This window comes from Dactylosporangium sp. CS-047395 (genome assembly GCF_050942185.1).
GTDB lineage: Bacteria > Actinomycetota > Actinomycetes > Mycobacteriales > Micromonosporaceae > Dactylosporangium.
Genome location: NZ_CP192015.1, coordinates 2332796 through 2442764, shown reverse-complemented (window position 1 = coordinate 2442764; position 109969 = coordinate 2332796). Strand labels below are relative to the sequence as shown.

Genomic DNA, 109969 nt, shown 5'->3' with positions numbered 1-109969 from the left:
GCTCGTCGCGCTGCTCGACGGCCTCGACCCGTCGATCGGCCCGCTGCTGGCCAACCTGATCGCGGTCAACGGGGTCGCGGCGCGGCGGCTGCCGGGCATCGAGCAGGTCCTCGTCGTGTACCCGCTCGCGGTGGCCGGCGGCTTCACGGTCACCCCCGGCGACGGCACCGCCCACTTCGGGCTGGTGGTCAATGTGGACGATCCGCCGCCGTGCAAGTACGCGGGCTCGACCCGGTGCAGCGCGGCCGATCAGGCCAAGGGCTCGAGCGTCCGCGGCACCAACAACGCCCCGCGCCCCGGCTCCTCGGGCGACCCGGCCCCGCCGTCGTACGACCCGGCGACCGGCACCGTCCTCGCCGCCGACGGCAATCCGCTGCTGTTCGGCAGCACCGGCGGGCAGTACGCGCTCGCCGGCGACCAGTCCTGGAAACAACTCCTGCTCGCCGGCCTGGCGCCGTGAGCCGCGTCCTTGGAGGTTCCCGTGTCCGCATCCGATGAGCGCGGCCTGCGGCTCGTCCCCGGCGGCGCCGACGGCTCGAACGAGCGGCTCGCGCCGCGCAGCGTCCGGCGGCGGGCCGCCACCCGCCGCCAGGCACCGCCCAAACGCCGCGACACCATCGCGAGCGTCCTTTCCCACCTGGACGAGGAGCCGGCCGTCATCGAGGCCGAGGCCAAGCCGTCCACGGTGGACACCAGCATTGCTCTCGACGAGGTCGACGCCGGGAAGCGTCCTCGTCGGCGAACGGCGCCGCACCGGCGGGGTCCCGCCCGCTCGGTGCGGCGCCGGGAGCCGGAGCCCGGGCCGCGGCGCCGCCGCCTGTCCCGCCCCTCGCCCGGCACCGCGCTCAAGGCGGTCCTGGCGTGTGCGGCGGTGGCGGTGGCGGTGGTGTCGGGGCTCAGGTGGTACGACATCCGGGCCTTGGAAAACGCGCACCAGGAAGCGCTGGCGGCGGCCCGGCAGACCACAGTGGACTTCGTCTCGGTGAGCGCCGGCAGCGTCGACCGGGACCTGCAGCGGATCACCGCCGGCGCCACGGGCGACTTCCGCGACGAGTTCACCCGCGGCCAGGCCCAGGTCCGGGCGGCGGTGGTGGAGAACAATGTGGACTCCAAGGGCACCGTGCTGCGGGCCGCGCTGGTCTCCGGCGACCGCGACTCGGCCGTGGTGCTCGTGGCCGTCGACGCGACCGTGCGCAACAGCAAGGCCCCCGACGGCCGGGCGTCGCACTACCGCATCCAGGTCGACCTGTCCCGCGACCGCGACTCCGGCCGCTGGCTCGTGTCCAAGCTGCAGTTCGTCGGCTGAGGGAGCAGAACCATGCAACGCCTCTGGTGGTACGGCCTGATCCTCGCCGCCCTCGCCATGTCCGGCGCGGGCTGGTACGGCACCGATCAGCACCACCGGCGCGATGTCGCGGTGCGCCAGTCCACGGCCGCCGCCAACGCCGCCGCGCAGGCCATCTTCTCCTACGACTACCGCAGCTTCGACGCGAGCGTGGCCAACGGCCGCACCTTCACGACCGGCGGCTTCGCGGACGAGTACGCGCAGACGACGGGCGCGCTCAAGGCCAACGCGGTGGCCGAGCAGGCGATCGTGCGCGCCTCGGTCTCGGCCACCGGCGTGGTGAGCGCGTCACCGTCGCAAGTGGAGCTGCTGGTGTACGTGGACCAGTACCGGCGCAACGCCAACATCACGGGCGAGAAGGTCGACCAGAACCGGGTGGTGCTCACCATGGTGCCGGTCGGCGGGGCGTGGAAGGTGTCCCACGCCCTCGCCGTGTGACGCCTAAGCCCTGGCGCGCCGGGACACCAGCGGCACCAGGCTGAGGATCAGCCCGAGCACCGCCACACCGGTCACCAGGTTGATGCCCGGGTGGAACTGGCTGAAGTCGTCCCGCGAGGCCGGGCTGGCCGCCGCGACGAGCGCCGTCACCAGGGCCAGCACCAGCGCCGCGCCGACCTGGCCCGAGGTCTGCACCAGCCCGGAGGCCAGGCCCTGCTCGGCGTCCTCGATGCCGTCGGTGGCCTGGGCCATGATGGAGCTGAAGCCGAACGCGAAGCCCCCGCCCAGCAGCAGCATGGTCGGCAGCGTCGTCACCGCGTAGTGCGGCGTGCTGCCGGCGGTGAGCAGGAACCAGCCGTACCCGAGGCTCATCGAGAGCATCGCGCCGGCGATGAGGGGCGCGGTGCCGTACCGGGTGATGAGCCGCCCGACGAACGGCGAGCCGAACGCGACCAGCAGCCCGGCCGGCAGCAGCGCCAGCGCCATCCGCAGCGGCGACCAGTGCCGCACGTCCTGCAGGTACAGCGTCATCATGAACTGGAAGCTCAGGTAGGAGCCGAACAGCGCCACCATGCTCAGGTTCGCGCGCACGATGGAGCCGATCCGCAGGATGCCGAGCCGGATCAGCGGGTGCGGCACGCGGCGCTCGAGGACCAGGAACGCGGCCAGCAGCAGCACCGCGGCGCCGGCGAGCCCGAGGGTCACCGGGTCGAGCCAGCCCCGGCCGGGCGCGGACACGACGGTGTACACCGACAGGAGCATGCCGCCGACGAGCGTCGCCGCGCCGGCCAGGTCGTGCCCGCCCTCGGCCGCGGGCCGGTCGCGCGGAATGAGGGCGATGCCGGCGACGAGCGCGGCGACCGCGAGCGGGACCGGGATCAGGAACGTCCAGCGCCAGCCGACGCTGGTGAGCAGGCCGCCGAGGATGAGGCCGGAGGAGTAGCCGCTGGCGCCGAAGACCGAGAACACCGACAGCGCGCGGTTGCGGGCCGGGCCCTCCGGGAAGGTGGTGGTGAGGATGGACAGGGCGGTCGGCGCGGTGAACGCGGCGGCGAGGCCCTTCACGAAGCGGGTGGCGATCAGCAGGCCGCCGTCGTCGACGAGCCCGCCGACCAGGCTCGCGACGGCGAAGACGCCGAGCGCGATGAGGAAGACGCGGCGCCGCCCGAGCAGGTCGGCCGTGCGGCCGCCGAGGAGGAGCAGCCCGCCGTACCCGAGGACGTAGCCGTTGACGATCCACTGCAGCGACGTCGTGGACAGGCCGAGCTCGGCCCCGATCGACGGCAGCGCGACGCCGACCATCGAGACGTCGAGCCCGTCGAGGAACAGCACGGCGCAGAGCACCGCCAGCACCCCCCACAGCCGCCGCGACGCGCTCCGGTCCTGATCGACTTGGGTCAAGGTCATGGTCACGAGAGTGGACACTAGATGCATGCGCAAACAATGTCCAAGCACTAGTTGCCCATGCATTTAATGCAGATGCACTCGACGAGCCGGAGGAGTAGGATGCCGCGCATGAGGTCCGAGGTAGCCCTGATCGAGCGGTGGCGCTCCCTGCTGACCAGCTACAACGAGCTCGCCGGACACCTGGAGCGAGCCCTGTCGGACGAGCACGGCCTGACCCTGAGCGAATTCGAGATCCTCGATCGCCTGGTCGCCCAGGACTGTGAGAAGCGACGCATGCAGGACCTGGCCGCCGACATGTACCTGAGCCAGAGCGCCCTGTCCCGCGCGGTCGCCCGCCTGGAGAAGACCGGCCTGGTCGCACGGGCCCTGTGCGACTCCGACCGCCGCGGCGTGTTCGTCAACCTGACCGAGGAGGGCCTGGCCCGGCACACCGCCGCCCGCCGCACCCACCTCGCCATCCTCGCCGAGCACCTCCAGCCCGCCTGATGCCGCCGGCGCCCGGCCGTGCGCTCGGCCTCGGCCTGGCCGCCGTGGGCCGGCCGGGCTACATCACCACGGGCCGGGACCGCGACCTGCCCGCCGAGCGCACGGTCGAGGCGCTGCGGGCCCGCGCCCACGAGCTGCTCGACGCGGCGTACGCGGCCGGCATCCGCTACGTCGACGTGGCCCGCTCGTACGGCCGCGCCGAGGAGTTCCTGGCCGCCTGGCTGCCGGGCCACGAGGACGTGCGGGTCGGCTCGAAATGGGGCTACACCTACACAGCCGGCTGGCGCGTCGACGCCCCGGTGCACGAGACCAAGGACCACTCCCCCGCCACGTTCGAGCGCCAGCTCGCCGAGTCGCGCGGGCTGCTGGGGGGTCGGCTCGGGGGTGTACCAGATCCATTCGGTGACCCCGGACAGCCCGGCCCTCACCGATCGCACGCTGCACCGGCTGCTGGCCGATTCGGGGCTGACCATCGGCCTGTCGGTGAGCGGCCCCGCCCAGGCGGCGGCGATCCGCGCCGCGCTGCGCGTCGAGGTGGACGGCGCGCCGCTGTTCCGCTCGGTCCAGGCGACCTGGAACCCCCTCGAACCGTCGGCCGGGCCGGCACTGGCCGAGGCGCACGCGGACGGCCGCCGCGTCATCGTCAAGGAGGCCCTGGCCAACGGCCGGCTGGCCGCCCGCGACGCCGGCGCGCTGGCCACGGCACTCGCCCAGCCGTTCGCTGATGTCGTCCTGTCCGGCGCCGCCACGGTCGCGCAGCTCCACAGCAACCTGCGCGCCCTGACGGCTACCCCGAACCTCGCGATCGAGCCCGAGGCGCCGGACGCCTACTGGGGTACGAGATCCGCGTTGCCCTGGACCTGAGCCCGCTCAGCGATGGGCCGGGACGGCCGGCACGTCCAGGCCGGCGGCGCCGAGGACCTCGTCGGTCTCGACCTCCTCGACCGTGAACGCGACCGGCCGCGGCTTGGGCAGGGCCCAGGCGACGACCACCGCGGCGATCGCCGCCAGCACCGCGCCCACCGCGAACACGGTCACGAACTGGGCCTCGCGGGGCAGCGGGACCGGGCCCGGGATCGGGTTGCGGGTGACCATGGTGACCACGAACGCGGTGCCCAGCGACATGCCGACCGAGCGGGCGATCGAGTTCACGCTGTTGGCGATGCCCGTCTCGGCCGGTTCGACGTTGGCGATGAGCAGGGCGGGCAGCGCCGCGTAGCCGAAGGTGACGGCCGAGTTCACCGCCAGCGCGCCCACGATGACCTCCCAGGTGGCCGAGTGCAACAGCGCCAGCATCGTGAAGCCCAGGCCGGCCAGGACGGCCGCGATGACCAGGGTGGCCTTGGCGCCGAAGCGGGCCACGAGCCGGCCGCCGAGCGGGGCGGTGATCACGCCGCCGGCGGTGCCGGGGAGCAGGTAGACGAGGCTGGCCGCGAGGACCGAGGCGCCGAAGCCGTAGCCGGCGACCGCGGGCGGGGTCTGCACCAGGGCCGAGGTGGCCAGGAAGACGGCGAACATCGCGAAGCCCAGGAACAGGCCGGCCGCGTTGGCCACCACGATCGGGCGGTGGCGCAGCATGCGCGGGCTGACCAGCGGGTGGGTGACCCGCCGCTCGAACAGGACGAACGCGGCCAGCACGACGACCGCGGCCACGAGCGAGCCGATGACGCGGGGCGAGCCCCAGCCCCAGCCGTTGCCCTCCTCCAGCGGCAGGATCAGCAGCACCAGGCCGAGGCCGAGCAGGACGGCGCCGGTCCAGTCGAGGCGGCCGGTGGCCGCGCCCGCGCGGCGGGGCAGCAGCCAGACGCCGGCCAGGCCGATCGCGGTGAGCGCGGTGGAGAGCCAGAACAGCTGGTGGTAGTCGCCGCCGTGGCGCATGAGCAGGCCGGTGACGACGAGGCCGAAGCCGGCGCCGACCGAGAGCATGCCGCTGACCACGGCCATCGCGCCGGTCAGCCGCGGGGCCGGCAGTTCCTCCCGCAGCATGCCGATGGCCAGCGGGAACAGGCCGAAGCTGGCGGCCTGCGCGACCCGGCCGGCCAGCAGCAGGGGCAGGCTGGAGGTGGTGGCGGCGAGCACCGAGCCGAGCAGCACGACGGCCAGCACGCCGAGCATCACCGGGCGGCGGCCGTAGAGGTCGCCGAGCCGGCCCAGCATCGGGGTGAAGACCGCGGCGGCGAGCAGGTTGGCGGTCACCACCCAGCTGGCCGAGCTGGCCGAGACGCCCAGGTGCCGCTGGATGTCGGCGACGACCGGGACGACCAGGGTCTGCAGCGCCGAGACGAGCAGCACCACGTAGCAGGCGACGGGCAGGGCGAGACGCGTTCTGAGGCTCACGCAACCGAACCTAGACGCGCCGCCGACCATTTTCAACACGGTGTCGAAAATAAACGATGAGACGTCGGGTACAGTCGACGCCGTGCCAGCCACCAGAAGCCGACGGGCCCCCACCAAGGGCGATCAGCGCGAGCAGGCCCTGATCGACGCCGCCCGGGACGTCTTCCGGGACAAGTCGATCAGCCAGGTGACGATCGACGACCTGGCGGGCGCGGCCGGCATCGCGCGGTCCGGCTTCTACTTCTACTTCGAGTCCAAGCAGGCCCTGCTGGCCGCGCTGGTCGACCAGCGGCTGGCCGAGGCCGACGTCGAGATGGCCGAGTGGCTCGCCTCCGACGGGCTCGACCGCGAAGCGCTGCGCCGGGGCCTGGCCGCCGGTCTGGCCCGCTGGAAGGCCGACGGGCGCTGGCTGCGCGAGGCGTTCATCACGCCCGACCCCGGCCCCGAGGTCATGCACGTCCGCGACCGCCTGGTCGACGACGGATGCACCGCGTTCAGCAGGCGCATCGAGCGCGACGCGCGGGCCGGCCGGACCGTCGGCGGACCGCCCGACCTGCTCGCCAAGATGGCGGTCCACCTCCGCAGCATCACGTTCGCCGACATGTATGCGAACCCGGGCGCCTACGACGAGGACGAGTTGCTCGACACCCTCACCGACGCCATCCTGCGCCTCGTCTACGGCGTCACGCCGGGCACCGTCAAGCGCTGACCCGCCTCCCCCGCCGCCCGGCCAGCACCACCAGCGCCGCGACCGCCGCGCAGGCCAGCGCGCCCAGCGCCAGTTCCAGCGGGCGGTGCACGATCCACTGTGGAATGTCCCGCTGCGGCACCACCACCGCGCCGGCGAACGCGCCCAGCAGCCCCAGGTACGAGCCGGTCATGAACCGTCGATGGGTCTCGATCCGCCCGGTCAGCGCGGCCCACAGCGCGATGCTCAGCGTCCCGAAGGTGAACGCCGAGAGCCCGTGGATCCAGCTGAAGTGCCCCGGGTTCAGGGACTGGATGAGGAACGAACTGATGATCGTGAAGTACATCGCGCCGACCCACACGCGGCCGGCCACCTTGTGCACCCGGTCGCCCCGGGTGCGGCGCAGCAGGTTGTAGGCGCCCAGCAGCAGCGAGACGGTCGCGGCCGCGGCGTGGAGCGGAATAACAACGTTATCGCTCATAACACTGTTATAGTCGCTGACCGTGGCCCAGGTCAACAGCGAGCTCACCGGGCGGCTGGTCGACGCCGCGGCGCGCATCCTCGTCGAGGAGGGCCCCGGCGGGCTGTCCCTGCGCAAGGTGGCGGCGGCCGCGGGGGTCTCGACGATGCCCGTCTACACCCTCTTCGGCGACAAGCGGGGCCTGCTCGACGCGATGCACCGGGAGGGGTTCCGGCGGCTGGGCGAGGCGCTCGCCGCCACCCCGAGGACCGACGACCCGCTCGTCGACCTGATCGGGCTCGGCATGGCCTACCGCGAGGCCGCCTTGCACAGCCCGCATTTGTACGGCCTGATGTTCACCGGCGGCTTCGGGCACACGGAGGCCGCGGACGCCACCTACCGCCCCCTCGTCGAGGGCGTGGCCCGCTGCCAGGCAGAGGGCGTGTTCACCGGCGACGACCCGGAACCCGTGGCGCTGCACCTGTGGGCCCTCGCGCACGGCATGGTCAGCCTGGAGCTGGCCGGCAAGGTCGGCGGCGAGCACTACGCCGAGCAGCTGGGCTACGCGGGGGTGCCCTTCCTGCGCCGGTAGTACGAGTGCACGGCCTCCTGGCCGGTGTAGTTCGGGCCCGCGCTGTCGTCGGCGCCCAGGTACTCGTAGGGCAGGTCGACGTCCCCGCGGTCGTCGCGCCCGATCCGCCGGCGCCGGCCGTCGTAGCTGAACCCGGCGTCGCGCAGGTCCGTCGCGAGGCGGCGCCCCGCGGGGGTGCCGTCGGCCAGCCGCACCTCGGCCAGATCCAGGTCGGCGACGAAGCGGCCGCCGGCGGTCAGCCAGCTCGCCGCCCGGGTCAGCAGGCCGAGCTTGTCGCCGACGTAGTGCAGGCCGTGCACGCTGGTGATGAGGTCGTAGCGCCGGCGCGGCGCCCAGCCGAGCACGGGCGCCGCGGTCAGCCGCAGCCACGGCACGTCGGGCGCCGGGACGAACGCGTCGACGAGATCGACGCCCTCGACCAGCACCCGCCCCGCCACACCCTGCTCGTCGATCCGCCGCGCGGCCTCGACCAGCGCCCGGCCGGAGCCGCAGCACAGGTCGAGCCACGCGACCGTGTCCGGCGCGCCGGTGACGCGGGCCAGGGCCGTGATCACCTCGACCGGGTTGAAGCCGAGCTCGCGCTCGTAGCTGTTGACACCGTCGAGGCCGCGTTCGCGGTTCATCGCGGAGTTCGCCACCACTGCCGATCCGGCGAGGGCGTCGTCGTCGAGCAGGGGCACGGCGACATGATCGCAGCTATCGCCGGTGGCCGGAACCCCCATGATCGTCTCCACCGCGGTCGTCGCGGCCGTGACCACCCCGCACGTGGTCGTCGCCGGCCTCGTGGGTGCGGAGTCCGCCGTGGTCATCCACGGTGGCGCTGACCGACGGCGACGCGCTGACCTCGGCCGACGTGGTCTCGTGGGGAGTCGGGTCGTCGTCCACGGAGCGGGACGGATTGTCGTCCACGCCACGGGACGGGTTGTCCTCAGGAGTGGCACGTTCGCTGACCACTACCTGGGACGGCACCGAGGAGGGGTCCGAGGACGAATCCGAGGACGCGGCCAGCGCCGTCCCGCCGAGGGCCAGGGCCGCCGCGGTCGTCGCGCCGATGAGGATGAGTCTGCGCATTGGAGGTACACCTTCCTGATCGCTGTGTTGCTTGTGCGACCAACCCTCCCGGCACCTTCGTCAAGGCGTTCCTGGCGCGAGGCTAACGATCGGTTAAGAGCGCGACCGTCACCCGCGAGCCGGCGATGTGCAGCCGCCCGCCGGTGGACTCGGCGGTGCGGCGGGCGATGTCCAGGCCGAGGCCGGTCGAGCCGCCGCCGCTGACGCCCCGCTCCCCCGCCGCCGGGTCGAAGCCGGGCCCGTCGTCCTCGACGACCAGCTCGACCCGCCCGGGCGCGGCGCTCAGCGCGACGGCGAACCCGGTGCCCTCCCCGGTGTGCGCGAAGACGTTGCCCAGCAGCGCGTCCACGGCCGCGGCGAGGTCGGCCGCGGCCACCGCGACGGGCAGCGGGCCGGGCGCGAGGTCGAGCCGCGCGGCGCGGCCCTGGTCCTCGGCGAGCACCGACCAGAACGCGACCCGCTCGGCCACCACGGCGGCGGCGTCGCACGCGGGCGCGTCCCGCTCGCGCCGGGCGTCCTCGATGACGGCGGTGAGGGCCCGGTCCAGCGCGCCGACGTGCTCGAGCATCCGCGCCGCCTCGCCCGGGTCGGCCAGCCCCTCGGCGTCCAGGCGCAGCGCGGTCATCGGGGTGCGCATGCGGTGCGACAGGTCGGCGGCGGCCTCGCGCTCCTGGCGCAGCAGATCGCGGATGCGGCCGGCGAGCCGGTTGAGCGCGGCGGCGACCAGCCGGACCTCCGGCGGCCCGTCCCCGGCGGGCGCGCGGCGGTCGAGGTCGCCCCCGGAGAGCCCCTCGGAAACCGCCGCGAGGGTACGGATCGGGCGCACCACCGCCACCGCCAGCCGATCGGCCACGGCCAGCCCGAGCAGCAGCAGCGCGACCCCGACGGCGGCGAGCACGAGCCAGGAGCGGGTGACGCCCCGGCGCAGGTCCCGTTCGGGCACGAACGAGCGCACGACCGCCGTCCCGCCGGGCAGGCCCTGCACCGCCACCAGCACCTCGCGCCCGTCGGCGTGCGCGACGCTGAAACTGCCCCGCTGGGCGGCGAGGCGGGCGGCCGGCGTGGCGGTGACGGGTGCGCCCAGGACGGTACCGTCGGGAAGGTAGACCGTGACCGGGTGGTCGGCGTCCACATTGGACTGTTCGACGGTGAGCCGCAGCGCGTCGGGGTCGGCGGTGGCCACGAGCGCGCCGAGGGACTGGGCCTGGATGCGCGCCGCGGCGACCGCGCGGTCCTCGGCCGCCGTGCGCAGCAGCAGCGCCAGCGGCACCAGGAAGGCGACGAGGACCAGCGCCATGGCCGCCGCGACGAGCAGCGCGAGCCGGCGCCTCACGGCAGGCCGAACTTCACGCCGACCCGCCGCACGGTGTGGATGCGCCGCGGGTCCTGGGCCGTCTCCCCGAGCTTGCGCCGCAGCCACGACAGGTGCACGTCGACGGTCTTGTCGGCCGCCGTGTACGGCACCTGCCACACCTCGGTGAGCAGTTCGCGCTTGGACACCACCTCGCCGGCCCGGGCCACGAGGTAGTGCAGCAGGTCGTACTCCCGCGGCGTGAGCTCCAGCGCCGCCCCGTCCAGCGTCGCCGTGCGGGCCCGCGGGTCGATCCGCACCCCGTCCGCCTCGACCACGAGCGACGTCTGCGCGGGAACGGCCGTGCGGCGCAGGACGGCCCGGATCCGGGCGTCGATCTGTTCGGCCCCGTACGGTTTGACCACGTAGTCGTCGGCCCCGGCGTCCAGGGCCCGCACCATCTCGCCCTCGGTGCGCCGCGCGGTGACCACGATCACCGGCACCTGGCTGACCGCGCGCAGCATCCGCAGCGCCTCCCGCCCGTCGAGGTCGGGCAGCCCGAGGTCGAGCAGCACCACGTCGGGGGCCTCGGCCACGGCGAGCCGGAGCCCGTCGAGGGCGGTGGCCGCCGGTACCACCACATGCCCCCGCCCGGCGAGCGCCTTGAGGATCCCGGTGCGGATCGTCGCATCGTCCTCCACGATCAGCACCTTGGCCATAGGCCGAGCTTAACCGCGCGTTAGCCTTCACCGGCGGACACTGGAGGCATGCGGATGCGCTGGCCCTTGGCGATCGCGGCGTGGCTGGCGGCCGCGGCGCTGGCGACGGCGGTCTCGATCGGCGCCGTGGGCCTGCTGACCCGCGGCCTGTTCGGCCCGTCGGACGCCCCCTTGACTGAGGCCGACGTCGCGGCCGAGCTGACGCCCACCCCGTCCACGTCTGCGCCGGCCGCGCAGCCGACACCGTCCGCGAACACCCGCGCCGCCCTGGCCACGGACGGCGGCAGCATCGTCGCGTCGTGCACGGACGGCCAGGCGTTCCTGGAGTCGTGGATCCCGCGCTCCGGCTACGAGGCCGACCACGTCCAGCGCGGCCCGGCGCCGGCGGCGTCGCTGCGGTTCAAGGCCCGCTCCGGCGGCGGGCAGGTCCGGGCCCAGGTGACCTGCCCGGACGGCAGCCCGGTCCTGACCCTGTCCGGCGACGACTGACGTACCTTTCACGCGGTTTCCAGGCCCGCTCCGACCCGCGGGCCAAAAACCGTTATCGATCCGTCCGGCCGGCATCTTTCGTGGCGATCCCCTCACGAAAGGACGGACGGTTCGATGCGCAAGCCCCTCGTGCTCGTGGTCGCCGCCGCGGGCCTGCTCACCACCGCGGTCGCGATCCGCCCCGCCGGCGCCGCCGCCACCCCGGTCGCCGGCGGCACGTACACCCTGGCCTCCGGCGCGTCCGGCAAGTGCCTCACCGTGTCCGGCAGCGGCGCGGCCAACGGCGACCCACTGGTCCAGCTGGCCTGCTCGGGCCAGCAGTTCCGGGTCGTCGCCCAGAACGGCGTTTACGGCCTGACCAGCGTCGCGAGCGGCCGGTGCGTCGACGTCCCGAACTCGTCCACAACCGCCGGCACCCAGCTGTGGCAGTGGACGTGCGGGGCGAGCGCGAACCAGACGTGGCAGCTGACCGCCTCGTCCGGCGCCCCCGGCAAGTTCCTGGCGAAGTCGGTCGCGACCGGCCTGTGCATGAGCGACAAGGACGGCTCCACGGCCGGCAACAACCCGATCGTGCAAGAGAGTTGCAGCGACATCGCGCGGATGCAGTGGTCGTTCAACCAGGTCTCCGCGCCGCCCGTCGGACCGGCGGTGGCGTTTCCCGGCGCGGTCGGCTTCGGGGCGGCGGCCAGCGGCGGGCGGGGCGGCAGCGTGTACCACGTGACGAACCTCAACGACAGCGGCCCGGGCTCCTTCCGCGACGCGGTCAGCGCCGCGAACCGGATCGTGGTGTTCGACGTCGGCGGCTACATCAGCCTGTCCTCGGCCGTGTCGGTGAAGAGCAACCTGACGATCGCCGGGCAGACCGCGCCCGGCGGCGGCATCGGCATCATGGGGCGCGAGGTGTCGTTCGCCAACTCGAGCAACGTCATCGTGCGCAACGTCCGGTTCCGCCAGGGCGACCTCGACCCGGACGAGAAGAAGAGCGGGCTGAACTTCTACAACGGCCGCACGCTCATCCTCGACCACGTGTCGATCGAGTTCGCGCAGTGGAACAACATCGACTCGGTCGGCGCCACGAACATCACCGTGCAGTACTCCATCGACGCCGACCCGATCGGCCAGCAGTTCGCCGCGCACACCGAGACCGGCCCGTACACCTGGTACAACAACCTCTTCGCCAACGCCCACAACCGGTGCCCGCTGGCGAAGGCGAACACGCAGTACATCAACAACGTGGTCTACGACTACCAGGCCGGGTACACCGCCGGGAACTCCAGCGGCCACTTCACCCACGACGTCATCGGCAACTACTTCATCACCGGCCCGCGCACGACGAACGCGAGCAACGCGTACTACCAGATGGGCAACCAGGCGGTCCACAACGCCGGCAACGTCATCGACAGCAACCGGGACGGCGTGCTGAACGGCTCGGCGCTCGGGCTCGGCGGCGGCGCGACCGCGCTGGCGAGCCCGTGGTCGGCGACGACGGCCGCGATCCCGGCCACGAGCGCGGCGGCCGCCTACGCCAACGTCGTGGCCAGGGCCGGCGCACTGCCCCGCGACCAAGTCGACGCGCTCGTCATCCGCGACGTGCAGTCGCTGGGAAAGGCCGGCGACCTGTGGGCCCACCAGTCGAGCACGGGCCTGGGCAACAACGGCTACGGCACGATCGCCGGCGGCACCGCGCCCGCCGACACCGACCGCGACGGCATGCCCGACGCGTGGGAGACCGCGCACGGACTGAACCCCGGCAACGCGAGCGACGCCACCGGCGACTTCGACCACACCGGCTACACCAACGTGGAGAAGTACGTCAACGGCCTGCTCGACGGGTCGTACCACTAGGAAATCGAGGGAGTCCGGCGCCGGGCTGGTGCAAGCCCGGCGCCGGACGGTACGCTCGTCGGCGATGGCTATCGAGCTGACCAGATTGGGGGTCCCGTCCGCGCAAGGTGACTGCTGATGCAGGAGCACCTCGCGAACGGAGCGACCCGGCTTCACGTGTGGCGGCTGGTGCGGGCGTTCGCCGTACCCCCGCCGATGATCGAAACGTCCACCGCCCGGCGCGCCGCCGGAGACTGGGCCGGAGCCTGTGCGGCCGCCCACGTCGACGTGGACCTCAACCTGCGCCGCCTCGCCCGGCAGCGCGGCCCCGACCTCGCGGCGCGGATCCGCGCCGACCTGCGCCACCTGGCCCCTGACCTGCTGCGCTGGCACCTGCCCCGGATCGGCCCGGACGGGCTGCTGCGGCCGGGGCTGACCGTCGCGCTCGCCCGGTACGAGGACGCCGGCCTGACCCTCGTCGCGCGGACGCCGCCCGCGTGGGCGGCCGGCGGGCAGCGGTTCAGCCTGACCCTGTGGGACGGCGAGACCGGCGGCCGGCACCCGGACCGGCACTTCCGCCTCGACCTGCACCGGCACCTGTGGGACGCCCGGCGCGCCGGCGAGCTGCGCGACCGGGCGGCCGGTGACTGGGCGCACGAGGCGCGACAGGTGTTCCCGGACGCGCCGACGGTGCTGGTCAAGGCGGGTGCGCGCCGGCTGCTGCTGGACGTGCGCGCGGGGGCGGCGCGGGCGGCCCGCAGCCGTGACCCGCGGCTGCCGGTGCTCCCGCACGCCTCGACCTGGCCCGCCCCCGACCTCGAGCTGCTCGAGGAGGGCCTGATCGAGCCCGGCGACCTGCACCCGCTCGTCGCCGCGGCCCTGGCGCCCGGCCACGCGCGGGCGCGGGCGCCGGTGCGGCCGGGAGACGCGCGGATCGTCGACTGCCGCGGCACCCCGCACCGCATCGGCCTCGTCGGCGGCGTGCTGTGCGCGCTCGACCACGACCCGGCCCAGCTGCGCCGCGAGGAGCTGCTCGCGGCGCTCGGCGGGCCGCCACTGCCCTGCCTGCGCGCGATCGACCAGGCCCACCGGCACCCGGAGGACCTCGACGACGTCCGCGCGCGGCTCGACCACGGCGACGCGGCCGGTGCGCTGGCCGCCGTGGAAGACCTGCTCGGCCCGGACGCGCTGCTGCGCGCCGGCGCCCTGCGTGAAGCTCTGGAAACCGCGGCCGAGCGCCGCATCCGGCACGGACTGTTCCGGGCCGGCCTGAACCCCACAAGGTGAAGCCGAATGACCACATTGGACACCGCCACCGACCTGCTGAAGCTGTTGGCCGACACCGACACCGAGCACCGCGGGGACGTGCAGCTCGAAGCGCTGACCCTCGCGGTCGCGGCGGACCTGCCGGTGCTGCTGTGGGGCGAGCCCGGCATCGGCAAGACCGCCGCGCTCAACCAGCTCGCGGCCGCCCTCGACCTGCCCCTGACGACCGTCATCGCGAGCGTCCACGAGCCCTCCGACTTCTCCGGCCTTCCGGTGCTGGGCGAGGATCCGGCCGTACAAGGGGTGCCCATGGCTCCTCCCGACTGGGCCGTGCGACTGGTGCGGGCCGGGCACGGACTGCTGTTCCTCGACGAGCTGTCGACCGCGCCGCCCGCCGTGCAGGCCGCCCTGCTGCGCGTGGTCCTCGAACGGCGGGTCGGGGCGCTGACCCTGCCGCCGGGCGTGCGGATCGTGGCCGCCGCCAACCCGCGCTCGTCCGCGGCCGACGGCTGGGAGCTCAGCGCGCCGCTCGCGAACCGGTTCGTGCACCTGCAGTGGACGTTCGAGCACGACGTCGTCGTCCGCGGCCTCGGCGGCGTCTGGCCCTGCGCGCAGCTGCCGGAGCTCGACGCCGGCCGGCTCCCCGAGGCGGTCGCCTACGCGCGGCGGGCGGTCTGCGCCCTGCTCGCGGCCCGCCCCCGCCTCGTGCACCAGCTGCCGTCGACCGAGGCCCGCCGCGGCGGGGCGTGGCCGTCGCCGCGCACGTGGGACATGGCCCTGCGCCTGCTCGCGTTCGCCACCGCCGCCGGCACGTCCCGCGAGGTGCTGTCCCTCCTCGTGCGCGGGGCGGTCGGCGACGGGCCGGGCCTGGAGCTGCTGGCCAGCCTCGACCGCCTCGACCTGCCCGACCCCGAGGAGCTTCTCAACGACCCTGCCGCGGTTGTACTGCCTGATCGTGGCGACCTGCGCCAGGCCGTCCTCGACGCCGTCGTCGACGCGGTCCGGCACCGCCGCACGCGGGAGCGCTGGGACGCGGCGTGGGCGGTGCTCGCCGCCGCCCTGGACACCGGCGCGCCCGACCTCGTGGTGGTGCCGGCCCAGACCCTGGCCGCCCTGCGCGAGGAGGCGTGGGAGCTGCCCGCGTCCATCGAACGCCTCGCCGGTGTCGTGGCCGTCTCCCTCGCGGCGGCCCGCTGATGGACGTCGAGAAGCTGTACTCCGCGCGCCTGCTCGCCACCCGCGCCCGCCCGTACCTCGCGAGCGCCCTGTTCGCGCTGCACCCCGTCGAGTCGCGACTGGTGCCGACGATGGGCGTGGACCAGTACTGGCGCTGCTATGTGAACCCGGCCTTCGTCGACGCCACACCGCTGGCGGACCTCGCCGCGGTCTGGGTGCACGAGGTCTCGCACCTGCTGCGCGACCACCACGGCCGCGGCGACCGCCTCGCCACCCGCGAGGGGCTCGACGGCCCGGGCGAGCGGCTGCGGATGAACATCGCCGCCGACTGCGAGATCAACGACGACGCGTTCGGCGACGGCCTGCCGAGGCCCGAGGGCGCGTTGCACCCGGCGGTGCTCGGCCTTCCGGGCGGGCAGCTCATGGAGGAGTACCTGCCGCAGTTCCGCCTCGGCGCCCGCACCCAGGACCACGTGTGGCTGGACTGCGGCAGCGGCGCCGACGGCCTGCCCCGCCCGTGGGACCTCGGCCCCGACGGCGCCGCCGGCCTCACCCCGCAGGAGCGCGACGCCGTACGGTTCCGGGTCAGCCAGGCCATCCGCGGCAAACCCGGCACCGCCCCGGCCGGTTGGGCCCGCTGGGCCGACGCCGCCTTCCACCCGCCGCAGCCGTGGCGGCAGCTCCTCGGCGCGGCCGTGCGCAGCGCCGCGTCGGCGGGCGGGTCGGGCGACGACTACACGTACGGCCGCCCGGCCCGCCGCGGCGCCGCCCTGCCCGGCGTCATCCTGCCGAGCCTGCGCCGCCGCCCGCCGAACGTCACCGTCATCATCGACACCTCCGGCTCGGTCAGCGACGCCGAGCTGGGCGCGGCCCTGCTGGAGGTCGCGGCGATCGGCCACGCCGTCGGCGGCCGCCGCGACCTGGTGCGCGTCATGTCCTGCGACGCGGCCGCGCACGTGGCCGTTCCGCTCTGCCGGGGCGAGGGAATCCCGCTGCTGGGCGGCGGCGGGACCGACCTGCGGGAGGGCTTCACCCGCGCGCTGCGCCGCAACCCGCGGCCGGACGTGGTGGTGGTCCTGACCGACGGCCAGACCCCGTGGCCGTCGCACCGCCCGCCGTGCCGGACGGTGGTGGGCCTGTTCCCGCGGGCCGTGCAGCCGTCCTGGGACGAGGACGACCCCGACTACGAACCGGACCGCCTGCCGGACTGGGCCAAGGTCGTCACCATCGGCTGAGCGTTACCGTCGTGCCATGCGCGTGTTGACGTGGAACCTGTGGTGGCGGTTCGGTGACTGGCGGGCCCGGCAGGACGCGATCCTGGCCGTGCTGCGCGCCGAACGGCCGGACGTGTGCGGGCTGCAGGAGGTGTGGGCCGAGCCGTCGCGCAACCAGGCGGCGGTGCTGGCGGCGGAGCTGGACATGCACTGGGCGTGGTCGCCGTCGCCGCAGGCCCACCTCTGGCAGCGCCGCACCGGCGAGCACGACGTGGGCGCGGGCAACGCGGTGCTGAGCCGGTGGCCGATCGGCGCCTCGGCCATCGCCGCGCTGCCGGGCGGCGACGGGCGCACCGTGCTGCACGCCCGCGTCGACGCCCCGGCCGGGCCGGTGCCGTTCTTCACCACCCACCTGCACTCGCCGCCGGCCGGATCGGCGGTGCGGGTCGGGCAGGTCGCGGCGATGGCCCGGTTCGTCGCCCGGCACACCGGGGCCGAGCACCCGGCGGTGGTCACCGGCGACTGCAACGCCGAACCGGACTCGGACGAACTGCGCCTGCTCGGCGGGCGGCTGACCGCGCCGGCCGCGGAGGGGCAGGTCCTCGTGGATGCCTGGCGCTTCACTTCCGGCGCCGATCCCGGATACACGTGGGACGCGCGCAACCCACACACGCGCGCCTTCGGGCTGCCGTCCTCGCGCATCGACTATGTGCTCGTGGGATTGCCGCGCGGCACCCGCGGTACCGTCAAACGGGCCTATGTCTGCGGAAACGTGCCCGTCGGCGGGGTCTGGCCGTCCGACCACGCCGCCGTGGCCGCCGACCTCAAAGACTGAGCGCGGCCCGCACGGCGGCGGCGGGTGCGGTGAGCGAGCCGTGCACGAGGTCGGTGCGGTGGATCAGGCGGGGCTCGGTGACCGGGACGCCGCGCAGATCCGGGGTCAGGGCGGTGCCCGGCAGCAGCGCCAGTCCCGCGCCGGCCGCGATCAAGCCCAAACACAACGCCGCATCGGTACCGGGATATGCCATGCCGCCCCGGAAGCCCTCCGCCCGCGCGAGGGCGCGAAGCTGGTCGAGGGGCGTGGCGACCTGCGGCGCGTCGAGCCAGACGGCGTCGGCGAGGTCGGCCAGGCGCAGCCCGCGGCGGCTCGCCAGGGGGTGCCCGGCCGGCAGCGCCACCACGGCCGGCCGCTCGGCGACGACCACAGTGGACAGCTGCCCCGCGTCCGGCAGCGGCAGCGGATCGCTCGGCGCGGTCACCCCGTCGACCAGCCCGAGGTCCAGCTCCCCGACGGCCACCCCGGTCGCGACCGCGTCCCGCCCGGCGACGCGCAGCGTGAACGTGACCCGCGGCATCGCCCGCTGCACACCGACCAGCGCGACCGTGTCCACTCCGGACAGTGGCGTCGCCCCCAGCACCACGGCGGCGGGCGGCGGCCCCGACAACCGCGCGACGTCCGCGCGGGCGGCGGCCAGGCGCAGCAGAATCGGCCCGGTGTGCTCGAGCAGCCGCGCCCCCGCATCGGTGAGCCCGACCGGCCGCCGCCGCAACAGCACCGCGCCGACGTCCTGCTCCAGCGCCGCGATCTGCTGCGACACCGCCGACTGGGTGTACCCGAGCTCGTCCGCGGCCGCCGAGAACGATCCGAGCCGCGCCACGGCCGCGAAGGTCCGCAGCAGGTGAGGGTCCATGAGATCAGTGTTCCTTATGCCGGTACCGCAAACAGTCGTTGGACTTATCACCGCCGCTCACGGCACGCTCAAGGCATGACGACGACCCGAACCGCCCGCGTCGCGCTCGTCGGCGACCGCTCCGAACACGTCCGCTCCCACACGCGCATCCCGGCCCTCATCGAGGTCCTGCGCGAGCAGCACGGCCTGGCCCTGGACGCGTACTGGATCCCGTCCGAGGAGGCCGCCGACCCCGCCCTGGCCGGATTCGACGGGATCTGGCTGGTGCCGGGCTCGCCGTACCGCTCGGAGGCGGGCGCCCTGGCCGCCGTCCGCACCGCCCGCGAACACGGCATCGCGTTCCTGGGCACCTGCGGCGGCTTCCAGCACCTGATGCTGGAGATCGCCCGCGACGTGGCCGGCCTGCCCGACGCCGCCCACGCCGAGAACGACCCGGCCGGCGCCCACCCGCTCATCGTCCCGCTGGCCTGCTCCCTGGTCGGCCGTGAGGGCGCCGTCAACCTGCGCCGGGGCACGCTGGCCGAGCGCATCTTCGGCGTCGAGCGCTCGGTCGAGCGCTACCACTGCGCGTACGGCCTGGACCGCGCCTACCTGCCCGCCCTGGAGGCCCACGGCCTGCACTTCACCGGCCACGACGACGACGGCGAGGTCCGCGTGGCCGAACTGGCCGGCCACCCGTTCATGCTCGGCACCCTGTTCCAGCCGGAACTGGCGGGCGACGGCACGCGCGTCCACCCGGTCATCCGCGCCTTCGCGGAGGCCTCGGTGTCGGTCGCTACTCCAGCAGCGTAGCGCCGCGCAGGATCAGCGGGCTCCACGCCGCCGCCCCGCGCTTGCCGTGCCGCGGATCGACGGCGATGAAGCGCGCCCCACCGGCCCGGGTGACCGTGTGCCGGGCCGCCCAGTCCACTGTGGACCGGTCGCGCAGGTGCTCCCGGCAGCGCCACACCGTCCGGTCCCAGTCGACGATCGACGAGTGCACGTGCACCTGGGAGAACGGCATCGGCGGCCCGACTTCCTCCAGCCACCCCGGATACAGGTTCGTGCCCGCCTCCGTCCACAACGGACCGTCATCGGCCCACAGCAACGGCTCCGGCCGCGTGTTCAGCAGCGCGGCCGCGGTGCCCGCGGTGACCGGATCCCCCAGCTCACCCCACGCCCGCCGGCTCAGCCCGGCGTGCGTGACGAGCAACTCCTCACCCTCGCTCGTCCGCACCGCCGCCGCCACCCGCAACCGGTCCCGCAACCACCAACCGCGCAGCAGCGCCGCGTCCCCGTCGGCGAGGCGCTCGGGCCAGAACGGCTGGAGCTCCTTCCCCACGTACTGCGCGTCGTGGTTGCCCACCAGCTGCACCCACCGCCCGCCCGCGAGCCGATCGCCCACATAGGACAGCACCCCGGAGCTGTCCGGCCCGCGGTCGACGAGATCCCCCACCTGCACCACGACGGTGGCGGGGTCGTCGAGCGCGTCAACCGCCGCGGCGAGCTGCTCCAGGCACCCGCCCACGTCCCCGATGATCGCAACCGTCGCCATCGCCGGGCGGTCACTTTGCTTTCGGGACGTTGGCCAGGGCGGTGCGGCCGATGCGGGCCATGATCTCGTCGAGTTCGAGGGCGTTGAAGCGGTCGTGGTTGTACCCGTGGAACGTCAGCGTGAGATACGTGTCCTGGTCGAGGCACCACAGCCCGGCGTCCGCGTTCTCGCCGGACGGGTCGACCTTGTGCCCGGCGTACGCGCGCTGGCCGCACTCGACCGGCAGGCGGGACAGGCCGGCCGTCGGGGCGCCCTCGAACTTCGTCGGGGCGGCCGTGCTCACCTCGACGTAGAGGCGCAGGCGCGAGCCGGTCGGCGCCGAGCTGCGCGAATCATGCGCGAACGTGAAGTCGCAGACGCCGGTGGTGCCCTTCTCCGCCTTCTCGAGCGCCCCGCCGAGGTCGGTGCCGAACGCGTCCTTGCCCAGCAGCGCGCACGGGTCCTTGGGCTGCCGATGCGAAAGGTCCGTCGGCAGGACGTCCGGCAGCCCGGTCTGCACGATGTACGCCGCCACGCTCCCGCCGATCACGCACAGCGCCAGCAACCCGCCGACGATCGCCACGAGCACCCCGGTGCGCGGCCGGAACGGCGCCGGCGCGGCCGGCGGCTGATATCCGGCCGGCGGCTGCTGCACACCGCCCGGCGGGAACTGCGCTCCCGGAACCCCAGGCTGACCATACGGCTGGTACGGGTCGTACTGCGGCGACGTCACGCCAGGAGTATGTCAGGCGGCCCCGCGACCGTCGCCCCGTCGAACGATCAACCGGCCCGCCAGCCGTTCGAGCCGTGGTCCAGCGACTTCGGGAACGCGGCCGCGACGAGGGCCAGCAGCGCCCGATCGCGCCCGGGCGGGGCGATCAGCGCGATGCCGGCCGGCGGATCGGCGCCGGTGGGGACGGAAACGCTCGGCAGCCCGTACGCGCTCGCCGGCACCGAGCACCGCAGGATCGACCGGCGCCACGCGTCGCGCCCCTCCAGCCCCAGCGCACGGGGGTGGCCCGGGCCGCCGGCGGGCAGCACCAGCCACGCGTCGTCGCCGAGCAGCGCGAGCAGTTCGGCGCGGCGGTCCGCGAGGTACGCCCGGGCCGAAGCCTCCTCCTCCGCGCTCACGTGCGAGCCGAACCGGAAGCGCGCCTCGACCTCCGCGGCCAGGGCGCGCGGATGCGACTCCACCCAGGCCCCGTGCAGGCGCCAGGCCTCGGCCGACTGCACCCGGCGGAACGCGAGCAGCAGCGGATCGGGATCGTCCCAGGTGGACAGCGTCGCCGACGTGACGGGCAGTCCGAGGATTCCGGCCGATTCGGCGGTACCCCCGAAAGCCACCAACCGGCGCGGCCCCTCCGCCGATCCCGGCGGCAGCAGCACGTCCCCGACGGCCGCGAGGGTCGGCGCGTCGCGGGTGATCCAGCCGACCGTGTCGAACGACGGCGCGAGCGGCATCACCCCGTCGACCGGCACCACGCCGTGCGTCGGGCGCATGCCGAACAGGCCGCAACACGACGCCGGTACGCGCACCGAACCGCTCGTGTCCGTGCCCAGCCCCACATCGGCGTGCCCGGTCGCGACCGCGGAGGCCGGCCCGCTGGAGGAGCCGCCGGTCACCAGCCCGGGCGCGGCCGGATTGGGCGGCGCACCATAGTGGACGTTCGCGCCGGAGAGCGAGTACGCGAACTCGTCGGTGTGCGCGATGCCCTGCACCACCGCGCCCGCCGCGCGCAGCCGGGCCACCGCCGGCGCGTCCTCGGCGGACGGCAGCGCCTCGGCGAGCCAGACCGGATTTCCGCCCCCGACGGCGAACCCGGTGACGGCGAACAGATCCTTGACCGCGAGCCGCTTCCCGTCGAGCACTCCGCGCCCCGTCGCATGGGCCAGCGGCATGCCCTTGACCCGCCACACACTGGGGTCAGCTGTCACGTTGAGCAGGGTACTGCCGAATGCGCCTCCCGCACCCCTCCCAAATCCGCGGACCGCTTCCTAGGAACCTAGCTCAGGCGCCTCGGCCAGGGCCCGCAACCGTTTCAGCAACGCCATTTCGAGCTCCTCCGGCAATTGGAAGAAACCCGCCGACGTGTACAGGCGGTGCTGCGCATTGGCACGGTACGAGAGCGGCACCGGTTGTTTTTCCCGCACGCGCACGGCACCGATGATGTCCTCGTTGGGCACGGTTCCGGCCGGGTCCGGCGTGCGCGCGTCGAGAATGTAGAGCCACCCGTCGCCGATCCCGGCCGCCTGTTCACGCACGGCCGGGACGCCGAACACATCGTCGCCGATCGTTTCGTGCAGGAAACGCACAAAGACCGGATTCTCCTCGAAGTGGTCCGGCGGCATCCCGTCGAGCCCGGCGACCCCCAGCGCGAGCAGGCCGAAGACCGCCTCGGTGCACAATCCGTGCGCGAACACCTCGTCCGGGGTGAGCGGCGACACGAGGTGCCGGATGCGCTCACCGAGCGTCACCTCATAGACGAACGGCGCACGGACCATTCCCGCCACGGTACGGGAATATCGCCGCCCGATCCCGTGTTGACCTTGATCTGTGAGTGAACTTCCGCTTTCCGTACTCGATGTCGCACCCGTCGCCGTCAACGGCTCGACCGGGGAGGCGCTGCGGAACACCACCGAGCTCGCCCGGCGTGTCGAGGCGCTGGGGTACCGGCGGTTCTGGGTCGCCGAACATCACAACATGCCGGCCATCGCGAGCTCCTCGCCAGCGGTCCTGCTGGCGCACCTCGCCGCGGCCACCACCACGATCCGCGTCGGCTCCGGCGGCGTCATGCTGCCCAATCACGCTCCGTTGGTCGTCGCCGAGCAGTTCGGCACCCTGGAGGCGCTGCACCCCGGCCGCATCGACCTGGGCATCGGGCGGGCGCCGGGCACCGACCAGTACACCGCGCTCGCGCTGCGCCGCACCATGGAGGGCCTGTCGGCGGAGAATTTCCCGGAGGAACTGCAGGATCTGATCGCCTATTTCGAGGGCGGCAACCGGATCCTCGCCTCGCCGGGAAAGGACTCCAAGCCCGACGTCTGGCTGCTCGGTTCGAGCGGTTTCAGCGCGCAATTGGCCGGCCTGCTCGGCCTGCCGTTCGCATTCGCGCACCATTTCAGTTCGCAGAACACATTGCCGGCCCTCGCGTTGTACCGGCAGAACTTCCGCCCCTCGCAATGGCTCACCGAGCCGTACGCGATGGTCGCGGTGAGCGCGATCGCCGCCGAGACCGACGAGGAGGCGGAGTTCCTGTCGGGGCCGAGCGCGCTGTCGTTCCTGCGTCTGCGCTCGGGCCGCCCGGAACCGCTCGCCACCCCGGAGGAGGCGGCGGCCTATCCGTACAGCGACCGCGAACGCGAGTTCGTCCTCTCCCGCCGCGACGGCCAGGCCCTCGGCTCGCCGTCCACGGTGCGCCGGCAGCTCACCGACCTGCTCGCGGCGACCCAGGCGGACGAGTTCATGCTGACCTGCATGGTGTACGACATCGACGCCCGCGCCCGCTCCTTCGAACTCATCCGCAAGGAAGTCGCGCCCGCGCTGACGAAATAACGCCGCTTTCCGCGCGGCCACCGGCATCTTTTCCGGTGCGCCGCGCGGACTGTTCGCGCCCCGTTCCCTGGAATACATCGACGGGCCTGGCCGGAGCCGGTAGCGTCACGCGATTGACGACGAGTCGCCGGATGGCGTGGGCCGCGAACTTCGGCGAAGATGGCGGACGATCTTGCCGGTCGAGTGAGGTGGGGGCGTGTGAACAACAAGACCTGGGTGCGGCTTCGGCCTGTGGTCGAGGGCGACCTGGCCATGTTCCGCCGGTTCGCGACCGAGCCGGGGCTGGCCGGTCCCGCCTGGACCGGATACCAGGAGCCGAACGGGCCGGCGCGGCGCTTCGCGCTCGACGGGTACCTCGGCGGCGAGGACGGCCGGCTCATGGTCGAGGCGGACGAGACCGCGGCCGGGTTCGTGCAGTGGTTCGCGATCGGGTCGGGGATGGCGCAGTACTGGGGAATCGGCATTGTCCTGCTGCCCGAGTGGCGCGGCCGCGGCGTCGGCTGGCGCGCCCAGACCCTGCTCTGCGACCACCTGTTCGCGGCCACCCCGACCCAGCGGATCGAGGCGCGGGTCCAGCCCGAGAACATCGCCGAGCAGAAGGCCCTGGAGAAGGTCGGCTTCCTGAGCGAGGGCATCCTGCGCTCGGCCGAGTTCCGCGAGGGGGCCTGGCGCGACGTCCTCGTGTACGGCCGGCTGCGCGGCGACCGGTGACCGTCTACAAGATCCTGCTCCCCGCTGAGTGGGCCGCGTTCGAACAGGCCGGCTCGTTCGCGGGCTCCCCGCTGGACCTCGGCGACGGGTACGTGCACCTGTCGACGGCGCAGCAGGTCCACCGCACGGCGACGCGCTACTTCGCCGGCGTTCCCGAGCTCGTCGTCCTCTCGGTCGCCGACGAGCCGCTGGGCGCGGCGCTCAAGTGGGAAACGAACGAGCACGGGACGTTCCCGCACCTCTACGCCCCGCTGCCGATGGCCGTCGTGACCAAGGTCCGGCGCGTCACCGACGTCGCCGAGCTGGAGCGGCTGACCGACTGACGGTCGAGCGCGAATGCGCGAAGTGTGACGAACGGGCCACGCGGGTATGGTCCACGCATGCCAGACGCGCCGCCGGTGTTCCTCGTCATGGGTGTGGCCGGCACGGGCAAGACCACCGTCGGGGCGATGCTGGCCGGGCGGCTGCACTGGACGTACGCCGAGGCCGACGACTTCCACCCGCCCGCCAACGTCGAGAAGATGGCGAGCGGCATCCCGCTCACCGACGACGACCGCGGGCCCTGGCTCGATCGCATCGGGGAGTGGATCGACGAGCGCGCCGCGGCCGGTGAGTCCGGGGTCGTCACGTGCTCCGGCCTCAAGCGCGCGTACCGCGAGCGGCTGCGCCACGGCCGGCCGCAGGTTCGCCTGGTGTTCCTCGAAGGTTCCCGCGAGTTGATCACGCGCCGGCTCGCGGCCCGGCATGGGCACTTCATGCGCGTGGAAATGCTCGACAGCCAGTTCGCCGATCTGGAGCCGCCGGAGCCCGACGAGGGCGTGACCGAAGTGTCGGTCGAGCCGCCGCCGAACGAGATCGTGGACGCGATCCTGCGCGCGCACCCCGACGTGTGAGCCGACTGCCGGGCCCCGTCCGGGAGGAGGAGCCCGATGCACTGGACGTTGCACGACACGACGCTGGTCATCTGGACGGTGGTCGCGATCGCGGTGGTGGTCGTGCTGATCACACGGTACAAAATCCATCCGTTCTTGTCGTTGATCCTCGGCAGCGCCGTGGTGGGCCTCGGAGCCGGGCTCGGCGCCGCGAAGTCCATCAGCAGTTTTGAATCCGGCTTCGGTACCACCCTTGGCGGCGTCGGCATCCTCGTCGCGCTCGGCACGATCCTCGGCAAGCTGCTCGCCGATTCGGGCGGCGCCGATCAGGTCGTCGACACGATCGTCGGCAAATCGGGCAAGGCCCGGCTCCCGTGGGCGATGGCCCTGATCGCGATGATCATCGGCATCCCGCTGTTCTTCGAGGTCGGCGTGGTCCTGATCATCCCCGTGATCTTCCTGGTGGCCCGCCGCGCGCAGACGTCGATCGTGCGCGTCGGCATCCCCGCCCTGGCCGGCCTGTCCGTCATGCACGGCCTGGTCCCGCCGCACCCGGGCCCGCTCATCGCGATCAACGCCCTGCACGCCGACCTGGGCCAGACCCTCGCCTTCGGCCTGATCGTCGCGATCCCGACGGTGATCGTCTCCGGCCCCCTGTACGGCATGTGGATCGCCCGCTTCGTCAACCCCGAACCCCCCGCCCGTCTGGTCGCCGAGTTCGAGCGCGCGTCGACCCGCACCGCCGGGGAAGCGGCCGCCGACGGCTCCCCCGCCGACGCCGCACCCGAGGCGCAGGCCTCACCTGGGGTCGAGCCGCCCACGACCACCCGCCCCGGTTTCCTCCTGACCCTGATCACGGTGCTGCTCCCGGTGGCCCTCATGCTCGGCCGCGCGATCGCGGACATCGCCACCGACGACAAGAACAACCCGGCCCGCAAGATCTTCGACTCGATCGGCGACCCGTTCGTAGCCCTCCTCCTGGCCGTACTCCTGGCCATGTTCACCTTCGGCTACCTGCGCGGCTTCTCCCGAGTCCAGGTCAGCGACATGATCGCCGCCAGCCTCCTGCCCATCGCCGGCATCGTCTTCATCATCGGCGCGGGCGGCGGCTTCAAACAGATCCTGGTCGCCATCGGCATCGGCGACGCCATCGGCAAGGCCGCCGCGGCCAGCGGCATCTCGGCCCTGCTGCTGGGCTGGCTGATCGCGGTCGGCATCCGCCTGGCCACCGGCTCCGCCACAGTCGCGACGGTGACCGCCGCCGGCCTGATGGCCCCGCTGATGGCCCAGCTGCCGGGCACGAACACGGCCTTGCTGGCGCTGGCGATCGGTTCGGGCTCGCTGTTCCTGTCCCACGTCAACGACGCCGGCTTCTGGCTGGTGAAGGAGTACTTCGGGATGACCGTGGGCCAGACCTTCAAGACCTGGTCGGCCATGGAGACCATCATTTCCGTGGTGTCGATCGCCCTCATCATGCTGCTGAGCGTCTTCGTCTGAACCTCCGCCACCGTCAGCGGGGTCATGCCGGGCGCCTCGCACTCGCACGCTGCCCGCTCCTGGGCCGCTTGCCGATCGGCTGGGCGCTGCTCGGGTACCTTCGGGGCGGCAGCGGCGGGAGCGAACAGTCCGCGACGAGGCGAGCAGACCGAAGCGCAGGAACCAGCAGAGCGGATCGCGGTTGTCGCCGGCCGCAACGACGGCTTGGAGCGCCGTGGTTGTGCCGGAACAAACCGGCTCCACCAGGACGGCAAGAGTTGACCCGCCGAAGGGCCGGCGCAAGACCGAAAGCAGTGACTGACTGTAGGTCGCTACTGATATCCCGCTGACCGGTAGTTGCGCCTCAGCGCGTTGTTTGCGGCATCAGCGCGTACCCGATCACGGCATCGAGATACTTCTGCGCCGTGGCAGCGTCATGGACGCTGGGGTGGAGCGTATGGTCTGGGCGGATCGTGCGAGAAGTCGTAGACGTTGATGCCGGCTAGCCGGTACCGCTCCCAGCCGTCGGCACTGCTGTCGTGCTGCGAGAGCTGTATGTGTTCATCGATAGTTACGAGGCAGGACGTGGCTTCAGCGAGGACGCCTTCAATTTCGTCCGGCGCGGCCAACATGCGCATGATCAGCGAGGCTCGGGTCAGAACATGTTCGTGGCGAACGAGTTTCGCCACGAGGCAGCGGCGGGAGAACCCAACGCCAGGATCCCGCCCGACCGGAATCTGAGGCGAATCTTGCTGGCCGCCTCGGTCCAGTACCAAATCGCGTCGTTGAGCAGGCGAAGTCGATGCTTATGAGTCAGATCTGGTGATGACGTTGCGAACCGGGCGACCGCGAGCGCCGACCTGAAATGTGCATCATCTTCGGGGTGCGGCTGCCAGAGCACCAGATACGGCGGGACGGTGGCCACATCGAAACCCTATGCGGCAACGTCCACAGCCGTGCGCTCGGGCCGAGCGGTGGGAAGAGCGCGCTCGGCGGCATGTCCGTAAACCCGATCAAGGGATTCCGTCAGATTGGTGGAGGCGTAACCGGACGCCGCGACCATCGCGTCGGTCACCGTGCGTTTCCGGCGTGGGAGTGGCCGGGGTCCGCCGCAGTATGGATCTGCGCTGGCGATTTCTTGATGACCGTCATGATGGTGGGATCTGTCGGCCGGTGAGTCCGGTTCGGTTGGCTCTGATGGGTCGGTATCTGATCACCCGGAAAGGGCCCGCCTTCCGGCCATGGTCGCGTGCGGACCGGGTGGAGTTGCGGCGAAGCCGTTGTTGATCGCGGTGCGACTCCATACTGTGCGTGCCGTGGCGGACGTGCGGCTTGGCATCGACTACGGCACCTCCAACACGGTCGCGGTGCTGCAGCGCGAGGAAGGCCCGAGCCGGGCCCTCCTGTTCGACGGGACGCCGCTGCTGCCGTCGGCCGTGTTCGCGGGCGACGTGGGGCTGCTCGTCGGACGGGACGCCGAGCGTGCCGCGCGGACCGACCCGGCGCGCTTCGAAGGCAATCCGAAGCAACGCATTGACGAGCTTGAGGTGTTGCTCGGCAAGGAAGTACACGAGGTGACGGCGCTGATCGCTGCGGTGCTGGACAGGGTCGTTGGCGAGGCCCAACGGGTCGTCGGACGCCCGGTGCCGGCGATCACCATCACGCACCCGGTCTCATGGGGGCCAGCGCGGCGCAAGGTACTCCTCGACGCAGCCAGGCGGGCCGGGCTGGCGGTCCCTGTGCTCGTACCCGAACCAGTCGCGGCGGCCGCGTACTTCACCGCTGTCCTGCGCAACGAGGTCGCCGTCGGGCAGAGCCTAGTGGTGTACGACCTCGGCGCCGGCACGTTCGACGTCAGCGTCGTCTCGCGCACTGAGTCCGGCTTCGAGACACTGGCCTACCGTGGGCTCGAGGACGTCGGCGGCCTGGACCTCGACGAACTTGTCGTACGGCACGTCGGCGAGCAGTTGGCGACATCCGCACCCGAGGCATGGCGGCGACTGTCCGACCCAGCCACGGCACAGGACCGGCGTCACCGCATGCAGCTGTGGCAGGACGCTCGCGAGGCGCGGGAGGCGCTTTCACGCGCACCGTCGGCCACACTGTTCATACCGAGCGCAGATCAGGACGTACTAATCACCCGGCAGGAATTCGAGCAGGCCGCGACCGCGCTGCTGCAGACTACCGTCGACACCGCCATGGCCGCGGTCCGCGAGGCCCGGGTGCGGTCGGAGACACTCGCCGGCTGGTTCCTGGTCGGCGGGGCGACTCGTACCCCGCTCATCGCGACAATGCTGCTGCGCGCCACCCGCCAGGCTCCGACGATCCTGGAAGAGCCGCAACTGGTGGTCGCAGACGGCGCCGTGCACGTCACGGCGGGCTCGATCGACACGGCGGTGAGCCGGCCGTCAACACCAGCGTCCACGCCGACCCCAACCATGCCGCAGCAGCCCGCACCGCCTCAGCTCACGCCGGTCGTGGCCCCGTCACAACAACCAGCACCCGTCGTGCGCCCTCCAGCCGCGTCGCCGTACCCGGCAACGCCAACGTCATACGCGCCGCCGCCCCCTGCCTCGCCGCCACGACCAGTCCTGCCTGCATACGTGCCCTCGCGGGTGGTGCCCAGGCAGACGCCAGCCGCATTGAGCCCCCGGGCCGCCGAGGTCGACGACGACCCGGCGACCGCGGAGCAGCGGCGCCGCAATGCACCCCTTGGCCGCCGCCCGCGCGAACTCGCAGCCATCGCGTTTGGCTGCGTTGCGTTGATCTCGACCACCATCGCGTTTCCGTTAATGGGCGCAGCGCTGCTACCCGTGCTCGGCTACCGGCTCTACCGCCTGTCGAGAAGCGGTCGAGGCTGGATCGACGCCCCGACCGCCGCACTGCTCATCGCCGTTCCCGGCCTTGCGGGTCTGGGCAGCGGCAATGTGTATTTGGCCGGGCTCTCGTTGTTCGGGCCGGTAGCCGGGCTCCTGTGGCTGCGCCGCATGGTAGACGACCGCGCAGACTGACCCGCTGCGCTCGACGCCAGATCGTTGCCCCCTCCAAGGCGACAGACCGAGCGCGCTCTGATAGCGGCAGCATGCACGAAAACGTAGTCAAGCGCCACGTGTTGGCGACCGCCGCTACCAGCATCGGGCACCTGCAGCCAGCTTGTGGCGCCCAGGGATACCGACCTGTTTGGGCGTCAACGCATCAACGACGGCAATGTGCGGAAGTTTTGCTGCGGATGGCGGCACGCTATCGCCATATTCCGGGGACCCTTTCGCGGTACGTCGTTCGATGGCTGTCGTGGTCTGCTGGGTGCCGCGAAGCGCGCCGTTTGGGGGCGTTGGTGCCGCTGCGCATTCTGCAATGCTGCTGGCATCTCTATGGAGGTGCTGTATGCCAAGCGGTCACCCAACGTTGCTAAGGTATTGGCGCGTCTCGCTGTTCGTATGGATCGCGTTGCTTCTCGGGCTTGCGAGCGCCTGCCGGGCCGGGCAGTCGGCCGGAGACACTGATGTACCCGCGACGGCAGCGGACAAGTCAGACGTCGTCCCATTCGATCCGTGCCAGTCGCTGACGGCCGCGGACGTGACGGCGGCGTTGCCAACGGTCAGCGTCACGCCAGTGCCCGAACCGATGACCGGGCCCGGCATGTTGACTGCATCAGGTCCTGACGTGACCGCGAGCCGCTGTGTCTACGACCTCGGTACGAGCGGCGTGATCAGCGCCGCCGCCGGGCAGTATCCGAGCGCCGACGAAACGCATACTGCGTACCAGCTTAATCGCGCGGACGTCCTGCACGTCGAGCCGGCTGGGCAAAAAACTGAGGACGTCAACGGGCTCGGTGACGAGGCGTTGCTCGCCGTCAACGATCTAGGTGGAACGATTATCGTCAGAGCTGGACGTGGCTATATCTTCGTCAGTTGGATCGGCGACGCTATCCCGTCGGCCGCCGGCCGCATGCTGGGCACCACAATGGCAGGCCGAATACCTGGAGCGTTGCGCGCGCAAGGCAAGGGGGATCCGCAGCGCTCGTTGGCGTCGGCATGCTCTTGGCTCGACTCGAAGACGCTGGCCGCGGTGTTTGGCGATGCACATCGCGGCATGGACACTGCGATCCAGCTTCCCGCCACTTCCGCCTCAGCTCGACCGTCGGCTGCGTTGCCGTTCCAGAATGCGGGGTGCACGTGGGCGCGCCGCGGGGGAACGTTGCTGGCCGAGGTTAAGGCCGTCACAGGTATGGCGGGAGCCGCAGACCACGAGTCAGCTATCGACGGTGTGTACTCCGGGTGGACGATTGGCCGATCTGTCGGCGACCGCACAATGGTGGTTACGCTCCGCGGCGACGGCGCGACGGTCGAGATTGCGCGAATGCTTTCAGATGCCGCGATCGCCGGAGCCGAGCGATCCGGCTGGGCCGCGCTGCGCTAGGAAAACCTGATTCGATCGTCATCGCCACATTCAGTACGGTATTTGACCAGCCATTGCGAGTACTGTCGCTGGCGAACGCTCCCGGACCGCATGAACCGCGCACCATCAGCCAGATCCGAAAGCCCGGTCAAGAACGCTGCCGCGGAGCACCCCGCTCCCACCAGTCGCCAGGTGGCTGCGCTCTAATGACCTCTGCGGCGATCTCCACCGGACCGTAGTTGCAGTACTTCCAGAGCTCCTTCGCCGCTCGCGAGTACTGGAACAGCACACGGTCAACGTTGAAGGTGTCGAGTTCTCCAGCACGGTAGCGGCCGACAGCCTCACCGACGCGGGCGACAAGCTCGCCCAACGCTGCCTCCTGGTATGCAGCCACCACCTCGCTCGCCGCCCGTCGCAACGCCTTATCAGACACGGACACGAGCCTAACCAGCACCGCGGCGCACGCACCCTACCAGCCGAGACCGCCCGGATCGCGGCATGAGAGTAAACCAAGATCGCTTTACACGGGCCGGCGCCCACATATCACGGCATGTCCGCGCACTCGATTGAGGCACTCAGGTAGGCGGTCGCACTTGATCGGCCCAGATGATTAAGCGATTGGCGGCCCAGCTTGCGCTCGGACCGCACACTTGCGGTACAGCGACTGACTTGAGGAGGAACCACATGGCCCGCGATGTCGACTACCTCAAGCACCTTCTCGAACTCGAATATGAACACTCGCGGCTGGCAATCGATAAGTTTGACGACTACCGCGCAAGACTGAAAGGCTGGATGATCACGGCAAGCGCCGGCATTGCGGCTGTTGCGTTTAGTGCGCGCACGTCGTCGATATTCTGGGCGGGCGCGCTAATGGTCATTCTCTTTGGGGTGTCTGAGTTGCTGTACATCGACATCCAGGAGGACGCCATCGCACGCAACCGTGAGCTGGAAGTACTGCTCGACTCCTTAAGTCGAGAAACGGTCGGACCGGAGCACGAGACGTATAAGTTTGGTCTTGGCAAGGTATTCGGAGGCGGACGCCTTCTAAAGTGGAAGAGCGTTCGATCCTGGATCGGCTACCGCACCTTCAATCCATTCCTATACGGGTCCCTGCTCTTCTTGATGCTGGCCGCAGCCTCGTTGCGCCGATTTAACGCGAGGCAGGCATGCTCGTATCCGCTCATCGGCATGACGGCGCACGGACGGCCGCCGAGCCCAAACTACGCGCAGGACCTGCGACTGGCTCCGTTCGATCTTGCGGGGCAAATATGGCTGTCCTGGTGGGTCTGGTTCGTCGGTCATAACCAGCGCCGCGACTGCAACGGCGGTGGTCGCGAGAATGAGCAGAGCCGTGCTGCGCCTTCGGATCAACCCGGCTCCACCTTGAGCAGAACGGCGTGAAAGTCGCTTGCACGCGGCAGGCCCGTTTGTGCGGGGTCGCGGTCAGTGAGTGCCGCAAGCGCGCATGAAGGCGTGCACCCTGTCCACCGTCGTCTTGCGGACGCGGCCGAGGTCGGTCCTCGACGGATCGGAGCGTTCGTTGTAGGCCTCCAGGTACCAGGTAACCAGCGCTCGTACTTCGATCAGGGCGGTTCGGCCACACGCCGGAGCCGCCCTGCGTCATCTGGCGGTTCATGAAGCGGCGGCGTGCCGCCCTTCGTACGTCGCTGCGGGTGCCACCACGTTGCAGGCGGCGACACGGAACGCCACACCGGCCGCCTCGCACTCGCACGCTGCCCGCTCCTGGGACGCCTCCCAATCGGCTAGGCGCTGCTCGGGTGCCTTCCGGGCGGGCAATGGCGGGAGCGCGCAGACCGCGACGAGGGAGAGCAGGCCGAAGAACAGGCCAAGCAGGAGCCAGCCAAGTGGATCGCGGTTCTTGCCGGCCGCAACGACGGCTTGGAGCGCCGCGACTGCAACGCTGATGGTCGCGAAATGAGTAGAGCCACGCTGCGCCATCGGATCGACCGGCTCAACCTTGAGCAGAAGCGTGCGCCGGGGAACCTCCGCGCCGGAAAACTTCGGGTGCGCTGGATACTGCGAGGTCGCCGAACTACGCAGGCGAGAGGGCGCTCGCACGACCGTGGAGCGTGCGGCGCCGTTCGGAACCGCCGTCGAGCGGACGGCGTGAGAGCCGCTTGCACCGGGCAGGCCGGCCGATTGACGGCTTCGCGGGTCGCGGTCAGCGGGTGCCGTAGGCGCGCATGAAGGCGTGCACCCCATCCACCATCGTCCGGCGTACGCGGTCGAGGTCGGTGCGCGACGGATCCGGTTGTTCGTTGTAGGCCAGCAGGATCGTCAGCGCCGCGAAGTGGTCCGCGGCTCGGCGGGGGTTGTCGGTGTCCAGCAAGCCTGCCGCGGTGAACTGGGTGATCAGCTCGATCAGAGCCTTCTCCGGTACCGCCGTCGCCAGGTCATCGTCCGTGCCCGGCGTCTGCCAGCGTTGCTGGGCGACCAGCGCGAAAACGGCCGCGTAGTCCGCCGTCCCCAGCATCGTGGTGCCGATGTCGATCGCGAGGGCGGTGAGCGCGGACTCCAGCTGTGGCACCGTCGCGATGCCCGCGGCGCCGTCGGGCAGGTGGGTGTCGAGGGCTCGCTGCATCGACGCGGCCAGGGACTCGGCGGCGTCGGCGAGGATGGCGAGGAACAGGCGGCGTTTGTCGCCGAAGTACTCGTACACCGTGGCCTTGGAGACCTTGGCCTGCGCGGACACGGCGTCCATGCTCACGCGGTCCACGCCCTGGTCAACGAAGAGCTCGCGGGCGGCGGTGAGGATGGCTCGGCGCTTGGCCTGGGTGCTCTCGCGCACCCGATCACCCTACCGGACCGGCTTCTCAAACTGAACTGAACCGTTTAGTTTAGTTGGCATGACGTATGACATAGCCGGGAGCGCGTGATGCCGCAGGCGCCGGCCGTGATCGGGGACCTTGCGGCGTCGATGTTGGGGCGGACGGCGACCGTGCTCGAAGTGAGCAGGCCGGCTCCCGGATTTCTGGAACTGGCGTTGCGGTGCGCGGCGCCGCCAGGTGGCTGGCAGCCGGGGCACGAGGTGCAGTTCCGGGTCACGCCGACGCAGGGCCGCCGGTACACGGTGCGGACCGTCGACGGGGAGCGCATCGGGCTGCTGATCGCGAACGCGGCCGGCGGGCCCGGATCGGCGTTCATGCGTGCGCTGCGGCCCGGGACGGAGACGACGGTGCTGACCGGGCGGCACCGGCCGATGCGGGAGCCGGGGACGCGGCGGCTGTACCTCGGCGACGGATCGGCGCTGGGCACCATCGATGCCCTGGCGGGTCCCGGGGCGGTCGTGGTCGTGGCGGTCGGTGGCGATGCGGTCGCACCCCTGGCGCGCCGCTTCCAGGGGTACCACTTCGGGCCGCACGCATGGCGGGAGCACCTCGGCGACAGTTTCGACGGCGCGGTGCTGCTCGGGCACGCGCAGACGGTGCAGGTGCAGCGGAAGGCCCTGATCGAGGGTGGCATCCTCCCTCGCCGGGCCGTCGCCGTGCGGGCCTACTGGGCGGACGGGAAGACCGGGCTCTAAGTGCGGTTACTCGAACAGGGAGCCGCGCCCGCCGCCCTCGCGGGAGCGGGCTCGGCGGCGCAGTTCGACGATCACCGAGTCGACCAGGGCGGTCGCGGCCAGCACGAACAGGATCACGGCCAGCCAGGTGAGGCCGGCCGCCAAGGAGAGGGCGCCCAGCACGGCGCTGGTGAAGAAGCCGAAGACGGCCAGGAGCAGGCGGAGGTTGAGGGCGGAGTACGGGTGCCCGACAGTGCCACGGGCGCCGCGAGGCTGGGCGCGCATCACGGGAGCGTCATCCCTTCATCTGGGTGATCTTGTCCTTGAGGATGGTGGTGGCGATCGCGGCGCGGTGGGGCTGGCCGTGCAGGAAGGCCTCGGCGAAGCGCACCGCCTGCTGGTACGTCACCTTCGCCGGCATCGGCGGCTCGTTCGCGTCCACCGCCACGTCGACGATCGCGGGGCCGTCGAAGGCGAGCGCCTCGCGGAGGGTGTCCTCCAGGGCGCCGGGCGAGGTGACCTTGGCGCCGTAGCCGCCGCAGCCGCGGGCCCAGGCGGCGTAGTCGGGGGCGGGGTCGCCGAAGCGGACGCCGTACTCGGGGAAGCCGAGCACCATCTGCTCCCAGACGATCATGCCGAGGGCGTTGTTGTTGTTGATGACCACCTTGACCGGCAGGCGGTAGCGGGCGGCGGTGTGGAACTCGGCCATGAGCATCGCGAAACCGCCGTCGCCGACGTAGGCGATGCACTGGCGGCCGGGGTACTCGTGCTGCAGCGAGATCGCGTACGGCAGGCCCGGCGCCATCGAGGCGAGCGTGCCGGACAGGTAGAACTCGCGCCGGCCGGTGATCTGGAAGTGCCGGGCCGCCCAGGTCGCCACGGTGCCGGAGTCGCAGCACAGGATCGCGTCGGAGGCGGCGACCCGGTCCATCGCCGCGGCCAGGTACTGCGGGGCGATCGGGTCACGCTCGGCGTTCTCGATCGCGGCGAGGCGCTTGCGCCAGTCGGCCATCTGCTCCTGGTACCGGCGAAGGTGTTTGCGGTCCTGACGCCGCTTCAACCTGGGCAGCAGCGACTCGAGGGTCGCCGCGGCGTCGCCGACGAGGGGGACGTCGGTCGGGATGCGGGTGCCGGCGCGGGTCGCCTCGGCGTCGATCTGCACGACGTGGGCCTGGCCGGGCTCGGGCAGGAACTTGGTGTAGGGGAAGTTTGTGCCGATCATGAGCAGGGCGTCACACTCGGCCATGAGGTCCTCGCTGGGCGCGGTGCCGAGCAGGCCCAGGCCGCCGAGGCAGAACTCGGAGTCGTCGGGCACCACCATCTTGCCCATGAGCGACTTGACGATCGGCGCGCCGAGCACGTCCGCGGTGAGCTCGACCAGGGCCCCGGCGCCGCGCGCACCCACGCCGGCCAGGATCGCCGGGCGCTCGGCCACGTTGAGCAGGTCGGCCGCGGCCTGCAGGTCGTCGTCGGCCGGGCGGACCGGCGGGTGCACCCACACCGGCGAGGTCGCGGGCTCGCGCACCGGCCCGACATCCTCATACGGGTTGTCGCCGGCCGTGGCCACCTGCACGTCGTTCGGCACGGTCAGGTGGGCCACCCCGCGGCGGGCGAGGGCGGTCCGCACGGCGATGTCCACGAGCGTCGGGACCTGCGCGGGGTTCACGATCGGCTCGTTGTATTCGGCCACGTCCTCGAAGAGCCGATCCAGGTGTACTTCCTGCTGGTACGCCGTCCCCAGCACGCCCGACTCCTGCATGCCGGTGATCGCCAGGACCGGAGCGTGGTCCAGCTTCGCGTCGTACAGTCCGTTGGCGAGGTGGATGCCACCCGGGCCGGACGTGGCCAGGCACACTCCCAGCCGCCCCGTCGCCTTGGCGTGCGCGACGGCCATGAACGCGGCCGCCTCCTCGTGGTGCACGAGGACGAACCGCACCCGGTCGGCGTTGCGGCGCAGACCCTCCATGAGCCCGTTGATGCCGTCGCCCGGCAGCCCGAAGACGGTGTCGACGCCCCAGGCGGCCAGTCGCGCGATGATCGCCTCACCTACGGTTTGCTTCGCCATATTGCAGCCTTTGCCCGAACCGCCGAGTCAAAACATCCGGGCGATGATCCGGTACCGTCTGGCCGCATGGGGATGCTCGACCGGCTCCGCGGCACGCCACAGGAGCGATTCGCCCGCCGCGTGCTGACCGCGATTCGCGATGCGGGCGTGGCCTCGGCGCGGTACCTTCCGGAACAGTTCGCGATCGAGGTCCGCCGGGACTCCGCCCAGGCCCAGCCGGCCATCGCCTACCTGGGTAACATCTACCGCGAGTGCGAGCGCGCCGACCGCTCCGAGCGCCGGGAGCGCATCGCGTCGTTCCTCAGCGCCGTGGTCTTCAACCCGGGCGCCCCGAACACCTGGACCGAGGTCGCCCCGCTGCTGCGCCCGGTCCCGCGCACGGTCACCTTCGGCGCCGGCATGCCCACCTCGGCGCCGCGCCCGGTGCGCCGTCCGGCGTGGGGGTACCTGTCGGAGTTCGTGGTCGTGGACCAGCCGACGTCGGTGATGTACGTGACCGGGAAGCAGATCCAGGAGTGGGGCGTCACCGAGCACACCGTGTTCGACCGCGCCCGGCGCAACATGGCGGCGATCGCGGCGGTCACCGACGACACCACCGACGCCCCCGGCCCGCGCACCCTGGTCCGCATGGTCGAGGACGGCGACGCGTACTGGTCCTCGCACCTCTTCGTCGACGGCTGGCTCGCCGCGCAGCAGTCCCGCCTCGGCGGCCCCCCGCTCGCCTTCGTGCCCGACACGACCGGCATGCTGCTGGTCGGCCGGGGCGCCGACGACACCGCGGAGTCGCTGGCCAAGCTCTTCGAGCTGGTCGAGCGCGAGTACCGCGAGGCCGCCCGGCCCATCTCGCCGATGGCCTTCACCGTCGACCACACCGGCGCCGTGGTGCCGTTCCTGGCGCCGGCGGACGACCCGATGTACGAGATCACGCACCGCACCGAGGTCCTCATGGCCACGTCGGAGTACGCCGCGCAGGCCCATCACCTGGAGTCCGACGCCTTCGTCGCCGCGTGCACCCTCGCCGAACGCCCCGACGGCTCGGTGATCTCCTTCGCCAGCTGGGGCGAGGGCGTCGACACCCTGCTGCCCCGCGCCGACTTCGTGGCCTTCCCGTCCGACGACCTCAGCCCGTTCTTCGTGGCCTGGGACGACCTGGCCCGCGAGGTCGACCTGGAGCCGGAGCCCGGCCTCGACCCGGAGCGCTACCGCCTGCGCACATGGCCGCACCCGGGCGTGGTCGAACGCCTGCGCAACGTGGCACGGTCACTCTAGCGCCGCCAGCAGCCGGGCCCTGACCTGCGGATCCTTGGCGTCGGGATGCGGTTCGGCCGGCTCCTGCCCGTCGAAGAAGAGCCCGGACCGCGTCTCGTCGAGGATGAGCCGCAGCGTCGCCGCCCCGCCCTCGTCCACGCTGCTGAAGGGCCGTTGTCCGTACTGTCTGACCATTGCCGTATCCATGAATGTCGCCGGGTGCAGGCAGTTGGCCGTGACGCCGGTGCCGTCCAGCTCCTCGGCGAGCTCGTAGGTCCACGCGGCGAGGGCGAGCTTGCTGCGCCGGTAGGCGGTGACCCCGTCGTACCGTCGCCGCATCTGTAAATCCTCGAAATCGATCGGCTCCTGGCCCAGCGATCCAACATTGACGATCCGCGCGGGCGCGTTGGCCTTCAGCGTGGGCAGCAGCGCCCGGGTGAGCCGCACGGGCGCGAGCAGGTTGACGGCCCAGCGCAGTTCATGGCCGTCTTGCTTTCTTCCCGTGTACCGTTCCGCTCCCCGAACCCCACGCCCGCATTGTTGACGAGGTGGGTGAGCGGCCGCCCCTCGACCTCGCCGGCCAGCCGGTCCACGTCGCCGAGCCGGGCCAGGTCGGCGACGAACCCCTCGGCCCGGCCGCCGGCCTGCTCGACCTCGGCGACGCCGCGCTCGACCTTGCTCTTGTCGCGGCCGTGCACCAGGACGGTGAGGCCGGCCTGCCCGAGCCGCGGGGCGAGCCAACGCCCGAGGCCGGAGGTGGCACCGGTCAGCAGTACTTCGCTCATACTCCGCAACCTAGCGCGCAACGGCCCGCGAACCGTCCTCGTGCCCGCACCGCAGCCGCCGTAGCGGTCAGGTCGCCCGGCGTGTTGAACCGTCCGTTGATCGTCGCCGGCATCGCCACCACGGCGGTCGTGGTCGTCGCGGGCGTCGCGGCGTTGGCTTGGGCGGTCCGCCCGGCCGCGGCGGCGACGCGCTCGATCGGTCCGCTCGCCGAGGACGCGGCGCGCGAATGTGGACGGTCGACGGCACGATCAAGTTCAGCATCGTGTCGATACTCGGCGTGATCCCACGAGTGTCGACGTGCGATGCACGGCGACCAGGTCGGCGGGTGGGCGGCTGGTGACATCGGTGGCGAATCGGTGACGGCGGTACTCACGACGCAGGGCGGCTCCGGCGTGTGGCCGGAACCGCCCTGGGCGAAGCGTGGGCGCTAATTGCCCGGTATCTGCAGGCCGCCCGTCGAGTCCGCCGCCTGGATGTCCAGGATGTCGACGTAGAAGCGGAGGTCGCCCTGCGGGTAGCCGTCCGCGTTGTTGTAGGCCTCCTTGACCGGGATGTCGAGGATGACCCGGCTGCCGACCTTCAGGCCCACCAGGCCCCGGTCCCAGCCCTCGATGACCTGCGCCTGCTGGCCCTGCTCCAGCATGCCGACCTGCACGGGGAAGGTCTGCTTGTGCTGCCAGGACGAGTCGAAGACCTTGCCGTCCTTGTAGGTCAGGCCGACGTAGTTCACGACGACGGTGTCACCGGGCTTGACGGTCTTGCACTTGCCCTGGATCTCCACCTTGACCGTGCGGACGCCGACGCTCGCCTCGGTGCCCTTCTCGGTCTTGGGCTCGTCGGCGAGGCGCTTGTCGAAGCCACCCAGCAGCGGCGGGTACGAGCTCTGGTCCGGCTTCTTGCACTCGGTCTTCTGCTGCTCGGCGCGGTCGCCGAAGTACCAGACGCCGGCGAAGGCGCCACCGACGGCCACCAGGAGGACCACCACACCGGCGATGGCCTGGCCCACGCGGCGGCGGCGGGCGGCCTTCGCGGCGGCGACCCGGGCCGCGGCGCGCTTCTCGGCGCGGCTCAGCGGCGCGGGGCCCTTGTTCTTGGACTTCTTCGGCTCTTCAGAAGAGTCCTCTTCAGAAGAGGACTCTTCAGAAGCGTCATCCTCCGGAACATCCGAAATGTCCGAGTCATCCGAAGAAATGACATCCGGCTCATCGGAAGGGTCCGCGGAAGAAGAGGAAACAGCGTCCAAAGGCGTTTCCTCAACCTCGGAAGCCGGCTCCGGATTGGCCTTCGCCGACTTCGGCGTGGACCTCGCCGGGCCGCCCTTCCTGCCCCGATCGCTCACGATTCGTCGACTCCCCTGGTGGACGGCCCAGCACACGGACGGACCTGAGTTTCGTTCGGCAGAGCTTCCCATACCACACGCCTCGCGGCACGCACCGGGGGTGGCCGCGATATGGCCTAAGGTCGGTCGTATGGGCAACGCTACGGGCGTCGAGATTACCGGACCACTCGGCGATCGCTACGCCGAGATCCTGACCGAAGAGGCTCTGAGTTTCCTGGCAGATCTGCATCGCGGGTTCGACGCGCGGCGGCTGGAGCTGCTCGCACTGCGCAAGGAGCGCGAGGCCGACCTGCAGGCGGGCGGCTCGCTGGGCTTCCTGGCGAAGACCCGCGACGTGCGGGAGGGCGACTGGCGGGTGGCCGAACCGGCGCCCGGCCTGGAGGACCGCCGGGTCGAGATCACCGGGCCGACCGACGCCAAGATGACGATCAACGCGCTCAACTCCGGGGCCAGGGTCTGGCTGGCCGACCACGAGGACGCCAACACGCCGCTGTGGGAAAACGTGGTGCAGGGGCAGCTCAACCTGCGCGACGCGGTGGCCGGGACGCTGGGGTTCACGTCGGCGGAGGGCAAGCAGTACAAGCTGACCGACGGCGCGCGGCCGACCATCGTGGTGCGTCCGCGCGGCTGGCACCTGCCGGAGAAGCACATCCTGGTCGACGGGCAGCCGACGTCGGGTTCGCTGACCGACTTCGGGCTCTACTTCTTCCACAACCATCTCGCCACCCGGCCGTACTTCTACCTGCCCAAGATGGAGTCGCACCTCGAGGCCCGGCTGTGGAACGAGGTGTTCGCCTTCACCGAGGAGCGCTTCGGCCGCCCGACCGGCACCATCCGCGCCACGGTGCTGATCGAGACCTTCCCGGCCGCGTTCGAGATGGAGGAGATCCTCTACGAGCTGCGCGAGCACTCGGCGGGCCTGAACGCCGGCCGCTGGGACTACATGTTCAGTGTCATCAAGAAGTTCCGGACCCGCGGCCGCGACTTCCTGCTGCCCGACCGCAACTCGGTGACGATGACCGTGCCGTTCATGCGCGCGTACACCGAGCTGCTGGTGCGCACCTGCCACAAGCGCGGCGCGCACGCGATCGGCGGGATGGCGGCGTTCATCCCGAGCCGGCGCGACGCGGCCGTGAACGCCGCCGCGTTCGAGAAAGTTTCCGCCGACAAGACCCGCGAGGCGGGCGACGGCTTCGACGGGTCGTGGGTCGCCCACCCGGACCTGGTGCCGGTCTGCCGGGAGATCTTCGACGGGGTGCTGCGCGACCGCCCGAACCAGCTCGACCGCACCCGCGAGGACGTCCACGTGACCGCCGACGAGCTGCTCAACATCGCGGCCACGCCCGGCCGGCGCACCGAGGAGGGGCTGCGCAACGCGGTGAGCGTCGGCGTGCAGTACCTCGCCGCCTGGATCAAGGGCAACGGCGCCGTCGCGATCAACAACATGATGGAGGACGCGGCGACCGCCGAGATCTCCCGCTCGCAGGTCTGGCAGTGGCTGCACAACGGCATCGAGCTGGACGACACCGGCGAGCGGGTGACCCGCGAGCTGATCGAGCGGATCGCCGACGAGGAGCTGGCCAAGCTCGACGGCGACCTGAACGACGACCTCACCGATGCCCGGGAATTGTTCATGGAGGTGGCCGTGGCCGACGAATTTGTGGACTTCCTGACGATTCCGGCGTACGAACGGATGCCATGAGCCTCGATGCTCTGCGACAGGCGCTGACCACGACCCTGCCAGCCGACCAGATCATCACCGACCATGCGCGGCTGCGGACCTACGAGTGCGACGGCCTGGCCCACTACCGGGTCGTGCCGGGGATCGTGCTGCTGCCCCGCACGGCCGAGGAGTGCGCGGCCGTGGTGCGGGCCTGCGCCGAGCACAAGGTGCCGTTCGTGGCCCGCGGCTCCGGCACCGGCCTGTCCGGCGGCGCGCTCCCCCACGCCGACGGGGCGCTGATCGTCACCTCGCAGCTGCGCGCCATCCGCGAGGTCGCGCCGCAGGACGAGCGGGCCGTGCTGGAGCCCGGGGTCATCAACCTGCAGGTTTCCAAAGCCGCGAGCCCGCATGGGTACTACTACGCCCCCGACCCCTCCAGCCAGCAGATCTGCTCGATCGGCGGCAACGTGGCGGAGAACTCCGGCGGCGCGCACTGCCTCAAGTACGGCTTCACCGCCAACCACGTCACCGAGGTCCAGATCGTCACGCCCGACGGGGACCTGGTCCGCCTCGGCGGGCGGGCACCTGACGCGCCCGGATACGACCTGCTGGGGGCCTTCGTCGGCTCCGAGGGCACGCTGGGGATCGCGACCGAGGTGACAGTACGGCTGCTGCGTCTTCCGGAAACGGTGCGCACCCTGCTGGCGGCCTTCGCGGGCCCCGACGAGGCGGGCGCCGCGACCTCGGCCATCATCGCGGCGGGCGTGGTGCCGGCGGCCGTGGAGATGATGGACGCGCTCGCGATCGAGGCGGCCGAGGCGGCGGTGCACTGCGGCTATCCGGCCGGGGCGGGTGCGGTGCTCATCGTCGAGCTCGACGGGCCGGCGGCCGAGGTGGACGCCCAGTTCGCCGCGGTCGAGGAGTTCTGCCGCCGGCACGGGGCGTTCGAGATCCGCATCGCGGCCGACGACGCCGAGCGGGCGCTGTTCTGGAAGGGCCGCAAGTCGGCGTTCGCCGCGGTCGGGCGGATCTCCCCCGACTACATCGTGCAGGACGGGGTCATCCCGCGCACCGCGCTGCCGCAGGTCCTCACGCGCATCGGCGAGCTGGCCGCGGAGCACGGCGTGCGCGTCGCCAACGTCTTCCACGCCGGCGACGGCAACCTGCACCCGCTGGTGCTCTTCGACGAGGCGGTCGCCGGGCAGGCCGAGCGGGCCGAGACGGTGTCCGGGGCGATCCTCGACATCTGCGTGGAGCACGGCGGGTCGATCACCGGTGAGCACGGCGTCGGGATGGACAAGGCCAAACACCTTCCGCGGATGTACTCCGACGAAGACCTCGACACCATGCAACTCCTGCGTTGCGCGTTCGACCCGCGGGGCCTGGCCAATCCGGGCAAGGTCTTCCCGACCCCGCGGCTGTGCGGCGAGGTGCCCGGCCGCCGCAAGGGTCCGAATCCCTGGCACGAGGCCGGCGTGGAGGTGTTCTGACGATGAGGGTCGTCGACGATATCGCCGGAGTGCCCGCGTCCACGGTCGCGCGGCCGACCACGACCGCCGAGGTGGCTTCCTGTGTACGGGATGCCGCCCGCGACGGCTTCGCGCTCGTCGCCCGGGGCGCCGGGACCCGCCAGGACTGGGCCCTCCCGCCGCAGCGGCTCGACCTCATCGTGGAGATGCGCGGCGTCTGCGGCCTCGTCGAGCACGCGGCCGGCGACCTGGTGGCGATCGTGCGCGCCGGGACGCCGCTCGCCGAGGTGCAGGCGGCGCTGCGCCCGGCCGGGCAGCAGCTGGCGCTGGACGAGCCGCTGCCGGGCGCCACGATCGGCGGCACCGTCGCCGTCAACGCCTCCGGGCCCCGCCGCATGCTCTACGGCACCGTCCGCGACCTGCTCATCGGCGTCACCGTGGTGCGCGCCGACGGCGTCGTGGCCAAGGCCGGGGGCAAGGTCGTCAAGAACGTCGCCGGGTACGACCTCGGCAAGCTCGTCGCCGGCTCGTACGGCACCCTCGGCGTCATCACCGAGTGCGCGTTCCGCCTGCACCCGCTGCCCGCCGCGGCCCGCTACGTGTCCGCACCCGCCGAGACGCCCGACGACGCCGGCCGCGCGGTCGCCGCCGTGCTCGCCGCGCAGCTGGTGCCGAGCGCGCTGGAGGTCGACATGGCCGCCGGCGACGGCCCGCTCACCGTCACCGCGCTGGTCGAGGGCGTCCCGGCGGGCGTCGAGCGGCGCGCCAACGACCTGGAGAAGCTCCTCGGCGACGGCGGCGAGCAGGGCGAGGCCCCGCCGCCGGCCTGGGGCACGTACCCGTGGGCGCCGGGCGACGTCGGCATCAAGCTGACGTGCGCGCTGTCGCGGGTGCCGTATCTGCTGACGGCGGCCGGCGTCACCGCCCGGCTGCACGACGTGGCGCTTCGGGTGCGCGGCTCGGCCGGCACCGGCGTGCTGTACGCGGGGCTGCCCGGCACCACCGACCCCGGCGTCGTGGCCGGCGTCATCAGCGACCTGCGCGCCGCCACCCGCGCCGGGGCCGGGCACTGCGTGGTGCTGACCGCGCCACCACCGGTACGAGCGAGGGTCGATGTCTGGGGCCACGTCGACGGCCTGGACCTCATGCGCCGCGTGAAGGACCAGTTCGACCCGGCCGGCACCCTCGCGCCGGGCCGATTCGTGGGCGGCATCTGATGCCCGACCGCGAAGAGCTGATCAGCGACTGCGTCCACTGCGGCTTCTGCCTGCCGACCTGTCCGACCTATGTGCTGTGGGGCGAGGAGATGGACTCCCCGCGCGGGCGCATCCAGCTCATGCTGCAGGAATCGCAGGGCGACCCGCTGACGCCATCGATGGCCGGCCACTTCGACGCGTGCCTGGGCTGCATGGCGTGCGTGACGGCGTGCCCGAGCGGCGTACGCTACGACGAGCTCATCACCGAGACCCGCACCATGGTCGAGGAGGTCCGCCCACCCGCCGGCCGAGCCCTGCGCGCGGCCGTGTTCGCCCTCTTCCCCTACCGCCGCCGACTGGCGCTCGCCAAGGGCCCGCTGCGTGGGTACCGCATGATCGGCACCCCCTTCCGCGACCGCCTGCCCGCCACGGTCCAGACTTTGCTGGACCTGGCCCCGACGTCCACCCGCACGGCCCGGCTCCCGGCGGTGGTCTCCCCCGTAGGCTCCCGCCGCGCCCGCGTCGGCATGCTCACCGGCTGCGTCCAGCACGCCTTCTTCCCCGGCGTGAACGCGGCCACGGCAAGGGTCCTGGCCGCCGAGGGCTGCGAGGTCGTGGTCCCGCCGGACCAGGGCTGCTGCGGCGCCCTGAGCCGGCACAGCGGCCGAGCGGCGGAGGCGGACCGCTTCGCCGAAGGTATCGAGCGCACGTTCGCCGACGTCGACGCGTTGATCGTGAACGCGGCCGGCTGCGGCTCGGCGCTGAAGGAAACGACGTTCGCCGGCAAGGTCCGCGACCTGTCGGAGTTCCTGGTCGAGCTGGGCCCGGTCGCCCCGCGGCACCCGGTCCCGGTCACCGCCGCGTACCACGACGCCTGCCACCTCGCGCACGCCCAGGGCATCCGCGCCGAGCCGAGGTCGCTCCTGCGCGCCATCCCGGAGCTGGACCTGCGCGAAATCCCGGACGCCGAGATCTGCTGCGGCTCGGCCGGCATCTGGAACATCCTCAACCCGGAACCGGCCGCCCAACTCGGCGACCGCAAGGCCCGCGACGTCCTCTCCACCGGCGCGTCCATGCTCATCACCGCGAACCCGGGCTGCCTGATGCAGATCGCCGCCGCGGTACGCCGAGCCGGCTCCACCATCCGCCTGGCCCACACCGCCGAGGTCCTGGACGCCTCAATCCGCGGCGTCCGCCCCTGACGGCCACCACAGCGGATCGCCGTCCGCCTCGTCGATGAGCTCCAGCACGTCCTCCAGGTCGTCCCCAGCAATCCCCGCCGGCAACTCGGGCGCCGCGGCGAGGAACTCGCGCACCGCCACCACCTCGGCGGCGCCGGGCGACGGCTGGGCGACCACGTGCAGCTCAGCACCGGACGCGACCACGATCGACCCGTCGGCCCGCGCGGCCATCGCGGTCACGACCGAACCGGGCGCCAGGTCGATCACGTCCGACCGGTACGACTCCTCCTCGAAACTGGGCGGCCGCATGGCGAGCAGCGTCCGTCCGTCCGGGGAGAACCCGAGCTCGAGGTAGGCGCCCGCGACCACGGTGGCGACCCCGCTCGGCGACCAGCGGACCACGCCCTCGGCGGTCGGCACCATCAGCACCGGATCGTACGGGTGCCAGGTCACCGTCGGGGTGCGCAGGTCCCGGTCCTCGTCGACGTACGGCCGCGCGTCGCCCCCGATCACCGCCAGCTCACGCAACGCCCCGTCCAGCACCCGCACCGCCGGGCGGTCGGCCCGCAGCCCCGCCACGAACGGCAGCCGTGGATGGCAGACGAGGCGCTCGATCTCCACCGGCTATTCCAGGATCTGGTTGATGGCGGCGCGGCGCTGCAGCCACGCCGGGTCCTGGTCGCTCGCCTCGGTGAGGGCGTCGAGCTCGTCGGACCCCCACTCCTGCTCGCCGTCGGTCAGCACGAGCTGCTCCTCCAGGTCCTCGTCCTCCCGCACCGGCGGCGCGCCGGCCAGGAAGTCGCGCACGGTGGCGGGGTCGGCCGCGGGCGCGGTCGGCTGTTGCAGCATGCGCAGCGTTTCGCCGCCCGCGAGCACCAGGGAGCCGTCGGCCATGGTGGCGAGCGCGGTCACCGGGGTCGGCGACGGCAGGGGCAGTTCGGCGGCCGAGCCCAGCTCCAGGTCGCACTCGATCAGGGTGCCGCTCGGGGTGCCGATGAACAGGCGGCCGGGCTCCGTGCCGAAGGCGATGTTGTGCCAGGACCACGGCTCGTCCAGGTCGCCGAGGGTCGTCTGCAGGACGCGGCGCAGCGAGGGGAACGCGTACACGTCGAGCGAGTGCACGTAGTTGTTGCCGCGCAGGGCGAAGTAGCGGCCGTCGGGGCTGAAGACCGGGGGCGTGTACCCGTCGACGTTCACGATCACCGCGCGGCTGAGCAGGCGCAGGGCGGTTCCGGCGGGGTGGGCGAAGACGACGAGGGTGGCGCCCTGGTCGGTGCGGAGGGTGGCCACGATCTCGCCCGCCGGGTGTGGCACGGCGCCCGTGTCCCAGCCCGGGCCGATGCCGACCGCTCCGCTCGCCACGTCGAGCACGTCCGACTGGTCCCACTCCGGCTTGCCCGCCGCCGACGGGGAGGCGAGCAGGGTCCGGCCGTCCGGGGTGAAGCCCAGCCACCGGTACGCGCCGCCCGGCTCGGTGGTGATGCCGGTCGGGGTCCAGCGGATCACGCCGTCGGGGGTCGGGATCAGCAGCAGCGGTTCGTGGGGGTGCCATGCCACGCCGGGGGTGCGCACGCGGCGGTCGTGGCCGAAGTCGTCCACGGAGTACGGCTGGGAGCCGGCGCCGAGGATCGTCAGGTCGTCCAGGTCGCCGTCCCAGATGTGTACGGCCGGCCGGTCGGACTGCAGCCCCGCGATCAGCGGCAGCCGCGGGTGGCACACCAGGCGCTCGAATTCCACCGGATCCACCCTAGGCGTCAGATCATGGACGACGCTGACCCGCAACGCCCGCCGAGTGCGTGGTGGGCGGGCATGGAGACGAATCTGGTGGACTGCCCCGAGTGCGGGCTCCCCGCGACCAAGCGCCACGACGGCCGGCTGCCGAGCACGCACGGGCCGGTCGAGCACGTGCACCTGCGGTGCGTGCTCGGGCACCGCTTCTACGGCCCCACCGACCTGCTGCTGCACCGTCACCACCGCCGCGGGCGCTGAGCCGGGACCCGGCCGCGCCCGCGGGGGCGGGGAGCGGGTCAGCTCGGGCGCAGCGGGCGCCCCTGGCCGTCGACCGGGCGGCCGGCGAGCATCATGATGCCGTCGATGATGAACCAGAGCCACAGGCCGCCGGTGATCAGGAACGGGAAGAGCAGGAAGAAGCCGCAGAAGAAGGCCACCCAGCCGACCACGAAGCTCAGGATCAGCTGGGTCACGCCGAGGGCGATGTTGCCCGCGTAGAGCCGGCCGATGCCGCCGATCGCGAAGAACAGGCCCGGCAGCAGCTGGAGCAGGCCGGCGACCAGCTTGCTCTTGTCGGAATACGGCTGGCCGGTCAGCGGGTCGTAGGCCTGCACGGCCATCGGGTAGGCCGCGGGCTGGCCGTAGGCGGGCTGGGCGTAGGCGGCCTGGCCGTAGGGGTCGTAGGCGCCGCCCGAGGCCGGTGCGCCCGAGACCGGGGGCAGCTGGTAGGCGGTGTTGTAGGGCTGGCCCGAGGCCGGCGGCGAGGACATCGGCGGCGGGAGCGCGGGCTGCCCGTACGGGTCGGACTGGCCGTAGGGGACGGGCTGCTGACCGTACGTCGGCTGCTGACCGTACGGGGAAGGCTGCTGCCCATACGGGGACGGCTGCTGACCGTACGGATCCGGCTGCCCATACGGATTCGGAGTTCCATACGGTGGCTGCGTCATGACACGCAGGCTACAACCAGGGTGCGACAAATTATGCCCCCGGTTCGGCTGTGACGCGGTCGACGGTTCGCTCGACTTCCCGGGCCGCCCGCCTGGCAAAAGAATGACCTTCATGGACTTCGACGGGCGCCGTCCGGTGCGCACGATCTTCCGCCTGCTCGCCCGGTCGCGGTGGCGGCTGCTGCTGGCCACCCTCGCGTTCGCCGTGAAGGACAGCCCGATCTGGCTGCTGCCGCTGCTCACCGCCAACATCATCGACGTCGTGGTGCAGCACCGGCCGATCGCCCAGCTGTGGCTCAACGCGGGCGTGCTGGCGGTGATCCTGCTGCAGAACGTGCCGACGCACATGCTGTGGGTGCGGCAGATGTCGCTGATCGTCCGGCACCTCGGCACCGACCTGCGCTCGGCGCTGGCCGGGCGGCTGCAGCTGCTGTCGATCGCGTTCCACACCCGGGCGGGCGGGAGCCTGCTGCAGACCAAGCTCGTCCGGGACGTCGAGAACGTGGAGATGATGCTGCAGCAGGTGGCGGCGTCGGGCACCTCGGCGGTGCTCACGCTCACCGGCGCGCTCACCCTGACCGCCATCCGCGTACCGCAGTTCGTCCCCCTGTTCCTGCTGGTCGTACCGTGCACCGCCGCCCTGGTCGCGATGGTGCGCAAGCGGTCCGGGGCGCGCAACGAGGAGTTCCGCCGGCGGGTCGAGGAGCTCTCGGCGCGGGTCGACGAGATGGCGCACCTGATGCCGATCACCCGGGCGCACGCGCTGGAGCAGGAGGCGGTGCACCGCATGCGGGGCACGGTCGAGGAGGTCCGCACGGCCGGCCTGCGCCTGGACATGGTCAACGGGCGGTTCGGGGCGATGTCCTGGGTGACGTACCAGCTGCTCGGGGCGGCCTGCCTGGTCGCCGCCGGGTGGGCCGCGTGGTCGGGCTTCGCGCCGGTCAGCGCGGGCGACGTGGTGCTGCTCAGCACGTACTTCGCGGTGCTCACCAGCTCCGTGATCGGCCTGTTCGGGCTGGCGCCGATCATCACCAAGGGCCTGGAGTCGGTCCGCTCGATCGGCGAGGTGCTGTCCGCGCCCGACCTGGAGCTCAACGAGGGCAAGGCGCGGGTGCCGGCGGTGCGCGGCGAGATCGCGCTCGAGAACGTCGGCTACCACTACCCGGAGGCCGCGGAGCCGGCCGTGCGGGGCATCGACCTGCACGTGGCCGCGGGCGAGACGATCGCGTTCGTCGGCCCGTCCGGCTCCGGCAAGTCGACCATGCTGAACCTGCTCATCGGCTTCATCCGCCCGACCGAGGGCCGGGTCCTGCTCGACGGGCGGGACATGGAGGAGATCGACCTGCGCTCCTATCGGAAGTTCGTTTCGGTGGTACCGCAAGAGCCCGTCCTCTTCGACGGCACGATCTGGGAGAACGTGACGTACGGCCGCCGGGACCTCGACGAGGAGCGGGTCACCCGGGCCCTGCGCGACGCCAACGCCCTCGAGTTCGTCGAGCACCTGCCGCACGGCTGGGACACCATGGTCGGCGAGCGCGGCGCGATGCTCTCCGGCGGCCAGCGGCAGCGCCTGGCGATCGCCCGGGCGCTCGTGCGCGACCCGCGGGTGCTGCTGCTCGACGAGGCGACCTCGGCCCTGGACAGCGAGTCGGAGGCACTGGTGCAGGAGGCCCTCGCCCGGCTCATGCGGGGCCGCACCACGTTCGTCGTCGCGCACCGGCTGGCCACGATCCGTGACGCCGACCGGATCGCCGTACTGGCGGGAGGCAGCCTGGTCGAGCTCGGTACCCACGAGGAACTGCTGGCCGCCGGCGGGCTCTTCGCGCGGCTGCACGGGTTGCAGTCCGTATAGACGGGTCTGCGAGACTGTGCCGATGAGGCAGACCGACGAGCTGACCAGTGCCAGTCTGGTCGAGCTCGCGGTGCTCCGGCTGACCCGGGAGATCCTCGGCGGCGGCACCGAACCCGGCGAGCGCCTGGTCGAGGAGCAGCTGACCAAGCGCTTCGGGATCAGCCGCGCCCCGCTGCGGGAGGCCCTGCGGCTGCTGGCCCAGCAGGGGCTCGTCGAGCACATGCCGCGCCGGGGCGTGCGGGTGGCCGTGCTGTCCGACGCCGACATCCGGGACCTGTACGCGGTCCGCGACGTGCTGGAGCGGCACGCGGTGACGACCACCCCGCCGGACGCGGACCTGGGCGGGATCGCCGCGGCGCTGAAGGCCATGCAGGAGGCCGACGAGCGCGGCGACCAGTTCGACGTGGCGACCGCGCACCGCGAGTTCCATGTGGCAGTCGTCGCCCTGGCCGGCAACCGCCAGCTCGCCATCGTGCACGAGTCGGTGCTGGTGAAGATCCAGCTGTACATGGCGCTGAACCTGCGCCGCGAGGCCGAGGTGGCCCGCCCGCACGACGGGGTGCACCGCCACGAGCGGCTGTTCGACGTGGTCGCGTCCCGGGACCCGGAGGCGGTGCTGGCCGCGCTGGCCGAGCACGGCGCCCGCTCGTACATCGACGGAGAATAGAAACTTCCGGACATCAATGCGTTACAGAGCGCGCCGGTCGACGAAACAGGATTGTCGACAATCGACAGCATGACCAGCGCAGCGAGCATCGGCCCGGTCGGCGGCGCGCAGCCGTACGCCTGGCCCTACGACGGCAGCGTTCCGGTCGAGCGTACGGCGCTGCTGTGCATCGACTGGCAGACCGACTTCTGCGGGCCGGGCGGATACGTCGACAGCATGGGGTACGACATCGGCTTGACCAGGGCCGGGCTGCCGGCCACGGCCAAGCTGCTCGATCACGTCCGCGGCCTGGGCATGCTCGTGGTGCACACCCGCGAGGGGCACGACCCGGACCTGTCCGACCTGCCGCCGAACAAGCGCTGGAGGTCGGCGCAGATCGGCGCGGAGATCGGCTCGACCGGGCCGTGCGGGCGCATTCTCATCAAGGGCGAGCCGGGCTGGGAGATCGTGCCCGAGGTCGCGCCGGCCCCGGGCGAGGTCGTGGTCGACAAGCCCGGCAAGGGCGCGTTCTACGCCACCAATCTCGACCTGGTGCTCCGTACCCACGGCATCACGCACTTGATCCTGACCGGCATCACGACCGACGTCTGCGTGCACACCACGATGCGCGAGGCGAACGACCGCGGCTTCGAGTGCCTGATCCTGTCGGACTGCACCGGCGCCACCGATCCCGGCAACCACGCGGCCGCGCTGCACATGGTCACCATGCAGGGTGGCGTCTTCGGCTGCGTCGCCACGTCCGCGGACGTCATCGCGGCCACGGTCTTCTGAGCCGCGGACGGTCTGCCGCGGACGGTCTGCCGCGGACGGTCTGTCGCGGACGGTCTGTCGCGGACGGTCTGTTTGGCGACGGGGTTTACCGCTCGATGTCCTGAAGAACAGTGGGGGAGCTTCGCTCCACCCACGCCCCCTCAAAAGCGCGCTCTCTCCCACTTGCGACAGCACGTCCTGGTGAAATCAGGGCTTAGGAGTGTCCACTGTGGTCGTTATCGATGCGACTCCCAACCCTTATTCGTTCGAGCCGCGGAGTACGGCGCTGCTCGTGATCGACATGCAGCGCGACTTCCTGGAGCCCGGCGGCTTCGGCGAGACCCTCGGCAACGACGTCGGGCAGCTGCGCCGGACCATCGAACCCACGGCGAACCTCCTGCGCGCGGCCCGCGCGGCCGGGCTGCCGATCATCCACACCCGCGAGGGGCACCTGCCCGACCTGTCCGACTGCCCGCCGGCCAAGCTCAACCGCGGCGACCCGAGCATGCGCATCGGCGCGCCCGGGCCGATGGGGCGCATCCTCATCCGCGGCGAGCGCGGCCACGACATCATCGACGAGCTCGCCCCGGCCCCGGGCGAGCCGGTCATCGACAAGCCCGGCAAGGGCGCGTTCTACGCGACCGGGCTCGGCGACCTGCTGACCGAGCAGGGCATCCGCAGCCTCGTCGTCACCGGCGTCACCACCGAGGTCTGCGTGCACACCACCGTCCGGGAGGCCAACGACCGCGGCTACGAGTGTCTCGTGCTCGCGGACTGCGTCGGCTCCTACTTCCCGGAGTTCCAGCGGGCGGGACTGGCGATGATCGCCGCGCAGGGCGGCATCTTCGGCTGGGTCGCCGACTCCCCGGCGTTCATCGCCGCACTGCGACTCGAGGACGTGACCCATGGCCGAGACTGAGACCCCCACGCTGAAAGTGCCCTGGTGGGTGCGCGGCGACACCAACGCCTTCTTCGGCTTCGGGGTCAACGTGCTCGTGAACGTGCTGACCCTGACCGCCCTGTGCCTGGGCGTGGTCAAGCTCAGCGAGCGCGACGTGTTCCACGCGATCCTCCCGGCCCTGGGCATCGCGCTCGTGGTCGGCAACGTCTACTACACGTTCCTGGCCCGCCGGCTCGCCAAGCGCGAGAACCGCACCGACGTCACGGCCCTGCCCTACGGGCCCAGCGTGCCGCACATGTTCATCGTCATCTTCGTCATCATGCTGCCGGTGTACCTGAAGACGCAGGACGCCACCAAAGCGTGGAAGGCCGGCCTGGCGTGGGCGTTCATCATCGGCGTGATCGTGCTGATCGGCGCTTTCGTCGGGCCGTACATCCGTCGGCACGCGCCGCGGGCCGCTCTGCTGGGGACCCTGGCCGGCATCTCCATCACGTTCATCTCCATGCTGCCCGCGGCCCGGATGTGGAACCTGGCCTGGGTCGCCCTGCCGGTCTTCGCGCTGCTGCTCATCGGCCTGCTCACCGACACCAAGCTGCCGGGCAACTTCCCGATCGGGCTGGCCGCGCTGCTGCTCGGCACCGCGATCGGCTGGATCGGCGGGGCGATGGACGGCAACGCGGTGAGCGCGGCGGCGAGCGAGATCGGGTTCGCGCTGCCGGGAGTACACCTGGATCTGCTCTTCTCGGGTCTGTCGGACGTGGCGCCGCTGCTGGCCACGGCCATCCCGCTCGGCGTCTACAACTTCACCGAGGGCATGTCCAACGTGGAGAGCGCGGCCGCCGCGGGCGACAACTACAACCTGCGCAGCGTGCTGCTGGCCGACGGGGCGGGCGCGATCATCGGCTCGGCGCTCGGCTCGCCGTTCCCGCCCGCGGTGTACGTCGGCCACCCCGGCTGGAAGAAGGCCGGCGGGGGCAACGGCTACTCGATGGCCACCGGCATCGTCATCGCGCTGCTGTGCTTCCTGGGCATGTTCGGGCTGCTCGGCGCGGTGTTCCCGATGCCCGCGATCGTGCCGATCCTGCTGTACATCGGGCTGCTCATCGGCGCCCAGGCGTTCCAGTTCACGCCGCGGGCGCACGCGGCGGCGGTGATCGCGGCGCTGGTGCCGAACATAGCCCAGTGGGCCACCGGGCAGATCGACAACTCGCTGGCGGCCGCCGGCACCACCGCGGCGAAGGTCGGGGAGGCGGCGCTGGAGGGCAACGGCGTGGTGTACACCGGCCTGCTCACCCTCGGCCAGGGCGCCATCCTGGCCGGGCTCGTGCTCGGCTCGATCGTGGCGTTCGTGATCGACAAACGCTTCGTCCACGCGGCGATCTTCGCCGCGTCCGGCGCGCTGCTGTCGTTCGTCGGGCTCATCCACGCCGGGCAGATCGCCTGGAACGCCAACGGCCCGGTGGCGCTCGGGTACCTGTTCATCGCGGTCGTGTGCGGCCTGTTCGCGCTGACCCGGCCGGCGCCGCGGGTGCTCGAGGCCGAAGAGCTCGAACTCGAAACCGTCTAGAAAGGTCCACTGTGGACATCGATCGCCCCGAGGTCGTGGCCGAGGTGCTGGCCGCCTTCACCGACTACGAGAAGGCGCTGGTGGCGGGCGACGTCGGGGCGCTCGGGTCCTGGTTCTGGGACTCACCCGCGGTCACCCGGTTCGGAATCGCGGACCGGCAGACCGGGGCGGCCGAGCTGCACGCCTGGCGCGCGGCCCAGCCGATGCTCCCGCCGGGCCGCCGGCTGTTCGAGACGCGGGTGACGACGTTCGGCTCGGACCTGGCCACCGTCACGACCCTGTTCGACTATCCCGATCAGGACGGCGGGCCGGGGCGGCAGTCGCAGACCTGGGTCCGGCTGCCCGCGGGGTGGCGGATCGTGCACGCTCACGTGTCGTACTGAGGCACCGCCGCGAGCATCGCCGCCAGCGCGGCCGCGCACAGCGCGACGAGCGAGAGGCCGGTGACGAGCGGGACGTACCAGCCGGGCGTCACCGCCGCGATGTCCGCCCCGAGCTCGATCGCCGACGCCTGCACGCCGACGATCCGCGGCGCGATGATCGTTCCGCCGCCGAAGATCGCCGGGATCAGCCCGAAGATGATCAGTCCGCAGGTGAGCCAGGTCGGCCAGCGCCGGCCGGAGCGCAGCTGGGACGCGGCGTAGAGGCAGCACCCGTCGGCGGCGACGGCCAGCGCGAGCCCGGCGATGACCGCCGTGTGCCCGCGGGAGGCGCCGCCCCCGCCGTACGCCTGCAGGTACGCCGCCTCGATGTCCCGCCACACCACGACGCCGGCGATGCCACCGGCCAGCGCGGCGAAGCCCGCGGCGAGCACGAGCGCTTGGGCCGCCTTGCGTGAGGCCTCCACGGTGGCATCCTCGCAGAGACCTCACCGGGTTCGTCAGTGTGCCGCCGCCATGTGCCCGCGGCCCGAGCCCTGGTGCGTGAGCTGGTAGGCGGCGACCAGCAGCAGGACGCCGCTCACGATCGCGTACAGCCCGATGGCCCACGCGATGGCGAGCGCGCCGGCCGCCGGGCGGACCATGATGAACAGCCCGGCCACGATCGCGAGGGCCCCGACGAGCGCGAGGGACCAGCCGCCGTGCTGCCGGGTGGCGAGCCACAGGTCGGACAGGCCGGTGACGACGGCCCAGATGCCGACCAGGATGGCCAGCGCCACCGCGGTGACGCCGGGCCAGGCGATGGCCATGACGCCGAGGACGACCCCGACGATGCCGGCCACGCCGCGGGCCACGCGGGGGCCGGTGCCGTCCGCGAATCCGGTGACCGGATTCGACGGGCCGGGCGCGGGCCGGATGGCGTGCACGATCTGCTCGATGCCGGTCACGATGGCGAAGATGCCGAACAGCAGCGCCAGCGCGATCACCGTCACGCCGGGCCAGATCACCGCGAGGATGCCGAACACGATGGCGAGTACGCCCCGAATGCCCAGCAGCCAGGCTTCCCTTTTGAGCATGTGATCCCCTTCCCTTCGGTCTCATCCATGGCGGGGGTCAAAGGTGGATTCGCGGGCCAGCGAGCCGTAGAGGGCGCGCTCGCCGGGGGTGAGCGACTCCGGTACGACGATGCGCAGCTCCGCGAAGAGATCGCCGGGGGCGCCGCGGGGATTGGGCAGCCCGTGCCCCGGCATCCGCACCCGCCGCCCCGAGGAGGACCCGGCCGGCACGTCCAGCCGCACGTCCCCGCCGGGCAGGCCGATCGGCACCGCGGCGCCGAGCGCGGCCTCCCACGGGCTGATGGGCACCGCGACCCGCACGTCCCGCCCCGCGACCCTCAGCCGCGGGTGGGGCGCCAGGTGTACCTCGAGCAGCAGGTCTCCCGCCGCCCCGCCGCGCACCCCGGGCTCGCCGCGGCCGGGCAGCCGCAGCCGCTCCCCGTCGGCCACGCCGGCGGGGACGTGCACGTCGTACTGGCGGGGCCGCCCGGCCGGCCCGCCCACGGTCACCCGCTGGCGGCCGCCGATGAACGCGACCTCCACGCCGACGGTGACCTCGGCCCGCAGGTCGGCACCGCGGGCACCCCGGAACAGCCCGCCGGACAGGTCGTCCATGCCGCCCCGGTACCGCTCGGGCCGCTTCTGCGCCCGCGCGACCAGCACGCGGTAGGCCGCGTTGATCTCCTTGAACCGCTCCTCCGCGCCCGGTTCGGCGCTGACGTCCGGGTGGTGGCGGCGGGCCAGGCGACGGTACGCGCGCTGGATCTCCTCCCGCCCCGCGCTCCGCGGCACGCCGAGCACCTCGTAGGGGTCGCGGGCAGCGGCGGCCATCAAGGCCGTCCCCGCACCGGGGCCGCGGGCCTCAGGCCGTCGAGCTCCGGCCGACCTGCCCGGTGCTGCCGACTCCTGACGAGCCGACGGTCTGGCTCGCCGGTCCCGGCCGGTTCTGCCCGTCCTTCATCTGCTTGGCCTGCGCCGCCGGGGTGTCGGGGGCGCCCGGGCGCACGCTCGGCGGCGTCGCCTTCGCCTCCGGCAGCCCGCTCACCTGCCGCGGCCGCTGCTGCTGGTGCTTGGTGTCGCGGATCTCGATCCGGCGCGACTGCTGCTCGCGCAGCTTCGGCGCCACGATGGTCAGCACCCCGCCGTCGAGATCGGCCTCGACCGCGTCGCCGTCGATGTCGCCCGGCAGCGCCACCACGTACTCGAACTCGCCGGTGCGCCGCGCGTGGTGGCGCAGGGTACCGACGCGGTGCTTCTCCTGGAACGAGCCGTAGACCCGCAGCTCGTTGTCGCGCAGCTCGATCTCCACGTCGCCGGGGGCCACGCCCGGCAGGTCCAGCTCGATCCGGAACGCCTCGGCCGTCTCCTCGATGTCGACGGGGGCGCCGCTCGTCACGGGCAGGCCGAGCGCCGGATACATGGCCAGCGACCGGCGGGGACGGGTGACCAGCAGTGTCATGGTGACGCCTCCAAAGGCGAAGGGGCTGCTGCTGTACCCCGCAATGCTGGGCGAGCGCCGGGTGAGCTGCTCCCACCCGCACAGCATGACCGCGCCTCTCCCGGCCCCGTCCCGCCGGAGTGATGGCCGCTCACCTCCCGGCCGGGCAGGTTCGGCACATGTACGAAGACGTGTTCATCGCGGAGGTACGCGACAAGACCGGCATCACCGATCCCGAGCGCGCGCGCCGGGCCCTGCGTGGCGTGCTGCACGCCCTGGCCACCCGGCTGCCGGACGGCTGGGTGCACCAGCTTGCCGCGGAACTCCCACCGACCCTGGCCGAGCCGCTCTGGTCCTACCAGCACCTGTACGACCAGGAGGTCCACCTCGACTTCCGGTCCGACGTCGCCGCGCGCGCCGCGGTGCCGCCCGAGGAGGCCGAGCGCCTGGCGCGCGCGGTCTTCGCCGCGGTGGCGAGCGCGTGCGACCCGGCGCTGCTGCGGCGTGTCTATCAGCCGCTGACGAGCGACGTGCTGGCGCTCACCGAGTCTGACGTTTCCCTCCTGCCGGTCTGACACGATCGATCCCGCGCGGGCGGAAACCCGCGCGGGATCAAAACCGTCTAGCGCAGCTCGTCCACCAGCGACGGACCGACCGGCTTCCAGCCCAGCTCCCGCGCCTTCGCGCCGGATGCCTGCTGGTCCAGCAGCAGCGCATCGGCGAACCCGGCCCCGAGCCGCGCCCGCGTCTCGTCCGGAGTCTCGGCGACCACGCCGTTGCCGCCCGCGGCGGCCTCCCCCAGCTCGCGCACCGTCGGGTTGACCCCGGACGCCACGACCACCCGGCCGAGCGGCGCGGCCTGCTCCAGCACCAGGCGGTACAGCGCGGCCACGTCGTCCACGTGCACGCTCGTCCAGTGCTGCGAGCCGTCCCCGATGAGCTTGACGCGCCCCTGCTCGTCACGCGCCGGCGCCAGCACACCGGCGGGAATGCCGCCGCCGTGGCCGTAGACGATGCCGGGCGCGACGATCGTGGCCACCAGGTCCGCGTCCAGCACCGACTGCTCGACCGGGACCCGCCACGCCGTCAGCGCGGGCGGCGCGATCGGCGACTCCTCGGTGATGTCGGCGTTGTCGCCCCAGAGCCAGATGCCGCTCGTGTGGACATACGGTTTGCCGGTACCGCCCAGGGCCCGTACCGCCGCCGCCACGATCCCCTTGTCGAACTCGACCGTGTCGGGTCCCCCGGTCGCCGCGAGGTGCGCGACCGCGTCCCCCTCGGCGAAGCGCTCGGCGGCCCACCCGGCGTCGAACAGGTCCCCGACCGCGGCGTCCGCCCCGATCTCGCGCGCCTTCTCGGCCGCCTCGTCGCTGCGCACCAGCGCGGTGACCGCATGCCCGCCGGCGACGAGCTCCCGCACCACGGCCGACCCGATGTACCCGGTTCCCCCGGTCAACACGATCCTCATGCCGCCACGCTAAATCGCCGGCCGCCACTTCCGCGCCGTGTCGAACGACTCGCACCCGGGTGGGAATACCGCGCCTCACGCCCGCAGCGGTGCCGTGGCGAACTCGCGCAGGCCCGTGGTCAGCTCGATCGCGGCGGTGAAGCCCAGCTCGCGGCGGGCCCGGTCCGGCGCGGCGACGACGTGGCGGACGTCCCCGGCCCGGAACTCGCCGGTCACCACCGGCGCCGGGCCGTCCATCGCGGCCGCGAGCGCCGCGGCCATGGTCCCGATCGTGGCGGGCCGGCCCGAGGCGATGTTGTAGGCCCGGAACCCGGGAATCCCGGCCGCCACGGCCGCCAGGTTGGCCGCGGCCACGTCGGTGACGTGGACGAAGTCGCGGCGCTGGCCGCCGTCCTCGAACACCCGCGGGGCGCGCCCGGACTCCAGGGCCGAGCGGAAGATCGCGGCGACCCCGCTGTAGGGCGTGTCGCGGGGCATGCCCGGGCCGTAGACGTTGTGGTACCGCAGGGCGGTCGCCGACCCGCCGGTCGCGGCCGCCCACGCCACCGCGAGGTGTTCCTGGGCCGCCTTCGTGGCCGCGTACACGCTGCGCGGGCGCACCGGGGCGTCCTCGCCGACCTCGCCGGGCGTCAAGGGCGAGGCACAGGCGGTACACAAGGGATCGAATCGCCCTTCCGCGAGATCCGCGGTCCGGCGGGCGGCCGGCTCGACCGGCCCGTGGCGCGGGCAGGCATAGGCGCCCTCGCCGTAGACGACCATCGAACTGGCCAGCACCAGCCGCCGCACGCCCGCGCGGGCCATGCCGGCCAGCAGCACCGCCGTGCCGAGGTCGTTGCATCCGGCGTACTCGGGCAGGTCGGCCAGGTCCACGCCCATCCCCACGACCGCGGCCTGATGCACCACGGCGTCCACCCCGGCCAGGGCCGCACCGACCGCGTCCGCGTCGCGCACGTCGGCCCGCACGAACGGCCCGTCGACGACCGGCTCGGCGCGGTGGGCCTTGGGGTGCAACACATCCAGCACGATGACGTCGTGGCCGCCGGCCCGCAGCGCGGCGACGACGTGGGTGCCGATGAACCCGGCGCCGCCGGTGACGAGAATCCGCATGGCCCGACGCTAAGGGCGCCCCGGCCGCCGCGGCGGCCACGTTCGCGGTTCGTAATGGTCCGTCAGCTTCTCGTAAGACCTTCCAATCAAGATCATCGCTAACGTCCGAGCTGTGACCGATGTCGTACTGCCCTGCCTCAACGAGGCCGCCGCCCTCCCGTGGGTCCTGTCCCGGCTGCCGGCCGGCTTCCGCGCGATCGTCGCCGACAACGGCTCCACCGATGGCTCGCCGGAGATCGCCGCGGCCCATGGGGCCCTGGTCGTACCGGCCACCCCGCGCGGCTTCGGCGCGGCCGCCCACGCCGGGCTCGCCGCCGCGACCGCCGACGTCGTGTGCTTCATGGACGCCGACGGCTCCTTCGACCCGCGCCAGCTCCCGCGGGTGGCCGACCCGGTCGCGGCCGGAGCGCGCGACCTGGTCCTGGGCCGCCGCCGCCCGACCACCCGGGGCGCCTGGCCGGTGCACGGCCGCGCGGGCAACGCGCTGGTGGCGTGGCGGCTGCGGCGCACCACCGGCATGCCGGTGCACGACCTCGGCCCGATGCGCGCCGCCCGCCGCGAGGCTCTGCTCGCGCTGGGCCTGACCGACCGCCGCTTCGGCTACCCGCTGGAGATGATGGTCCGCGCCGCCGCCGCGGGCTGGCGGATCGCCGAGGTCGACGTGGACTACGCCCCGCGCACCGCGGGCGGCCGCTCGAAGGTGACCGGCAGCGTGCGCGGCACCCTGCGCGCGGTCCGCGACATGTCCCGGGTGCTGGCCTCATGAGGGTCCAGGTGCTCCTCCTCGCCAAGACGCCGGTGCCGGGCCGGGTCAAGACCCGGCTCTGTCCACCGTGGACACCGCAGCAGGCCGCCGCGCTGGCCGCCGCGGCGATCGCCGACACCGCCGAGGTGCTCACCGCCACCCCGGCCGTGGCCCGCACCCTCGTCGTCGACGGCCCGCTGCCCGCACCGCGCGGCTGGTCCCGGGTGCCGCAGCGCGGGGACGGCCTCGGCGAGCGGCTCGCGGCGGCGTACGCGGACACCGCCCGCCCCGGCGTCGCCACCCTCCTCGTCGGCATGGACACCCCGCAGCTGCGGGTCGGCCACCTGGTCGCCGCCACCGCCGGCCTGGCCGCCGCGGACGCGGTGCTGGGCCCGGCGGAGGACGGCGGCTGGTGGCTGCTCGGCCTGCGCGACCCGGCGGCGGCCACGGTCCTGCGGGGCGTGCCGATGTCCACTCCGGACACCGGCGCCCTGACCCGCGCCGCGCTGTGCGACCGGGGCCTGACGGTGGCCGCGACGACGACCCTGCGCGACGTGGACACCGCACCGGACGCCTTCGCCGCGGCCGCCGCGTCCCCCGCGAGCCGGTTCGCCCGGGTACTGTCCACAGTGGAGCCGAGCCGGTGACGGCGCCGGTGGCGGTGTTCGGAGCCGCGCTGCGCCGGGTCGAGCGCGGCGAGCCGGCCGCGCTGCGGCTGGTCGGGCCGGACGGCACCGCCGTGCGCGAGCTCGACCCGGACGCCTGGCACCGCGGCCTGCGCCCCGGCGACGGCGCGCTCGTGGCGCGCTGCCCGGACGGCACGGTGGACCTGGGCTGCGGTCCGGGCCGGCTCACCGGCGCCCTGGCCGCGACCGGCCGGCGGGTGCTGGGCGTGGACCTGAGCCCGCAGGCGGTGCGGTACGCCCGCCGGCACGGCGCCCCCGTCCTGCGCCAGGACCTCTTCGGCCCGCTGCCCGGCGAGGGCGGCTGGACCGGCGCCCTGCTGGCCGACGGCAACATCGGCATCGGCGGCGACCCGGTCCGGCTGCTGCGCCGCTGCCGCCGCCTCGTGTGCCCCGGCGGCGCGGTCCTCGTCGAGGTCGACCCGCCGGGCGCGGGCAGCTGGAGCGGCCCGGTGTCGCTCGCCGACGACGCGAGCGGCGGCCCGGCCAGCACCCCGTTCGCGTGGGCGTTCGTGGCCGCCGACGACCTCGCCGCCCTGGCCGATGCGGCGGCCCTGCACGTCACCGAGGCCTGGACGGAGGCGGGACGATGGTTCGTGAGCCTGCGAGCGTGAGGACCGCCCTGACCGCGCGCCTCGGCCTGATGCTCGGGATCGCCTTCACGATCTGCCTCGTGACGGGGGTGCTGAGCCACTTCATCCAGCACCCGCCGGGCGGGTTCCACTGGCCGTCCCGCCCGGTGCAGCTGTACCGCATCACCCAGGGCCTGCACGTGGCGAGCGGCCTGGCCTCGGTGCCACTGCTGACGGCGAAGATCTGGTCGGTCTTCCCGAAGCTGTTCGCCTGGCCGCCGGTCCGCGGCCTCGCCCACGGCCTGGAGCGCGCGGCGATCGGCCTGCTCTCCGCGGCGGCCGTCTTCGAGCTCGTGACGGGCGTGCTCAACATCGCCTACTGGTACTCGCTGATGCCCTTCGGCTTCGTCGGCGCCCACTACTGGACCGCGTGGATCCTGGCCGGCGCGCTGCTGCTGCACATCGCGGCCAAGCTGCCGCTGATCCGCGCGGCACGGGCCGAGCCGGCGCCGGCGGGCCGCGGCTGGACCCGGCGCGGCGTGCTCACCCTGACCGGCGCCGCCGCCGGGGCCGTGACGCTCGCGACCGTCGGGCAGACCGTGGCCCCGCTGCGCCGGGTCTCGCTGCTCGCCCCGCGGCTGCCCGGCGTCGGCCCGCAGGGGTTGCCGGTGAACAAGACCGCGGCCGCCGCCGGCATCGTGCGCGTCGACGAGTCGTACCGCCTCCTGCTCACCGGCCCCGCCGGCCGCCACGCGCTGAGCCTCGCCGACCTGCTGGCCCTGCCCCAGTTCGCGGCCGACCTGCCGATCGCGTGCGTGGAGGGCTGGAGCGCGAGCGCCACCTGGTCCGGCGTACGCGTGGCCGACCTCCTCGAGCTGGTCGGCGCCCAGGACCCGAACCGCCCGGTGACGGTCGAGTCGCTGCAACAGGACGGCCCCTACCGCACCTCGGTCCTCGAGCCCGCCCAGGCCCGCGACCCGCTGACCCTGCTCGCCCTGCGCCTCGGCGGCGAGCCGCTGCACCTCGATCACGGCTACCCGTGCCGGCTCATCGCCCCCAACCGCCCCGGCGTGCTGCAGACCAAATGGGTCGGCCGGGTGATCGCATGAGATGGCTGCTCGGCGCGGCCGGCCTGGCCCTGCTCGGCTACGGGGTCTACGGCTGGCTCGACGCGCCGACGCACGAGCTGGCCGGCCGGCTGGTCTTCGCCGCCGTCGCCCTCGTCGCGCACGATTTCGTCGTCGTACCTCTCGTGCTCGCCACCGCCGCGCTCGTCACCCGCTTCGTCCCCGAGATCGCCCGCGGCCCGGTCCGCGCCGGCCTCGCGGTCGCGGCCGCCCTGACCGTGGTCGCGCTGCCGTTCGTCATCGGCGCCGGCCGCATCGCCGACAACCCCTCCGCGTTCCCCCAGCACTACGGCCGCGGCCTGGCCGTCCTGCTCGCCGCCACCGCCCTGGTCACCGCGGCCTGGATCGCCGCCCGGCTGCTGCGCGCGCGGCGGCGCCGGTGAGGCGGCCCGTCGCGGCCGCGGTGTGCCTGGCCCTCCTGCTCGGCGCGCTCCAACTACCCGGCCGCTGGTACCTGCTGTCCTGGCTCCCGTTCGCCGCCGGTGCCTGGATCGTCGCGCGCACCGGCACCCGCGCGGCCGCGATCCTCGTGCTGCTGGGCGGGGTCCTGCTGCCCCTCGCCGCCGCCACGCACCCGCCGAACAGCAGCGACGACGTGTACCGCTACCTCTGGGACGGCACGGTCCAGCGCGCCGGCATCGACCCGTACCGCTATCCACCGGCCGCCCCCGAACTGCACCACCTGCGCGACGACACCCTGTGGCGCCCGGACGCGCCCTGGTGCGTGCCGGACGGCTGCACGCTGATCAACCGCCCCGCCGTACCCACCATCTATCCCCCGGTCGCCGAGGCCCTCTTCGCCGCCCTGCCCGCCCGGGTCGGCGCGATGCAGCTCGCGATGGCCGGCTTCGCCGCCGCGACGGGCGCCCTGCTCTGGTTCGCCCTCCGCCGGCTGGGCCGCGACCCCCGCCGCGCCGTGCTGTGGGCCTGGTGCCCGCTGGTAGCCCTGGAAGCCGGCAACAACGCCCACGCCGACGCGGCCGCCGTGTTCCTGGCCGCCCTGGCCGTGTACCTGGCCGCCCGCGGCCGCACCGGACCGAGCGGAGCCGTGCTCGGTCTGGCCATCGCGACCAAGCTCACGCCCGCCCTGCTGACCCCCGCCCTGCTCCGCCGCCGGCCCCTGGTCCTGCTCGCGGCCGCGGCCGGCGCGGTGGTCGCCGTGTACCTGCCGCACGTGCTCGCCGTCGGGCCGAGGGTGCTCGGATACCTACCCGGCTACCTGCATGAGGAGGGCTACGCCGACGGCGCCAGGTTCGCGCTGCTCGGCCTGGTGCTGCCGACCGCCCTCACCGCGCCCGCCGCCGTGCTGGTCCTGGCCGTCACCGCCGTGCTGGTCCGGCGGCGCGCGGACCCGGATCGGCCGTGGCGGGCGGCGGCCGCGATGGTCGCGGTGACGCTGCTCGTAGCCGCACCGGCCTACCCCTGGTACGGCCTGCTCCTCGTCATGCTCATCGCCTACGGCGCCCCCGCCGAGTGGCTGACCGTAGCCGCCGCCGCCTACCTCCCCCAGTTCGCCGGCGACCTGGGCCTCTCCACGGCGACAGCCCAACGCGAAGCCTTCGGCACGGCGCTGGCCGTGGTCGCGATCGGCCTGCTGCTGAGGCGGCGCAGAATGGCAAGGTGCTGACGCTGCCGGAGCCGTGTCTCGTGGTGCTGGTCGGGCCCGGGGCGGCCGGGAAGTCGACCTGGGCCGCCACTCACTTCCGCCCCGAGCAGGTGGTGTCCTCCGACGCGCTCCGTGCGCTCGCCGGCGCGGGCGAGGACGACCTCGCCGCCAGTGCCGACGCGTTCGAGATCTTGGAAATGGTCGTGCAGCGGCGGGTCCGGCGGCGGCTCACCACCGTGATCGACACCCTGGGGCTCGACCAGGAGCGGCGGCGCCGGTGGGTCGCGCTGGCCCGCGAGCACGACCTGCCGTGTGTGGCCATCGCGTTCGACACGCCCGCGGCCGAGTGCCGGGACCGCAACCGGGCCCGCACCAGTAAGCGCATCCCGGCCGAGGCGCTCACCCGGCAGCTGCGGGACTGGGCGCGGACGAAAGCGCTGCTGCCGGGCGAGGGCTTCACGGCGGTACACCTGGAAACCGCCGTGCGCGTGGTGCCCGAGACGTTCCAGGACTCCCCCGCCGCGGCCCGGCGGCAGGAGGAACAGCCGCGCGGCCTGCGCTTCGGGCTGCACCTCGGGGAGTTCAAGCATGTCAATGTCGCCGAGACGGCGAAAGCGGCCGAGGAGGCCGGGTTCGACGCCGTCTACGTGATGGATCACTTCCGGCAGATCCCGCAGATCGGGCGGGCGTGGGACGACTTCCTGGAGAGCTGGACGACGCTCGCCTACCTCGCCGCCGGCACCGAGCGCGTGCGGCTCGGGACGCTGGTGACCGGGGTGACGTACCGCAACGTGGCCCACCTCGGGAAGATCGCGGCGACGCTCGACGTGCTGTCCGGCGGGCGGGCCGTGATGGGGCTCGGGCTGGCGTGGTTCAAGGAGGAGCACGTGGCGTACGGCTGGGACTTCCCCACCGTCCGCGAACGCTATGCGCTGCTCGAGGACGCCCTGCGACTGCTGCCGCTGCTGTGGGGTAAGGGCAGCCCGCGGTTCGAGGGCAAGGTGCTCACCGTCCCGGAGGCGATGTGCTACCCGCGGCCGGTGCAGGAGCGCATTCCGATCATCGTGGGCGGGAACGGGGAGCGGCACACGCTGCGGCTCGCGGCGCGGTACGCCGACGCGGCCAACGTGCTGGGGGACCTCGCGACCGTGCGGCGCAAGGGCGAGGTGCTGCGCGGGTACAACCCGGCGACCCGGCTCACGCACCTGACCACCGCGCTGGTGGCCGACGACGACCGAGCGCTTGGTCGAATGATCGACGAGGGCCGTGGACGCCGGCCGCGGGACGCGTACGCGGCCGCCGTGCACGCCGGAACCGTCGCGGACCACATCGGGCGGTTCCGCGAACTCGCCGAGGCGGGCGTGACCGAGGTCATGGTCCGGCTCCCGCATCCGGACTGCATGGAGCCCATGTCGCGGGTCATCGCGGCGTTCCGGCGCTGAGTAGAATCCGCGGAATGTTCGTCATCACGCTGCGGTACACCGCCGAGCTCGATCGCATCGACGCCGCTGTTCCGGCGCACACGGAGTGGGTCGACTCGCAGTACGACGCCGGCATCTTCGTGGCCTCGGGCGCCATGACGCCGCGCGAGGGTGGCGTGATCCTCGCCGTCGGCATCGAGCGGGCGGAGCTCGAGGCGCGGATCGCGCTCGACCCGTTCAAGCAGAAGGGCCTGGCCGAGTACACGATCGTGGAGTTCACGCCGCGCCGGGTCGCCGCCGGCCTGGAGCAACTGCGGGGGTGACCACTCCGGAGTACTGGGGCTCGCGCACGGTCCGCGTCGAGGGCGGCATCCGGGCCCGCAGCACGCGCGGCGCGATCGGCGAGAGCTGGTGGTCCAAGCGGTTCCTCGGCGTGCTCGAGTCGTTCGCGCTCGGCACCCGGCTCACCCGCGGCCGCAACTACGCGCGGGCCGGGCAGGTGCTGCGCCTGGAGGTCACGCCCGGCGAGGTGACCGCGAGCGTCCAGGGCTCGCGGCCCAAGCCGTACGACGTGACGATCGGCCTCGCGGTGTTCGGCGACGCGGTCTGGGCCGGGGTCGAGCAGGCCCTCGCCTCCGAGGCCCTGGGCGCCGCCAAGCTGCTCGCGGGCGAGCTGCCGCCGCACGTCGAGGACGTGTTCCTGGCCGCCGGGGCGCCACTGTTCCCGGCCCGGTTCGCCGACCTGACCATGCGCTGCAGCTGCCCGGACAAGGCCGTCCCGTGCAAGCACCTGGCCGCCGCGTGCTACCTGCTGGCCGAGCGCTTCGACGCCGACCCGTTCGACATCCTGCTCTGGCGCGGCCGGTCCCGCGACGCCCTCCTGGCCGCCCTGCGCACCCTGCGCGGCGAGGGGACCGCCGAGCCCGACGAGGCCGATCCGGTCCTCGCCGAGCTTCCATCTCCCATTGGTACCGCCGGTGCCCTCGCCACCCTCGCCGAGCCCGACGTGGAGATCGAGCGCTTCTGGCTCTCCCCGGTCCCGCTTACCGACCCGGCCCCGGCCCACGTCACCGAGCGGGACCTGCTGCTGCGCCAGCTTCCCCCGCCGCCTCCGGAGCTGGGCGGGCCGGAGACCCTGCGACAACTGCGGCGCTGGTACCGCTGACCACCCCGACCACCCAGCCCGCCGCGTTGATCACCGTCACCGCGGAAAAGCCGGTGTCGGTCGCCCACGTCGCGACGACCGTGCCCAGCGCGCACGCGGGGATCCACCAGGTGCGCCGCGCGACCGCCCACGCCACGAGCACGCCCAGCGCGAGCGCCGCGGCCGGCCCCGGCTCCTGCGGCTGATCGGCCACCCGGGACACGATCGTCGCCGCCAGCGCGACGGCCAGGACGGCGGCGGGCGCGAACCGCCAGCGCCGGCGCAGCAGCACGAGCACGGTCACGGTGGCGCCGGAGCCGAGGTCCAGGGCCCAGGAGGCGCCGCCCCAGCTGTCGGCGAGCAGATACGCGGTCACGCCGAGGGCCGCGGCGCACACCGCGGCGAGGGCGAGGTCGATGAGCTTCATGCCCTCGACGCTAGGAACGCCGGCCCTCCCGCGAACCGGTCAAAAGTACGGTCGGGCCCCCGCTTTGGCACGATGCCCGCCGCCCGCGCCACCACGAGCATTCTCGACATGCCAAACGCTCATCCGGTACTGCACGCCGCCGCCCTCACCAAGCGCTACGGCAAACGCACCGCGCTGCAGGCGGTCGACCTGGACGTCCCCGCCCGGCGGATCATCGGCCTGGTCGGACCCAACGGGGCCGGCAAATCCACGCTGCTGCAACTCGCCTGCGGCCTGATCGAGCCGACCGACGGCACGCTGGCGGTGCTCGGCGCGCGGGCCGCCGCCGACGCGCGCCACCTGGCCCGCGTCGGCTTCGTGGCCCAGGACGCCCCGGTGTACGCCGGGCTGACCGTCGCCGAGCACCTGACCATGGGGGCGAGGATGAACCCCGGCTGGGACGGCGAGCTGGCCCGCGCCCGCATCGCGCAGACCGGGCTCCCGGTGGACCAGAAGGCGGGCCGCCTCTCGGGCGGCCAGCGCGCCCAGCTGGCCCTCACCCTGGCCGCGGCCAAGCGCCCCGAGCTGCTCATCCTCGACGAGCCGGCGGCCGCCCTGGACCCGCTCGCCCGCGACACCTTCCTGCGCAGCCTCATCGCCTCGATCGCCGAGATCGGGGCGAGCGCGATCCTCAGCTCCCACCTGCTGGCCGACGTGGAGCGCGTCTGCGACTACCTGATCGTCCTGGCCGGCGGCCGGATCGTGCTGGCCGGCGACGTCGGGGAGCTGCGCGCCGCCCACGGCTCCTCCCTCGAGCACCTGGTCCTGAGCACCCTGCGGGAGGCGGCGGCATGATCTGGATGAGCTGGCGGCAGTTCCGCGCGCAGGCCCTCGCGGGCGCGCTCGTCCTCGGCGCCCTCGCCGCGTACCTCGTGATCACCGGCCTCGACATCCGCGACGCGCACGCCGGGTACCTCGCGCAGTGCCGGGCCACCGGCGACTGCGCCGCCGCCCTGGCCCGGCTGGTCGGCGACTACCGCACCCGGCTGCTCCTGCTGGCCGGTGTGCTCGGGCTCGTCCCGGTGCTGATCGGCATGTTCTGGGGCGCCCCGCTGATCGCCCGCGAGCTGGAGGCCGGCACCCACCGGCTGGCCTGGAACCAGAGCGTCACCCGGCGCCGGTGGCTCGCCGTCCGGCTCGGCACCGTCGTGCTCGCCGCGATGCTGGTCGCGGCCTGTGCGAGCGCGCTGCTGAGCTGGGCCGCCGCCCCGGTCGACGCGATCGCCGGGGACCGTTTCGGCACGGTCAACTTCGGCGCCCGGGCGCTGTCCCCGATCGGCCAGGCCGCGTTCGCCACCGTGCTGGGCGCCGCCGTCGGCCTGCTGCTGCGCCGCACGCTGCCGGCGATGGCGTTGAGCGGCCTGCTGGTGCTGGTCGCGCTGTTCGTGATGCCGAACGCGATCCGGCCGCACCTGATGCCGTCGCACCACGAGACCCGCCCGCTGACGGCCGAGGCGATCGACCGCGCGCACGGCCTGGGCACCCTGGGCAGCGCCCCGGTCCTGCAGGGCATCGAGGTCGAGGGCGCGTGGGTGACGTCGGTGAGTGAGCTGCTGACCGCCGACGGCCGCCCGCTCGACCCGAAGATCTTCGACGACTGCCTGATGCGGGCCCCGAAGACCGGCGCCACCGGCACCTTCGGCGACTCGTCCCCCTGCCTGGCCGCGCACGACCTGCACCTGGACATCGCCTACCAGCCCAACGACCGCTTCTGGGCTTTCCAGTGGCTGGAGACGGCGCTGTGGCTGGCCCTCACCGCGCTCGTCTTCGCGATGGCCCTATGGCGCATCCGCCGGACGGCTCGGTAGAGGCGCTCGCGGGCTACCATTGCGGGTCGGTTGCGGTACGCGGCGAAGGTTGAGGCATTGGTGAACGCGTGGGAGCACGTCGAGGCGCTGCGGTTCCCCGGGCGGGAGTTCGACCCCGCGACCGGAGTCGCCCGCTTCCACTATGCGCTCGGTGACCTCGTCCTGACCGAGACCGTCGACTTCGGGCCGCCCGCGGTCACGCCGCCGGCCCTCGACCGGGTGCTCGACCTGCTGTACGTGGCCGCGTCCACCTCGTACTACAAGATCGCCGCCCCGCGCAGGGTCGAACTCGGGGAGCTCGCGCTCGCCGAGGGGGCCCTGCCGTGGGTGCGCGCGCTGTACCACGAGGGGCTGGGCGAGTTCGCCTATCGCAACAAGCTCGAGTACGTGCTGGACCTGCCGATCGACGCGCCGAACAGCGCGGCCGCGCCGGACGAGGTGCACACGCCGTCCGGGGCGCCGCTCGCGGCGGTCGGCGGGGGCAAGGACTCGATCGTGACGATGGAGGCGCTGCAGCTGGCCGGGCTCGATCCGGTGCTGTTCTCGGTGAACCCGAACGCCATCATCAAGAGCGTCATGGCGGTCTCGCCGCAGCCGACCCGCACGGTGCGCCGGCAGCTCGATCCGCGGATGCGGGAGTTGAACGAGAACGGGGCGTACAACGGACACATCCCGGTGACCGCGATCAACTCGCTGATCGCGGTGGCCGCCTCGGTCATGCACGGGCTCGGGCCGGTCGTGATGTCCAACGAGAGCTCGGCCTCGGTGCCGAACCTCAGCTGGCTCGGGCGGGACATCAACCACCAGTGGTCCAAGGGCCTGCCCGCCGAGCGGCACCTGCACGACGCGCTGCTCGCCCACGCCGGCCTCCAGGACGCCTACTTCTCCCTGCTCCGCGGCCTGTCCGAGCTGCACATCGCCGGGCTGTTCGCCAAGTTCACCACCTACGACGAGGTGGTGACCAGCTGCAACGCGGCCTTCAAGCTCAGCGATGCGAGCGACCGCTGGTGCGGGCACTGCCCGAAGTGCCGGTTCGTCTTCCTCGCGCTCGCCCCGTTCACCGGCCGCGACCGCCTGCTGCACATCTTCGGCACCGACGTGTTCACGGACCTGAGCCAGCTCGAGGGGTACCGCGAGCTGATGGGACTCACCGCGCACAAGCCGTTCGAGTGCGTGGGTGAGATCGAGGAGTCGCTGGTCGCCCTGCGCCTGCTCACCGAGCACCCGGACTGGCACGACGCGCCGATCGTGGCCGCGCTGGCCGCCGAGGTGCCGGCGCTGCCGAGCGACGCCGAGGTCGAGGCCGCCTTCAAGGGCGACGGCCCGAACGTGGTCCCGCCGCGCTACCTGGACGCACTCAACGCCCTGGGCTCACCGCGCTGATCTTGGCAAGCCTCAGCGAGCAGCGCTGATCTTCTGGCGGATGGCGGCGACGATCCGCGGGATCTCGCGGCGTTCGAGTTGCGTCCAGCTGTCGCCGTAGGTCGCGTCCCGCACCAGGGTGGCCAGCCCCTCGGTGACCTTGCACCGGGCCACGGCCCGCGCGAACATCGACACCGGATAGCCGCCGCCCGGCCGTGCGAGCAGCCCGGTCGTCCACTCGCGGGTCTCCGGGATCTCCTGCATCTCGGTCCACTCGAAGCGCCCGATCACCCACAGCGCCCCGACCTCCAGCTCGTCGAGCACCTCGCGGGGCCGGCCGAAGCGCTGCGGCACCAGCCGCTTGCGCCGCTCGACGATCGGGATGGGCGCGATCCCGGCCGCGTAGAAGTCCATCGCCGCCTGGCCGGAGGTGACCCAGGTCCGCTCGGTCGCCTCGCGCGCCTCGACCTGGGCGTCACCGGCGTCCCGGCCGCCGCGGACCCGGGAGCGCCGTTCGAGGCACTGGATGCACAGCGCCGCGTACCCCTCGCCGGTGACCTCGTTGTGCGCCTGGTGCGACATGCAGAAGGCGCGGCCGCATTCCCGGCACCGCCCGATCGCGAGCACGGCGCATCGATCGATCTCACACTCGGCGGCCATGGCCCCGACCCTATCGCTCAGCCCAGACCCGCGCTCGCGGCCCTGAGTTCCTCGAGCGCGGCCAGGGTGAAGGTCGCGAGTTCGTCCTTCTCGCCGTCACCGGAGGACCACTCGGCGTAACCCCGTTTGAAGGCGAGCACCCCGAGCTCGCCGGCCAGCGCGGCCAACGGGTCGGGAACACCCCGGGCAACGAGGGCGGCGGTCATCGCGGCCGCCATCCCGACGCTCTTGAGCGCGTCCCGCTCCTGCAGTTCGGCGTTGGTGGCCATCGCCTCCCGCAGCCGCGGCCCGAGCTGCCGGTTCAGCGGCCCCATGGCGCCGGACGCGGCCCGCAGCCCGGACGCCACCGCCTCGAGCGGGCTGACCCCGGCCGGGGCCGCGGCGATGCCCTCGGCCAGCAGCCGGCTCAGCGTCTCCTGCCCGGCCACCAGCAGCTCGCGCTTGTCGCGGAAGTGGCGGAAGAAGGTGCTCTTGGTCAGCCCGGCCCGCTCGGCGATCTGCGCCACGGTCGTGTCGTCGTACCCCTGCTCGACGAACAGTTCGAGCGCCGCGACCACGATCCGCTCGCGCGCGCCGGGTTCCCATCGAGCCACATCGGAGATTCTACGAGTAGAGTGATGGGACAAGTGTCCCGTCACTCTGGGAGAGAACCACCATGCGGGTCTTCATCACCGGCGGCAGCGGGCTGGTCGGCTCGGCCGTCGTCGCCGAGCTGCTCGCCCACGGCCACTCCGTCCTCGCGCTGGCCCGCTCCGAGCGCTCCGCCCTGGCCCTCAAGACGGCCGGCGCCGAGCCCCTGGCAGGCGGCCTCGCCGACCTCGACGCCGTCCGCGCGGGCGCCGAGCGGGCCGACGGCGTCATCCACCTCGCCTTCAGCAACGACTTCAGCAGCGCCGACGCGCTCGCCGGGGCGATCGCCGAGGAGACCGCCGCCCTCACCGCGCTCGGCGAGGTCCTGACCGGCAGTGACCGGCCGCTCGTCACTGTCTCGGGCACCCCGTTCGCGCCGGGCCGCCCCGCCACCGAGGACGACCCGGTCCCGACCGACGGGCCGGTCGGCGGGCGCGGCCGCACGGTCACCGCGATCCTCGGCCTGGCCGGCCGCGGGGTGCGCAGCTCCGCGGTCCGCCTGCCGCGCACGGTGCACAACAACGGCACGGGCGGGTTCGCCGGCCTGCTGACCCAGATCGCGCGGCAGTCCGGCGTGTCCGGCTATCCGGGTGACGGCACCCAGCGCTGGCCGGCCGTGCACGCGCTCGACGCGGCCGTGCTCTTCCGGCTCGCCCTGGAGCAGGCGCCGGCCGGGACCTCCTGGCACGCGGTGGACGACGAGGGCGACGCGGTGCGGGACATCGCGGCGGTCATCGGCCGGCGACTGGGGCTGCCGGTGCGGCCGGTGCCGGTGGAGACGTACGGCCCGCTCGGCCCGATCTTCGCCACCGACCAGCCGGCGTCCAGCGCGAAGACCCGGGCCGAACTCGGCTGGGTGCCGGTCCACCCGCGCCTGCTCGCCGATCTGGAGCACATCCGGCCCTGACCGGACCAGGCGGGCATTCCGGTAATCTCGGCGCCATGACCGGCCCCTACCCCGAGCCGCCGCACGCTCCTCAGCAGCCCCCGCAGGCGCCCTACGCGCCGCCGCCCCCGCACGCGCCGCAGCCACCGCACGCGCCCTACGCGCCGCAGCAGCCGTACGCGCCGCAGCAGCCGTACCCGCCGTACCTGCCGCCACCGGGCCCGCCGAAGAGCAACAAGAACCTGATCATCGTGATCGGCAGCATCGTCGGCGTGCTGGCGATCCTGTGCGTGGCCGGGATCGTCGGAGCGTTCTGGTACGTCGGCTCCCGCGACGACACCGCCGACACCGACGCCGGCGCGGACATCCCGGGCGTCATCGACTACCGGCTCACCCACCCGGACTGGCTCGGCCGCGACCACGTCGAGGACACGGCCGCGCCCGACTACCCGATGGTCCCCGCGGCCGGCGGGAACCACTTCGGGATGTGGCAGCGCTGCGCCGGCGACGTGTACGACAAGGAGATCCCCGAGGGCCGCGCCGTGCACAGCCTGGAGCACGGCGCGGTCTGGATCACCTACCAGCCGGGCCTGGCCAAGGCCGAGGTGGACAAGCTCGCGGCCAAGGTGCGCAACACCGACTTCATGCTGATGAGCCCGTACGACGGCCAGCCCAGCGCGGTCTCGCTGCAGGCCTGGGGGTACCAGCTGCGGCTGGACAAGGCCGACGACCCGCGGGTGGATCAGTTCATCAGGAAGTACCGCCAGACGGCGTCGCTCGAACCGGGCACGCCGTGCAGCAATGGCCTGGCGGAGTAGCCGGCTGATCGTGGCCGCCGCCGTCCTCGCGACGGCGGCGGCCTGCGGTGCGCCCGCGCACACCGACGGCGACCTGACCAACGGGTGGCCGATGCTCCCGAGCGCGCGGTACGTGCCGCCGCAGGCCGGGCAGTGCCTGGCCGGCGGGCCGTTCAGCGCGTTCGAGAAGCCGGACCGGGCGGTGCTCGTCGCCGTCGGCTGCGCCCAGGAGCACAGCGTCGAGGTGGTCGCGACCGGGACGGTGGCCGGGGACACCCTGCCGGCCTGGGACTCCGACCAGACCCGGGCCGCGTACGCCGCGTGCGACCGGCAGGCGAGCGAGTACGCCGGCGGCGACTGGCACACCGGGCGGCTGTTCCCGTTCCTGTCCCTGCCGAGCCAGCCGGCGTGGCAGGGCGGGGTGCGCACGTACGTGTGCGGGCTGGCCGAGGCGGGCGACGACCTCTTCGCGCCCGCGCCCCGCACCGGCACCGTGAAGGACGGCCTCAAGGACCCCAAGCCGCTGGCCCTGACCTGCGTGGACCTGGAGGGCGGGGACCTCACGCCGGAGGGGTACTACCGCAGCGTCGACGCGGTCACGCCGGTGGCCTGCACCGAGCCGCACGACACCGAGTTCGTCGGGGCGTGGGCGGCTCCGGCCGGCCCGTTCCCGGCCGACGCCCAGGCGCTCAACGCGACCGTGAGCAAGGCGTGCTTCACGCTGGTGGCGGCGTTCCTGGGACTGAGTGAGCTGCAGCTGTACCAGCGGAAGGACATCTACACGTTCTGGGACGGGCTGACCCAGGCCCAGTGGCAGCTCGGCGACCGCACCGCACACTGCTTCCTCAACGTGTCGACGGCCAAGACGCTGCACCGGTCGCTCAAGGGCCTAGGCGCCGATCCCCTCCCGGCCTAGCACCACCTGCAGCAGCCCACCCTGATCGGCCCCGTCGACCAGCCGGGTGACCTCCATGGTCGCGACCGACGGCGGGCCGAACGCGACCGCGAGGCGGATGCGCACCGGCGCCTGGTCGTCGGGTGGCAGGCCGGCCCGGAAGACCCGGCACAGCGCGGCGAAGGCCCGCGGCTCGTTCACGTCGGCCGGAAAGACCACCAGCGCGCCGTCACCGAGCATCTGCAGTTGGACCTGCGGGAACGCGATCCCGGCCCGCGCCGCCGCCTGCTCGATGGCGTCGTGCAGCCGCCAGTGCAGCTCCTCGCGCGCCGGCAGCGCCGGGCCGACGAGGAGGACGAACGCGCATAATCGCTCGGTCATGCCGTGACCGCCGCGGCCGGGTCGAGGGTCAGCAGCGAGCGCAGGTCGGCGGTGGACAGCTCGGTCAGCCAGCCCTCGCCGGTGCCGACGATCTGCTTGGCCAGCCCGCGCTTGTCGGCGATGAGCGCGGCGATCTTCTCCTCGACGGTGCCCGCGGTGACGAACTTGCGCACCTGCACGGCCCGGCGCTGGCCGATCCGGAACGCCCGGTCCGTCGCCTGGTCCTCCACGGCCGGGTTCCACCAGCGGTCGACGTGGATGACGTGGTTGGCCGCGGTCAGCGTCAGGCCCGTCCCGCCCGCCTTGAGGGAGAGCACGAACAGCGGCGGCGAGGACGGCGAGGCCTCCTGGAAGCGGGCCACCAGCGCGTCCCGGCCGGCCTTGGGGACCCCGCCGTGCAGGAACGCGACCTCGCGGCCGAAGCGGGCGGAGAGCTCGGCGCGCAGCATGCCGCCGAACTCCGCGTACTGCGTGAAGATCAGCGCCCGCTCCCCCGCCGCCAGGATCTCCTCGGCCAGCTCCTCCAGCCGGGCCAGCTTGCCGCTGCGGCCGGGCAGGCGGCTGCCGTCGCGCAGGGCCAGCGCCGGGTGGTTGCAGATCTGCTTGAGCCGGGTCATGGTCGACAGCACCAGCCCGCGCCGCTCGATGCCCTGGCTGCTGTCGATGCGCGCGAGCATGTCGTCCACGACCGCCTGGTACAGGCTGGCCTGTTCGGGGGTCAGGCTGCACACGACGTCCATCTCCAGCTTCTCGGGAAGGTCGGAGATGATCGTGCGGTCGGTCTTGACCCGGCGCAAGACGAACGGCTGGGTGATCCTTCGCAGACGCGCGGCCGCGTCGGCGTCCCCGTCGCGCTCGATCGGCTCGGCGAAGCGCTCCTTGAACTTCGTCGCGCTGCCCAGCAGGCCCGGGTTGGCGAACTCCATGATCGACCAGAGGTCGGCCAGCCGGTTCTCGACCGGGGTGCCGGTGACGGCCACGCGGTGCCGGGCGGGCAGCCGCCGGACCGCCGCCGCCTGCTTGGTGGCGGCGTTCTTCACGGCCTGGGCCTCATCGAGCACGACCCGGTGCCACGGCACCCGCGCGAACAGCTCCACGTCGCGGGTCGCCACGGCGTAGGTGGTCACGACGACGTCGAAGTCGGCCGGGTCCAGCGCCCGCGCGCGGTCGGCCCCGTGGTGGACGTGCACCCGCAGGCCCGGCGCGAACCTGGCCGCCTCCCGCTGCCAGTTGCCGACCAGCGACATCGGGCACACCAGCAGGGTCGGACCGGGCGCGGCTCCGGCCAGCAGCGCGAGCAGTTGCACAGTTTTACCCAGGCCCATGTCGTCGGCGAGGATGCCGCCCAGCCCGGCGCGCTCCAGGAAGCGGAGCCAGTTCAAACCCCTTCGCTGGTACGGCCTGAGCTCCCCGCTGAACGCCGGCGGCACGTCGCCGTCGTCGATGCGCAGGTCCGCCTCGCCGCTGAGCAGGTCCCCGAGCCACCCGTCGGCGGCCACCTCGACCACCGGCAGCCCGCCCGGCCCCTCGGCCGCCCCGCCCACCAGGTGCAGCAGATCGGCGACGGTCATCGACTCCTGCTCGCGGTGCCGCTCGATGAACGAGAGGCCCTCGGCGAGCCGGCGTGGGTCGAGCTCGACCCACTGGCCGCGCAGCTGGATCAGCGGCGCCTTGAGGTCGGTGAGCCGGCGCAGCTCGTCCTCGGTCAGCGGCTCGTCGCCGAGGGCCAGCTCCCAGCGGTAGTCGACCACCGCCCCGAGGCCGAGGCCGCTGTCGGTGTTGACGGTGCCGGGTGCGGTACCCCCGCTGCCGTCCTTGACCTTCAGACGGGCGCCCAGACGGGCCGACGCGCGGCGCCACCAGCCGGGGAGCACGACGCCGAAACCGGCCGCGGCCAGCAGCGGGGCGCCCTCGCTGAGCAGCCGGTGGGCGCCGTCGGTGTCGAGGCGCAGGGCCACCGGGCGGGCGTCGCGCAGGGCGTCCTCCAGCGCCGGGTACAGCCGGCTGGCCCGCCCGAGCTCCGCCAGCAGCGTCTCCTGCGGGGCCGGGATGTGCCGCTGCAACGCCTTGAGCGCCCCCCGCGAGCGCCAGACCCGGTCGGCGTCCACCACGAGGGTGGGCTCGTCGGCGGCCTGCAGCGCGAACTCGAGGCTCCAGTGCGGGTCAGGCGCCGGCTCCTCGCCGACCTCCGGCTCGGGCGGCTCGACCAGGCGGAAGCAGGCCCGGACCGAGCCGCCGACGGCGTCGGCCTCCCACGCGGCCAGCCGCTTCTGGAGTTGGTCCAGGGCGCTTGGGGAGATGTCCGAAATGCGCCTTTCTTTGCCGGACAACGCCGCGACCCAGCCCTTGGCGCCGGCCTCCCCCGGGCGCGCGGCCGCGTCCACGAAGGCGTCCAGGGCCTCGGTCACCGCGGCCACCCGGGTCACGCCGGGCGTGGCGGCCAGCGCGGCGGAGGGCAGGGCGAGCGCGAGGGCCCGGGCGTAGGCGGCGTCGCGGCCGGTCAGCACCGGTGCCCAGCGCGCCTCGGCGCCGACGATGGTGGGCAGCATCCGGCCCCGCGCGACCAGGCCGGCCGCGAACTCGCCGAGCCCGACGAACCACTCGGTGGACTGGGCCAGCGCGATGTCGTCGCCGGCCAGCGCGGGTATGCCGCGCAGCAGGCCGAGGGCATCGTCCGGCGGGTACTCGACGGTGGCCACCGTCCATGGCTTGAGCTGCGCCTTCTCGGTGACCGCGGGCCACGGCTCGGGCTTGCGGCCGCGGGTCGGCAGCGTGAGCGTGCGCTCGGCCGCGACGCCGGTGTCGCCGTCGAGGTTCAGGCCCGCGAGCGCGGTGCCGTCCTCCTCGGCCCACAGACCGAGGCGGCCTTCGACCCAGAGGGCATGGACCACGAGCACCGGTGAAGCGTAGTGGAATCCCTGCGTATAGACGGGATGACACCTCTGTTCAGTGACGGGCGTCGTTGTTACCATCCGGTAATCCGAGTCATTTTCATATTGGCTCGCAACCCCCGGAGGGATCCGCCATGTCCCTGCCCGTCGTCAAACGCGCCCTGGGGGCGTTACTGCTCACCGCCGCCGTCCTCGTCGCCCCCGCGCTCGCCGCGCCGGCCGAGGCCGCGGTCCTGACCCCGAACGACTACTGCCTCGACCAGTGCAACGACATCCTGCCGCCGGGCCAGAACGGCAACGCCACGCTCGCCGACATCCTGGCCCACAAGGCCCTGGGCTTCCGGCCGGCGCACTCCGCCGACCAACTCGGGCCGTACGCGAACCTCGTCTCCGCCTACACCGGGCTGACCGACGAGCAGATCTCGTCCTTCTACAACGACGCGTCGTTCGGGGTGCCGGCCGGCCAGGCCGCGCGCACCTACAACCCCCGCTCCGACGTGACGATCGTGCGCGACAAGTCGCTCGGCGTCCCGCACGTCACCGGCACCACCCGGGCCGGCACGATGTTCGGCGCCGGGTACGCCGGGGCCGAGGACCGGCTCTTCGTGATGGACCTGCTGCGCCGGGTCGGCCGCGGCAAGCTGACCCCGTTCGCGGGCGGCGCGCCGGGCAACCGCGAGCTGGAGCAGAGCATCTGGCGGCAGGCCCCGTACACCGAGGCCGACCTGCAGGCCCAGGTCAACGCGCTGCGCACCAAGGGCACCCGCGGCCAGCAGCTCTACGACGACGTGCAGAACTACATCGCCGGGATCAACGCCTACATCGCCGCGTGCATGTCCGGGCGCAACTGCCCCGGCGAGTACGTGCTCACCGGGCACCTCGACGCGATCACCAACGCCGGCGGGCCCGAGCCGTTCCAGATGACCGACCTGATCGCCATCGCCGGCGTGGTCGGCGGGCTGTTCGGCGGCGGCGGGGGCGGCGAGGTGGAGTCGGCGCTGGTCCGGGTCACCGCGCGGGCCCGCTACGGCGCGGCCGAGGGCGACCGGCTGTGGGCCGCGTTCCGCTCCCAGAACGACGAGGAGGCCGTGCTCACGCTGCACAACGGGCAGTCCTTCCCGTACGGCGCGGGCGACCCCGACGCCGCCGGCGTCGCCATGCCGGACGCGGGCAGCGTGACCGCCCAGCCGGTGGTGTTCAACCCGACCGGCTCGGCGACCACCACCGCCGGGCTCGCGCCGGGCACCGCGACCAAGCGGGGCATGTCCAACGCGGTCGTGGTGGACGCGGCCCACTCGGCCACCGGGCACCCGATCGCCGTCTTCGGGCCGCAGACCGGGTACTTCTCGCCGCAGCTGCTCATGCTGCAGGAGCTGCAGGGCCCGGGGATCAGCGCGCACGGGGTCGCCTTCGCCGGGCTGAACCTCTACGTGCTGCTCGGCCGCGGCCAGGACTACGCCTGGAGCGCCACCTCGTCGGAGCAGGACATCACCGACACCTACGCGGTCCCGCTGTGCAACACCGACGGCTCCCCGGCCACCGCGCAGTCCACCGCCTACCGCTTCCGCGGCACGTGCACGCCGATGGAGGCGCTGACCCAGAGCAACGCCTGGACGCCGACGGTCGCGGACGGCACCGCCGCCGGGTCCTATCAGCTCATCTCGTACCGCACGAAGTACGGCCTGGTCGCCTGGCGCGGGACGGTCGGCGGGGCGCCGGTGGCCTTCACCCAGCTGCGCTCGACCTACCGGCACGAGGCGGACTCCGCGATCGGCTTCCAGGCCTTCAACGACCCGGCGGCGATGGCGAACCCGGCGCAGTTCATCGACTCGGCCAGCAGCGTCGGGTACGCCTTCAACTGGTTCTACGTCAACGCCACCGACACCGCGTACTTCAACTCCGGCAACGACCCGGTCCGCAAGGCGGGCGCGAACCCGAACCTGCCGACGAAGGCCGACGCGGCATATGAATGGTCGGGCTGGAATGCGGACACGAATACGGCCGACTACATTCCGGTGGCCCAGCATCCGCAGTCCACGGGACAGGATTATTTTGTCTCTTGGAATAACAAGCAAAGTAAGGACTTCTCGGCGGCGGACGGAAACTTCAGTTTCGGCGCCGTGCACCGCGCGGACCTGCTCGACAAGCGCGTGAAATCGGCGCTGAGCGCGGGCAAGGTGGACCGGGCCGGGGTGGTGCGGATCGTCGAGGACGCCGCCGTCACCGACCTGCGGGCCGAGAACCTGCTGCCGGAGCTGCTGCGCATCCTCGACCCGGCCGGGACCAGCACCGACGCCAATGTGGTGGCGCTGCGGGCCTGGCTCGCGGCCGGGGCGAAGCGGGTCGAGACCAGCCAGGGCTCCCACGTCTACCAGCACGCGGCGGCCATCCGCACGTTCGACGCCTGGTGGCCCAAGCTCGTCGACGGCACCTTCCGGTCCGGCCTCGGCGACGACGTGTACGCCGCGCTGACCAGGGCGTTGCAGGTCGACGAGTCGCCGTCCGGGGCCACCGGTCCGACGAACGCGGGCTCGCTGAACCAGACGCAGGGCCACAAGGGCTCGGCGTTCCAGTACGGGTGGTGGGGGTACCTCGACAAGGACCTCCGCTCGATCCTCGGCGACCCGGTGCGCAGCGGCCTGGGCCGGACGTACTGCGGCGGCGGCAACCTCGCGGCCTGCCGGCAGGTGCTGAGCTCGACCCTGGCCACGGCCGCGGCGGAGCCCGCCACCACCACCTACCCGGGCGACAGCAACTGCTCGGCCGGCGACCAGTGGTGCGCGGACACGATCATCCAGTCGCCGCTGGGCGGGATCACCCACGACAAGATCTCGTGGCAGAACCGGCCGACGTACCAGCAGGTCGTCTCCTTCCCGGCCAAGCGCGGCGACGACATCGCCAACCTGGCCCAGGGCCGGAGCGTGAAGGCCAGCAGCACGCAGATCTTCTACTCCACCGGCGCGGCCGTCGACGGCGACCCGACCAGCCGGTGGTCCAGCGGGTGGAGCGACAACCAGTCGTTCACCGTCGACCTCGGCTCGGCCCAGCCGGTCCGGCGGGTCATCCTGCGCTGGGAGTCGGCGTACGGGACGCGCTACCGCATCGAGGTGTCGACGAACAGCAGCACGTGGACCACGGCGGCGACCGTGGACGCGGGCAACGGCGGGATCGACAACGTGACGTTCGCGCCGGTCAGCGCCCGGTACGTGCGGATGACCGGGGTCGCCCGGGCCACGAGCTACGGGTACTCACTCTGGGAGTTCGAGATCTACAAGAGCTAGATGGCGGCGCGGTGGCGGCCGGCGGGGAGCTCGTGCGCGGGCACGTCGGCCGCCGCCCATGTCACGTACTGGCCCGCCCGGCTCAGCACGCAGGTGCCGACGACGAGCTCGACGAGCACCTGCTGGCTGAAGCCGGGCGGCGGCGCGGCCAGGGCCCGCTCGGCCACGAACGCGGCCGCGACCGAGCGGCGCAGGGCCCGGTCGCGCGGGAACACGGCCCGGCCGGTGAGGTAGAAGGCCTCCTCGCCGGTGTCCATGGGGAAGGTGTGCAGCGCGAAGCGGCTGTCCCGCAGCAGGTCCTCCAGCTTGGGCGAGACCATGAGCAGCAGATACAGGCCGTCCTCGACGAGCAAGGGGCTGACCGGGTGGACCCGCGGGCCGCCGTCGGCCCGCACGGTGCCCAGGTAGGCCAGGCCCACGCCGCTGCGGTAGAGCAGCGCGCGGCCGGCCGCGGCGAGATCCGGAGCCGAACGCCGGAACCGCCCCCACGAGAGCATGGCGCCCAGACTCGCGCACGGGCGGCGCCGGGTCAATTCACGTTTCTGCGCCAGGCGTTGATCAGATCCTGCACCTCGTCGGCGACCTCGTCGGGGTAGAGATCGTCGGTGTCCACCACCTCGCCGAGGGGCCGCAGGTCGCGGCGGGCGGTGAGGTACGCCCCGAGATCCTCCAGCCGCCACCCGCGCGAGTCCGGCCCGTCGTCGGCCTCGACCCGCTCCACCAGTGCCGGCGCGGAAACGTCCAGCAGGATGTGGCGCACCTCGTGGCCGCGGTCGCGCAGCGCGCCCAGGATCTCCTCGAGGTGCCCGCGGCGCAGCATCGTCATGGGGACCAGCAGCGGGTCGGCCCCGCGGGCCTGGCGGGCCGCGGCGACGACGGTGGCCGCCCGCCAGGCCGGCAGGTCCCGGTAGTCGCCGTGCCGGACGCCCGGGCGGACCAGCCCGGCGGTGCGCTGCAGGACCCAGCCGATGCGCTCGGCGTCGAACGCTCGCGCCCGCGGCTCGCGGCGGCACAGCTCGGCGGTCACGGTGCCCTTGCCGACGCCCGACGGGCCGTTGAGCCAGACGATCACGGTCGCCTCCAGCGGTGCGTTCTGGTGCGGCTTCCAGGATTCTCGCAGGCGGGACCGAGGGGGATGCCAGTTCGGCGCGCGATAAATAAGGCATGACGATCCTGACGCTCCCCCCGCGCAACGCCGCCGTCCTCGACCAGCAGCGCATCGACGTGCTGCTCATCGCCCCCGCACACCGCCTCCCGGAGCTGGACCGATACCTCCCACAAGGCTGGACGGTGACCCGGCGGGCCGAGATGCCGGCCGGGTGCCGCGAGCCCGACATCGTGGTCCTCGACGACCCCGGCCCCCGCTCGGTGACCGCCGCCTGCCTGCGCCATCCGGCCGCCTCGATCGTGGCCGTGCTGAGCCCGTACAGCGATCACCAGGCCGTGATCGACGTGCTGGAGGCCGGCGCCGACGCCTGCGTGCGCTCGTCCACGGCCGCGGTCATCGCCGCCCACCTGGAGGCCTGCCGGCGCCGCCAGGCGGCATAACGGGATTTGGCGTTTCCCACAACATATTCCAGAGAGCGCTCTCAACCGATTCTCTGATTGACATTGGGCTAGTCATGGGCCAGTCTGATTCCAGTCTTGAGAGCGCTCTCCGGCCGATACGGCGGCTTGGGTGACCGGCGTATCGTGTTCCGGCGAATCGTGATCAGGGTGTAACCGGTGTGAGGGTGCGACGGGCGATGGAGCGACATGCTCCATCGCCCGTCATTGTTTGTGCGCTGCACATTGCTGAACTTCAGTCATGATGGTCCGGCGAACAGATATGGGGGACGCCACAATGGTGATGTCGGGGCGGGACCGGCCTACTCTCGAAAACGTCGCGCAACGCGCGGGGGTGTCGCGCGCCACCGCCTCGCGCGTGGTCAACGGCTCCACGTCGGTGGCCCCGCACATCCGGGACAAGGTGCTCAGCGCCGTCGAGGCGCTCGGCTACGTGCCCAACCAGGCCGCCCGCAGCCTGGTCACCCAGCGCACCGACTCGATCGCGCTGGTCGCCTCCGAGACCGCGAGCCGGGTCTTCTCCGACGACCCCTTCTTCTCCAGCATCATCCGCGGGGTGAGCCTCGAGCTGGAGGCGGTGGACAAGCAGCTGGTGCTCATGATGGTCGGCCCGAGCGGCCCGAGCCACGACCGCGTCGAGCGGTACTGCACCGGCGGGCACGTCGACGGCGCGATCATCTTCTCGATGCACGGCGCCGACCCGCTGCCGGAACGGCTGAGCCGGGCCGGGGTGCCGGTGGTGTGCAACGGGCGGCTGCTGATCCAGTCCTCGGTGCCGTACGTCGACGTCGACAACGAGGACGCCGCCCGCGCCGCGGTGCGGCACCTGCTCGACACCGGCCGCCGCCGGGTGGCCACGATCGCCGGCCCGCAGGACATGAGCGCCGGGATCGACCGCCTCAAGGGGTACCGCGCGGCGATGCAGGACAGCGGCCGCCGCTCGCTGGTCGCGGTCGGCGACTTCACCCGCCAGTCCGGCGCGCTCGCGATGAGCCAGCTGCTCGGCGACGACCCCGAGCTCGACGCGGTGTTCGCCGCCTCCGACGCGATGGCCGAGGGCGCGCTGCGGGCGCTGCGCCAGGCCGGCCGGCGGGTCCCGGACGACGTGGCCGTGGTCGGCTTCGACGACATGGACTTCGCCCGCGACACGGAGCCGCCGCTCACCACGGTCCGCCAGCCGATCACCGACCTGGGCCGGATGGCGGCCCGCCAGGTGCTGCGGATGGCCTCGGGCGAGGCGATCGAACCTGTACTTCTGCTCCCTACCGAGTTGGTGAAGCGCGAATCGGCATAGGCGTGGGAGGGTGGCAGGCGTGAGGCTTGCTACCTGGAACGTGAACTCGGTCAAGGCGCGACTGCCCCGGCTGCTGGAGTGGCTGGAGCAGTCCGCCCCCGACATCCTCTGCCTGCAGGAGACGAAGCTCGCCACCGACGCCTTCCCCTTCGAGGAGGTCAAGGCGCTCGGGTACGACACCGCGCACCACGGCGAGGGCCGCTGGAACGGCGTCGCGCTGCTCTCCCGGGTCGGGCTGGACGACGTGCGGCGCGGGTTCGACGGCGATCCGGGCTGGGGCGGGGAGCCGGGCGGCGAGGAACCGCTGTTCGAGGAGCCCAAGCTGGAGGCCCGGGCCATCTCGGCCGTCTGCGGCGGGGTGCGCGTGTGGTCCGTCTACGTCCCCAACGGGCGGACGCCGGAGTCGGCGCACTACGGGTACAAGCTGACCTGGCTCGAGGCTCTTCGCCAAGCGGTGGCGGCGGATCTGGCCGGGGGTGGACCGGTGGCCGTCTGCGGCGACTTCAACGTGGCGCCGGCCGATTCCGACGTGTTCAACCCGGCCGCCTTCGTCGGCTCGACGCACGTCACCCAGCCCGAGCGGGACGCCGTCGCCGCGCTGCTGGCCGCGGGGCTGACCGACATCGTCCCGAAGCCGATGAAAGGTCCCAATCCGTTCACGTACTGGGACTATCGCGCCGGTATGTTCCACCAGGACAAGGGCATGCGGATCGATCTGGTCTGCGCCAGCCCGGCGATCGCGGGTGCGGTCAAGGGTGCCTATGTCGATCGGGAGGCCCGGAAGGGCAAAGGGCCCTCTGACCACGCGCCCGTCGTGATCGATTTCAATATTTGAGCACACTGTGTCACCATGGACCCCGACCGGGCTGTGCTGTTAAGTGTTAAACGATCAACGATCGTCCTGGATAGCCCGATCTCGGCGGACTTGCTGCCATGTTTCCGGCACGTTGCGTGACCGCACCGTTACGATTCGCCGGTAATTCGCCCGTTTAGGGGGTGTATGATCCAAAAGTCGCTGTGCTTGGATCACGCCCTCATCACGGCGCGGCGTGGACTTGGTTACAGGACAGGGGGTGACCCTTGACGATCGGCCAAACGGGAGACAGGGTTCCACCAACGAAGGCGACGACACCACGTCGGCTTCGTGCACGCTCTGCCCGTGGACCGAACCTGCGGATAGGGCACCAGGAGTCCACGAAGACACAGCCGATCGGCTGCTGACTGCCACGGGCCCCGGTCTGGCCGCCGCATGCTCGCTGCACGGTGCGACGGTCATCGCTGGCGGCTTTCGGAAGGCGGGCAGGCGGCCGGGGAGAGGGGCACCACGCCCATGACTATGGGACCCGTCACGTCGAAGAGCGACGAACAGGTACCGACGGTCGAAGAGGCGACCGCCACGCCTGCCGGTGTTCCCGCGAAGGCCATCGAAGGTCGCTCGCTCAGTCAGATTGCGTGGACGCGGCTCAAGCGCGACAAGGTCGCACTCATCGGAGCCGGGTTCATTGTTTTCCTGGTGCTTGTCGCGGTGTTCGCCCCCCTGATCAACAAGGTGTGGGGGCACCCGGTCAACGAGTTCCATCAAGACAGGATCGATCCGTTGCTCGGCGGCATCCCGCCCGTCGGCACCTGGGGCGGCGTCAGCAAGGACTTCCTGCTCGGCGTCCAGCCCGTCACCGGCCGGGACCTGTTCTCGCAGATCATTTACGGCGCCCAGGTCTCGCTGCTCGTGGCGCTGTCCGCCACGATCGTCGCGGTGACCCTCGGCGTGGTGCTCGGCATCGTGTCCGGCTACTTCGGCGGCGCGGTCGACAGTGCCATCAGCCGCCTGATGGACCTGATCCTGGCCTTCCCGTACCTGCTGTTCTCCATCGCTCTGATCTCCGTCGTGCCGGCGAGCACGGGCTGGCGGGTCGGCGTGGTGATCGCGGTGATCGCGTTCTTCAGCTGGCCGTACATCGGGCGTATCGTCCGCGGTCAGACTCTCTCCCTGCGGGAACGCGAGTTCGTCGAGGCCGCGCGCAGCATCGGCGCGGGCCCGGGCCGCATCCTCTTCCGTGAGCTGCTGCCCAACCTCGTCGCCCCGATCCTGGTCTACGCGACCCTGATCATTCCCACGAACATCCTCTTCGAGGCCGCGCTGTCGTTCCTCGGCGTCGGCGTCCTGCCGCCCACCCCCTCGTGGGGCCGGCTGCTCTCGGACGCCGTGCAGTACTACGAGTACGACCCGATGTACATGTTCGTGCCCGGCTTCGCGATCTTCCTCATGGTCCTCGCCTTCAATCTCTTCGGCGACGGCCTGCGTGACGCCCTGGACCCGAAGGCCAACCGGTAGCCCGCAAGGGCCGCCGCGGCCTTCGGCCGTCACGCTCCACAGCACCATCCTGTCCGGCCACGGCCGCCAGCCCGGTCGAACCCTGTGCAATCACCCCAGCTTCACTCGCACCGCAGCACAGCTCGGACGGCCCGTCCCTCGGCGGGTCGCGCCAAACAAGGAGGGAAAACCCAGTGAGAATGAGGACAGGGGCTCTGGTGGCCGGCTCGGCCGCGATCGCCCTGGTGTTGTCCGCGTGTGGGTCTGGCGGCGACAGCCCCAAGACCAGCGAGAGCGGCGGCTCGGGGGTGAGCGGCTTCAACGCCGCCACCAAGGGCGTGGTGAACCCTTCTGACAAGAAGGGCGGCACGCTCAAGCTCGTCAACAACTCCGACCCGGACTCGTGGGACCCGGCGCGGGCGTACTACGCCTACGTCTGGAACTTCATGAAGGGCTACTACGTCCGCACCCTGCTGACCAACGAGTCGAAGCCGGGCGAGGACGGTCTGAAGCTGGTTCCCGACCTGGCGCAGGCCATGCCGGAGGTCTCCGCCGACGGCAAGACCTACACCTTCAAGCTCAAGTCGGGCCTGAAGTACGAGGACGGCTCGCCGATCACCTCGAAGGACATCAAGTACGGCATCGAGCGCGTCTTCGCGCAGGATGTCCTCTCCGGTGGTCCGACCTACCTGATCGACGTGCTCGACCAGGGCCAGGGCTACAAGGGCCCCTACAAGGACACCGACCCGGCCAAGCTGGGTCTGAAGTCCGTCCAGACGCCGGACGACACCACCATCGTCTTCACGCTGAAGGACCCGCTGTCGGACTTCCTGTACCTGCTCGCCACCCCGTCCGCCGGCCCGATCCCGCAGGCCAAGGACACCGGCGACAAGTACGGTGAGAAGCCCGTCTCGAGCGGCCCGTACAAGTTCCAGTCGTACGACCAGGGCAAGAAGGCCGTGCTGGTCCGCAATGACCAGTGGGACCCGAAGTCCGACACCGTGCGCAAGGCGCTGCCGGACCAGATCGACTTCACCATCGGCACGGCGGTCGAGGAGATCGACAACCAGCTGCTGAGCGGCGAGATCGACATCGACACCGCGCAGACCGGTGTCCAGCAGGGCTCGCAGCCGAAGATCCTGCTCGACCCGGAGAAGAAGAAGAACGCGGACACCCCGAACACGGGCTTCATCCGCTACTTCTCGATCAGCACCAAGGTCGCGCCGTTCGACAACATCCACTGCCGTAAGGCCGTGCAGTACGCGACGGACAAGATCACGATGCAGACCGCTCGTGGTGGCGCCGAGGCCGGTGGCGACATCGCCACCAACATGCTGCCCCCGAACATCGCGGGTCACGACGACTACGACCCGTACAACACCAAGTCGGGCAAGCCGCAGATCGACAAGGCCAAGGAAGAGCTGGCCGCGTGTGGCAAGCCGAACGGCTTCGACACCGTGATCGCGACCCGCACCAGCGGCAAGGAGCCGAAGACGGCCGAGGCGCTGCAGGCCGCGCTGAAGAACGTCGGCATCAACGCCCGCCTCGACCCGACCGAGCCGTCGCTGTACTTCCGCTCGACCATCGGTGCGCCGTCGAACGTGGCGGCCAAGGGCTACGGCCTCATGATGGCCGGCTGGGGTGCCGACTTCCCGACCGCGTACGGCTTCCTGTCCGTGCTGGTCGACGGTCGCAACATCCTGCCGTCGGGCAACAACAACTACGCCGAGCTCAACGACCAGGAGATCAACGGCCTGATCGACCAGGCGAAGGCGGAGAAGGACCCGGCCAAGGCGGCGGGCATCTGGACCACCATCAACCACAAGGTGATGGACCAGGCCGTCATGGTGCCGTTCGTCTACGACAAGGCGCTCAACTACCGCAACCCCCGCGTCACGAACGTGTTCGTGACGGAGTACTACGGCATGTACGACTTCGGCAGCCTGGGCGTCCAGTCCTGACCCTCGGGTCGGATTGCTCGCTCTAGCGTCGAAGCAGCAAGCCTGAACAGCCGGTAACCCGCCCTTCACGAGTACAGAAGGCAGGTGAGGGCCACGGCGCCGGCCGGTGCGACGGGAACCCCGTCGAGCCGGCCGGCGTCAGGCCGCACACGTGATCAACTACATCTTGCGCCGCCTGGTCACCGCGGCACTGCTCATCGTGGCCGTCTCGATGGTCACCTTCGCGATCTTCTTCCTGATCCCGAAGGCATCGAACGCAGATCCTGCCGAGATGTACGTCGGTAAGTCGGCGACCCCGCGCGACGTGGAGGCGACGCGGATCAAGCTGGGCCTCGACCAGCCGATCTACGTCCAGTACGGCCGGTTCGTGAAGGGCCTGGTCGTCGGCCGCGACTACAACAGCGGTCCGTCGATCACGCACTGCTCGGCACCCTGCTTCGGGTACTCGTTCCGCACCGACCGCGAGGTCTGGCCGCTGCTGCTGGACCGCCTCCCGGTCACCATCTCCCTCGCCATCGGCGCCGCGATCCTCTGGCTGGTCGGCGGCGTGGCGGGCGGCATCATATCCGCGCTGAAACGCGGCAAACTCGCCGACCGGGCCGTGATGATCATCGCGCTCGCCGGCGTCTCCCTACCGGTCTACTTCACCGGTCTCGTCTTCCAGTCGCTGTTCGTACACCAGTGGAAGATCTTCCAAGGTGGCGAGTACATCAACTTCGTGGACGACCCGTGGGGCTGGGCCAACAAGCTCTTCCTCGCCTGGGTGAGCCTCGCCCTGCTGTTCGCCGCCACCTACGCGCGGCTGACGCGGGCGCAGATGCTCGAGACCATGGGCGAGGACTACATCCGCACCGCCCGGGCCAAGGGTCTGAAGGAACGGGTCGTCATCGGCAAGCACGCCATGCGCGCGGTGCTCACGCCGATCGTGACGATCTTCGGCCTCGACCTCGGCACGCTGCTCGGCGGCGCGATCCTCACCGAGCGGGTGTTCAGCCTGCCCGGCATCGGCAAGCTCAGCGTGGACGCGGTGACCCAGAAGGACCTGCCGATCATCCTCGGCGCGACCCTCTTCGCCTCGTTCTTCATCGTCATGGCCAACCTGATCGTGGACGTGCTCTACGCCGTGATCGACCCGCGGGTGCGGCTCCAATGACCCGTTCCCCGTCCCGGTCCCCGCTTCACGGCACCCCAGGAAAGGAGTGAGCATGTCCAGCAGCCTGCTCACCGACGGCACGCCGAGCCCGTCCGGGCCCGGACCGCAGACCGCAGCGTCGTTCCTCGACGTGCGGGACCTGCGGATCCACTTCAACACCGACGACGGCGTGGTCAAGGCCGTCGACGGCCTGACGTTCCAGCTCGAGCGCGGCGAGACCCTCGGCATCGTGGGCGAGTCCGGCTCCGGCAAGAGCGTGACGAGCCTGGGCATCCTTGGCCTGCACCGGCGCGGCTCCGCCCGGATCTCGGGCGAGGTCTGGCTCGACGGCGAGGAGCTCATCGGCGCCTCCCCCGAGCGGGTCCGCCTGCTGCGCGGCGACAAGATGTCGATGATCTTCCAGGACCCGCTGACCGCGATGCACCCGTACTACACGGTCGGCGCCCAGATCATCGAGGCGTACCGGGTACACCACAAGGTCAACAAGAACGACGCCCGCAAGCGCGCCATCGAGATGCTCGACCGGGTCGGCATCCCGCAGCCGCAGAAGCGTGTGGACGACTACCCGCACCAGTTCTCCGGCGGTATGCGCCAGCGCGCGATGATCGCCATGTCGCTGGTCAACAACCCGCAGCTGCTGATCGCCGACGAGCCCACCACGGCGCTCGACGTGACGGTCCAGGCCCAGATCCTGGACCTGATCCGCGACCTGCAGTCGGAGTTCAACTCGGCGGTCATCATCATCACCCACGACCTCGGCGTGGTGGCCGAGGTGGCGGACGAGATCCTGGTGATGTACGGCGGCAAGTGCGTCGAGCACGCCACCGCGCAGAACATCTTCCGCCGCCCCGAGCACCCGTACGCCTGGGGCCTGCTCTCGTCGATGCCCCGCGTCGACCGGGAGGTGCGCGACCGGCTGGTGCCGATCAAGGGCAGCCCGCCGTCGCTGATCAACCTCCCGAGCGGCTGCTCCTTCCACCCGCGCTGCCCGTACGTGGAGCGCAACGGCATCCCTTGCAAGACGGTCGAGCCGACCCTGGCGGAGGGGACGCCCGAGCACGGCGTCGCCTGCCACATCCCGCCGGCGGAGCGCAACGCCATCTTCAAGTCGGACATCGCCCCGAACCTCTGAGGAGCACGACAGTGTCGACGACGACAGAATCCCAGCCGGCGGCGGCGCCACAGCGCAGCGGCGAGAACCTCCTCGAGGTACGCGGCCTGGAGAAGCACTTCCCGATCATGCGGGGCGCCTTCATCAAGCGGAAGGTCGGCGCGGTCCGCGCGGTCGACGGCATCGACCTGGCCGTCAAGACCGGCGAGACCCTCGGCCTGGTCGGCGAGTCCGGCTGTGGCAAGTCCACCACCGGGCGGCTGATGACCCGCCTGCTGGAGCCGACCGGCGGCCAGGTGCTGCTCGAGGGCCAGGACATCTCGCACTTCGGCGTGGGCAAGATGCGCCCGCTGCGGCGCGAGGTCCAGATGATCTTCCAGGACCCGTACTCGTCGCTGAACCCGCGCCACACGGTCGGCTCGATCGTCGGGGCGCCGCTGCAGGTGCAGAACATCAAGACCGCGCACGGGCAGAAGCGCGAGGTGCAGCGGCTGCTGGAGCTGGTCGGGCTCAACCCCGAGCACTACAACCGCTACCCGCACGAGTTCTCCGGCGGCCAGCGCCAGCGCATCGGCATCGCCCGGGCGCTCGCCCTGCAGCCGAAGCTCATCATCGCCGACGAGCCGGTCTCGGCCCTGGACGTGTCGATCCAGGCCCAGGTCGTGAACCTGCTCGACGACCTGCAGCGCGAGTTCAACCTGACCTACGTCTTCATCGCGCACGACCTGTCGGTGGTCCGGCACATCTCGGACCGCGTCGCCGTGATGTACCTGGGCAAGGTCGTCGAGGTGGGCGGGCGCGACGGGCTGTACGCGACGCCGCTGCACCCGTACACGTTCGCGCTGCTCTCGGCGGTGCCGGTGCCGGACCCGTCGCGGCGGGACAAGGCGCAGCGGGAGCGCATCCTGCTCACCGGCGACGTGCCGAGCCCGATCGACCCGCCGTCGGGGTGCCGCTTCCGGACCCGGTGCTGGAAGGCGCAGGACCTGTGCGCCCAGGAGGAGCCGATCCTGCGGGAGCTGCTGCCGGGGCAGACGGTGGCCTGCCACTTCCCGATCACGGATGACGAGCGGTCGGCGCGCGGGGCCGAGAAGGCCCGGGCGGCGGCGGCCGAGATTCCGGTCGACACGGCTGAGGACCCGTTCGCGGAGCCGATCGCCTGATCGCTGTTGTCATGAGCCGGGGAGTCGCCGTTCTGGCGGCTCCCCGACTTCGTTTCGGGCCCGTTCGGCCTACGGTGTCGGGCATGGACGCCGATGAAAGCATGCGACTGGCCCGTCTCGAACGCCAGGTCGCCTTCCTGTACCGCCACTTCGGCCTCGACCCGAACCTCGCCGAGTCGTTCCCGGGCCGGCCCGCCGGGATGCCACCCGAGTTCGCCGAGGCGCTGCGGCAGAACAACCTCATCGCCGCCATCAAGATCTACCGCCAGGTGACCGGCGCGGGGCTGAAGGAGGCCAAGGACGCCGTGGAGGCCCTCATCAGGAACGCATGACGAGCCGGCCGCCGAGCATAGCGTCGACCTTGCTGATGAGCTGGCTGGGGCGCAGGGGCTTCATGAGGTAGTCGCTGGCGCCGACCATCTTGGCCTCCTCGCGGCCCCGGAGGCGGCCGTAGGCGCTCAGCATCAGTACCGGCAGGTTCCGGGTGGCCGGCTCGGCGCGGACCTTCTTGCACAGGTCGAGGCCGGAGACCCGGGGCATCCACATGTCGGTGACGATCATGTCGAAGGTCTTCTGCTCCAGGGCGGCCAGCGCGGCCTCGCCGTTCTCGACGGCGGTGACGTCGACGCCGGCGCCCTCCAGGGCCATCGCGAACAGGTCCCGGATGTCGGCGTCATCCTCGGCCACGAGGATGCTGGCGACCGGGGGTGGCTTTGCTACCGGGGTCTCCTCGGCCGGTTCCTCGTCCATCTGGCCAGTTTAGGATCATGATCGTGGCGTATGAGGCGGCTTCGGGCCGATACCAGGACATGCTCTACCGGCGCAGCGGCCGCAGCGGGCTCAAGCTGCCGGCCATCTCGCTCGGGCTGTGGCACAACTTCGGGCACGAGCGGCCGATCGAGACCCAGCGCATGATCGTGCGGCGCGCGTTCGACGCCGGCGTGACCCACTTCGACCTGGCCAACAACTACGGGCCGCCGCCCGGGTCGGCCGAGAGCAACTTCGGGCGCATCCTGGCCGAGGATCTGCGGCCGTACCGCGACGAGCTGATCATCTCCACCAAGGCCGGCTACGACATGTGGCCCGGGCCGTACGGGGAGTGGGGGTCGCGCAAGTACGTGCTGTCGTCGCTCGACCAGTCGCTCAAGCGGATGGGGCTCGAGTACGTCGACATCTTCTACTCGCACCGCCCCGACCCGGACACCCCGCTGGAAGAGACCATGGGGGCGCTGGACGCGGCGGTGCGGGCGGGCAAGGCGCTGTACGTCGGCATCTCGAACTACACCCCCGAGCAGACCGTCGCCGCGGCCCGCATCCTGCGCGAGCTGGGGACGCCGCTGCTGATCCACCAGCCGTCGTACTCGATGCTGAACCGCTGGATCGAGCCCGAACTGCTCGACGTGCTCGAGGAGGCCGGTGCGGGATGCATCCCGTTCTCGCCGCTGGCGCAGGGGTTGCTGACGAACCGGTACCTCGGCGGCATTCCTGACGATTCGCGCGTGCGGACCAGCCGCTTCCTGAACGAGAGCGACCTGACGCCGTCGCGGCTGCAGCTGATCCGGGCCCTGGACGAGGTGGCCCGCGAGCGGGGGCAGAGCCTGGCCCAGCTGGCGCTGGCGTGGGCGCTGCGGGACTCGCGGGTCACTTCGCTGATCATCGGGGCCTCCAGCGTGAAGCAGCTGCTGGACAACCTCGGCGCGCTGGAGAACCTGGCCCTCTCCCAGTCGGAGTTGGACCGGATCGACGGCCTACTTGCTGAGGAACGCGCCTAGCGCGCTGATCACCGGCTGGAGGGCGGGCGGGATCGACCCGTCCTTCGCCGTGATCTGCTTGCCGGCGTACGTGACCGTGTACGTGTAGGCGTCGGCCACGTTCCCGCCGTCGTTGATCGTGGGCATCTTGTTGAAGTCGGCGGTGGTCAGCGCCTCCTTGAGCGCGGCCAGCTCGTCCTCGGTCAGCTTGCCGGTCTTGGTGCCCTGCTTGGTCTGGATGGTGTACGACCCGTCGGGCTTCACCGTCAGCGAGTCGTTGTTGCCGGCCAGCCCCCCGGTGCGGGTGAACGTCACCAGCGAGTCGGTGTTGGTCGCGTTGCCCCCGGTGTTGCTCTTCGAGCTCGGGTCGGTCTGCGGCCCCGCGCTCGTGCCGCCGGCCGCCCCGGCACTGCTGCCGGCGCCCGCGCTGCTGCCGGCCGTGGGAACACCGGTCGTCGCGGCACCGCTGGCTCCGGCCCCGGCCTGGTTCGAGTCGTCCGAACACGCGGCGAGCGCGAACGTGAGCGTGAGCAGGGCGGCGGCGAGGACTCGGGACTTCATCGTGGTTCAGCTCCATCCATAGGTCTTGCTCATTGGACCACGGCGCGGTACGAACGGTTCCCCCGAGATTTTGTCGTACCCCCTGTGCATGATGTGCCCATGCACCTCGCCCCCTACCGCCGCGTTCTCGCCCTACCGGGCGTGCGGTCGCTCATGCTGGTCGCCCTGCTGGCCCGGATCCCGATCACGGCGATCGGCGTGACCATGACCCTGCACGTCGCTCAGGACCTCCACAAGGGGTATGGGGCGGCCGGCCTGGTAGGAGCGGCCCTGACGGTCGGCACGGCGGTTGGCGGCCCGCTCAACGGCCGCTTCGTGGATCGACGGGGCCTGCGCCCCATGCTCGTGGTGACGACGGTGGCCGAGGCCGTCTTCTGGTCCATCGCCCCCTTCCTGGCTTTTCCGGTACTGCTCGCAGGCGCCTTCATCGCCGGCATCTTCTCCCTGCCGGTCTTCTCCGTGATCCGCCAGTCGATCGCCGCCCTGGTCCCCGCCGACCAGCGCCGCCAGGCGTACGCCCTCGACTCCATGTCGGTCGAGCTCTCCTTCATGACCGGCCCGCCCCTGGCCGTCCTGCTGACCAGCGCCCTCTCCGGCCGAGCGGCCATGTGGTCGATCGGCGGCGCCATGGTCCTGGCCGGCATCGCCCTCTTCATCACCAATCCCCCGGTCCACACCTCGCACACCGAGGGCCCGGCCGCCCCCGTCCGCCGCCGCGACTGGCTGACCCCGCGCTTCGTGGCCGTCCTGGCCGCCGCCTCCGCCACCACCATGGTCCTGGCCGGCACTGACCTGGGCATCGTGGCCATGCTGCAGGCCGCGAACCAGGTGGGCCTGGTCGGCACCCTGCTGGCCGCCTGGGCCGTGTACTCCCTGGTCGGCGGCTTCATCTACGGCGCCCTGCCGCGCGGCCTGCCCTTGGTCGTCCTGGTGGGCGCCCTGGCCGTCTGCACCATCCCGGCCGGCCTGGTCGGCGACGCCTGGCCCCTGCTGTTCCTGACCCTGCTCCCAGCGGGCGTGCTGTGCGCCCCGACCTTGACCACGAGCGCCGACCTGGTGAGCCGCCTGGTGCCCCCATCGGCCCGCGGCGAGGCCATGGGCTGGCACGGCTCCTCGCTGACCGTCGGCCTGGCGATCGGGTCTCCTTTGGCCGGCTGGGCCATCGACGCGGGCTCACCGGCTTGGGGGTTCGCGGCGGTGGGGTTGGTGGGGGCGCTGGCGGCGGTGATCCTGCTGTTCTTCCGGCACCTTGACGCTTCTGCGCCGGCCGCCGACTCCCCCGCCACCGCCGACGCCTCCGTCGCCGCCGCCGACCCGACTGCGAACGCCGCGAACGCCGCAGACGCCGCGGGCGTCGCTGGGACTGCGGGTGTTGCGGGCGTCGCCCAGCCGACATCGCAGAGCGCTGCTCCCGCCCACTGATCCGGGCCCTGTTGGACTGCGCCTCGGTCGACTGCGGGTCCGGCAGGCAACGCGGCCACCACCCACCGCATCGCACCGCAACCCACCAGACACTAACTCCGCCTGCCACCGCCGAGCTGTCCTCCATCGCGGGTCAGCGGGGCGCGGGCGGGCTTCTTCCATCGTGCTGAAGTGCTTGAACGTTCAGCATAAAAACCGCGGTCGTCAGTTAAGAGTGAAAGATTGGAATGAACCCAATCTTCGGATAGTGCCCACTCACAAGAGGGACGGGGCCGACACGAAGGTGTAGCCCAAAGCTTGGATGCCCTCGATCAACTGCGGGAGGTACTGGAGGCCCAGAAACGGGTGGTAGAAGAAGCTCGCCACGTTGTCCCGGACGACGAGTTGGCGCTTGGCCGAGGCCAGAAGATCTGGGGCCAGCCGGACGCCGTGCTGGTTAAATCTTTGTGTTGCAACGTTTCCAAGTGTTTCCGGGATGACCGGTGTCCCATATGCGTCCTTCACGAGGTATGGGAAGTACTGGCTCACTGAGCGTGTACCGGCGCCGCCGAGGATGCCGTTGAAGTACAAAACCTGCTCGTATCTGGCCTTGATGCCCGGCGCCGCGGCGATCGCGCGGTAGTCGGCCGCACTGGCCGTGTAGTGCGGAAACTCCCAGATGTCGGGGGGCGTCAGGCCCGCCTTGGTCCACTCCTCGCGGGCGGCGGCGAGACGACCCAGGGCCCAGTCCGCGGAGTCGTCCGGCACCGGGCCGTCCAGGACCACGACGCCGGCCTCGTCCACGTGGGCTCGGTAGAACTCGTAGTCCTCGGCGCTCACGCCGTAGGGGTTCGGGCCGCCGGCGAAACCGTGGGTGTAGCCGTGCATGAGCAGGGTTCCGCCCTGGTCGACCATGTAGCGCAAAGCGGCCACGACCTGCGGGGACTCGCTCAGGGTGCGGTGTACCGGCACGCCGCCGGAATAGACGCCCTTGGCGTCGTCGTAGACGGGGAATACCGCCACGGCGAACGGGGCATTACGAGAATGCAGATAATCGGCGATTTGGCGCAGCTGCGCCGGGTCCGAGTGGGGGCCGACGTCCTCGATGCGGACCAGGGCGCGGTGGCGTTCGGGAGTTTTCGGGGCGAGCAGGTCGTACAGGATGTCCGCGATGGCCAGGTACCGATCGTCGAAGGTGACGTACGTGAAGGGCACCTCCGCCACGTACGTCAGGCCGCCGACGCGCACCGCCCAGGGCCGTGACGTGCCGTCGGGCAGGGCGGCTTCGGCGAGGCTCGTGGAGTACACACCCTGGGAGAGCACCGCGTGAACCAGTCCGCCGGCGTCCGGGTTGCGGGTCAGCCCGACGCCTCGATAACGGATCTCCGTGGGGATCGCATCGTCGATCGTCGCTGCCTGAAAACCGATTCCGGGGAATTTGGCGATCAACTGCCACAGGTTGCCGCCGAGCCACAGGACGTTCGCGCCGGCGGCGACGTCGGACAGGAACGCCGCGGGCAACGGCTCGTCGTAGGTCGATCCGATATAGATCGTCAACACGTGTCGCTGTGCCGTTCCGGACGTGTACTTCGTCACTGGCAGCGCCTGCCACGCGCCGAAGTGGGAGGCCAGATTGCCTGCTTGGACGGCATACAGCTCGCCCAGGGAGCCGTATTGCCCGGTCGTGTCATACAGGACGAGGACCCCGCTGGGCGGGTATGCAGGAGAACGGCTCGGCGACGGGCCCGCCCCGGAAGTACCGATTGGAGAGGTTTTGCAGGCGCTCAGCACCGAAGCGGCCATGACGACCAGCACGATCCCGATGACCATGACGGCGAGGCGCCGGACGGGGTCGACGGTGACGGACAGTGTTCGGCGGACTGCGGCTCGAAGCATGAGCAACTCTCCGGAGAAGTCGCCACCAAGGCTACCAAATCGGGCGCAATCCCCCCGCCGGTTGGCGTTTCCCACCGGGTTCACCGACAAACGAGATGGTTGCGTCCGTCACTCAGCGCGGTACGATCCGGCAAGGCCGCCCTGCGGTGATCGGTGTGGAACCCCCTCCACATCGCACCGCTCGTGGCAAACCCGACGGAGGGCGATCTTGACTCGTTGCTGCCCGCTTGCAGCTTGCACGCCGGACGAGCTCGGCCGTTCGCGGCCAAGCGCCGGGACGGTGGTGCCGCGGCCGGCAGCAACCGCCCTCGGGGTACGGCTCAAATGCACAGAGAGGTCCGCATGAGCACGGCGATGCAGGTGCGGCTGCGTCACTGGCCCGGGATGAAGGTGTCCTGGCTCGGTGCCGGTGCGGTCGTTCACTCCGGTGAGGAACCCAGCGCGGGCGCGGCGACGCTGGTCGTCAGCCCACACGGCTCCACCGAGTGCGCGGTGGTGATCAGCTCCCACACGGTGAAGCTGCAGCCCGCGATGATCGAGGAGCTCGCGGAGGTCCTCGCCAACGGGCTGCCCCGCGGGTTCACCGCGATGCGCTTCGTCGCCTGGGACGGCGCCTGCGCCACCAATGAGCGCCCGGCCGCCGCCCACATGATCGCCCAGCGCCTCGGCATCGACGTGATCGCCGCGGCCGGCCCGCTGCTGGGGGTGCCCGGCGGCTCGCTGTTCGCCCCGGTCGGGCGCGGCGAGCAGCGGCCCGGAGGGTTCTGGCGGTTCCGGACCGGCACGCCCGCGGTACGGGTGGGCTGGCGCTTCCCGACCCCGGCCTGGGAGTCCGACCTGTGCACCGAGATGCCCGAGCTGCCCGGTGACCTCGTCCTGGACCAGATCCCGGCCGGCCTGTGGCTGCACCGCCGCCGCGTCGGCAGCGTGACGGACCTCGCGTACTCGGTGCCGACCGACCACGAGAACCCCGCGATGATCCTCGGCCACCCCGGCGACGAGCCGCTGCACCGCGAGGAGCTCGCGCGCGCCGTCTCCGCCGTGCCGACACTGGCCGCGGACCGGTGCGTCTTCACGCCTTACGGGCAGAATCCCATCGCCGAGGGTCCCGTCGGTCCGGTGGTGGCCGACGTCCTCGGTCGCGCCGTGCACGTGCGCACCGGCCTGCCGCTGTGCGCGCCCGCCGGCCAGCGTGCCGTGGTCACGATCGACAACAAGGGCCTTCCCCGCTGGCGTACGTTCGCCCGCGAGCTCTGGCACGCCCCTCGCACCGGCGCGCCCCGCCCGGTCGACTGGATCAACCCGTGCCCGGACGTGCTCGGCACCCCGGCCGGCCAGGCCACCTTCGACCTCGGCTCCGGCTGGGTGCTCGAGGTCGTGCAGGCGGGCCTGTGGCTGCGCCCGGAGCACCTCAACGACCCGGCCGACTGGGTACGCGAGCTGCCGGTCGACGTGAACCGCTGCGCCGTGATCGTCGGGGCCCCCAACGCCGCCGAGATCCCGCCGCCGGCCCACACGATCGCCGAGATCCTCGAGAAGCTGCCGATCGACGCGCGGAAGCGGGCGTACATCGCCGTGCCGCGCGGCGCCGCCCCCAACGTCTTCATCCTCGCCACCGGGCTGCGCGAGTCGCTGCCCGAGCCGGGTGAGGTCGAGCTGGTGGCCTCGCCGACGCCGACCAACACGGGCGCCTTCCCGGCCGTCACCCCGGACAACGCCCCGCGCCACGGCCGCCACGGCGACGCGAACGGGCCGTACCTGGTCGACGGGCGGCCGGCCAACGGGCACCCGTCCGGCGCGCACCCGACGGTGCCGCGGTCGGCCCCGCACGAGCAGGACTACGAGCGCGGCTACAACCCGCGCACCGGCCAGTTCCCGGCGGTACCGCAGGAAGCTCCGACAACCTCGTTCGACGCCCCGCGGATGCCGCGCAACGGGTCCTCGCCGGCCACCGGCGCCTTCCCGGCCGTCTCGCCGCACACGGGCTCGTTCCAGGCGGTCCCCGAGTCGCCGACCGGATCGTTCGCGCCGCTGACGCCGAACGGTTCGCAACGTTCCGGGCGTCCTGGTGGGTACCCCACTGAGCCGCCGATGCAGCAGCCCCGCCAACGACCGAACGGCGACAGCACCGGCTCGTTCCCGGCGGCCCAGTTCCGCGGCGCCAACCCGGACGCGACGGCGCCGATGGTGCCCGTCGTTCCCGGCCCTGTCCACGGTCCTGGTCACGGCCATGGTCCTGGTCACGGCCCCTCGAACGGGCACGGCCCGGTCAATGGCCACGGTGGCTACGCCGGTCCGCCGCCCAACGGGTTCAACGGGCAGCAGCCCAACGGCTTCAACGGGCAGCAGCCCAACGGCTTCAACGGCGCCCCCGGACACGGGCCGTCGCACCCGGACCTGCACGTGGCCCCGCCGCGCGCGTTCCACCGCGAGGACCAGCCCCTGCACCCGGCCGGCCCGGGAGCGCCGCACGGGTACAGCTTCGACGCTCCGGACTACGACGAGCACCACTTCGACCCGGTGACGCCGCCGCCCTCCCGGCACCACGAGGACCCGACCGGCTACATGCCGACCCAGCGTCCCCCGATGTCGGACGAGAGCGAGCCGGCCGACGACACCTCGTCGGTCACCGGCCGCGAAATCCGCTCGCACAACAAAAAGGGCAAAACCGTCCGCGCGGACGACAAGACAAGCACGCAGGAACTCGACCGGCTCCTCGGCTTCTTCGACGAAATCCGCCGCGCGAAGGCATGGGACGAGGACCCAGGCGACCAGGCCGCCAAGCGCGCCGCGGCGGGCCAGCCCCCGGCCGGTCCGCGGCGAGCCCGGCACTGATCTAGACGCACCGACCCGGCCCGTCCGTTGCCACGGACGGGCCGGTTTTTCTGCCGCCATCCATCCGGGTTCGTACGTTCGTCACCCTCCCCCACGCCACCCCGCCCGGCACCCTGGCTCGCGCCTCTCCCACGCCGCCCCGGCCAGCACCTTCGCTCGCGCCGCCCCCGCCACCCGCCGGGCACCTTCGTTCGCGCCTGCCCTACACCACCTCGCCCGGCGCCCTGGCTCACGCCCCGGCGCGATGCGGCGGCCCAGCTTCGTTGACACCTGGATGACACCTGCCCCGGATTAGGCTCGGAACGTCGAGAAAACGGCTTATCAACGAGCTCGGCGCCACGTTCGGACCGGCCCCGGACGCGGTGCGGTGCCCGACCGGAGGCTGTGGCATCGATGCCGGATCCGAAGAGGGCTCAGCGCGGCACGCGGGCAGACACGCGGTGCGGCACCGCGCGGGCAGACGCGCGACGCAGCACGCACGCGGCACGGCACGGCGCGGCGCACGCGGCACGGCACGGCGCACGCGGCACGGCACGGCGCACGCGGCACGGCACGGCACGGCGCACGCGGCACGGCACGGCACGGCGCACGCGGCACGGCACGGCGCGGCGCACGCGGCACGGCACGGCGCGGCGCTGCAGGGCGCGGCGCGGCGCGCGGGCCGACGCGCGGTGCGGCGCGGGCTGACGTGCGGCACGGCGCGGGCAGACGCACGACGCGGCGGCGCGGCACGGTGGCACGGCACGGGCAGACGCACGACGCGGCACGCGGGCAGAGACGTAACGCGCGGGCAGACGCACGACGCGCTGCGACGCGGCGCGCGGGCAGACGCGCGCGGCACCGCGCGGCGCGGGCAGACGTGCGGCGCGGCGCGACACGGCAGCGCGACACGGCAGACGCGCGCGGCACGGCACGGCACGGCGCGCCAGCAAGCTCTCGGCACGGGCAGACGCACGACGCGGCACGGCGCGGTGGCACGGCACGGCGCGGGCAGACGCACGACGCGGCCCGCGGGCAGACGTGCGGCGCGGCACGGCACGGCACGGGCAGACGACGACGCGGCCCGCGGGCAGACGTGCGGCGCGGCGCGGCGGCACGGCACGGCAGCGCGGCACGGCACGGCGCGCCAGCAAGCTCTCGGCACGGGCAGACGCACGACGCGGCACGGCGCGGGCAGACGCGCACGGCACGGCGCGGGCGACGCGCAGCGCGGCACGCGGGCAGAGACGCAACGCGCGGGCAGACGCACGACGCGGCGCGCCGGCGAACGTGCGGCGCGACACGGCTCGACACGGCGCAGCGCGGCATGACGGCGCGGCACGACGCGGCAGACGCGCGACGCCAGCGGCGCGGCACGACGGCGCGGGCGACGCACGGCGCGGCACGCGGGCAGAGACCCAACGCGCGAGCAGACGCACGGCACGGCACGGCACAGCACGGCGCGGTGGCACGGCACGGCACAGCACGGCGTGGGGAGACGCACGGCACGGCAGCGCGGCACGGCAGCGCGGCGCGGCAGCGCGGCGCGGCACGGCGCGGGCAGACGCGCGGGGCAGGGCACGGCTCGGTGGCAAGCTCGGGGCACGGGCAGACGCACGACGCGGCGCGGGACGCGGGCGGAGACGTGACGTGCGGGCGGATGTGCGCGGCGCGGGAGTGGGTGGGTGGAGGGTCGGCGTGGGGCGGGGAGGGCGGTCGTTAGGATCGCACGGTGCTCGACATCATGCTGCCGCACTACGGTGAGCTGCCGTTGCTCAAGATTGCGGTGGAGAGTGTGCTTGCGCAGAGTGATTCGCGGTGGCGGTTGACGGTGTTTGACGATAATCCTGCCGAGCGGGTTACCGGGGTGCCGGAGTACTTTGCGGGGCTGGGCGATCCTCGCGTGCGGTACGAGCGGAATCCTCAGAATCTTGGTATCACCAGGAACTTTCAGCAGTGCGTGGATCGGGCCGAGGCGCCGTTCATGGTGATTATGGGGTGTGACGACGTCATGCTGCCTCGGTATGTCGAGCGGGTGCATGCGCTCGTTGAGCAGCAGCCGGATGCTGTGCTTGTGCAGCCTGGGGTTGAGGTGATCGGGGCCGACGGGAGCGTGGTGCGGACGCTGGCCGACACCACGAAGCGGCGGGTCTATGCGCCGAAGATTCAGGGCACTGTGCGCATGGAGGGTGAGGCGCTGGCGGTCAGCCTGTTGCGCGGGAACTGGTTGTATTTTCCGTCGCTGGCGTGGCGTACCAGCGAGATTCAGGCGGTTGGGTTTGATCCTGACCTCAAGGTCATTCAGGACCTGAAGCTGATCCTGGGACTCGTCACCCGGGGCGGGGCGCTGGTGGCCGACTCCGAGGTGGTGTTCCAGTATCGGCGGCACAACGAGAGCCTGTCGGCCTCGTCGGCGGTCACCGGGGGGCGGTTCAGCGAGGCGCGGTCATTTTTTCTCGCCGCCGCGGCCGGGATGGACGCGCACGGGTGGCCGCGGGCCGGGAAGGCGGCGCGGTGGCACCTGTCGTCGCGGATCCATGCGCTGACGATGCTGCCGGCGGCGGCCAAGCAGCGCAGTGGGGGCAGTGTTCGGGTCCTTACGAAGTATGCGTTCGGGAAACCTCGCTAGGACCTGTCCGGATCCGCTCCGGCCGTTCGTCATACCGGTAAAGACAGCAACCGGACACGGCGAACAGGAGCGAACGTGATGATCCCCGTGTGGCAGCAGACGGCCCCCAGCGCCCCCGAGCGAATCGACGCCGATGCGAACCTGGGCCGGCTCGCCAAAAGCGCTCAGCGTGCCGTACAACGGCTGCGCCAAGCCCTTGAATCTCAACGAGGTCGATGGAGTCTGCGGGAAGGGTGGGAGTCGAACCCACACGGGCGTGAACCCAACGCCGTTTTCGAGACGGGTGCCGGCACCAATCGGCTGGCCTTCCCAGGCCGGTCGTACAGCGGAAAGTGAGGGGATCGAACCCCCGCGGGATTGGCTCCCGTCGACGGCTTAGCAAGCCGCAGCTTTACCACTCAGCCAACTTTCCAAAGGCGGACCGTGGACCCGACCGGACTCGAACCGGTCACCTCCGCTTTGCAAGAGCGGCGCTCTTCCTGATGAGCTACGAGCCCGCGGCGGCCCCGGCGAGGTCGGCGGCAGCGAAGGAGCCGACCCGCCGGGGCCGTCTGGTCAGCGCTGGACGAGCGCGTGCCACGTCGGAATCGACGGCTTCACGCGCAGCACCATGCCCGCTTCGACGGGGGTACGGTCGCCCTTGCGCTGGTTGCAGCCCGTGCAGGCCGCAACGGTGTTCTTCCAGGTGTTCCGGCCGCCGCGGGAGCGGGGCAGGATGTGGTCGATGGTGGTCGCCTCGGCGCCGCAGTACCCGCAGCGGCGGCCGTCGCGGGCGTGCACGCCGGGGCGGGACCAGGCCGGTCCGCCGGTGAAGCGCCAGCGGGTGACGACGTAGGACACGAGCCGCACGACCCGCGGAATGGGGTACACCCCGATCACCCGGTCCGGCTCCGCCTCGTGGATCACGGCCACCTCGCGCAGGATCATGCGGATGGCGTGGCGGATTGAGACCCGGTGCAGGGGTCCGAGGTCGGCGTTGAGAACGAGAACCGCGGTCACCGGGCCTCCTCCCTTCATCTGCACATTCGAAACCAAACGATCTTGCGTACCGTGAGCGGGAGTCGAACCCGCACCGCTCCCCTTTTGAGGGGGATGCCTCTGCCGTTGGGCCACCACGGCAAGAAATGCACACAATGATGTATGTCAATGCGTTTGGGCACAAAAAAACCGCCCGGTGCAGGCCCGGGCGGCTGGCTGACTCTCGGGGGAACCCGCTAGTGCAGCCACCTGCCCGCGCGCGGCGACAAGCTACTGAGCAGCGAAGACGCTCGCTCGGTCATCGTCTGGTCTCCTGTCTCTCGTCGCCTTGACGTATTCCAAGATAGGCGCGCCGGGCGGGGTGGCGCAAGAGATTAAATAGCGGCCGTGTAATGCGCGAGGTATGAGTTCATCTCGTCGGTCGACTCGTCGCCCTCGTTGACGGCGAACCAGAGCGCGTTCTCCAGCCAGAAGCGGTGGATGAACTGCTCGAAGGAGTCGGCCACATGCACCATGTTGGCGATCAGGCCGGCCCGGTCGACGTCCTCCAGGCCGATGATCTCCAGCAGCCAGGGCGAGGCGATGACGAACGGTTCGGTGCCGGGGCGCAGGTAGAGGTACCAGATGACGGCGTCTCTCTGATCGCGCAAGAAGCGCACGACCTGGGCCGTGGGCTCGACCGGGCTCGGCACCGGACGGGGCGCCAGGTCGAAGTCGCAGCCGGTGCAGGACGGGATGGCGTCCATGAGCACCTGGCTGCTCATGAACCGGGTGAACGGCACCGGCAGCGCGATGTGCTCGGCGAGGGCGGCGACCTCCATGGCCCGCAGCGGGTCGTGCGGGGCGTCGGGCACGAGCCAGTCGAACGTACCGTCGGAGCGCGACTCGTCCACCGCCGGCAGGCTCTCGGTGGAGTAGAGCTCGTAGGTTCCGATGCTCGCCCGGGCGGCGCCCAGGTCCGTGCCCCACCAGCCGTGCGGGAAGTCGATCGTCATGTGTCGCACGGTAGTTCGGCGTCCAGGGTTCTTCCGTCGCCTATCGGACCGTGTGCCGTGCCTTTCGTGGCAACGCGCCTGATCAGGCACTCGCGGCGGGCTCGGCCTCGGCCAGCGGGACGAGGCCCAGGTAGGTCAGCTTCTCCACGATCGCCTCGGCGGTGAAGGGCTTGATCACGTACTCGTGCGCGCCGGCCGCCAGCGCCCGCACGATCTGGCCGTGCTCGCTCTCGGTGGTGACCATCATGAGCGTCATCTGGCGCAGGTGCTTCTGCTTGCGCACCGCCATCACGAACTCCAGCCCGTTCATCTCGGGCATGTTCCAGTCGATGAGCGCGAGCGCCGGCTTGAGGTCGTCGTCCCAGATCTGGTCGAGCGCCTCCTTGCCGTTCGCGGCCTCGCGGACCTCGAAGCCGAGGGGCAGCAGGATCCGTTTCAGGATGCCCCTCATCGCGCGCGAGTCGTCAATGACCATGGCGAGCGTGTTGTCCATGCAGGCTCCTCCTCCGCGTGCATGATCGGCACGGCGGCGGGGCACCTGAGCAATCCGGCTACGGAGCCTTGCTGGTGCGCTTGAGCTGGATGGTGCTGATCTGGTTGGTCAGGCTCATCGCGACCGGGCCGCAGTTGACCTGCATCGGCGGGGGTACCCGGGCCTCCAGCTTGCCCTTGTAGTCCACGTGCCCGTTGCGGATGAACGTCTCGGTGCCGTCGGGCCGCGGCGAGGAGTAGGTCACCGTGCGGCCGTCGAACTTGAACGCGTACGAGATGAAGCCCTCGAAGATGTACTCGAACTGGGTCGAGCCGCTGCTCCCGCGCAGGTGCATGCCGTCGCCGTAGCTGAACGTGACCCGGCCGCTCTCGTTGTACCGCTGGTAGGCGCCGCTTCCCGTGAAGGGGAACGTGCCGGTGTTGACCACGGTGACCTGCTCGTTGTGCTGCTCCTCGAGGAACACGCCGAGGATGCAGGGCGTCGCCGAGGCGCTGGGCTGGGCGCCGGCCGAGCCGCTGGGTCCGGGGATGCCGCCGATCGCGCCGGTGGAGGTGGGCGTCGGGGTCGGGTCTTCTTCGGTGGCGGAGTAACTCGGCGCCACGATCGGGTTGGTACCCCCGGTCAGCCCCTGTTCCTGCGGCTTGTCGTCGCCGCCGGTGAACGCGTAGACGATCACGCCGCCGACGAGCAGCAGCGCCACGACGCCGAAGATGATGCCGGGGATCAGCAGCGGGTTGCGGTTCCGCGGCGCCGGTGCCATCGGAGGCGGCGGCGGGTAATAAGCGATCGGCTGCGCCGGATGAGCAACACCAGGCGCGCCCGGGTGCGCCGGCGGCGCGATCGGCTGCGCCGGATGGGCAACGCCAGGCGCGGGCGGCGGGCCCGGGTGCCCCGACGGCGCGATCGGCTGCGCGGGATGAGCAACGCCGGGTGCGCCCGGGTGCGCCGGCGGTGCGGGCGGCTGCGGGGGAAGCGGGGTGGCCGCTGCGCGGGGAAGGCGGCAGCCGAGGCACAGGCCGGCCGAGTCGACGCCCTCGGTTCCGCAACGTGGACAACGCACCGGCTCGCTCCCTCCGCCCATGGGCCAATGCTCCGTGGCGTCCACAGTGGAGGCAGCCCCGGCCAGGGTACGCGGTGCCGGCAAGCACGCAGGGCCCGTACAAATGGTGAGACCGGCATCCACGGGGGAAGACGCCGGTCTCGTTGAAAACTGTAGAGCGCTCCGCGCTTTTGCGCCACCCGTGGAAGCGGTCAATCCGCCGGAACCGGTTTCGGGTTTCGCATACGATCCGCGGCGCGTGCGCGGGGGCCGCGTGGGCGGGCGGTATCGTGTCGAGCCAAGCGTCGGTGGGAGGAGGCGGATGTCGACCCTGTTCGTCGTCGGGCTCGGCATCGTCGGCCTGGCGCTGCTCACCGTGGGGGCCGATCAGCTCGTCGTCGGCGCGGGCCGGCTGGCCACCGTGCTGCGGGTCGCGCCGGTGATCGTCGGCGTGGTCGTCATCGGGCTGGGCACGAGCGCGCCCGAGTTCGTCGTCTCCGGCACCGCCGCGGTGCGCGGGAACGCCGGCCTGGCGCTGGGCAACCTGGTCGGGTCGAACATCCTCAACGTGACGCTGATCCTGGGCATGGTCGCGCTCGTCTCGCCGGTGCTGGTCCGTTCGTCGGTGCCGGTCCGCGAGGCGCCGCTCATGGTCGCCGGGGTCAGCGTGTTCGGAGCGTTCGCCCTGGTCGGGTTGAAGTTCATCGCGGGTGTACTGCTGGCAGTCCTCAGCATCGGAGCGCTGGTGCTGCTCGTCAGGCTTTCTCGGGTACCGGCGGACGATCCTCTGCCTGAGGACGTGGCGGCGTTCGTGGAGCCCCCGCCCGCGCCCGGTCGCTGGTGGGTGGAGGCGGCCCGGTGCGCCGCCGGCCTGGCCGCGACCCTCGGCGGCGCCCAGCTGCTCGTGGCCAACGCGTCCACGCTCGCGCACCGCTGGGGGGTCAGCGACGCGGTGATCGGCTTCACGCTGGTCGCGGTGGGCACGTCGCTGCCGGAGCTGATGACCTCGGTGCAGGCACAGCGGCGGGGCTGGGGCGATCTGATGGTGGGCAACCTGCTGGGTTCCAACCTGTTCAACAGCCTCATCGGCGGCGCCGTCGTCGGGCTCGCGGCCGGCCGGGAGACCATCGCGCCGTTCGGGTTCGCGGCGGTCACCGCGATGGTGGTGGCCGGCATTCTCGCGTGGCTGCTGCTCAAACGGGGGAACCGCATCACCCGTCCGGAGGCTTGCGTGCTGTTGTGCGCCTACGGGCTCATGCTGCCGCTGTTGATCTCGGCCAACCCGTGACGTTTCCGGTTCGGTGACCCGGGTACTCGGGCTGAATGGGCGACGCAATGGTCCGGACCCACCAGTCCGGCGAGGTACCCGGCGGCACGGTCGTGGTGGAAGTGCTCGGCCCCCTCGAGGCGGCCACCGTGGGCGCGCTGCGCTCGGTCGTGTTGGACACCGTGGAGAGCTACCGCCCGCGCCTGCTCGCCATCGACCTGCGGCGGGTGCCGTTCATGGACTCGATCGGCATCGGCGCGCTGGTGGCGGCCAACAACAAGGTACGCGAGGTCGGCGGGGCCATCGAAGTGCGCAGCCCGTCGCCGTTCGTGCACCGGCTGCTGCAGATCACCGGCCTGACCGAGCTGTTCGGGCTGCCCGACCTGCCCGATGACGCCCCGGTGTCCGGGGCGCCGGTCGAGCTGGGCCGGGACGCTCGTTCATAGGCCTGGGTGGTCGTTCTTTGACCACCTTTGTCTGTTCGACCCCCTGTGTCTGTTAGACCCCCTGTGTCCAACAGACCCACTTTGTCCAACGGACGAGCTCCACTTTGTCCAAGAGTGCCGAAGGTCTTGGCGCTGTATGGGCGCCTTGGCACCGTTGGTTACCGCGTTATGTCCTGAAAAGCGGTGGGGGAGCTTCGCTCCACCCACACCCCCTCAAGACCGCACCGGGTCCCACCGTTAGTAGCGGTCCACTGTGATCGTTGAAACGCCGGCGGCGGCGTCTACGGTGTAGCGGTCGTTCGCTGTGTCCCAGCCGGTTGCGTTGAAGGTGGCGCCGGCGGTTATGCCGTTGTGCTCTTCGCCGTCGATTGCCACGCGGCCGGCCCCGCCGCCGGCTTTGACCTGGACCGGAGCCCCGTTCGGGGCGTGTACGCGCACGGCGCTCGCCCCGCCGTCGACGCGGACCGGGATCGTGCCGGCCGGCTTGGGCAGGGTCAGGTCTATGGCGGAGACGCCGCCTACGTACTCGACGCCGGCAAGGTGCTTGAGGTCGCGCAGGTCGGCGGTGTTGCTCTGGGAGCCGGCGGTGAAGCGGACCGTCCAGCGGACGTCGCGGTTGAGGCGGATGGTGACCGAGGCGTCGCCGCCGGTGACGTGGACCTCGATGCGGTCGTCGGTGTCGGTGACGCTCGGGGTCTGCGGGCTTTCCACCTTGTACAGGGTGTCGCCCAGGTCCGCCGCCTGCACCGTGACCGACGTCGTCCCGGTCACGAGGTCGAGCGTGGCGTGGTCGCGGCCGTGCACGTCGCCGGTGGCGGTGTGGGCCGTGCCCTCTGCCCGCTGACCGTTCATGCGCGGCCAGGCGAGGGCCGCCACGATCGCGAAGACGATGAGCGCGGCGAGGATGACCGCGCCGATGAGGTACACGGTGCGGGGCGGCGGTCCCGGTGTCTTCTCGTCAGGTCGCGTATCGAGGGCAGCCATGACGTCGTGGTCTCCCGACGGGAACCGGGGCAAACGCGCGCGGCGCGGAGTGCCCGAGACCGGGGCCGCCGCCACGGGGGAAGCGGCGGCCCCGGCAGTCCTCGGGTTGCAGGAAATGTACTCCGGGAACGACCGGTTGCACAGCCCCGAATCGTGCCGTCTTCCGATCTGTCCAATGTGGAGCCGGGCCGCGCATCCGTTGCCTGGCCACGGATTCCGCGGCGAATCATTTCGAAAGAATGTTGTCTGTTGCTAGGTAGCACGCATCCACGGACGACAATCATTCACGATGACAAGATCGCCGATGAATTGGAAGCGCTCCCAAGCGCGGTGAGGGGCTCAGGACAGCTGCGCCGCGCGGTGGCCCGCCTCGGCCGGGGTCAGCAGCTCGCCGTCCAGGATCACGGCCCAGAAGGCGTCCAGCGGGATGCGCTCGAACAGCGGCGAGCCGAGGCCCTCGAAGACGTCCTCCGGCACGAGTTTCAACGATGTGGTGACCACGATCGTGGGAACTGTGCGGGCCAGGTTCAGCGTCCCCTTGATGTTGAGCACCCGCGTCAGGCTGATCGCGTCGGCCCCGGCCAGCCCGGTGACGGGTTCCAGGCCTTCGGTGCCGGGCGCGTCGACGGTACCGGCGGGAAGGGCAGCGACGGCCGCCTTGACCAGGGCGCTGCTCGGCGCGGTGCGCACCCAGCCGCCGCGCTGTTCGAGGATGCGGGTGGCGAGGGCGACCGAGCGCTCGACGTCGCGGTCGAGCTGCTCGCGGATCGTGCGCAGGGCCGGACCCGGATCGGGGCTGTTGGCGGCGCGGGCGATGTGCCACATCGAGGCGTACCCGGGAAGGAGGCCGGGCAGCGGAGCCACCATCGCGCGCAGGGTCGCCGGATCGTGCACGAACTCGGCGAGCCCGTCCAGCACCTGCCGGGCCACCCCGGTCGCCCCCGAGGTGCGGTCCTGCACTGCCGCGGTCAACAGCGGCGACAACGTTGGCGCGCTCATGCCGGCTCCCGAATGCTCATTCGTCCAAAACGGACATCGACCCCAGACGGACCCATGTATGAGACAGCCGGGGTCGATCTCCGTCAAGTAGACAAACGAGCAAGAACCGCTCGGCGCTGCGGGTCTTTACCGAGCGGCAATCGGGGTGTAATCCCGCGAGCCGTAGCCGGTGTAGACCTGCCGCGGGCGACCGATCTTGGTCTCCGGGTCGTTGATCATCTCGCGCCACTGGGCGATCCAGCCGGGCAGCCGGCCGAGCGCGAAGAGCACGGTGAACATCGTGGTCGGGAAGCCCATGGCCTTGTAGATCAGGCCGGTGTAGAAGTCGACGTTCGGGTACAGCTTGCGGGAGACGAAGAAGTCGTCCGCCAGCGCGATCTCCTCGAGCTGCATGGCCAGGTCGAGCAGCGGGTCCGGGGTCGCCATCCGGCCGAGGACCTCCTGCGCCGCCT

General features: G+C 72.0%; 113 protein-coding genes, 4 tRNA genes and 2 pseudogenes (2 of these 119 cut by a window edge). 68 read left to right on the top strand and 51 right to left on the bottom strand.

What is annotated here, in order from left to right; translation table 11 throughout:
- The 3 genes in view from ACQP00_RS11380 to ACQP00_RS11370 are tightly spaced (at most 21 nt apart) and all read left to right on the top strand, a layout consistent with a single transcriptional unit that may run on beyond the window.
- Positions 1-460, top strand: the 3' portion of a protein-coding gene (locus tag ACQP00_RS11380; protein ID WP_433218039.1) for an MCE family protein. Its footprint begins 752 nt before the window's first position; 460 of the gene's 1212 nt are visible here — the last part of the coding sequence; its start codon lies beyond the left edge, outside the window; the stop codon is at positions 458-460.
- Positions 461-481: 21 nt separating this feature from the next.
- A complete protein-coding gene (locus tag ACQP00_RS11375; protein ID WP_433218037.1) occupies positions 482-1306 on the top strand; it encodes a hypothetical protein in 825 nt (274 codons plus the stop codon).
- Between the two features lie 12 nt (positions 1307-1318).
- Positions 1319-1783, top strand: coding sequence for a hypothetical protein (locus tag ACQP00_RS11370; protein ID WP_433218035.1), 465 nt, complete (start codon positions 1319-1321; stop codon positions 1781-1783).
- 3 nt (positions 1784-1786) lie between these two features.
- On the opposite strand, the gene ACQP00_RS11365 is transcribed toward ACQP00_RS11370, so the two are convergent.
- The gene (locus ACQP00_RS11365) at positions 1787-3190 is read right to left on the bottom strand and encodes an MFS transporter (RefSeq protein ID WP_433218033.1); all 1404 of its coding nucleotides are present in this window, start codon (positions 3188-3190) and stop codon (positions 1787-1789) included.
- A gap of 108 nt (positions 3191-3298) precedes the next feature.
- On the opposite strand from ACQP00_RS11365, the gene ACQP00_RS11360 reads away from it, so the two are divergent.
- The 3 genes and pseudogenes from ACQP00_RS11360 to ACQP00_RS11350 all read left to right on the top strand — a co-directional run bounded on the left by ACQP00_RS11360 (position 3299) and on the right by ACQP00_RS11350 (position 4540).
- Positions 3299-3676 (top strand): MarR family winged helix-turn-helix transcriptional regulator, encoded by a 378-nt coding sequence (locus tag ACQP00_RS11360; protein ID WP_433058675.1) that lies wholly within the window; start codon positions 3299-3301, stop codon positions 3674-3676.
- A pseudogene (locus ACQP00_RS11355) lies at positions 3676-3987 on the top strand (aldo/keto reductase); the annotation flags it as partial. The gene ACQP00_RS11360 and the pseudogene ACQP00_RS11355, both read left to right, overlap by 1 nt.
- Positions 3988-4060: 73 nt before the next feature.
- A complete protein-coding gene (locus ACQP00_RS11350) occupies positions 4061-4540 on the top strand; it encodes a hypothetical protein (RefSeq protein WP_433224386.1) in 480 nt (159 codons plus the stop codon).
- Between the two features lie 6 nt (positions 4541-4546).
- On the opposite strand, the gene ACQP00_RS11345 is transcribed toward ACQP00_RS11350, so the two are convergent.
- On the bottom strand, positions 4547-6013 hold the full coding sequence (locus tag ACQP00_RS11345; RefSeq protein WP_433218031.1) for an MFS transporter: 1467 nt from the start codon (positions 6011-6013) through the stop codon (positions 4547-4549).
- Positions 6014-6095: 82 nt separating this feature from the next.
- Here ACQP00_RS11345 and ACQP00_RS11340 point away from each other — a divergent pair, with 82 nt between their 5' ends.
- Positions 6096-6722 carry a TetR/AcrR family transcriptional regulator gene (locus ACQP00_RS11340; protein WP_433218029.1) on the top strand — a complete coding sequence of 209 codons (627 nt, stop codon included), beginning with the start codon at positions 6096-6098 and terminating at the stop codon, positions 6720-6722.
- Here ACQP00_RS11340 and ACQP00_RS11335 read toward each other — a convergent pair.
- Positions 6712-7182: a DUF2306 domain-containing protein gene (locus ACQP00_RS11335; protein WP_433218027.1), complete on the bottom strand. Its 471-nt coding sequence runs from the start codon at positions 7180-7182 to the stop codon at positions 6712-6714. The two genes, ACQP00_RS11340 and ACQP00_RS11335, sit on opposite strands and share 11 nt — an antisense overlap.
- 22 nt (positions 7183-7204) lie before the next feature.
- Here ACQP00_RS11335 and ACQP00_RS11330 point away from each other — a divergent pair, with 22 nt between their 5' ends.
- Positions 7205-7753: a TetR/AcrR family transcriptional regulator gene (locus ACQP00_RS11330; RefSeq protein ID WP_433218025.1), complete on the top strand. Its 549-nt coding sequence runs from the start codon at positions 7205-7207 to the stop codon at positions 7751-7753.
- Here ACQP00_RS11330 and ACQP00_RS11325 read toward each other — a convergent pair.
- The 4 genes from ACQP00_RS11325 to ACQP00_RS11310 form a co-directional block, all read right to left on the bottom strand.
- Positions 7723-8433, bottom strand: a complete 711-nt coding sequence (locus ACQP00_RS11325) for a class I SAM-dependent methyltransferase (protein ID WP_433218023.1) — start codon at positions 8431-8433, stop codon at positions 7723-7725. The two genes, ACQP00_RS11330 and ACQP00_RS11325, sit on opposite strands and share 31 nt — an antisense overlap.
- Before the next feature lie 16 nt (positions 8434-8449).
- On the bottom strand, positions 8450-8824 hold the full coding sequence (locus tag ACQP00_RS11320) for a hypothetical protein (RefSeq protein WP_433218021.1): 375 nt from the start codon (positions 8822-8824) through the stop codon (positions 8450-8452).
- 82 nt (positions 8825-8906) lie between these two features.
- The gene (locus ACQP00_RS11315) at positions 8907-10157 is read right to left on the bottom strand and encodes a sensor histidine kinase (protein WP_433218019.1); all 1251 of its coding nucleotides are present in this window, start codon (positions 10155-10157) and stop codon (positions 8907-8909) included.
- Positions 10154-10834, bottom strand: a complete 681-nt coding sequence (locus ACQP00_RS11310; RefSeq protein ID WP_433218017.1) for a response regulator transcription factor — start codon at positions 10832-10834, stop codon at positions 10154-10156. The genes ACQP00_RS11315 and ACQP00_RS11310 overlap by 4 nt, the downstream gene beginning before the upstream one ends.
- 48 nt (positions 10835-10882) lie before the next feature.
- Between ACQP00_RS11310 and ACQP00_RS11305 the strand changes: the two genes are divergently transcribed.
- The 6 genes from ACQP00_RS11305 (at position 10883) to ACQP00_RS11280 (ending at position 17638) form a co-directional block, all read left to right on the top strand.
- The gene (locus ACQP00_RS11305; RefSeq protein WP_433218015.1) at positions 10883-11323 is read left to right on the top strand and encodes a hypothetical protein; all 441 of its coding nucleotides are present in this window, start codon (positions 10883-10885) and stop codon (positions 11321-11323) included.
- Between the two features lie 114 nt (positions 11324-11437).
- A complete protein-coding gene (locus tag ACQP00_RS11300; RefSeq protein ID WP_433218013.1) occupies positions 11438-13168 on the top strand; it encodes an RICIN domain-containing protein in 1731 nt (576 codons plus the stop codon).
- Between the two features lie 117 nt (positions 13169-13285).
- Positions 13286-14434 (top strand): hypothetical protein, encoded by a 1149-nt coding sequence (locus ACQP00_RS11295; RefSeq protein WP_433218011.1) that lies wholly within the window; start codon positions 13286-13288, stop codon positions 14432-14434.
- A gap of 6 nt (positions 14435-14440) precedes the next feature.
- Positions 14441-15610 (top strand): AAA family ATPase, encoded by a 1170-nt coding sequence (locus tag ACQP00_RS11290; RefSeq protein ID WP_433218009.1) that lies wholly within the window; start codon positions 14441-14443, stop codon positions 15608-15610.
- Complete coding sequence (locus ACQP00_RS11285; RefSeq protein WP_433218007.1) at positions 15610-16824, top strand: vWA domain-containing protein; 1215 nt, start codon at positions 15610-15612, stop codon at positions 16822-16824. Before ACQP00_RS11290 ends, ACQP00_RS11285 begins: the two co-directional genes overlap by 1 nt.
- A 16-nt stretch (positions 16825-16840) precedes the next feature.
- Complete coding sequence (locus ACQP00_RS11280) at positions 16841-17638, top strand: endonuclease/exonuclease/phosphatase family protein (RefSeq protein WP_433218005.1); 798 nt, start codon at positions 16841-16843, stop codon at positions 17636-17638.
- Here the strand turns inward: ACQP00_RS11280 and ACQP00_RS11275 are convergent.
- Complete coding sequence (locus tag ACQP00_RS11275) at positions 17628-18494, bottom strand: LysR family transcriptional regulator (RefSeq protein WP_433218003.1); 867 nt, start codon at positions 18492-18494, stop codon at positions 17628-17630. The two genes, ACQP00_RS11280 and ACQP00_RS11275, sit on opposite strands and share 11 nt — an antisense overlap.
- 75 nt (positions 18495-18569) lie before the next feature.
- Between ACQP00_RS11275 and ACQP00_RS11270 the strand changes: the two genes are divergently transcribed.
- Positions 18570-19286 carry a CTP synthase C-terminal region-related (seleno)protein gene (locus ACQP00_RS11270; RefSeq protein WP_433218001.1) on the top strand — a complete coding sequence of 239 codons (717 nt, stop codon included), beginning with the start codon at positions 18570-18572 and terminating at the stop codon, positions 19284-19286.
- On the opposite strand, the gene ACQP00_RS11265 is transcribed toward ACQP00_RS11270, so the two are convergent.
- The 4 genes from ACQP00_RS11265 to ACQP00_RS11250 are packed head-to-tail and all read right to left on the bottom strand — an operon-like array spanning position 19270 to position 22509.
- A complete protein-coding gene (locus ACQP00_RS11265; RefSeq protein WP_433217999.1) occupies positions 19270-20028 on the bottom strand; it encodes a metallophosphoesterase in 759 nt (252 codons plus the stop codon). The two genes, ACQP00_RS11270 and ACQP00_RS11265, sit on opposite strands and share 17 nt — an antisense overlap.
- A gap of 10 nt (positions 20029-20038) precedes the next feature.
- Entirely contained in the window at positions 20039-20740 is a 702-nt protein-coding gene (locus ACQP00_RS11260) for a hypothetical protein (RefSeq protein ID WP_433217997.1), read from the bottom strand.
- A gap of 47 nt (positions 20741-20787) precedes the next feature.
- A complete protein-coding gene (locus tag ACQP00_RS11255) occupies positions 20788-21942 on the bottom strand; it encodes an amidase family protein (RefSeq protein WP_433217995.1) in 1155 nt (384 codons plus the stop codon).
- Positions 21943-22002: 60 nt separating this feature from the next.
- A complete protein-coding gene (locus ACQP00_RS11250) occupies positions 22003-22509 on the bottom strand; it encodes a hypothetical protein (RefSeq protein WP_433217993.1) in 507 nt (168 codons plus the stop codon).
- 52 nt (positions 22510-22561) lie between these two features.
- Between ACQP00_RS11250 and ACQP00_RS11245 the strand changes: the two genes are divergently transcribed.
- The 5 genes from ACQP00_RS11245 to ACQP00_RS11225 all read left to right on the top strand — a co-directional run bounded on the left by ACQP00_RS11245 (position 22562) and on the right by ACQP00_RS11225 (position 26640).
- Positions 22562-23560, top strand: a complete 999-nt coding sequence (locus tag ACQP00_RS11245; protein ID WP_433217992.1) for an LLM class flavin-dependent oxidoreductase — start codon at positions 22562-22564, stop codon at positions 23558-23560.
- A gap of 198 nt (positions 23561-23758) precedes the next feature.
- Positions 23759-24271: a GNAT family N-acetyltransferase gene (locus ACQP00_RS11240; RefSeq protein WP_433058608.1), complete on the top strand. Its 513-nt coding sequence runs from the start codon at positions 23759-23761 to the stop codon at positions 24269-24271.
- Positions 24268-24594: a DUF952 domain-containing protein gene (locus ACQP00_RS11235; protein ID WP_433217990.1), complete on the top strand. Its 327-nt coding sequence runs from the start codon at positions 24268-24270 to the stop codon at positions 24592-24594. The genes ACQP00_RS11240 and ACQP00_RS11235 overlap by 4 nt, the downstream gene beginning before the upstream one ends.
- A 57-nt stretch (positions 24595-24651) precedes the next feature.
- Positions 24652-25164 carry a gluconokinase gene (locus ACQP00_RS11230; RefSeq protein ID WP_433217988.1) on the top strand — a complete coding sequence of 171 codons (513 nt, stop codon included), beginning with the start codon at positions 24652-24654 and terminating at the stop codon, positions 25162-25164.
- Positions 25165-25200: 36 nt separating this feature from the next.
- On the top strand, positions 25201-26640 hold the full coding sequence (locus tag ACQP00_RS11225; RefSeq protein ID WP_433217986.1) for an SLC13 family permease: 1440 nt from the start codon (positions 25201-25203) through the stop codon (positions 26638-26640).
- A gap of 634 nt (positions 26641-27274) precedes the next feature.
- Here the strand turns inward: ACQP00_RS11225 and ACQP00_RS11220 are convergent.
- Entirely contained in the window at positions 27275-27544 is a 270-nt protein-coding gene (locus ACQP00_RS11220; protein ID WP_433217984.1) for a hypothetical protein, read from the bottom strand.
- 391 nt (positions 27545-27935) lie between these two features.
- On the opposite strand from ACQP00_RS11220, the gene ACQP00_RS11215 reads away from it, so the two are divergent.
- Together ACQP00_RS11215 and ACQP00_RS11210 are read left to right on the top strand one after the other, a co-directional pair.
- On the top strand, positions 27936-29630 hold the full coding sequence (locus tag ACQP00_RS11215) for an Hsp70 family protein (protein WP_433217982.1): 1695 nt from the start codon (positions 27936-27938) through the stop codon (positions 29628-29630).
- Positions 29631-30003: 373 nt separating this feature from the next.
- Positions 30004-31038, top strand: coding sequence for a hypothetical protein (locus ACQP00_RS11210; RefSeq protein WP_433217980.1), 1035 nt, complete (start codon positions 30004-30006; stop codon positions 31036-31038).
- Positions 31039-31165: 127 nt separating this feature from the next.
- Here the strand turns inward: ACQP00_RS11210 and ACQP00_RS11205 are convergent, their stop codons facing one another.
- Positions 31166-31450 carry a hypothetical protein gene (locus ACQP00_RS11205; RefSeq protein ID WP_433217978.1) on the bottom strand — a complete coding sequence of 95 codons (285 nt, stop codon included), beginning with the start codon at positions 31448-31450 and terminating at the stop codon, positions 31166-31168.
- 251 nt (positions 31451-31701) lie between these two features.
- Between ACQP00_RS11205 and ACQP00_RS11200 the strand changes: the two genes are divergently transcribed.
- A complete protein-coding gene (locus ACQP00_RS11200; protein ID WP_433217976.1) occupies positions 31702-32418 on the top strand; it encodes a hypothetical protein in 717 nt (238 codons plus the stop codon).
- Positions 32419-32649: 231 nt separating this feature from the next.
- Here the strand turns inward: ACQP00_RS11200 and ACQP00_RS11195 are convergent, their stop codons facing one another.
- Together ACQP00_RS11195 and ACQP00_RS11190 are read right to left on the bottom strand one after the other, a co-directional pair.
- The gene (locus ACQP00_RS11195) at positions 32650-33096 is read right to left on the bottom strand and encodes a hypothetical protein (protein WP_433217974.1); all 447 of its coding nucleotides are present in this window, start codon (positions 33094-33096) and stop codon (positions 32650-32652) included.
- 103 nt (positions 33097-33199) lie between these two features.
- Positions 33200-33826: a TetR/AcrR family transcriptional regulator gene (locus tag ACQP00_RS11190; protein WP_433217972.1), complete on the bottom strand. Its 627-nt coding sequence runs from the start codon at positions 33824-33826 to the stop codon at positions 33200-33202.
- Between the two features lie 159 nt (positions 33827-33985).
- Between ACQP00_RS11190 and ACQP00_RS11185 the strand changes: the two genes are divergently transcribed.
- Positions 33986-34561: a hypothetical protein gene (locus tag ACQP00_RS11185; RefSeq protein ID WP_433217971.1), complete on the top strand. Its 576-nt coding sequence runs from the start codon at positions 33986-33988 to the stop codon at positions 34559-34561.
- Between the two features lie 6 nt (positions 34562-34567).
- Here ACQP00_RS11185 and ACQP00_RS11180 read toward each other — a convergent pair whose 3' ends face one another.
- Positions 34568-34828 (bottom strand): hypothetical protein, encoded by a 261-nt coding sequence (locus ACQP00_RS11180; protein WP_433217969.1) that lies wholly within the window; start codon positions 34826-34828, stop codon positions 34568-34570.
- Between the two features lie 7 nt (positions 34829-34835).
- Positions 34836-36605 (bottom strand): thiamine pyrophosphate-dependent enzyme, encoded by a 1770-nt coding sequence (locus ACQP00_RS11175; protein WP_433217967.1) that lies wholly within the window; start codon positions 36603-36605, stop codon positions 34836-34838.
- Between the two features lie 66 nt (positions 36606-36671).
- On the opposite strand from ACQP00_RS11175, the gene ACQP00_RS11170 reads away from it, so the two are divergent.
- Complete coding sequence (locus ACQP00_RS11170; RefSeq protein WP_433217965.1) at positions 36672-37874, top strand: hypothetical protein; 1203 nt, start codon at positions 36672-36674, stop codon at positions 37872-37874.
- Here the strand turns inward: ACQP00_RS11170 and ACQP00_RS11165 are convergent.
- The 3 genes from ACQP00_RS11165 to ACQP00_RS11155 all read right to left on the bottom strand — a co-directional run bounded on the left by ACQP00_RS11165 (position 37866) and on the right by ACQP00_RS11155 (position 39882).
- On the bottom strand, positions 37866-38312 hold the full coding sequence (locus ACQP00_RS11165; RefSeq protein WP_433223813.1) for an SDR family NAD(P)-dependent oxidoreductase: 447 nt from the start codon (positions 38310-38312) through the stop codon (positions 37866-37868). The genes ACQP00_RS11170 and ACQP00_RS11165 overlap by 9 nt on opposite strands.
- On the bottom strand, positions 38267-38638 hold the full coding sequence (locus ACQP00_RS11160; RefSeq protein WP_433217963.1) for an SDR family NAD(P)-dependent oxidoreductase: 372 nt from the start codon (positions 38636-38638) through the stop codon (positions 38267-38269). The genes ACQP00_RS11165 and ACQP00_RS11160 overlap by 46 nt, the downstream gene beginning before the upstream one ends.
- Before the next feature lie 428 nt (positions 38639-39066).
- Positions 39067-39882 carry an FKBP-type peptidyl-prolyl cis-trans isomerase gene (locus ACQP00_RS11155; protein WP_433217961.1) on the bottom strand — a complete coding sequence of 272 codons (816 nt, stop codon included), beginning with the start codon at positions 39880-39882 and terminating at the stop codon, positions 39067-39069.
- Positions 39883-40108: 226 nt separating this feature from the next.
- Here ACQP00_RS11155 and aceB point away from each other — a divergent pair, with 226 nt between their 5' ends.
- From aceB to ACQP00_RS11135, 4 genes are read left to right on the top strand one after another with little or no spacing between them, the layout of a single operon-like run.
- Positions 40109-41680, top strand: a complete 1572-nt coding sequence (aceB, locus tag ACQP00_RS11150; protein ID WP_433217959.1) for a malate synthase A — start codon at positions 40109-40111, stop codon at positions 41678-41680.
- Entirely contained in the window at positions 41677-43131 is a 1455-nt protein-coding gene (locus ACQP00_RS11145) for an FAD-linked oxidase C-terminal domain-containing protein (RefSeq protein WP_433217957.1), read from the top strand. The genes aceB and ACQP00_RS11145 overlap by 4 nt, the downstream gene beginning before the upstream one ends.
- A gap of 2 nt (positions 43132-43133) precedes the next feature.
- On the top strand, positions 43134-44327 hold the full coding sequence (locus ACQP00_RS11140; protein WP_433217956.1) for an FAD-binding oxidoreductase: 1194 nt from the start codon (positions 43134-43136) through the stop codon (positions 44325-44327).
- Positions 44327-45508: a (Fe-S)-binding protein gene (locus ACQP00_RS11135; RefSeq protein ID WP_433217954.1), complete on the top strand. Its 1182-nt coding sequence runs from the start codon at positions 44327-44329 to the stop codon at positions 45506-45508. The genes ACQP00_RS11140 and ACQP00_RS11135 overlap by 1 nt, the downstream gene beginning before the upstream one ends.
- Here the strand turns inward: ACQP00_RS11135 and ACQP00_RS11130 are convergent.
- Positions 45485-46108 carry a hypothetical protein gene (locus ACQP00_RS11130; RefSeq protein WP_433217952.1) on the bottom strand — a complete coding sequence of 208 codons (624 nt, stop codon included), beginning with the start codon at positions 46106-46108 and terminating at the stop codon, positions 45485-45487. The genes ACQP00_RS11135 and ACQP00_RS11130 overlap by 24 nt on opposite strands.
- A 3-nt stretch (positions 46109-46111) precedes the next feature.
- Entirely contained in the window at positions 46112-47224 is a 1113-nt protein-coding gene (locus tag ACQP00_RS11125) for a TolB family protein (RefSeq protein WP_433217950.1), read from the bottom strand.
- A gap of 24 nt (positions 47225-47248) precedes the next feature.
- Here ACQP00_RS11125 and ACQP00_RS11120 point away from each other — a divergent pair, with 24 nt between their 5' ends.
- On the top strand, positions 47249-47476 hold the full coding sequence (locus ACQP00_RS11120) for a hypothetical protein (protein WP_433217948.1): 228 nt from the start codon (positions 47249-47251) through the stop codon (positions 47474-47476).
- Positions 47477-47514: 38 nt separating this feature from the next.
- Here ACQP00_RS11120 and ACQP00_RS11115 read toward each other — a convergent pair whose 3' ends face one another.
- A complete protein-coding gene (locus ACQP00_RS11115) occupies positions 47515-48165 on the bottom strand; it encodes a hypothetical protein (RefSeq protein ID WP_433217946.1) in 651 nt (216 codons plus the stop codon).
- Between the two features lie 112 nt (positions 48166-48277).
- Here ACQP00_RS11115 and ACQP00_RS11110 point away from each other — a divergent pair, with 112 nt between their 5' ends.
- From ACQP00_RS11110 to ACQP00_RS11085, 6 genes are all read left to right on the top strand, one after another.
- On the top strand, positions 48278-50017 hold the full coding sequence (locus ACQP00_RS11110; protein ID WP_433217944.1) for an ABC transporter ATP-binding protein: 1740 nt from the start codon (positions 48278-48280) through the stop codon (positions 50015-50017).
- Between the two features lie 22 nt (positions 50018-50039).
- Entirely contained in the window at positions 50040-50684 is a 645-nt protein-coding gene (locus tag ACQP00_RS11105; RefSeq protein WP_433217942.1) for a GntR family transcriptional regulator, read from the top strand.
- A 69-nt stretch (positions 50685-50753) separates the two neighbouring features.
- Positions 50754-51455 carry a biuret amidohydrolase gene (gene biuH / locus ACQP00_RS11100; protein WP_433217940.1) on the top strand — a complete coding sequence of 234 codons (702 nt, stop codon included), beginning with the start codon at positions 50754-50756 and terminating at the stop codon, positions 51453-51455.
- 280 nt (positions 51456-51735) lie between these two features.
- The gene (locus ACQP00_RS11095) at positions 51736-52353 is read left to right on the top strand and encodes a cysteine hydrolase family protein (protein ID WP_433223811.1); all 618 of its coding nucleotides are present in this window, start codon (positions 51736-51738) and stop codon (positions 52351-52353) included.
- Complete coding sequence (locus tag ACQP00_RS11090; RefSeq protein ID WP_433217938.1) at positions 52340-53902, top strand: regulator; 1563 nt, start codon at positions 52340-52342, stop codon at positions 53900-53902. Before ACQP00_RS11095 ends, ACQP00_RS11090 begins: the two co-directional genes overlap by 14 nt.
- Before the next feature lie 11 nt (positions 53903-53913).
- Complete coding sequence (locus ACQP00_RS11085) at positions 53914-54285, top strand: AtzH-like domain-containing protein (RefSeq protein WP_433217936.1); 372 nt, start codon at positions 53914-53916, stop codon at positions 54283-54285.
- On the opposite strand, the gene ACQP00_RS11080 is transcribed toward ACQP00_RS11085, so the two are convergent.
- Genes ACQP00_RS11080 through ACQP00_RS11065 form a run of 4 tightly spaced genes read right to left on the bottom strand, consistent with a single transcriptional unit; the run spans position 54270 to position 56796 of the window.
- Entirely contained in the window at positions 54270-54749 is a 480-nt protein-coding gene (locus ACQP00_RS11080; RefSeq protein ID WP_433217935.1) for a hypothetical protein, read from the bottom strand. The genes ACQP00_RS11085 and ACQP00_RS11080 overlap by 16 nt on opposite strands.
- A 33-nt stretch (positions 54750-54782) precedes the next feature.
- Entirely contained in the window at positions 54783-55358 is a 576-nt protein-coding gene (locus tag ACQP00_RS11075; RefSeq protein ID WP_433217933.1) for an HdeD family acid-resistance protein, read from the bottom strand.
- Positions 55359-55379: 21 nt separating this feature from the next.
- The gene (locus ACQP00_RS11070; RefSeq protein ID WP_433217931.1) at positions 55380-56168 is read right to left on the bottom strand and encodes a DnaJ C-terminal domain-containing protein; all 789 of its coding nucleotides are present in this window, start codon (positions 56166-56168) and stop codon (positions 55380-55382) included.
- A 31-nt stretch (positions 56169-56199) separates the two neighbouring features.
- Entirely contained in the window at positions 56200-56796 is a 597-nt protein-coding gene (locus tag ACQP00_RS11065; RefSeq protein WP_433217929.1) for an Hsp20/alpha crystallin family protein, read from the bottom strand.
- Between the two features lie 158 nt (positions 56797-56954).
- Here ACQP00_RS11065 and ACQP00_RS11060 point away from each other — a divergent pair, with 158 nt between their 5' ends.
- A complete protein-coding gene (locus ACQP00_RS11060) occupies positions 56955-57350 on the top strand; it encodes a DUF2267 domain-containing protein (protein WP_433217927.1) in 396 nt (131 codons plus the stop codon).
- Between the two features lie 47 nt (positions 57351-57397).
- Here the strand turns inward: ACQP00_RS11060 and ACQP00_RS11055 are convergent, their stop codons facing one another.
- Complete coding sequence (locus ACQP00_RS11055; protein ID WP_433217925.1) at positions 57398-58243, bottom strand: NAD-dependent epimerase/dehydratase family protein; 846 nt, start codon at positions 58241-58243, stop codon at positions 57398-57400.
- Between the two features lie 75 nt (positions 58244-58318).
- A complete protein-coding gene (locus tag ACQP00_RS11050) occupies positions 58319-59350 on the bottom strand; it encodes an NAD-dependent epimerase/dehydratase family protein (protein WP_433217923.1) in 1032 nt (343 codons plus the stop codon).
- A gap of 112 nt (positions 59351-59462) precedes the next feature.
- On the opposite strand from ACQP00_RS11050, the gene ACQP00_RS11045 reads away from it, so the two are divergent.
- The 9 genes from ACQP00_RS11045 to ACQP00_RS11005 are packed head-to-tail and all read left to right on the top strand — an operon-like array spanning position 59463 to position 66669.
- Positions 59463-60116 (top strand): glycosyltransferase family 2 protein, encoded by a 654-nt coding sequence (locus ACQP00_RS11045; RefSeq protein ID WP_433217920.1) that lies wholly within the window; start codon positions 59463-59465, stop codon positions 60114-60116.
- The gene (locus tag ACQP00_RS11040) at positions 60113-60742 is read left to right on the top strand and encodes a TIGR04282 family arsenosugar biosynthesis glycosyltransferase (protein ID WP_433217918.1); all 630 of its coding nucleotides are present in this window, start codon (positions 60113-60115) and stop codon (positions 60740-60742) included. The genes ACQP00_RS11045 and ACQP00_RS11040 overlap by 4 nt, the downstream gene beginning before the upstream one ends.
- Positions 60739-61392 (top strand): class I SAM-dependent methyltransferase, encoded by a 654-nt coding sequence (locus tag ACQP00_RS11035; protein WP_433217916.1) that lies wholly within the window; start codon positions 60739-60741, stop codon positions 61390-61392. Before ACQP00_RS11040 ends, ACQP00_RS11035 begins: the two co-directional genes overlap by 4 nt.
- Positions 61389-62459 carry a molybdopterin-dependent oxidoreductase gene (locus ACQP00_RS11030; protein WP_433217914.1) on the top strand — a complete coding sequence of 357 codons (1071 nt, stop codon included), beginning with the start codon at positions 61389-61391 and terminating at the stop codon, positions 62457-62459. The genes ACQP00_RS11035 and ACQP00_RS11030 overlap by 4 nt, the downstream gene beginning before the upstream one ends.
- The gene (locus tag ACQP00_RS11025) at positions 62456-62860 is read left to right on the top strand and encodes a hypothetical protein (protein WP_433217912.1); all 405 of its coding nucleotides are present in this window, start codon (positions 62456-62458) and stop codon (positions 62858-62860) included. Before ACQP00_RS11030 ends, ACQP00_RS11025 begins: the two co-directional genes overlap by 4 nt.
- Positions 62857-64104 carry a glycosyltransferase 87 family protein gene (locus ACQP00_RS11020; protein ID WP_433217910.1) on the top strand — a complete coding sequence of 416 codons (1248 nt, stop codon included), beginning with the start codon at positions 62857-62859 and terminating at the stop codon, positions 64102-64104. The genes ACQP00_RS11025 and ACQP00_RS11020 overlap by 4 nt, the downstream gene beginning before the upstream one ends.
- Entirely contained in the window at positions 64098-65525 is a 1428-nt protein-coding gene (locus ACQP00_RS11015; protein ID WP_433217909.1) for an LLM class flavin-dependent oxidoreductase, read from the top strand. The genes ACQP00_RS11020 and ACQP00_RS11015 overlap by 7 nt, the downstream gene beginning before the upstream one ends.
- 14 nt (positions 65526-65539) lie before the next feature.
- A complete protein-coding gene (locus tag ACQP00_RS11010) occupies positions 65540-65827 on the top strand; it encodes a YciI family protein (protein WP_433217907.1) in 288 nt (95 codons plus the stop codon).
- Positions 65824-66669: an SWIM zinc finger family protein gene (locus tag ACQP00_RS11005; protein ID WP_433217905.1), complete on the top strand. Its 846-nt coding sequence runs from the start codon at positions 65824-65826 to the stop codon at positions 66667-66669. The genes ACQP00_RS11010 and ACQP00_RS11005 overlap by 4 nt, the downstream gene beginning before the upstream one ends.
- Here the strand turns inward: ACQP00_RS11005 and ACQP00_RS11000 are convergent.
- On the bottom strand, positions 66572-67075 hold the full coding sequence (locus ACQP00_RS11000) for a hypothetical protein (protein WP_433217903.1): 504 nt from the start codon (positions 67073-67075) through the stop codon (positions 66572-66574). The genes ACQP00_RS11005 and ACQP00_RS11000 overlap by 98 nt on opposite strands.
- Positions 67076-67183: 108 nt before the next feature.
- On the opposite strand from ACQP00_RS11000, the gene ACQP00_RS10995 reads away from it, so the two are divergent.
- The 3 genes from ACQP00_RS10995 to ACQP00_RS10985 are packed head-to-tail and all read left to right on the top strand — an operon-like array spanning position 67184 to position 70305.
- Positions 67184-67909, top strand: a complete 726-nt coding sequence (locus ACQP00_RS10995) for an ABC transporter ATP-binding protein (protein ID WP_433217901.1) — start codon at positions 67184-67186, stop codon at positions 67907-67909.
- The gene (locus tag ACQP00_RS10990) at positions 67906-68922 is read left to right on the top strand and encodes an ABC transporter permease subunit (protein ID WP_433217899.1); all 1017 of its coding nucleotides are present in this window, start codon (positions 67906-67908) and stop codon (positions 68920-68922) included. The genes ACQP00_RS10995 and ACQP00_RS10990 overlap by 4 nt, the downstream gene beginning before the upstream one ends.
- A 60-nt stretch (positions 68923-68982) precedes the next feature.
- A complete protein-coding gene (locus ACQP00_RS10985) occupies positions 68983-70305 on the top strand; it encodes a hypothetical protein (protein ID WP_433217897.1) in 1323 nt (440 codons plus the stop codon).
- A 12-nt stretch (positions 70306-70317) separates the two neighbouring features.
- Here the strand turns inward: ACQP00_RS10985 and ACQP00_RS10980 are convergent, their stop codons facing one another.
- Positions 70318-70944, bottom strand: a complete 627-nt coding sequence (locus ACQP00_RS10980) for a hypothetical protein (RefSeq protein WP_433217895.1) — start codon at positions 70942-70944, stop codon at positions 70318-70320.
- A gap of 17 nt (positions 70945-70961) precedes the next feature.
- The gene (locus ACQP00_RS10975; RefSeq protein ID WP_433217893.1) at positions 70962-71537 is read right to left on the bottom strand and encodes a TetR/AcrR family transcriptional regulator; all 576 of its coding nucleotides are present in this window, start codon (positions 71535-71537) and stop codon (positions 70962-70964) included.
- 62 nt (positions 71538-71599) lie between these two features.
- Between ACQP00_RS10975 and ACQP00_RS10970 the strand changes: the two genes are divergently transcribed.
- Genes ACQP00_RS10970 through ACQP00_RS10960 form a run of 3 tightly spaced genes read left to right on the top strand, consistent with a single transcriptional unit; the run spans position 71600 to position 74173 of the window.
- Entirely contained in the window at positions 71600-72481 is an 882-nt protein-coding gene (locus ACQP00_RS10970) for an SDR family oxidoreductase (protein WP_433217891.1), read from the top strand.
- A 35-nt stretch (positions 72482-72516) separates the two neighbouring features.
- The gene (locus ACQP00_RS10965; protein ID WP_433217889.1) at positions 72517-73278 is read left to right on the top strand and encodes a DUF3105 domain-containing protein; all 762 of its coding nucleotides are present in this window, start codon (positions 72517-72519) and stop codon (positions 73276-73278) included.
- Entirely contained in the window at positions 73262-74173 is a 912-nt protein-coding gene (locus ACQP00_RS10960) for a septum formation family protein (protein ID WP_433217888.1), read from the top strand. The genes ACQP00_RS10965 and ACQP00_RS10960 overlap by 17 nt, the downstream gene beginning before the upstream one ends.
- Here the strand turns inward: ACQP00_RS10960 and ACQP00_RS10955 are convergent.
- Positions 74147-74533 (bottom strand): hypothetical protein, encoded by a 387-nt coding sequence (locus ACQP00_RS10955; RefSeq protein WP_433217886.1) that lies wholly within the window; start codon positions 74531-74533, stop codon positions 74147-74149. The genes ACQP00_RS10960 and ACQP00_RS10955 overlap by 27 nt on opposite strands.
- Positions 74530-77367: pseudogene (locus ACQP00_RS10950) on the bottom strand (DEAD/DEAH box helicase); the annotation flags it as partial. The gene ACQP00_RS10955 and the pseudogene ACQP00_RS10950, both read right to left, overlap by 4 nt.
- Positions 77368-77558: 191 nt before the next feature.
- Between ACQP00_RS10950 and ACQP00_RS10945 the strand changes: the two are divergent.
- A complete protein-coding gene (locus ACQP00_RS10945; protein ID WP_433217884.1) occupies positions 77559-80705 on the top strand; it encodes a penicillin acylase family protein in 3147 nt (1048 codons plus the stop codon).
- Here the strand turns inward: ACQP00_RS10945 and ACQP00_RS10940 are convergent.
- Positions 80702-81202 carry a hypothetical protein gene (locus ACQP00_RS10940; RefSeq protein WP_433217882.1) on the bottom strand — a complete coding sequence of 167 codons (501 nt, stop codon included), beginning with the start codon at positions 81200-81202 and terminating at the stop codon, positions 80702-80704. The genes ACQP00_RS10945 and ACQP00_RS10940 overlap by 4 nt on opposite strands.
- A gap of 32 nt (positions 81203-81234) precedes the next feature.
- Positions 81235-81777, bottom strand: coding sequence for an AAA family ATPase (locus tag ACQP00_RS10935; protein WP_433217880.1), 543 nt, complete (start codon positions 81775-81777; stop codon positions 81235-81237).
- 92 nt (positions 81778-81869) lie between these two features.
- On the opposite strand from ACQP00_RS10935, the gene ACQP00_RS10930 reads away from it, so the two are divergent.
- From ACQP00_RS10930 to ACQP00_RS10890, 9 genes are all read left to right on the top strand, one after another.
- Positions 81870-82253, top strand: a complete 384-nt coding sequence (locus tag ACQP00_RS10930; RefSeq protein WP_433217878.1) for a hypothetical protein — start codon at positions 81870-81872, stop codon at positions 82251-82253.
- Positions 82254-82554: 301 nt separating this feature from the next.
- Positions 82555-83565, top strand: a complete 1011-nt coding sequence (locus ACQP00_RS10925) for a LacI family DNA-binding transcriptional regulator (protein ID WP_433223809.1) — start codon at positions 82555-82557, stop codon at positions 83563-83565.
- Positions 83566-83584: 19 nt separating this feature from the next.
- A complete protein-coding gene (locus tag ACQP00_RS10920; protein WP_433217876.1) occupies positions 83585-84400 on the top strand; it encodes an exodeoxyribonuclease III in 816 nt (271 codons plus the stop codon).
- A gap of 495 nt (positions 84401-84895) precedes the next feature.
- Positions 84896-85897 (top strand): ABC transporter permease, encoded by a 1002-nt coding sequence (locus ACQP00_RS10915; protein WP_433217874.1) that lies wholly within the window; start codon positions 84896-84898, stop codon positions 85895-85897.
- Positions 85898-86076: 179 nt separating this feature from the next.
- Positions 86077-87837, top strand: a complete 1761-nt coding sequence (locus ACQP00_RS10910) for an ABC transporter substrate-binding protein (protein WP_433223807.1) — start codon at positions 86077-86079, stop codon at positions 87835-87837.
- Between the two features lie 151 nt (positions 87838-87988).
- The gene (locus ACQP00_RS10905) at positions 87989-88990 is read left to right on the top strand and encodes an ABC transporter permease (protein ID WP_433217872.1); all 1002 of its coding nucleotides are present in this window, start codon (positions 87989-87991) and stop codon (positions 88988-88990) included.
- Between the two features lie 52 nt (positions 88991-89042).
- Positions 89043-90122, top strand: coding sequence for an ABC transporter ATP-binding protein (locus ACQP00_RS10900; protein WP_433217871.1), 1080 nt, complete (start codon positions 89043-89045; stop codon positions 90120-90122).
- A 107-nt stretch (positions 90123-90229) separates the two neighbouring features.
- Positions 90230-91264, top strand: a complete 1035-nt coding sequence (locus tag ACQP00_RS10895; RefSeq protein WP_433223805.1) for an ABC transporter ATP-binding protein — start codon at positions 90230-90232, stop codon at positions 91262-91264.
- 83 nt (positions 91265-91347) lie between these two features.
- Entirely contained in the window at positions 91348-91596 is a 249-nt protein-coding gene (locus tag ACQP00_RS10890) for a ribosomal protein L7/L12 (RefSeq protein WP_433058434.1), read from the top strand.
- Here the strand turns inward: ACQP00_RS10890 and ACQP00_RS10885 are convergent.
- The gene (locus tag ACQP00_RS10885; RefSeq protein ID WP_433217870.1) at positions 91583-92014 is read right to left on the bottom strand and encodes a response regulator; all 432 of its coding nucleotides are present in this window, start codon (positions 92012-92014) and stop codon (positions 91583-91585) included. The two genes, ACQP00_RS10890 and ACQP00_RS10885, sit on opposite strands and share 14 nt — an antisense overlap.
- 17 nt (positions 92015-92031) lie before the next feature.
- Between ACQP00_RS10885 and mgrA the strand changes: the two genes are divergently transcribed.
- Entirely contained in the window at positions 92032-93036 is a 1005-nt protein-coding gene (gene mgrA, locus ACQP00_RS10880; RefSeq protein WP_433217869.1) for an L-glyceraldehyde 3-phosphate reductase, read from the top strand.
- On the opposite strand, the gene ACQP00_RS10875 is transcribed toward mgrA, so the two are convergent.
- A complete protein-coding gene (locus ACQP00_RS10875) occupies positions 93013-93576 on the bottom strand; it encodes a hypothetical protein (RefSeq protein WP_433217867.1) in 564 nt (187 codons plus the stop codon). The two genes, mgrA and ACQP00_RS10875, sit on opposite strands and share 24 nt — an antisense overlap.
- A 99-nt stretch (positions 93577-93675) precedes the next feature.
- Between ACQP00_RS10875 and ACQP00_RS10870 the strand changes: the two genes are divergently transcribed.
- Positions 93676-94998 carry an MFS transporter gene (locus ACQP00_RS10870; RefSeq protein WP_433217865.1) on the top strand — a complete coding sequence of 441 codons (1323 nt, stop codon included), beginning with the start codon at positions 93676-93678 and terminating at the stop codon, positions 94996-94998.
- Positions 94999-95253: 255 nt separating this feature from the next.
- Here ACQP00_RS10870 and ACQP00_RS10865 read toward each other — a convergent pair whose 3' ends face one another.
- Positions 95254-96807 carry a DUF2334 domain-containing protein gene (locus ACQP00_RS10865; protein ID WP_433217863.1) on the bottom strand — a complete coding sequence of 518 codons (1554 nt, stop codon included), beginning with the start codon at positions 96805-96807 and terminating at the stop codon, positions 95254-95256.
- Positions 96808-97215: 408 nt separating this feature from the next.
- On the opposite strand from ACQP00_RS10865, the gene ACQP00_RS10860 reads away from it, so the two are divergent.
- Both ACQP00_RS10860 and ACQP00_RS10855 read left to right on the top strand, forming a co-directional pair.
- Positions 97216-99708, top strand: coding sequence for a hypothetical protein (locus ACQP00_RS10860; protein ID WP_433217861.1), 2493 nt, complete (start codon positions 97216-97218; stop codon positions 99706-99708).
- Between the two features lie 1711 nt (positions 99709-101419).
- Positions 101420-102316, top strand: a complete 897-nt coding sequence (locus ACQP00_RS10855) for a glycosyltransferase family 2 protein (RefSeq protein WP_433217859.1) — start codon at positions 101420-101422, stop codon at positions 102314-102316.
- 225 nt (positions 102317-102541) lie between these two features.
- Here ACQP00_RS10855 and ACQP00_RS10850 read toward each other — a convergent pair.
- From ACQP00_RS10850 to ACQP00_RS10815, 8 genes are all read right to left on the bottom strand, one after another.
- Positions 102542-102627 (bottom strand) — tRNA-Ser (locus tag ACQP00_RS10850).
- Between the two features lie 15 nt (positions 102628-102642).
- A tRNA-Ser gene (locus tag ACQP00_RS10845) sits at positions 102643-102728 on the bottom strand.
- 12 nt (positions 102729-102740) lie between these two features.
- Positions 102741-102813: transfer RNA gene (locus tag ACQP00_RS10840), tRNA-Ala, on the bottom strand.
- Between the two features lie 58 nt (positions 102814-102871).
- Entirely contained in the window at positions 102872-103315 is a 444-nt protein-coding gene (locus tag ACQP00_RS10835) for an HNH endonuclease (protein ID WP_433217857.1), read from the bottom strand.
- Between the two features lie 47 nt (positions 103316-103362).
- Positions 103363-103435: transfer RNA gene (locus ACQP00_RS10830), tRNA-Leu, on the bottom strand.
- A gap of 233 nt (positions 103436-103668) precedes the next feature.
- A complete protein-coding gene (locus ACQP00_RS10825; RefSeq protein WP_433217855.1) occupies positions 103669-104289 on the bottom strand; it encodes a hypothetical protein in 621 nt (206 codons plus the stop codon).
- Positions 104290-104371: 82 nt separating this feature from the next.
- A complete protein-coding gene (locus ACQP00_RS10820) occupies positions 104372-104782 on the bottom strand; it encodes a response regulator (RefSeq protein ID WP_433217853.1) in 411 nt (136 codons plus the stop codon).
- 58 nt (positions 104783-104840) lie between these two features.
- Positions 104841-105542 carry a hypothetical protein gene (locus ACQP00_RS10815; protein WP_433217851.1) on the bottom strand — a complete coding sequence of 234 codons (702 nt, stop codon included), beginning with the start codon at positions 105540-105542 and terminating at the stop codon, positions 104841-104843.
- 601 nt (positions 105543-106143) lie between these two features.
- Between ACQP00_RS10815 and ACQP00_RS10810 the strand changes: the two genes are divergently transcribed.
- Both ACQP00_RS10810 and ACQP00_RS10805 read left to right on the top strand, forming a co-directional pair.
- Positions 106144-107109 (top strand): sodium:calcium antiporter, encoded by a 966-nt coding sequence (locus ACQP00_RS10810; RefSeq protein ID WP_433217849.1) that lies wholly within the window; start codon positions 106144-106146, stop codon positions 107107-107109.
- A 35-nt stretch (positions 107110-107144) separates the two neighbouring features.
- Positions 107145-107534, top strand: a complete 390-nt coding sequence (locus ACQP00_RS10805; RefSeq protein ID WP_433217847.1) for an STAS domain-containing protein — start codon at positions 107145-107147, stop codon at positions 107532-107534.
- Between the two features lie 237 nt (positions 107535-107771).
- On the opposite strand, the gene ACQP00_RS10800 is transcribed toward ACQP00_RS10805, so the two are convergent.
- From ACQP00_RS10800 to ACQP00_RS10790, 3 genes are all read right to left on the bottom strand, one after another.
- Complete coding sequence (locus ACQP00_RS10800) at positions 107772-108518, bottom strand: hypothetical protein (protein ID WP_433217845.1); 747 nt, start codon at positions 108516-108518, stop codon at positions 107772-107774.
- A 339-nt stretch (positions 108519-108857) separates the two neighbouring features.
- The gene (locus ACQP00_RS10795; protein WP_433217843.1) at positions 108858-109517 is read right to left on the bottom strand and encodes a hypothetical protein; all 660 of its coding nucleotides are present in this window, start codon (positions 109515-109517) and stop codon (positions 108858-108860) included.
- A gap of 126 nt (positions 109518-109643) precedes the next feature.
- On the bottom strand, positions 109644-109969 hold the final stretch of the coding sequence (locus ACQP00_RS10790; RefSeq protein ID WP_433217841.1) for a citrate synthase. 958 nt of this gene lie beyond the right edge of the window; the window shows 326 of its 1284 coding nt (coding positions 959-1284); its start codon lies off the right edge, out of view; its stop codon occupies positions 109644-109646.

What these genes read in the sequence shown, in the direction of transcription:
- ACQP00_RS11370 (WP_433218035.1), top strand. Translation starts at nt 1,319, where the DNA reads ATGCAACGCCTCTGGTGGTACGGCCTGATCCTCGCCGCCCTCGCCATG.
- ACQP00_RS11365 (WP_433218033.1), bottom strand. Translation starts at nt 3,190, where the DNA reads ATGACCTTGACCCAAGTCGATCAGGACCGGAGCGCGTCGCGGCGGCTG.
- ACQP00_RS11360 (WP_433058675.1), top strand. Translation starts at nt 3,299, where the DNA reads ATGAGGTCCGAGGTAGCCCTGATCGAGCGGTGGCGCTCCCTGCTGACC.
- ACQP00_RS11335 (WP_433218027.1), bottom strand. Translation starts at nt 7,182, where the DNA reads ATGAGCGATAACGTTGTTATTCCGCTCCACGCCGCGGCCGCGACCGTC.
- ACQP00_RS11320 (WP_433218021.1), bottom strand. Translation starts at nt 8,824, where the DNA reads ATGCGCAGACTCATCCTCATCGGCGCGACGACCGCGGCGGCCCTGGCC.
- ACQP00_RS11310 (WP_433218017.1), bottom strand. Translation starts at nt 10,834, where the DNA reads ATGGCCAAGGTGCTGATCGTGGAGGACGATGCGACGATCCGCACCGGG.
- ACQP00_RS11305 (WP_433218015.1), top strand. Translation starts at nt 10,883, where the DNA reads ATGCGGATGCGCTGGCCCTTGGCGATCGCGGCGTGGCTGGCGGCCGCG.
- ACQP00_RS11300 (WP_433218013.1), top strand. Translation starts at nt 11,438, where the DNA reads ATGCGCAAGCCCCTCGTGCTCGTGGTCGCCGCCGCGGGCCTGCTCACC.
- ACQP00_RS11295 (WP_433218011.1), top strand. Translation starts at nt 13,286, where the DNA reads ATGCAGGAGCACCTCGCGAACGGAGCGACCCGGCTTCACGTGTGGCGG.
- ACQP00_RS11290 (WP_433218009.1), top strand. Translation starts at nt 14,441, where the DNA reads ATGACCACATTGGACACCGCCACCGACCTGCTGAAGCTGTTGGCCGAC.
- ACQP00_RS11285 (WP_433218007.1), top strand. Translation starts at nt 15,610, where the DNA reads ATGGACGTCGAGAAGCTGTACTCCGCGCGCCTGCTCGCCACCCGCGCC.
- ACQP00_RS11280 (WP_433218005.1), top strand. Translation starts at nt 16,841, where the DNA reads ATGCGCGTGTTGACGTGGAACCTGTGGTGGCGGTTCGGTGACTGGCGG.
- ACQP00_RS11275 (WP_433218003.1), bottom strand. Translation starts at nt 18,494, where the DNA reads ATGGACCCTCACCTGCTGCGGACCTTCGCGGCCGTGGCGCGGCTCGGA.
- ACQP00_RS11270 (WP_433218001.1), top strand. Translation starts at nt 18,570, where the DNA reads ATGACGACGACCCGAACCGCCCGCGTCGCGCTCGTCGGCGACCGCTCC.
- ACQP00_RS11265 (WP_433217999.1), bottom strand. Translation starts at nt 20,028, where the DNA reads ATGGCGACGGTTGCGATCATCGGGGACGTGGGCGGGTGCCTGGAGCAG.
- ACQP00_RS11250 (WP_433217993.1), bottom strand. Translation starts at nt 22,509, where the DNA reads ATGGTCCGTGCGCCGTTCGTCTATGAGGTGACGCTCGGTGAGCGCATC.
- ACQP00_RS11230 (WP_433217988.1), top strand. Translation starts at nt 24,652, where the DNA reads ATGCCAGACGCGCCGCCGGTGTTCCTCGTCATGGGTGTGGCCGGCACG.
- ACQP00_RS11225 (WP_433217986.1), top strand. Translation starts at nt 25,201, where the DNA reads ATGCACTGGACGTTGCACGACACGACGCTGGTCATCTGGACGGTGGTC.
- ACQP00_RS11210 (WP_433217980.1), top strand. Translation starts at nt 30,004, where the DNA reads ATGCCAAGCGGTCACCCAACGTTGCTAAGGTATTGGCGCGTCTCGCTG.
- ACQP00_RS11200 (WP_433217976.1), top strand. Translation starts at nt 31,702, where the DNA reads ATGGCCCGCGATGTCGACTACCTCAAGCACCTTCTCGAACTCGAATAT.
- ACQP00_RS11175 (WP_433217967.1), bottom strand. Translation starts at nt 36,605, where the DNA reads ATGGCGAAGCAAACCGTAGGTGAGGCGATCATCGCGCGACTGGCCGCC.
- ACQP00_RS11170 (WP_433217965.1), top strand. Translation starts at nt 36,672, where the DNA reads ATGGGGATGCTCGACCGGCTCCGCGGCACGCCACAGGAGCGATTCGCC.
- ACQP00_RS11160 (WP_433217963.1), bottom strand. Translation starts at nt 38,638, where the DNA reads ATGAGCGAAGTACTGCTGACCGGTGCCACCTCCGGCCTCGGGCGTTGG.
- aceB (WP_433217959.1), top strand. Translation starts at nt 40,109, where the DNA reads ATGGGCAACGCTACGGGCGTCGAGATTACCGGACCACTCGGCGATCGC.
- ACQP00_RS11145 (WP_433217957.1), top strand. Translation starts at nt 41,677, where the DNA reads ATGAGCCTCGATGCTCTGCGACAGGCGCTGACCACGACCCTGCCAGCC.
- ACQP00_RS11140 (WP_433217956.1), top strand. Translation starts at nt 43,134, where the DNA reads ATGAGGGTCGTCGACGATATCGCCGGAGTGCCCGCGTCCACGGTCGCG.
- ACQP00_RS11135 (WP_433217954.1), top strand. Translation starts at nt 44,327, where the DNA reads ATGCCCGACCGCGAAGAGCTGATCAGCGACTGCGTCCACTGCGGCTTC.
- ACQP00_RS11120 (WP_433217948.1), top strand. Translation starts at nt 47,249, where the DNA reads ATGGACGACGCTGACCCGCAACGCCCGCCGAGTGCGTGGTGGGCGGGC.
- ACQP00_RS11115 (WP_433217946.1), bottom strand. Translation starts at nt 48,165, where the DNA reads ATGACGCAGCCACCGTATGGAACTCCGAATCCGTATGGGCAGCCGGAT.
- ACQP00_RS11110 (WP_433217944.1), top strand. Translation starts at nt 48,278, where the DNA reads ATGGACTTCGACGGGCGCCGTCCGGTGCGCACGATCTTCCGCCTGCTC.
- ACQP00_RS11105 (WP_433217942.1), top strand. Translation starts at nt 50,040, where the DNA reads ATGAGGCAGACCGACGAGCTGACCAGTGCCAGTCTGGTCGAGCTCGCG.
- biuH (WP_433217940.1), top strand. Translation starts at nt 50,754, where the DNA reads ATGACCAGCGCAGCGAGCATCGGCCCGGTCGGCGGCGCGCAGCCGTAC.
- ACQP00_RS11095 (WP_433223811.1), top strand. Translation starts at nt 51,736, where the DNA reads ATGCAGCGCGACTTCCTGGAGCCCGGCGGCTTCGGCGAGACCCTCGGC.
- ACQP00_RS11090 (WP_433217938.1), top strand. Translation starts at nt 52,340, where the DNA reads ATGGCCGAGACTGAGACCCCCACGCTGAAAGTGCCCTGGTGGGTGCGC.
- ACQP00_RS11075 (WP_433217933.1), bottom strand. Translation starts at nt 55,358, where the DNA reads ATGCTCAAAAGGGAAGCCTGGCTGCTGGGCATTCGGGGCGTACTCGCC.
- ACQP00_RS11070 (WP_433217931.1), bottom strand. Translation starts at nt 56,168, where the DNA reads ATGGCCGCCGCTGCCCGCGACCCCTACGAGGTGCTCGGCGTGCCGCGG.
- ACQP00_RS11065 (WP_433217929.1), bottom strand. Translation starts at nt 56,796, where the DNA reads ATGACACTGCTGGTCACCCGTCCCCGCCGGTCGCTGGCCATGTATCCG.
- ACQP00_RS11060 (WP_433217927.1), top strand. Translation starts at nt 56,955, where the DNA reads ATGTACGAAGACGTGTTCATCGCGGAGGTACGCGACAAGACCGGCATC.
- ACQP00_RS11055 (WP_433217925.1), bottom strand. Translation starts at nt 58,243, where the DNA reads ATGAGGATCGTGTTGACCGGGGGAACCGGGTACATCGGGTCGGCCGTG.
- ACQP00_RS11050 (WP_433217923.1), bottom strand. Translation starts at nt 59,350, where the DNA reads ATGCGGATTCTCGTCACCGGCGGCGCCGGGTTCATCGGCACCCACGTC.
- ACQP00_RS11040 (WP_433217918.1), top strand. Translation starts at nt 60,113, where the DNA reads ATGAGGGTCCAGGTGCTCCTCCTCGCCAAGACGCCGGTGCCGGGCCGG.
- ACQP00_RS11025 (WP_433217912.1), top strand. Translation starts at nt 62,456, where the DNA reads ATGAGATGGCTGCTCGGCGCGGCCGGCCTGGCCCTGCTCGGCTACGGG.
- ACQP00_RS11010 (WP_433217907.1), top strand. Translation starts at nt 65,540, where the DNA reads ATGTTCGTCATCACGCTGCGGTACACCGCCGAGCTCGATCGCATCGAC.
- ACQP00_RS11000 (WP_433217903.1), bottom strand. Translation starts at nt 67,075, where the DNA reads ATGAAGCTCATCGACCTCGCCCTCGCCGCGGTGTGCGCCGCGGCCCTC.
- ACQP00_RS10995 (WP_433217901.1), top strand. Translation starts at nt 67,184, where the DNA reads ATGCCAAACGCTCATCCGGTACTGCACGCCGCCGCCCTCACCAAGCGC.
- ACQP00_RS10990 (WP_433217899.1), top strand. Translation starts at nt 67,906, where the DNA reads ATGATCTGGATGAGCTGGCGGCAGTTCCGCGCGCAGGCCCTCGCGGGC.
- ACQP00_RS10980 (WP_433217895.1), bottom strand. Translation starts at nt 70,944, where the DNA reads ATGGCCGCCGAGTGTGAGATCGATCGATGCGCCGTGCTCGCGATCGGG.
- ACQP00_RS10970 (WP_433217891.1), top strand. Translation starts at nt 71,600, where the DNA reads ATGCGGGTCTTCATCACCGGCGGCAGCGGGCTGGTCGGCTCGGCCGTC.
- ACQP00_RS10965 (WP_433217889.1), top strand. Translation starts at nt 72,517, where the DNA reads ATGACCGGCCCCTACCCCGAGCCGCCGCACGCTCCTCAGCAGCCCCCG.
- ACQP00_RS10960 (WP_433217888.1), top strand. Translation starts at nt 73,262, where the DNA reads ATGGCCTGGCGGAGTAGCCGGCTGATCGTGGCCGCCGCCGTCCTCGCG.
- ACQP00_RS10955 (WP_433217886.1), bottom strand. Translation starts at nt 74,533, where the DNA reads ATGACCGAGCGATTATGCGCGTTCGTCCTCCTCGTCGGCCCGGCGCTG.
- ACQP00_RS10945 (WP_433217884.1), top strand. Translation starts at nt 77,559, where the DNA reads ATGTCCCTGCCCGTCGTCAAACGCGCCCTGGGGGCGTTACTGCTCACC.
- ACQP00_RS10940 (WP_433217882.1), bottom strand. Translation starts at nt 81,202, where the DNA reads ATGCTCTCGTGGGGGCGGTTCCGGCGTTCGGCTCCGGATCTCGCCGCG.
- ACQP00_RS10930 (WP_433217878.1), top strand. Translation starts at nt 81,870, where the DNA reads ATGACGATCCTGACGCTCCCCCCGCGCAACGCCGCCGTCCTCGACCAG.
- ACQP00_RS10925 (WP_433223809.1), top strand. Translation starts at nt 82,555, where the DNA reads ATGTCGGGGCGGGACCGGCCTACTCTCGAAAACGTCGCGCAACGCGCG.
- ACQP00_RS10915 (WP_433217874.1), top strand. Translation starts at nt 84,896, where the DNA reads ATGACTATGGGACCCGTCACGTCGAAGAGCGACGAACAGGTACCGACG.
- ACQP00_RS10910 (WP_433223807.1), top strand. Translation starts at nt 86,077, where the DNA reads ATGAGGACAGGGGCTCTGGTGGCCGGCTCGGCCGCGATCGCCCTGGTG.
- ACQP00_RS10900 (WP_433217871.1), top strand. Translation starts at nt 89,043, where the DNA reads ATGTCCAGCAGCCTGCTCACCGACGGCACGCCGAGCCCGTCCGGGCCC.
- ACQP00_RS10895 (WP_433223805.1), top strand. Translation starts at nt 90,230, where the DNA reads ATGCGGGGCGCCTTCATCAAGCGGAAGGTCGGCGCGGTCCGCGCGGTC.
- ACQP00_RS10890 (WP_433058434.1), top strand. Translation starts at nt 91,348, where the DNA reads ATGGACGCCGATGAAAGCATGCGACTGGCCCGTCTCGAACGCCAGGTC.
- ACQP00_RS10885 (WP_433217870.1), bottom strand. Translation starts at nt 92,014, where the DNA reads ATGGACGAGGAACCGGCCGAGGAGACCCCGGTAGCAAAGCCACCCCCG.
- mgrA (WP_433217869.1), top strand. Translation starts at nt 92,032, where the DNA reads ATGATCGTGGCGTATGAGGCGGCTTCGGGCCGATACCAGGACATGCTC.
- ACQP00_RS10875 (WP_433217867.1), bottom strand. Translation starts at nt 93,576, where the DNA reads ATGAAGTCCCGAGTCCTCGCCGCCGCCCTGCTCACGCTCACGTTCGCG.
- ACQP00_RS10870 (WP_433217865.1), top strand. Translation starts at nt 93,676, where the DNA reads ATGCACCTCGCCCCCTACCGCCGCGTTCTCGCCCTACCGGGCGTGCGG.
- ACQP00_RS10865 (WP_433217863.1), bottom strand. Translation starts at nt 96,807, where the DNA reads ATGGTCATCGGGATCGTGCTGGTCGTCATGGCCGCTTCGGTGCTGAGC.
- ACQP00_RS10860 (WP_433217861.1), top strand. Translation starts at nt 97,216, where the DNA reads ATGAGCACGGCGATGCAGGTGCGGCTGCGTCACTGGCCCGGGATGAAG.
- ACQP00_RS10825 (WP_433217855.1), bottom strand. Translation starts at nt 104,289, where the DNA reads ATGACGATCGACTTCCCGCACGGCTGGTGGGGCACGGACCTGGGCGCC.
- ACQP00_RS10820 (WP_433217853.1), bottom strand. Translation starts at nt 104,782, where the DNA reads ATGGACAACACGCTCGCCATGGTCATTGACGACTCGCGCGCGATGAGG.
- ACQP00_RS10815 (WP_433217851.1), bottom strand. Translation starts at nt 105,542, where the DNA reads ATGGCACCGGCGCCGCGGAACCGCAACCCGCTGCTGATCCCCGGCATC.
- ACQP00_RS10810 (WP_433217849.1), top strand. Translation starts at nt 106,144, where the DNA reads ATGTCGACCCTGTTCGTCGTCGGGCTCGGCATCGTCGGCCTGGCGCTG.
- ACQP00_RS10805 (WP_433217847.1), top strand. Translation starts at nt 107,145, where the DNA reads ATGGGCGACGCAATGGTCCGGACCCACCAGTCCGGCGAGGTACCCGGC.
- ACQP00_RS10800 (WP_433217845.1), bottom strand. Translation starts at nt 108,518, where the DNA reads ATGGCTGCCCTCGATACGCGACCTGACGAGAAGACACCGGGACCGCCG.
- ACQP00_RS10795 (WP_433217843.1), bottom strand. Translation starts at nt 109,517, where the DNA reads ATGAGCGCGCCAACGTTGTCGCCGCTGTTGACCGCGGCAGTGCAGGAC.